99 protein-coding genes, 2 pseudogenes and 4 riboswitches (1 of these 105 running past the window's edge) are annotated in these 115,343 nt (G+C 49.0%); of the genes and pseudogenes, 35 read left to right on the top strand and 66 right to left on the bottom strand.

Annotation, left to right across the window (positions count from 1 at the left end; translation table 11 throughout):
• The 13 genes from ACE3MQ_RS00510 to ACE3MQ_RS00450 form a co-directional block, all read right to left on the bottom strand.
• Positions 1-759, bottom strand: partial view of an ABC transporter substrate-binding protein gene (locus ACE3MQ_RS00510; protein WP_379389512.1) — the 5' portion only. The gene continues 258 nt to the left of window position 1, outside the view; the window shows 759 of its 1,017 coding nt (coding positions 1-759); the start codon lies at positions 757-759; its stop codon lies off the left edge, out of view.
• A gap of 88 nt (positions 760-847) precedes the next feature.
• Positions 848-1,954, bottom strand: a complete 1,107-nt coding sequence (locus ACE3MQ_RS00505; RefSeq protein ID WP_379389510.1) for a mechanosensitive ion channel family protein — start codon at positions 1,952-1,954, stop codon at positions 848-850.
• A gap of 39 nt (positions 1,955-1,993) precedes the next feature.
• Positions 1,994-2,827, bottom strand: a complete 834-nt coding sequence (locus tag ACE3MQ_RS00500) for a DNA alkylation repair protein (protein ID WP_379389508.1) — start codon at positions 2,825-2,827, stop codon at positions 1,994-1,996.
• A gap of 131 nt (positions 2,828-2,958) precedes the next feature.
• Positions 2,959-4,095 (bottom strand): 5-methyltetrahydropteroyltriglutamate--homocysteine S-methyltransferase, encoded by a 1,137-nt coding sequence (locus tag ACE3MQ_RS00495; protein WP_379389506.1) that lies wholly within the window; start codon positions 4,093-4,095, stop codon positions 2,959-2,961.
• 117 nt (positions 4,096-4,212) lie between these two features.
• Positions 4,213-5,124 (bottom strand): LysR family transcriptional regulator, encoded by a 912-nt coding sequence (locus ACE3MQ_RS00490; protein ID WP_379389503.1) that lies wholly within the window; start codon positions 5,122-5,124, stop codon positions 4,213-4,215.
• 107 nt (positions 5,125-5,231) lie between these two features.
• Positions 5,232-6,818, bottom strand: coding sequence for a sensor domain-containing diguanylate cyclase (locus ACE3MQ_RS00485; protein ID WP_379389501.1), 1,587 nt, complete (start codon positions 6,816-6,818; stop codon positions 5,232-5,234).
• Positions 6,819-7,077: 259 nt separating this feature from the next.
• On the bottom strand, positions 7,078-7,533 hold the full coding sequence (locus tag ACE3MQ_RS00480) for a nucleoside deaminase (RefSeq protein WP_379389499.1): 456 nt from the start codon (positions 7,531-7,533) through the stop codon (positions 7,078-7,080).
• Between the two features lie 20 nt (positions 7,534-7,553).
• Positions 7,554-8,504, bottom strand: coding sequence for a carbamate kinase family protein (locus ACE3MQ_RS00475; protein WP_379389497.1), 951 nt, complete (start codon positions 8,502-8,504; stop codon positions 7,554-7,556).
• A 15-nt stretch (positions 8,505-8,519) separates the two neighbouring features.
• On the bottom strand, positions 8,520-9,983 hold the full coding sequence (locus ACE3MQ_RS00470; RefSeq protein WP_379389495.1) for a cytosine permease: 1,464 nt from the start codon (positions 9,981-9,983) through the stop codon (positions 8,520-8,522).
• A 32-nt stretch (positions 9,984-10,015) separates the two neighbouring features.
• Positions 10,016-11,440: a YlbE family protein gene (locus ACE3MQ_RS00465; protein WP_379389493.1), complete on the bottom strand. Its 1,425-nt coding sequence runs from the start codon at positions 11,438-11,440 to the stop codon at positions 10,016-10,018.
• 7 nt (positions 11,441-11,447) lie between these two features.
• On the bottom strand, positions 11,448-12,992 hold the full coding sequence (fdrA, locus tag ACE3MQ_RS00460) for an acyl-CoA synthetase FdrA (protein WP_379389491.1): 1,545 nt from the start codon (positions 12,990-12,992) through the stop codon (positions 11,448-11,450).
• Between the two features lie 3 nt (positions 12,993-12,995).
• A complete protein-coding gene (locus ACE3MQ_RS00455; protein WP_379389489.1) occupies positions 12,996-13,886 on the bottom strand; it encodes an oxamate carbamoyltransferase subunit AllH family protein in 891 nt (296 codons plus the stop codon).
• A 5-nt stretch (positions 13,887-13,891) separates the two neighbouring features.
• The gene (locus ACE3MQ_RS00450) at positions 13,892-14,470 is read right to left on the bottom strand and encodes an ankyrin repeat domain-containing protein (RefSeq protein ID WP_463139935.1); all 579 of its coding nucleotides are present in this window, start codon (positions 14,468-14,470) and stop codon (positions 13,892-13,894) included.
• 379 nt (positions 14,471-14,849) lie between these two features.
• Between ACE3MQ_RS00450 and ACE3MQ_RS00445 the strand changes: the two genes are divergently transcribed.
• Positions 14,850-16,544: a PucR family transcriptional regulator gene (locus ACE3MQ_RS00445; protein WP_379389485.1), complete on the top strand. Its 1,695-nt coding sequence runs from the start codon at positions 14,850-14,852 to the stop codon at positions 16,542-16,544.
• A 102-nt stretch (positions 16,545-16,646) separates the two neighbouring features.
• Here the strand turns inward: ACE3MQ_RS00445 and ACE3MQ_RS00440 are convergent, their stop codons facing one another.
• Genes ACE3MQ_RS00440 through ACE3MQ_RS00430 form a run of 3 tightly spaced genes read right to left on the bottom strand, consistent with a single transcriptional unit; the run spans position 16,647 to position 19,080 of the window.
• Positions 16,647-17,501 carry a MurR/RpiR family transcriptional regulator gene (locus ACE3MQ_RS00440; RefSeq protein ID WP_379389483.1) on the bottom strand — a complete coding sequence of 285 codons (855 nt, stop codon included), beginning with the start codon at positions 17,499-17,501 and terminating at the stop codon, positions 16,647-16,649.
• 11 nt (positions 17,502-17,512) lie between these two features.
• Positions 17,513-18,391: an ROK family protein gene (locus ACE3MQ_RS00435; RefSeq protein ID WP_379389481.1), complete on the bottom strand. Its 879-nt coding sequence runs from the start codon at positions 18,389-18,391 to the stop codon at positions 17,513-17,515.
• Positions 18,388-19,080, bottom strand: a complete 693-nt coding sequence (locus tag ACE3MQ_RS00430) for an N-acetylmannosamine-6-phosphate 2-epimerase (RefSeq protein WP_379389478.1) — start codon at positions 19,078-19,080, stop codon at positions 18,388-18,390. Before ACE3MQ_RS00430 ends, ACE3MQ_RS00435 begins: the two co-directional genes overlap by 4 nt.
• Positions 19,081-19,279: 199 nt before the next feature.
• On the opposite strand from ACE3MQ_RS00430, the gene ACE3MQ_RS00425 reads away from it, so the two are divergent.
• Entirely contained in the window at positions 19,280-19,987 is a 708-nt protein-coding gene (locus ACE3MQ_RS00425; RefSeq protein WP_379389476.1) for a DNA alkylation repair protein, read from the top strand.
• Between the two features lie 17 nt (positions 19,988-20,004).
• Here the strand turns inward: ACE3MQ_RS00425 and mgtE are convergent, their stop codons facing one another.
• The gene (gene mgtE / locus ACE3MQ_RS00420; protein ID WP_379389474.1) at positions 20,005-21,339 is read right to left on the bottom strand and encodes a magnesium transporter; all 1,335 of its coding nucleotides are present in this window, start codon (positions 21,337-21,339) and stop codon (positions 20,005-20,007) included.
• A 263-nt stretch (positions 21,340-21,602) separates the two neighbouring features.
• On the opposite strand from mgtE, the gene ACE3MQ_RS00415 reads away from it, so the two are divergent.
• The 5 genes from ACE3MQ_RS00415 to ACE3MQ_RS00395 all read left to right on the top strand — a co-directional run bounded on the left by ACE3MQ_RS00415 (position 21,603) and on the right by ACE3MQ_RS00395 (position 28,485).
• Positions 21,603-23,021, top strand: coding sequence for a PTS mannitol transporter subunit IICB (locus ACE3MQ_RS00415; RefSeq protein WP_379389472.1), 1,419 nt, complete (start codon positions 21,603-21,605; stop codon positions 23,019-23,021).
• A 73-nt stretch (positions 23,022-23,094) separates the two neighbouring features.
• Complete coding sequence (locus ACE3MQ_RS00410; protein WP_379389470.1) at positions 23,095-25,176, top strand: BglG family transcription antiterminator; 2,082 nt, start codon at positions 23,095-23,097, stop codon at positions 25,174-25,176.
• Between the two features lie 3 nt (positions 25,177-25,179).
• Positions 25,180-25,617 carry a PTS sugar transporter subunit IIA gene (locus ACE3MQ_RS00405; protein ID WP_379389468.1) on the top strand — a complete coding sequence of 146 codons (438 nt, stop codon included), beginning with the start codon at positions 25,180-25,182 and terminating at the stop codon, positions 25,615-25,617.
• Entirely contained in the window at positions 25,614-26,771 is a 1,158-nt protein-coding gene (locus tag ACE3MQ_RS00400) for a mannitol-1-phosphate 5-dehydrogenase (RefSeq protein WP_379389466.1), read from the top strand. Before ACE3MQ_RS00405 ends, ACE3MQ_RS00400 begins: the two co-directional genes overlap by 4 nt.
• A 238-nt stretch (positions 26,772-27,009) precedes the next feature.
• Positions 27,010-28,485, top strand: a complete 1,476-nt coding sequence (locus tag ACE3MQ_RS00395) for a DHA2 family efflux MFS transporter permease subunit (protein ID WP_379389464.1) — start codon at positions 27,010-27,012, stop codon at positions 28,483-28,485.
• An 80-nt stretch (positions 28,486-28,565) separates the two neighbouring features.
• Here the strand turns inward: ACE3MQ_RS00395 and ACE3MQ_RS00390 are convergent, their stop codons facing one another.
• The 3 genes from ACE3MQ_RS00390 to ACE3MQ_RS00380 form a co-directional block, all read right to left on the bottom strand.
• The gene (locus ACE3MQ_RS00390; protein ID WP_379389462.1) at positions 28,566-29,438 is read right to left on the bottom strand and encodes an alpha/beta hydrolase; all 873 of its coding nucleotides are present in this window, start codon (positions 29,436-29,438) and stop codon (positions 28,566-28,568) included.
• A gap of 194 nt (positions 29,439-29,632) precedes the next feature.
• On the bottom strand, positions 29,633-30,274 hold the full coding sequence (locus ACE3MQ_RS00385) for an NAD(P)-dependent oxidoreductase (RefSeq protein WP_379389460.1): 642 nt from the start codon (positions 30,272-30,274) through the stop codon (positions 29,633-29,635).
• 111 nt (positions 30,275-30,385) lie between these two features.
• Positions 30,386-30,823, bottom strand: a complete 438-nt coding sequence (locus ACE3MQ_RS00380) for an Rrf2 family transcriptional regulator (protein ID WP_379389458.1) — start codon at positions 30,821-30,823, stop codon at positions 30,386-30,388.
• A 114-nt stretch (positions 30,824-30,937) separates the two neighbouring features.
• Between ACE3MQ_RS00380 and ACE3MQ_RS00375 the strand changes: the two are divergent.
• Positions 30,938-31,193: pseudogene (locus tag ACE3MQ_RS00375) on the top strand (TetR/AcrR family transcriptional regulator); the annotation flags it as partial.
• A 535-nt stretch (positions 31,194-31,728) separates the two neighbouring features.
• Here the strand turns inward: ACE3MQ_RS00375 and ACE3MQ_RS00365 are convergent.
• Entirely contained in the window at positions 31,729-32,697 is a 969-nt protein-coding gene (locus ACE3MQ_RS00365) for a tyrosine-type recombinase/integrase (protein WP_379389456.1), read from the bottom strand.
• Between the two features lie 196 nt (positions 32,698-32,893).
• On the opposite strand from ACE3MQ_RS00365, the gene ACE3MQ_RS00360 reads away from it, so the two are divergent.
• The 3 genes and pseudogenes from ACE3MQ_RS00360 (at position 32,894) to ACE3MQ_RS00350 (ending at position 34,372) form a co-directional block, all read left to right on the top strand.
• On the top strand, positions 32,894-33,490 hold the full coding sequence (locus tag ACE3MQ_RS00360; protein ID WP_379389454.1) for an HD-GYP domain-containing protein: 597 nt from the start codon (positions 32,894-32,896) through the stop codon (positions 33,488-33,490).
• A gap of 60 nt (positions 33,491-33,550) precedes the next feature.
• Positions 33,551-33,865, top strand: a pseudogene (locus ACE3MQ_RS00355) (methyl-accepting chemotaxis protein); the annotation flags it as partial.
• 348 nt (positions 33,866-34,213) lie between these two features.
• Positions 34,214-34,372 (top strand): hypothetical protein, encoded by a 159-nt coding sequence (locus tag ACE3MQ_RS00350; RefSeq protein ID WP_379389452.1) that lies wholly within the window; start codon positions 34,214-34,216, stop codon positions 34,370-34,372.
• A 90-nt stretch (positions 34,373-34,462) separates the two neighbouring features.
• Here the strand turns inward: ACE3MQ_RS00350 and ACE3MQ_RS00345 are convergent, their stop codons facing one another.
• Positions 34,463-35,320 carry a VOC family protein gene (locus ACE3MQ_RS00345; protein WP_379389450.1) on the bottom strand — a complete coding sequence of 286 codons (858 nt, stop codon included), beginning with the start codon at positions 35,318-35,320 and terminating at the stop codon, positions 34,463-34,465.
• Positions 35,321-35,529: 209 nt separating this feature from the next.
• On the opposite strand from ACE3MQ_RS00345, the gene ACE3MQ_RS00340 reads away from it, so the two are divergent.
• The gene (locus ACE3MQ_RS00340; RefSeq protein WP_379389448.1) at positions 35,530-36,708 is read left to right on the top strand and encodes a copper amine oxidase N-terminal domain-containing protein; all 1,179 of its coding nucleotides are present in this window, start codon (positions 35,530-35,532) and stop codon (positions 36,706-36,708) included.
• Between the two features lie 138 nt (positions 36,709-36,846).
• Here the strand turns inward: ACE3MQ_RS00340 and thrC are convergent, their stop codons facing one another.
• Positions 36,847-38,115 carry a threonine synthase gene (gene thrC / locus ACE3MQ_RS00335; protein WP_379389446.1) on the bottom strand — a complete coding sequence of 423 codons (1,269 nt, stop codon included), beginning with the start codon at positions 38,113-38,115 and terminating at the stop codon, positions 36,847-36,849.
• Between the two features lie 132 nt (positions 38,116-38,247).
• On the opposite strand from thrC, the gene ACE3MQ_RS00330 reads away from it, so the two are divergent.
• The gene (locus ACE3MQ_RS00330; protein WP_379389444.1) at positions 38,248-39,144 is read left to right on the top strand and encodes a LysR family transcriptional regulator; all 897 of its coding nucleotides are present in this window, start codon (positions 38,248-38,250) and stop codon (positions 39,142-39,144) included.
• A gap of 1 nt (position 39,145) precedes the next feature.
• On the opposite strand, the gene aroC is transcribed toward ACE3MQ_RS00330, so the two are convergent.
• A complete protein-coding gene (gene aroC / locus ACE3MQ_RS00325; RefSeq protein ID WP_379389442.1) occupies positions 39,146-40,201 on the bottom strand; it encodes a chorismate synthase in 1,056 nt (351 codons plus the stop codon).
• 174 nt (positions 40,202-40,375) lie between these two features.
• Here aroC and ACE3MQ_RS00320 point away from each other — a divergent pair, with 174 nt between their 5' ends.
• Positions 40,376-41,296, top strand: coding sequence for a LysR family transcriptional regulator (locus tag ACE3MQ_RS00320; RefSeq protein WP_379389440.1), 921 nt, complete (start codon positions 40,376-40,378; stop codon positions 41,294-41,296).
• A 78-nt stretch (positions 41,297-41,374) separates the two neighbouring features.
• Positions 41,375-41,542, top strand: a complete 168-nt coding sequence (locus ACE3MQ_RS00315; protein ID WP_379389438.1) for a hypothetical protein — start codon at positions 41,375-41,377, stop codon at positions 41,540-41,542.
• Positions 41,543-41,638: 96 nt separating this feature from the next.
• Here the strand turns inward: ACE3MQ_RS00315 and ACE3MQ_RS00310 are convergent, their stop codons facing one another.
• The 11 genes from ACE3MQ_RS00310 to ACE3MQ_RS00260 all read right to left on the bottom strand — a co-directional run bounded on the left by ACE3MQ_RS00310 (position 41,639) and on the right by ACE3MQ_RS00260 (position 54,170).
• Positions 41,639-42,886: an MFS transporter gene (locus ACE3MQ_RS00310; protein WP_379389436.1), complete on the bottom strand. Its 1,248-nt coding sequence runs from the start codon at positions 42,884-42,886 to the stop codon at positions 41,639-41,641.
• Between the two features lie 94 nt (positions 42,887-42,980).
• Entirely contained in the window at positions 42,981-43,583 is a 603-nt protein-coding gene (locus ACE3MQ_RS00305; RefSeq protein ID WP_379389434.1) for a TetR/AcrR family transcriptional regulator, read from the bottom strand.
• A gap of 216 nt (positions 43,584-43,799) precedes the next feature.
• Positions 43,800-45,416 carry an Ig-like domain-containing protein gene (locus ACE3MQ_RS00300; protein ID WP_379389432.1) on the bottom strand — a complete coding sequence of 539 codons (1,617 nt, stop codon included), beginning with the start codon at positions 45,414-45,416 and terminating at the stop codon, positions 43,800-43,802.
• A gap of 86 nt (positions 45,417-45,502) precedes the next feature.
• A complete protein-coding gene (locus ACE3MQ_RS00295; RefSeq protein ID WP_379389430.1) occupies positions 45,503-47,089 on the bottom strand; it encodes an Ig-like domain-containing protein in 1,587 nt (528 codons plus the stop codon).
• Between the two features lie 111 nt (positions 47,090-47,200).
• Entirely contained in the window at positions 47,201-48,784 is a 1,584-nt protein-coding gene (locus ACE3MQ_RS00290) for an Ig-like domain-containing protein (protein WP_379389428.1), read from the bottom strand.
• Positions 48,785-48,856: 72 nt separating this feature from the next.
• The gene (locus tag ACE3MQ_RS00285; protein WP_379389426.1) at positions 48,857-49,930 is read right to left on the bottom strand and encodes a hypothetical protein; all 1,074 of its coding nucleotides are present in this window, start codon (positions 49,928-49,930) and stop codon (positions 48,857-48,859) included.
• A 143-nt stretch (positions 49,931-50,073) separates the two neighbouring features.
• Positions 50,074-51,327 (bottom strand): HAD-IIA family hydrolase, encoded by a 1,254-nt coding sequence (locus ACE3MQ_RS00280; protein ID WP_379390671.1) that lies wholly within the window; start codon positions 51,325-51,327, stop codon positions 50,074-50,076.
• A gap of 137 nt (positions 51,328-51,464) precedes the next feature.
• Positions 51,465-51,575, bottom strand: a riboswitch (TPP riboswitch).
• Positions 51,576-51,650: 75 nt separating this feature from the next.
• A complete protein-coding gene (locus ACE3MQ_RS00275) occupies positions 51,651-52,121 on the bottom strand; it encodes a pyridoxamine 5'-phosphate oxidase family protein (protein ID WP_379389424.1) in 471 nt (156 codons plus the stop codon).
• A gap of 52 nt (positions 52,122-52,173) precedes the next feature.
• Complete coding sequence (locus ACE3MQ_RS00270) at positions 52,174-52,740, bottom strand: peroxiredoxin family protein (RefSeq protein ID WP_379389422.1); 567 nt, start codon at positions 52,738-52,740, stop codon at positions 52,174-52,176.
• A gap of 45 nt (positions 52,741-52,785) precedes the next feature.
• On the bottom strand, positions 52,786-53,457 hold the full coding sequence (locus tag ACE3MQ_RS00265) for a hypothetical protein (RefSeq protein WP_379389420.1): 672 nt from the start codon (positions 53,455-53,457) through the stop codon (positions 52,786-52,788).
• A 20-nt stretch (positions 53,458-53,477) separates the two neighbouring features.
• The gene (locus ACE3MQ_RS00260) at positions 53,478-54,170 is read right to left on the bottom strand and encodes a response regulator transcription factor (RefSeq protein WP_379389418.1); all 693 of its coding nucleotides are present in this window, start codon (positions 54,168-54,170) and stop codon (positions 53,478-53,480) included.
• Positions 54,171-54,481: 311 nt separating this feature from the next.
• Here ACE3MQ_RS00260 and ACE3MQ_RS00255 point away from each other — a divergent pair, with 311 nt between their 5' ends.
• On the top strand, positions 54,482-55,597 hold the full coding sequence (locus ACE3MQ_RS00255) for a hypothetical protein (RefSeq protein ID WP_379389416.1): 1,116 nt from the start codon (positions 54,482-54,484) through the stop codon (positions 55,595-55,597).
• A gap of 182 nt (positions 55,598-55,779) precedes the next feature.
• On the opposite strand, the gene ACE3MQ_RS00250 is transcribed toward ACE3MQ_RS00255, so the two are convergent.
• The 6 genes from ACE3MQ_RS00250 to ACE3MQ_RS00225 all read right to left on the bottom strand — a co-directional run bounded on the left by ACE3MQ_RS00250 (position 55,780) and on the right by ACE3MQ_RS00225 (position 65,723).
• On the bottom strand, positions 55,780-56,262 hold the full coding sequence (locus ACE3MQ_RS00250) for a PaaI family thioesterase (protein WP_379389413.1): 483 nt from the start codon (positions 56,260-56,262) through the stop codon (positions 55,780-55,782).
• A 38-nt stretch (positions 56,263-56,300) separates the two neighbouring features.
• Positions 56,301-57,980, bottom strand: coding sequence for a long-chain-fatty-acid--CoA ligase (locus ACE3MQ_RS00245; RefSeq protein ID WP_379389411.1), 1,680 nt, complete (start codon positions 57,978-57,980; stop codon positions 56,301-56,303).
• 29 nt (positions 57,981-58,009) lie between these two features.
• A complete protein-coding gene (locus ACE3MQ_RS00240; protein WP_379390669.1) occupies positions 58,010-59,797 on the bottom strand; it encodes an acyl-CoA dehydrogenase family protein in 1,788 nt (595 codons plus the stop codon).
• Positions 59,798-59,869: 72 nt separating this feature from the next.
• Complete coding sequence (locus ACE3MQ_RS00235; RefSeq protein WP_379389409.1) at positions 59,870-61,057, bottom strand: acetyl-CoA C-acetyltransferase; 1,188 nt, start codon at positions 61,055-61,057, stop codon at positions 59,870-59,872.
• A gap of 22 nt (positions 61,058-61,079) precedes the next feature.
• Complete coding sequence (locus ACE3MQ_RS00230) at positions 61,080-63,473, bottom strand: 3-hydroxyacyl-CoA dehydrogenase/enoyl-CoA hydratase family protein (RefSeq protein WP_379389407.1); 2,394 nt, start codon at positions 63,471-63,473, stop codon at positions 61,080-61,082.
• Positions 63,474-63,557: 84 nt separating this feature from the next.
• Entirely contained in the window at positions 63,558-65,723 is a 2,166-nt protein-coding gene (locus tag ACE3MQ_RS00225) for a (Fe-S)-binding protein (protein WP_379389405.1), read from the bottom strand.
• Between the two features lie 192 nt (positions 65,724-65,915).
• Between ACE3MQ_RS00225 and ACE3MQ_RS00220 the strand changes: the two genes are divergently transcribed.
• From ACE3MQ_RS00220 to ACE3MQ_RS00210, 3 genes are all read left to right on the top strand, one after another.
• A complete protein-coding gene (locus ACE3MQ_RS00220; protein ID WP_379389403.1) occupies positions 65,916-66,497 on the top strand; it encodes a TetR/AcrR family transcriptional regulator in 582 nt (193 codons plus the stop codon).
• Positions 66,498-66,572: 75 nt separating this feature from the next.
• Complete coding sequence (locus ACE3MQ_RS00215; protein ID WP_379389401.1) at positions 66,573-67,340, top strand: electron transfer flavoprotein subunit beta/FixA family protein; 768 nt, start codon at positions 66,573-66,575, stop codon at positions 67,338-67,340.
• 22 nt (positions 67,341-67,362) lie between these two features.
• Positions 67,363-68,337 (top strand): electron transfer flavoprotein subunit alpha/FixB family protein, encoded by a 975-nt coding sequence (locus tag ACE3MQ_RS00210; protein ID WP_379389399.1) that lies wholly within the window; start codon positions 67,363-67,365, stop codon positions 68,335-68,337.
• A gap of 73 nt (positions 68,338-68,410) precedes the next feature.
• On the opposite strand, the gene ACE3MQ_RS00205 is transcribed toward ACE3MQ_RS00210, so the two are convergent.
• Positions 68,411-68,584 carry a hypothetical protein gene (locus ACE3MQ_RS00205; protein ID WP_379389397.1) on the bottom strand — a complete coding sequence of 58 codons (174 nt, stop codon included), beginning with the start codon at positions 68,582-68,584 and terminating at the stop codon, positions 68,411-68,413.
• Positions 68,585-68,727: 143 nt separating this feature from the next.
• On the opposite strand from ACE3MQ_RS00205, the gene ACE3MQ_RS00200 reads away from it, so the two are divergent.
• On the top strand, positions 68,728-70,548 hold the full coding sequence (locus tag ACE3MQ_RS00200) for an ABC transporter substrate-binding protein (protein WP_379389395.1): 1,821 nt from the start codon (positions 68,728-68,730) through the stop codon (positions 70,546-70,548).
• 61 nt (positions 70,549-70,609) lie between these two features.
• Here the strand turns inward: ACE3MQ_RS00200 and ACE3MQ_RS00195 are convergent, their stop codons facing one another.
• Complete coding sequence (locus tag ACE3MQ_RS00195; RefSeq protein WP_379389393.1) at positions 70,610-71,206, bottom strand: nitroreductase family protein; 597 nt, start codon at positions 71,204-71,206, stop codon at positions 70,610-70,612.
• A 192-nt stretch (positions 71,207-71,398) separates the two neighbouring features.
• On the opposite strand from ACE3MQ_RS00195, the gene ACE3MQ_RS00190 reads away from it, so the two are divergent.
• Both ACE3MQ_RS00190 and ACE3MQ_RS00185 read left to right on the top strand, forming a co-directional pair.
• On the top strand, positions 71,399-72,553 hold the full coding sequence (locus ACE3MQ_RS00190; protein ID WP_379389391.1) for a DUF4062 domain-containing protein: 1,155 nt from the start codon (positions 71,399-71,401) through the stop codon (positions 72,551-72,553).
• A complete protein-coding gene (locus ACE3MQ_RS00185) occupies positions 72,550-72,741 on the top strand; it encodes a hypothetical protein (protein WP_379389389.1) in 192 nt (63 codons plus the stop codon). Before ACE3MQ_RS00190 ends, ACE3MQ_RS00185 begins: the two co-directional genes overlap by 4 nt.
• A gap of 197 nt (positions 72,742-72,938) precedes the next feature.
• Here ACE3MQ_RS00185 and ACE3MQ_RS00180 read toward each other — a convergent pair whose 3' ends face one another.
• Together ACE3MQ_RS00180 and ACE3MQ_RS00175 are read right to left on the bottom strand one after the other, a co-directional pair.
• Complete coding sequence (locus ACE3MQ_RS00180; RefSeq protein WP_379389387.1) at positions 72,939-73,253, bottom strand: DMT family transporter; 315 nt, start codon at positions 73,251-73,253, stop codon at positions 72,939-72,941.
• Entirely contained in the window at positions 73,253-73,594 is a 342-nt protein-coding gene (locus ACE3MQ_RS00175) for a DMT family transporter (protein ID WP_379389385.1), read from the bottom strand. Before ACE3MQ_RS00175 ends, ACE3MQ_RS00180 begins: the two co-directional genes overlap by 1 nt.
• A 71-nt stretch (positions 73,595-73,665) precedes the next feature.
• A riboswitch (guanidine-I (ykkC/yxkD leader) is annotated at positions 73,666-73,763 on the bottom strand.
• Between the two features lie 150 nt (positions 73,764-73,913).
• Positions 73,914-74,019, bottom strand: a riboswitch (guanidine-I (ykkC/yxkD leader).
• Positions 74,020-74,173: 154 nt separating this feature from the next.
• On the opposite strand from ACE3MQ_RS00175, the gene namA reads away from it, so the two are divergent.
• From namA to ACE3MQ_RS00155, 4 genes are all read left to right on the top strand, one after another.
• Positions 74,174-75,187: an NADPH dehydrogenase NamA gene (gene namA / locus ACE3MQ_RS00170; protein ID WP_379389383.1), complete on the top strand. Its 1,014-nt coding sequence runs from the start codon at positions 74,174-74,176 to the stop codon at positions 75,185-75,187.
• A 56-nt stretch (positions 75,188-75,243) separates the two neighbouring features.
• Positions 75,244-76,182, top strand: a complete 939-nt coding sequence (locus ACE3MQ_RS00165; RefSeq protein ID WP_379389381.1) for an oxidoreductase — start codon at positions 75,244-75,246, stop codon at positions 76,180-76,182.
• Positions 76,183-76,244: 62 nt separating this feature from the next.
• Positions 76,245-76,937 (top strand): futalosine hydrolase, encoded by a 693-nt coding sequence (locus tag ACE3MQ_RS00160; protein ID WP_379389379.1) that lies wholly within the window; start codon positions 76,245-76,247, stop codon positions 76,935-76,937.
• Positions 76,937-77,803, top strand: a complete 867-nt coding sequence (locus ACE3MQ_RS00155; RefSeq protein WP_379390667.1) for a 1,4-dihydroxy-6-naphthoate synthase — start codon at positions 76,937-76,939, stop codon at positions 77,801-77,803. Before ACE3MQ_RS00160 ends, ACE3MQ_RS00155 begins: the two co-directional genes overlap by 1 nt.
• A 71-nt stretch (positions 77,804-77,874) precedes the next feature.
• Here ACE3MQ_RS00155 and ACE3MQ_RS00150 read toward each other — a convergent pair whose 3' ends face one another.
• The 3 genes from ACE3MQ_RS00150 to ACE3MQ_RS00140 form a co-directional block, all read right to left on the bottom strand.
• Positions 77,875-78,768 carry a radical SAM/SPASM domain-containing protein gene (locus ACE3MQ_RS00150; RefSeq protein WP_379389377.1) on the bottom strand — a complete coding sequence of 298 codons (894 nt, stop codon included), beginning with the start codon at positions 78,766-78,768 and terminating at the stop codon, positions 77,875-77,877.
• A 151-nt stretch (positions 78,769-78,919) separates the two neighbouring features.
• Positions 78,920-80,095: a bis-aminopropyl spermidine synthase family protein gene (locus tag ACE3MQ_RS00145; protein ID WP_379389375.1), complete on the bottom strand. Its 1,176-nt coding sequence runs from the start codon at positions 80,093-80,095 to the stop codon at positions 78,920-78,922.
• 336 nt (positions 80,096-80,431) lie between these two features.
• Entirely contained in the window at positions 80,432-81,736 is a 1,305-nt protein-coding gene (locus tag ACE3MQ_RS00140; RefSeq protein WP_379390665.1) for a voltage-gated chloride channel family protein, read from the bottom strand.
• Positions 81,737-81,850: 114 nt separating this feature from the next.
• Positions 81,851-81,911: riboswitch (Fluoride riboswitch) on the bottom strand.
• Between the two features lie 148 nt (positions 81,912-82,059).
• Here ACE3MQ_RS00140 and ACE3MQ_RS00135 point away from each other — a divergent pair.
• Positions 82,060-83,169, top strand: coding sequence for a hypothetical protein (locus ACE3MQ_RS00135; protein WP_463139878.1), 1,110 nt, complete (start codon positions 82,060-82,062; stop codon positions 83,167-83,169).
• Positions 83,170-83,249: 80 nt separating this feature from the next.
• Here ACE3MQ_RS00135 and rpoD read toward each other — a convergent pair whose 3' ends face one another.
• The gene (gene rpoD / locus ACE3MQ_RS00130; RefSeq protein ID WP_125083657.1) at positions 83,250-84,146 is read right to left on the bottom strand and encodes an RNA polymerase sigma factor RpoD; all 897 of its coding nucleotides are present in this window, start codon (positions 84,144-84,146) and stop codon (positions 83,250-83,252) included.
• Between the two features lie 236 nt (positions 84,147-84,382).
• The gene (locus tag ACE3MQ_RS00125; RefSeq protein WP_379389371.1) at positions 84,383-84,538 is read right to left on the bottom strand and encodes a hypothetical protein; all 156 of its coding nucleotides are present in this window, start codon (positions 84,536-84,538) and stop codon (positions 84,383-84,385) included.
• Positions 84,539-85,066: 528 nt separating this feature from the next.
• Here ACE3MQ_RS00125 and ACE3MQ_RS00120 point away from each other — a divergent pair.
• Positions 85,067-85,978 carry a hypothetical protein gene (locus tag ACE3MQ_RS00120; RefSeq protein WP_379389369.1) on the top strand — a complete coding sequence of 304 codons (912 nt, stop codon included), beginning with the start codon at positions 85,067-85,069 and terminating at the stop codon, positions 85,976-85,978.
• 209 nt (positions 85,979-86,187) lie between these two features.
• Positions 86,188-88,482, top strand: a complete 2,295-nt coding sequence (locus ACE3MQ_RS00115) for an Ig-like domain-containing protein (RefSeq protein WP_379389367.1) — start codon at positions 86,188-86,190, stop codon at positions 88,480-88,482.
• Between the two features lie 123 nt (positions 88,483-88,605).
• Here the strand turns inward: ACE3MQ_RS00115 and ACE3MQ_RS00110 are convergent, their stop codons facing one another.
• Positions 88,606-89,238: a bifunctional 4-hydroxy-2-oxoglutarate aldolase/2-dehydro-3-deoxy-phosphogluconate aldolase gene (locus ACE3MQ_RS00110; protein WP_379389366.1), complete on the bottom strand. Its 633-nt coding sequence runs from the start codon at positions 89,236-89,238 to the stop codon at positions 88,606-88,608.
• Positions 89,239-89,391: 153 nt separating this feature from the next.
• Between ACE3MQ_RS00110 and ACE3MQ_RS00105 the strand changes: the two genes are divergently transcribed.
• Entirely contained in the window at positions 89,392-90,090 is a 699-nt protein-coding gene (locus ACE3MQ_RS00105) for a metal-dependent hydrolase (RefSeq protein WP_379390663.1), read from the top strand.
• 64 nt (positions 90,091-90,154) lie between these two features.
• Here the strand turns inward: ACE3MQ_RS00105 and ACE3MQ_RS00100 are convergent, their stop codons facing one another.
• Positions 90,155-91,381: an MFS transporter gene (locus ACE3MQ_RS00100; protein ID WP_379389364.1), complete on the bottom strand. Its 1,227-nt coding sequence runs from the start codon at positions 91,379-91,381 to the stop codon at positions 90,155-90,157.
• 188 nt (positions 91,382-91,569) lie between these two features.
• On the opposite strand from ACE3MQ_RS00100, the gene ACE3MQ_RS00095 reads away from it, so the two are divergent.
• Complete coding sequence (locus ACE3MQ_RS00095; protein WP_379389362.1) at positions 91,570-92,331, top strand: DUF4339 domain-containing protein; 762 nt, start codon at positions 91,570-91,572, stop codon at positions 92,329-92,331.
• A gap of 77 nt (positions 92,332-92,408) precedes the next feature.
• Here ACE3MQ_RS00095 and ACE3MQ_RS00090 read toward each other — a convergent pair whose 3' ends face one another.
• From ACE3MQ_RS00090 to ACE3MQ_RS00070, 5 genes are all read right to left on the bottom strand, one after another.
• On the bottom strand, positions 92,409-92,888 hold the full coding sequence (locus ACE3MQ_RS00090; RefSeq protein WP_379389360.1) for a GNAT family N-acetyltransferase: 480 nt from the start codon (positions 92,886-92,888) through the stop codon (positions 92,409-92,411).
• A 12-nt stretch (positions 92,889-92,900) separates the two neighbouring features.
• Positions 92,901-93,404 carry a GNAT family N-acetyltransferase gene (locus tag ACE3MQ_RS00085; RefSeq protein WP_379389358.1) on the bottom strand — a complete coding sequence of 168 codons (504 nt, stop codon included), beginning with the start codon at positions 93,402-93,404 and terminating at the stop codon, positions 92,901-92,903.
• 108 nt (positions 93,405-93,512) lie between these two features.
• On the bottom strand, positions 93,513-93,983 hold the full coding sequence (locus ACE3MQ_RS00080; RefSeq protein ID WP_379389356.1) for a DinB family protein: 471 nt from the start codon (positions 93,981-93,983) through the stop codon (positions 93,513-93,515).
• 17 nt (positions 93,984-94,000) lie between these two features.
• Complete coding sequence (locus ACE3MQ_RS00075; protein WP_379389354.1) at positions 94,001-94,303, bottom strand: antibiotic biosynthesis monooxygenase family protein; 303 nt, start codon at positions 94,301-94,303, stop codon at positions 94,001-94,003.
• A 78-nt stretch (positions 94,304-94,381) separates the two neighbouring features.
• Positions 94,382-95,302, bottom strand: coding sequence for an NAD(P)/FAD-dependent oxidoreductase (locus tag ACE3MQ_RS00070; protein WP_379389352.1), 921 nt, complete (start codon positions 95,300-95,302; stop codon positions 94,382-94,384).
• A 94-nt stretch (positions 95,303-95,396) separates the two neighbouring features.
• On the opposite strand from ACE3MQ_RS00070, the gene ACE3MQ_RS00065 reads away from it, so the two are divergent.
• Positions 95,397-95,756: a DUF2512 family protein gene (locus ACE3MQ_RS00065; protein ID WP_379389350.1), complete on the top strand. Its 360-nt coding sequence runs from the start codon at positions 95,397-95,399 to the stop codon at positions 95,754-95,756.
• A 37-nt stretch (positions 95,757-95,793) separates the two neighbouring features.
• Here ACE3MQ_RS00065 and ACE3MQ_RS00060 read toward each other — a convergent pair whose 3' ends face one another.
• A complete protein-coding gene (locus ACE3MQ_RS00060; protein WP_379389348.1) occupies positions 95,794-97,497 on the bottom strand; it encodes a glycoside hydrolase family 13 protein in 1,704 nt (567 codons plus the stop codon).
• A 270-nt stretch (positions 97,498-97,767) separates the two neighbouring features.
• Between ACE3MQ_RS00060 and ACE3MQ_RS00055 the strand changes: the two genes are divergently transcribed.
• On the top strand, positions 97,768-99,021 hold the full coding sequence (locus ACE3MQ_RS00055) for a multidrug effflux MFS transporter (protein WP_379389346.1): 1,254 nt from the start codon (positions 97,768-97,770) through the stop codon (positions 99,019-99,021).
• A 92-nt stretch (positions 99,022-99,113) separates the two neighbouring features.
• Here ACE3MQ_RS00055 and ACE3MQ_RS00050 read toward each other — a convergent pair whose 3' ends face one another.
• From ACE3MQ_RS00050 to ACE3MQ_RS00025, 6 genes are all read right to left on the bottom strand, one after another.
• The gene (locus tag ACE3MQ_RS00050) at positions 99,114-101,867 is read right to left on the bottom strand and encodes an endo-beta-N-acetylglucosaminidase (RefSeq protein WP_379389344.1); all 2,754 of its coding nucleotides are present in this window, start codon (positions 101,865-101,867) and stop codon (positions 99,114-99,116) included.
• A 154-nt stretch (positions 101,868-102,021) separates the two neighbouring features.
• Positions 102,022-103,536, bottom strand: a complete 1,515-nt coding sequence (locus tag ACE3MQ_RS00045) for an ABC transporter substrate-binding protein (RefSeq protein WP_379389342.1) — start codon at positions 103,534-103,536, stop codon at positions 102,022-102,024.
• A gap of 122 nt (positions 103,537-103,658) precedes the next feature.
• Positions 103,659-104,606 carry a carbohydrate ABC transporter permease gene (locus ACE3MQ_RS00040; protein WP_379389340.1) on the bottom strand — a complete coding sequence of 316 codons (948 nt, stop codon included), beginning with the start codon at positions 104,604-104,606 and terminating at the stop codon, positions 103,659-103,661.
• An 18-nt stretch (positions 104,607-104,624) separates the two neighbouring features.
• Positions 104,625-105,554: an ABC transporter permease gene (locus ACE3MQ_RS00035; RefSeq protein ID WP_379389338.1), complete on the bottom strand. Its 930-nt coding sequence runs from the start codon at positions 105,552-105,554 to the stop codon at positions 104,625-104,627.
• Between the two features lie 356 nt (positions 105,555-105,910).
• Positions 105,911-107,455: a response regulator gene (locus tag ACE3MQ_RS00030; RefSeq protein WP_379389336.1), complete on the bottom strand. Its 1,545-nt coding sequence runs from the start codon at positions 107,453-107,455 to the stop codon at positions 105,911-105,913.
• Positions 107,452-109,287 carry a sensor histidine kinase gene (locus ACE3MQ_RS00025; protein WP_379389333.1) on the bottom strand — a complete coding sequence of 612 codons (1,836 nt, stop codon included), beginning with the start codon at positions 109,285-109,287 and terminating at the stop codon, positions 107,452-107,454. The genes ACE3MQ_RS00030 and ACE3MQ_RS00025 overlap by 4 nt, the downstream gene beginning before the upstream one ends.
• Positions 109,288-109,533: 246 nt before the next feature.
• On the opposite strand from ACE3MQ_RS00025, the gene ACE3MQ_RS00020 reads away from it, so the two are divergent.
• Positions 109,534-112,674 carry an alpha-mannosidase gene (locus ACE3MQ_RS00020; RefSeq protein ID WP_379389331.1) on the top strand — a complete coding sequence of 1,047 codons (3,141 nt, stop codon included), beginning with the start codon at positions 109,534-109,536 and terminating at the stop codon, positions 112,672-112,674.
• A gap of 67 nt (positions 112,675-112,741) precedes the next feature.
• Here the strand turns inward: ACE3MQ_RS00020 and ACE3MQ_RS00015 are convergent, their stop codons facing one another.
• Both ACE3MQ_RS00015 and ACE3MQ_RS00010 read right to left on the bottom strand, forming a co-directional pair.
• Complete coding sequence (locus tag ACE3MQ_RS00015) at positions 112,742-113,671, bottom strand: hypothetical protein (protein WP_379389329.1); 930 nt, start codon at positions 113,669-113,671, stop codon at positions 112,742-112,744.
• Between the two features lie 36 nt (positions 113,672-113,707).
• The gene (locus ACE3MQ_RS00010) at positions 113,708-114,646 is read right to left on the bottom strand and encodes a Gfo/Idh/MocA family protein (protein ID WP_379389327.1); all 939 of its coding nucleotides are present in this window, start codon (positions 114,644-114,646) and stop codon (positions 113,708-113,710) included.
• Between the two features lie 218 nt (positions 114,647-114,864).
• Here ACE3MQ_RS00010 and ACE3MQ_RS00005 point away from each other — a divergent pair, with 218 nt between their 5' ends.
• The gene (locus ACE3MQ_RS00005; protein WP_379389325.1) at positions 114,865-115,290 is read left to right on the top strand and encodes a MarR family winged helix-turn-helix transcriptional regulator; all 426 of its coding nucleotides are present in this window, start codon (positions 114,865-114,867) and stop codon (positions 115,288-115,290) included.
• The last annotated feature ends 53 nt before the right edge of the window (positions 115,291-115,343 follow it).

Below are 115,343 nucleotides of genomic sequence, written 5' to 3'. Positions count from 1 at the left end.
CTGTACGACGGCTGGCACTTTTATTCCCAAATCGCGATACAAAACATCTCCGCTGGAAAGTTTCTCATGAACGACGTACGTGTTCTTGCCCATTGGCCACAAAACTGCCGCTGATTTTTCTCCGATGGCGGTTTGAAGCTTCTCCCGTGCCTCCTTGGCTTTCGCATCGTAGTCAGCCAGGGCTTTGTTTGCTTCTTCAGTCTTGTTCAGTACTTCACCAACGACTAACAGCTCTTCTCGCCAATCGTTGTTTTGCTCCGTTCCAACCGAGTATGTAGGAGCAATTTTCGAGTACTGCTCATATTTGTCGCCGGCTACCATCTCAGCGCTATCCATAATGATCAAATCCGGCTGAAAGCTCATCACCGTTTCATAAGGAAGCTCGGACGGAATCGTCGGTACATCCTGCAATTCATACTGCAAATAGTTCTGCACTGTCTTCCTTTTAGCCACAGACCACTGAGCCACAGGCTTGACGCCCAGGGCAACGAGATGATCCTCCAGATAAGAAGCGATGATCCGCTCGGGATTAACCGGAACCTTCACTTCATGGCCTATTGAATCTGTAAGCAGACGCACTGTCGGCTGTGATCCTGCGGCTTGCTTCTCGCCGGAAGCTGTATTTGCATTCTCGCTTGCGCTGCCGTTCGTATTGGCCGGACTTGACTCCCCTGAACATGCACTCAGCAACAAGGTCAGACTTAATAAAATTACTGCTACGATACCGTATTTTGGGTTTCTGTCTCTGTTTCTCTTCACTCCTAGATCTCCTCACTGTATAATTGATAATGATAATTATTTTCAATAATAACAGTATAACCTCTGTCTAGAAGAGAAACAATAAAAATTAATCTCCTTCATACCTGCTTGCTTGAAAGCCCGCTTGGCCCGACTTTTCTTCAAGGAACACGCGCTGTGCGGGATAAGCCAGCTTGATTCCTTCCTCCTCTAAAATTTGCATAATGGCCAGGTTTATTTCCTGCCACACCGTCAAATACTCGGCCCAAACCGTTGTTTTCGTGAAAAAATACATAAATATGCCTAAGCTGCTCTCGTTAAAATCCCTGAATTTTACCATGATCGTCTTCTGATGAATGGCTTCATGGGCAATCAGCATGTTCTCGATTCTCGTGACGGCAGTCTGCAGGCGTTCCCGATCCGAGTCCAAGGCAACCCCTAAAGTAAACGAAACTCTTCTTCTCTCCATCTTGCTCCAATTCGTAATCGGCTGAGCAGCCAGCGTAGCATTCGGCACAATGACCAGCGCATCCGCGAAGGTGCGGATTTGCGTGCTGCGGAACGTAATATCCTCCACCATGCCCTCGACATCCGGCGTCAAGATCCAGTCTCCCTTGGAAAAGGGCTTCTCAAGAATTATGACCACGCCGCCAAAAATGTTTCCCAGCGTATCCTTCGCCGCCAAGGCCACAGCAAGGCTGCCCAGCCCCATGCCTGCTACGACCCCGTTGATGCTAAAGCCCCATTCCGCGCCAACCAGCGTTATAATGAGAACAACAACAATAAATCGAATCAGCTTGGACAAGAAGGGAATCATCATGCTCGTCTCATCCAAGCCGAACCTTTTGCTGATCGCCTCCAGTACGGAGGAGGACGAAGCGGATACATTATAAACGCCCCAGCCTGCTAATATAACGGACGCACTGCGGTACAGGCGGTCGATAGAAATATTTATGCTCCATGGTGAAGGCAGCAAATACTTGATTGCAAGATATAATCCCGTTACGCTAAAGAAGATGCGCAGCGGTCTCTCGAAGCCCTTCAGCCACATCGCGGCGTGCTCGGCTCGAGTGAGCTTCTGCACGACAATGGCGAAGAAGTATTTCGTAAACAGCTTGCGAAACAACCAGAACATAGTTACGATCCCCAGAGCAACGAGCAGTTCAATCCAGCTGACGCGTTCCGACAATTTGACAATCCAATCCATAATTCTCATCTGTCGACTCCTCTGATCAAAAAAAGTAAAGTACCCGAATTATTGTGTATTTCCCTTTATTATTGTTCTTTTGGCCTTCTTAATAATTCGTGCGGTGGCTTTTGTATCAGACGTTTCTGACCATTCCTCACACAGACTGAGCACCCATTCTGGCTGAGTTTTGCTAGCATCATTTAACCAGTTACCTACAGAATCTTGAACATATTTGGATGGATCTGCTTTTAGTAAATGAAGAATAGGAAGAGCTTTAGACGGTTCCTGTTTTAGTGCTTCAATATGCTTTGTCCATACACCACGAGGACGAATAGCCTCTATTGAGAATCTACGAATATTTTCATCATCACTTTTTGCCCATTCCGTTAGCAACTCTACACTCTTATCTATATCTTGCGAAAGATCCTCTCGGATAGACATCCAAGCAATTTCTCGAACACCAAAATGGCGATCCGCAGCAAAAGGGTGGATATACGCTAGATTATCTTCTAATGAACACTTGCGGTTTTTATACATCGTCGCGGCCCAACAGCGAACACTATCCGATACATGATTCGAGAGTTCTCTCGTTATATCTTTCTTTTTTTGATCACGTTCTTCATAGATTACTTTATGCAGCCATTCCCCTGTCAGGCGAATGGCCTTCATTCCCGATTCGGCATTCTGATTCACCATTTCAGACAAAATAAAATCTAATTTATGATTTAGCCCTATAGCTGGCAAAACATTTTTTAATAAAGAAATATGGTTAACAGCCAGCCATTCCGTCAGATTAACGCTCTCTATTCTTCCCTGATTCAATAGCATCAAAACTTCGTCAGGGATGTCACTAATTTTTGTAGCACCTTTCCTATTTAAAATGCCCTCTGTTATAAGCATTTAACGATCCTCCTTAGAATTGGTTTACCCGGCTACCCAAAAGTAAAGCTATATTATAACATAAGAACAACTGCTAAAAAAAACAGCCTTGCCGGTCTTCGCTCAACCGGAAAAGCTGTTCTTGCTATTTATTATTTCCAAATTTCATCCGCAATTTCCTTAATGAATTTAAGTTTGTTCCACTGCTCTTCCTCAGTCAAAATATTGCCCTCTTCGGTGGATGCGAAGCCGCATTGCGGACTGAGGCAAATATGGTCAATGTCCACGTACTCCGTGGCCTCCTTGATTCGGTTGACGATTTCTTCCTTATTCTCAAGCTCGCCTGTTTTGGAGGAGAACAATCCCAACACGACCTGCTGATCCTTCACATATCTCAGCGGCTTAAAGTCTCCCGCCCGGTCGGTATCGAATTCCAAATAATAGCCGTCAATATGATCAATTCCGAACAGATGCTCTGCTACCGGCTCATAGCCGCCGGAGGACGCCCAAGTGGAATGGTAATTACCGCGGCATACATGAGTCGTAATCGTCAGATCGGACGGCAATCCAGCAATGGTCTCCTCGTTTAACCGAGCATACAGCTTGGCGATGTCTGCCACGTTCAAGCCTTCTTTCTGCCTGGCTTCCCAGTAATTTTTATCGCAGAGCATGCCCCAGGTACAATCATCCAACTGCAGACTGCGGCAGCCCTCGTTGTAGAAAGCCAGAATGGCGGCCTTGTAAGCCTTGACGATATCCTGAATCAGCTCCTCTTCATCGCTGTAGATGGATTTCGTTGCTTCAATATTTTCAAAGCGCTGAAGCTCAGCCAAGAACTGGGCTGGAGCCGGGATCGTCTGGCGGGCAATGACATCTTCTCCGCTTACTTCCTTCAGAAATTTAAAGTGATCCACGAATGGGTGAGTGGTGAAGCCGATTTTTCCGGTCAATCGCGCTGTCTCTGCTCTCGTCTCCACACCCTGAAATTGATATCCCTTGTCTACCTCGGCTTTTTCCACGCCATCCAGTCCCCACATGAAATCAAGATGCCACCAGGAACGTCTGAACTCCCCGTCCGTAACGGCTTGAAGACCTACGGATTTCTGCTTCTCCACGAGCTTAATGATCTCCTGATCCTCGACCTGCTTTAGCTCTGCGGAGGAAATTGCTCCATTCGAAAACTTTTCTCTAGCATCTTTCAAGGCTTGGGGACGAAGAAAACTTCCTACCATATCATATCTAAACGGCGTTTCGCTTCTTTGTTTGGCTGCTTCAAGTACACTGCTCATTTTGTCGTCTCCTTTAATGTTCAATTTCAAATCGATTTGTTAAATGATAAGGTACCATGAAACAGCCGTTATAGCGTAACTCTAATTAGCTATAGCTAGCTATAGCCTAGGACTATATCAAGCATAATCTTTAGCCACAGATTCCTTGAGCGCCTCCACATAAGCTGCGCCCAGCTTGGTGAGCGGCATGTTCCGATGCGAGATCCAGCCTACATTAATCGTCTCATCACAGTCGAGGGGGACGGGAATAATATCGCGGCCATTCAAATCGGCGCTAAGCACGCCCGTAGATATCGTGTATCCATTCAAGCCGATCAGCAAGTTAAACAAGGTCGCCCTGTCGTTGACCCGAACCATCTTTTTATGAGATAACGTGCTTAGTATCTCCTCCGAGAAGTGGAACGAGTTGAACTCACCCTGGTCAAAACATAGGAACGGATAATCATCGAGCTGGTCGATGGCCACGATAGTCTGCTTCGCTAAAGGATTTCTCGCGCTGATAAAAATATGCGGCCTAGCTACAAACAAACTGGTAAATTGTAGTCCGGCATCTTCCAGCAGCTTGTTAATGACCTTCGCATTGAATTCATTCAAGTACAGGATGCCGATTTCACTGTACATATGCTTAACATCCTCAATCACCTCGTACGTTTTCGTCTCTCGCAAGGCGAGCTCGTACTCATCATGCCCATATTCATTCACCAGCTTCACAAAGGCGCTCACCGCAAAGGCATAGTGCTGGGCTGATACGGAAAAATGCTGCGGTGAAGGCTTCACGTTTAAATAACGGCTCTCCAGCAGCGCCGCTTGCTCCACGACCTGTCGGGCATAGCTCAAAAACTCGGCTCCGTCCTTGGTCAGCAAAATGCCTTTATTCGTCCGCTCAAAGACTGTAATCTGCAGCTCCTCCTCCAAGTCCTTGATTGCATTGGACAGGCTGGGCTGAGATATGAACAAACGCTTTGCGGCTTCGTTCATCGAGCCGCGCGTCGCCACTTCAATGACGTACTTCAACTGCTGTAGGGTCACCCTTCACGCCTCCTTCTTCTTTTAAATCGTTATGTCTCTGCAACAAACCGACCAGTACGAACTGGTCGGCTCTCATCATTATTATTCTATTTGAAACAAATCATAAATTAGTGACTGCTATGCTTATACTCATCGCTTGCTGCTGCGGCGACGATGCGATTACGACCATTCTTTTTCGCTTCATATAATGAAGCATCTGCTTGAGCTAAAAGCGCCTCGATGTCCAGGGCATGATCGGGATAAACTGCCACTCCGGCCGAGATCGTCACGATTTCTCCGCAAGGACTGATCGTGCTCTCCATTTTCGTCCTCAGTCTCTCCGCCACATGTATCGCTTCCTGCTGCTTCATTCCGGGCAAAAGCATAACGAATTCTTCTCCGCCATATCGGCAGCAAATATGATGAGGCTCCGCCGACTCGACCATCTGTATGGCTAGAAATTGCAGCACATGATCGCCAGCAGCATGTCCGTATGTGTCATTGACCCGCTTGAAATGATCGATATCCAGCAAAATCAAAGAGAATGGCGTCTCATCATTTAGCCATTTCTCCATATGTTCATCCATCCCCCGACGATTCGTCAGCTTCGTTAATGGATCCGTCTTCGACTGATGGTTTGAATAATTAATGCGATTATGAAGAAATGCCAAGCTATGAACAAGCGACTTCTTCAACTGAATTACTTCGTAATACCAGGCAGATATTTTTGCGATATGCTTTTCCTGATTTTTTTCCGTGCTATTCTCGGTATAATAGGCTAATTTGTGCAGCGGAAGAGCTATTTTATCGGACAGCCAGAGGATAAAGATTAGCGATACGAACAAGAATGGAAATGAAGTGACAACCATCTTCCGCAGCATATCCTTCGCTGGCGCTAATGTTATCTCGGTCTCCCGCTGCGAGACCACGCCCCAATCTGCTGTGGGAATAGAAGCGTAACCTGCCAGCATGTCCTTGTTCTGCGTATTGATCACTCGTTCAGCCCCGCTCTGCCCTTTCATGAGCTTTTGGACGACCGGGTTCTTGGATACGACGTCATTGACACGGCTTTGATCCTGATGATAGATAATACGCCCGCCCTCATCTACCACGAAAACATAGGAGCCGTCTTTATAAAAATGCTCGCCCAATATCTCATTGAGAATATTCTTTTCCTTCAGGTAAATCGTCCCGCCAACCATCCCTAAATATTCATCATACTGATCAAAGACCGGATATGAAATAAAAATAATCAGGCGTCCGGTAATCCCCGTATAGGGCTTGGAAATGAACGGCCTTCGCTCTTCAAGCGCATCCTTACTGGCAGGAGAAGTCAGCATTTTGCCTTTAAGATCAAGCGACTGCGGGGATGTTGCCAAAACTTTACCTTCCGCATTCGCAATCACTACTGAATTGAATGTTCGTGTCTGCAGCTTGAGGCGATCCGCTTCCCGAAGCAGCGCATTCTCATCGTTTATGATTAAAGCAATTTCCGAGGCGCTCACGCTCAAGGTTTGTATCGTCGTTTGCAGGAAGCTGTCCGTCGTCTTTGCCAGCTTCTCCGCATACATCCGGTTCGTCTCCAGGGTGTTTGCGAGCAATGTTTGCTTGTTGGTATCATAACCGCTTAACAAGCTGCTAATCAGCGTTAATATAAAAGATAATAGAGCTACACATACGATTAAATGCCGCAGTGACAGTTTCATTCTTTTCATTCGCGAGTCTCCCATTCAACAGATGTAGGCAAAAAGAATGCAGCTCTTTTTTGAGAAAAACAGAGGTGTTCTTTGTAGATTAAAATATTTTAAAAATTGTCTAATCCGTTGAATTTTATCACATTTAAGAATGCTTTTAAACTGTGTTTTGTAGATAATTCAGCCGTTTTTCCATTAAATCGCGAAGTGAAAATTTAAAAGTCCTTTCCCGCTTGGAAGAAGCAGGAAAGGACTGTTTAAAAAGGATATTTTCCTTGAATTATTTGTTCTCTTGCAGCTTATGGAAGTGCTCAAATAAATAGTCGCAATCCTCGCGAGCCGGCACCTTGACCATATTCAACACGCTCTTGTCCTTGCCTGTCAAATAGTCGCGCAGATGCATGTCGCTGAAGCCGTGCTTGTCGGCATCTTCGGCTGTATTGCAGTAATATACTTCTTTGATGCCCGACCAAATAATCGCGGATACGCACATTGGACAAGGCTCGCAAGTCGCGTAAATAACGCAGTCGGATAAATCCGTTGTACCCAATGCTTTACACGCTTCTCTGATCGCAACCATTTCCGCATGCTGCGAAGGGTCGGTATCGGCCATCACTTTGTTGCCGCATACGGCGATAATTTCATCACCGCGAACGATGGTAGAGCCGAAAGGGCCTCCCATTTTTTTGTCCATCCACTCGATGGTTTTGTCTGCAGCAAGCTTCATGTAATCCATGTTCATACATCCTCTCCAAATTATTTTACAATATGCGTGCCTGCCTCGTTATTGATCGCGGCCTTCAAGCTTTCCGGGTTCGTAATGATGACTCTGGAACCGCTTTGCTCCAGAAAGCTCAAGCTGGCCTCGATTTTCGGCAGCATACTGCCTTTAGGGAAATGATCCTCGAGAACATATTGCTTCGTTTCAGCCACCGTAATCTCATCCAGCGCTTTCTGGTTCGGCTTGCCGAAATGGATGAATACTTTAGGAACACCGGTCGTAATGACCAGAGTCTCAGCTTTGATCTGATCCGCCAGCAAGCTCGTGGCCAGATCCTTGTCGATAACGGCATCGATGCCTTCATAAGTCTGCTCTGCTGTCTTGACGACGGGAATTCCTCCCCCGCCTACGGCAATGACTACATAACCTGCCTCGATCAACGATTTGATGGCATCCTTTTCGATAATATCGATTGGCTGCGGCGATGGCACCACGCGTCTGTATCCACGGCCTGAATCCTCGACGAATACCCAATCCGGGTGCTCCTTCTCCAATTCCTGTGCTTGCTCCAGCGTGAAGAAGGAGCCTACTGGCTTGCTCGGGTTCTTGAAATTTGGATCGTCGCTGCTTACTTCCACTTGCGTAATGACGGTGGCCACCTTTTGCTTCATGCTGCGGCGGATAAATTCATTCGTTAACGCCTGCTGAATTTGGTAGCCGATGCCGCCTTGAGTGTCCGCTACGCAGTTCACAAGCGGAACACTTGGCATGCCAGCTACTTTCTCGGCGATTTCCCCGCGGCGAAGCGTAAAGCCTACCTGCGGACCGTTGCCATGCGTAACGACGACTTCACAGCCCTCTTCTACCATATCTGCAATGTTGGCGGCAATTTCACAAACCGCTTCGTACTGATCCTGAATCGTATCATGATCGTTTCCTTTAACGAGCGAATTGCCGCCAATCGCTACTACTACCAGTTTTCCCACTTTAATCCTCCCAAGTTACTTAGCTGCCAGCGTGTTCTCGTTTGTCTTCTTGTAGAGTAAAGTGTAAAGCACAAACGAAATAATCAGCCCGCTAAAGAACGCAAAGTCTTTTAACGTTACTAATAATGGAACATTCGTGAATACTACGCCTGACATCGGGATCAGGAAGCTGATAATCAGGACGATGACCGCAATGCGGTTATAGCCGCCTTTATATCCGCCGTCTTCACCCTGCTTCACGTAGATTTGCGACAGGTCAAGGCGTTTCTTGCGTTGTATATAGAAGCTGGCTAGCATGATGCCCGCGATGGGGCCGTACATGGAGCCGATAAAGCTATAGAACAAATACAAGGCTGCCGTGCTGGAAACAAGCTTCCAAGGCAAAATGATCGTACCGATGATCGCTGTCAAAATTCCCGCTGTCTTGACGTTGAAAATTTTAGGGAACAGCGCGGTCATTTGCAGTCCAGCTGGCATCAGGTTGCCGAATACGACGAAAGCGGTTGCCCCAACGTTAAGCGCCAGCAGCAATACGACAACGGAGAAGGTGTTGTTGATTTTGCCGATGGCATCGACAATGTTAAAGATCGGTTCGCCAAAAGCAATTTCCGTACCTACGATGAGGGAGATACAAGTAATCGCAAACAGAATGTAGGACAGAATGAACCCGATGGGCAGCCCCCACATCGGCGCTTTAATATTTTTAGCGCGCTGCGTGTAGTCGGAAATGTTCACGATCGGCCCAGCCCAGTTGGATACGAGCGCGCTTACACAAGCGATAAACACCAGCGGGCTGGCCATCGGCGTAGCTGGAACGTAGTCCATAATCGGGCCTGCGCCGCCAGCGATGTTGATCGCCCAGATTGCTGCGCCAATAATGAACACATAGACGATCGGTGAAGAGTATTTACTGAACGTCCCTAGAATTTTCATGCCGGACAGGAACAGCAGTACGGTTACCGTCCATAGTATTACATACGACAACATCGTTGGGAAGTCTAGACCGAAAAAGTTAAAGCCTGCTCCCCATGACATATAGTCGGGAAATATTCTTGTGAAAATAACGTTGAGCGATTGCGCACCCACGACCGTCGTCGTTCCGAAGAAGACAAGGCCGGATATGAGCCCCCGGCATAAGGCCGGGATAATGGAGCCTTTTACCCCGAAGGAATCCCGCAGCAGCATAGCAAAGGGAAGGCCATATTTTGCTGCGGAATATCCGTTCAGGGCATATCCCGCTGCCACGATCGCTGCTGACAGCATGACAGCGAGAAATACCTGGGTCACATTCAAGCCAAGTATGAAAAAACCGGCAACGGTCATATAGGACATGATGTTGTGGACAGGCCCCATCCAAACCGTAATATAGTTGAAGATTCCCCAGTCGCGCTTCTCCTCCGGGATTGGCAAAATATCATCCGCATACCCATACGATTTGAATTGCTCATAATCGGCATTTGCTTTGACTTCCATCTTCATTCCCCTATCTCCCTTTTTAGGGTAGAAATATGTTAGCTAATGTTCTCGCTTAAAGCGAGCAGTGCCTTTTCAAAGCAATCGACTGGCGGATGCGTAATACCTGCCCCAATCATACCTATGCCCGCTTCTTTGTGCGCAATCGCGGTATTGATAATTGGCAGAATGCCGGTTTGCACCACTTTGCGCGTATCAATCCCTGTAGCAATGCCTTGGAAGTTTAGCATCGGGATCGTAACATTTGGATTCTCGGTTGTAGTAATTTCCTTCATTTTGATCGAATAGCCGATCGCTTCGTCAACGGTTCCGCCGACCAGTGCTACGATGGCTGGTGCGGTTGCCATCGCGAAGCCGCCGATGCCGTACGTTTCCGTAATCGCGCTGTCACCGATATCCAGACCGGAATCCTCCGGCTTGTAGCCGGCAAACATCGGGCCGACAACCTTTTGCGCCGGACCTGTGAACCAGGTGTTTCCGGCCATGCCGCTGACGCGAATACCGAACTCCACGCCGTTCCGGGCCATCGTCGTTACAATCGTGCTATTCTCAATGCCATGAGCGGCATCCATCGCGCATTTGCAGAGAGCCATCCAGGTCGGGCCGGAGAAATAGTCGCTGCTCGCTACGAAATTGAAAACTTCACGCTTCTGTTCTTTTGTGTAGTCCGTTTCCAGAATAAACGGTGTCAGCGCTTGGATCAGCAAGCTTGTCCCTGCATTGTTCCGGTTGTGGCACTCGTCCCCCATATGCAGCGCCTGAGCAAGCATGAGACGAAGATCGATACCGTTGGACAATTTCATCGCGTCTCTCAGCATGGGGCCGAGTACGTCGCGCATCCAGTTCAGACGCTCGATAACGCTCTCGTCATTCGCGCCCATGCGCAGAATTTTGGACATTTGCTCACTGAGGTTCGTGTAAGCGATATTGCCGTAAGTTTTATTCTCAACAACATGCATGAACATCGAAGCGGAGGTTACGCCAGCCATCGAGCCTACGCAGTTATGCTCATGGCACGGGGAGAACGTAATTTGTCCGGATGCGGCAACTTCAGCGGCCTCTTCCAGGTCTTTTGCCAGGCCTTCAAAGACGAGTGCTCCCGTTACTGCGCCTTTCATCGCTCCATTCATGCGCTCCCACGTAATCGGGGGGCCGGCATGAAGGATCGTCGTTTTGGTCATGCCAGGCACGACGTTGATCGCTTGATCGTAGCCGATCAGAACCGGCTGAGAGTTCACGATGCGTTCTACCGCCTTCTTGTTCGCCTCTTCGATTTTCTTCACGATTTCCGGTCTTTCCAGCTTGTCCAGTGATTGAATCAGCTCAGGCTTGCCACCGCCCGGCGGCTGCCAGTCGAGATGGGTCACGCTGGCCTTTTGCTGTACCATATCATCTTTGAAATATTCGATCCCGACGTTGATAACATGAAGCTCGTTTTTAAATAAATCGTTAATTCTGCTCATTGATTCGTTATTCCCCTTTCTCCACAAAGCCTATGGCCAGAAGTCCCGTATTCGTGCTGCTGCTGGCGATCGTTACTCCGGCAGATTCGAGCTTGGCTACTTGGTCGGCGAAGTTCTGATTGTCCGCATCGGTACCCAGAACATACCCCAGAATCTCAAGATGTCTGCCTTCCTTCGCTGCTTCTTCCTTCGCTTTGATGATCGCAGGCAGCGTCACGCCTACCGGATCTTCATGGGAGCCGAAGCCGAGTACAAAGTCCATGAGAATAACGCCTACTGAAGGGTCTTTCGCTTCCTGCAGAAATCTCGAGATGCGTGAAGACGGATCGATCATAGGATGCGGCTTGCCCTTCGTGTATTCATCGTCACCGAAGTCGATGAACGTATGCGCCTGGCTGACATTCACGTCTTTCAGCCGGTATTCCTCGGTCTTTGGAATGTTGCTGTATACATCCTCATATTTCTCCATGGCCAGGTACATGGACTCGTCACAAAGCGTGCCGCCGCAGAACAAGCCGCGAATGTACTTCTGCTCTGGAGACAATTTTCCTTTGATCTCTTCGATTAATGGCAGATTTAATGCGCGTTTGTTGATTTGGCTCTCATCCGCGCCTGCAAGAACGACGGCTTTAAGCGCAGCCTCCTTAGTCGTTTTGGCAAAATGTCCGCCAGCCTTCACGACATCCTCTTCCGATCCTCCGACGAAGCAAACGACGACAGGCTTTTTGCAATATTGAATTTCCGCCAGCACTTTCTGCTCGACGCTCTTGGCCGGCGGCTTGGAGATCAGGACGATAACCTTCGTCTCTTCGTCTTCATTGAGCGCTTTCATGCCGTCCAGCATCATGATGCCGCCAACTTGCTCGGTGAGATCTCTGCCGCCAGTACCGATCAGCTGCGATACACCGCCGCCGAAATCATGGATGCGAACACTAACCTCCTGGCTGCCTGTGCCTGATGCCCCGACGATCCCGACATTCCCTTTTCTCACCTTATTAGCAAAACAAAGTCCAACATTGCCAATAATAGCGGTTCCACAATCCGGGCCCATCATCAGCAGGCCTTTGTCATGCGCCAGCTTCTTCAGTTCAATTTCATCCTCGATGCTGACGTTGTCGCTGAACAGCATGACGTGCAGATCATTTTCCAGCGCTTTACGGGCTTCTCTGGCTGCAAATGCACCATTAACGGAAATGACAGCCAGATTCGCGTCCGGAATGTTCTGTGCCGCAGAATCGATCGTCGGATATTTGATTTCGCTCGCGCCCTTCGATGCCGTCTTCTGCGTAAACAATTTCTCGATTTCCGCATATGCACTTTCACAAAGCTCATCCGTCGCGGCTTTGACGACGATCATCAAATCGCCGGTCTTCACGGCTTCAAGCTCCGGTGTAATCAGACCGACATTGCGCAGCACTTCTTTGTTCATTTCCGTTCCCATCGCGATAACGGCTTGCTCAACGCCTTCGATTTGGTTCGCTTTCGTCGATAAAGACATCAGGGATACCGAGTCGAAGTAAGTGTTAGGTTTAATTACAGTTTTCGTAGACATACCTTACCTCCAGCTTTTTTCTGCACTGAGTTCGAGACCGGATACGATTCCTATCGCAATATCGGTTCCAGACGTAGAGCCAATATCCAGCACTGACCCTAACGAGACGCTAAGGCTATCCTCGCTTCCGTCCATCAAATCGCGAAGCAACCGGACGAGGGATTCTCTGACTTGCCCAGTGGATGCTTTTTTCAAAGTGATATAACTAATTTCGTTCGTCCTGCCTGTGGATTGAGACGCAACCTGCTCGCAAAATGACCGGTAGCGGTAGAAAGGATTATGCGGCATGTTGAACACGGCAAATAGACCTACAAGAAAATCGTCCCCTGATGGCGTAAGTCCACAGCCTAGTCCAACTAGTCCGCTAGCTGCTCGTACCGCTTCCTGCATGCTGCGGCTCGATATAGCCTGAAGCAATGATCCCGACCGCTCTGATAACAACCTCGATACCTCTTGATCAAAGCTGCTGCTTGCCCTCGAGGCTCCCTTCATTCCTCCGCCTTTTCCATACTGCTCAATGAATAGTCTAGCTGCGGACAAATTATTTCTAAGCTGTCGTTCATCGGCCGGATGCGGAGGAAGAATGCTGTTCCAATTTTTCGCATGTTCAAGCTTAATTTCTATTTTGTTCAAAATGCATAATGTATTATTCATCGCATAGACCTGATCATCTACAGCCAGATGCTTATCGCTGAATTGAACAAAATCGGTCACCAGCGTGTTTGGCCCATTATCTAAAGATGCGTTGGCAATGGTGAACAATTCGCCTTGATCTGCGCTCTGGATGTTGAAGGTTCGATCAAAAGTGCTGTGCACCCATCCGCTAAAATTTCCTTGCTTTATTTGTTCGATAAAGCCGCTGTCTCCAGATTTGGCCTGACCTGAATAAGTCATTGGCCTTACTGTGCTCCAGCTTGCAGCAAAATCTGCTCGATTTCCGTATAGCCCTTTCTCCGAGCCAATTCGAGCGGGGTAACGCCATATTCATCTGTCATTTGTATATTCGCACCATGCTCAATGAGCATCTTAATGATTTCCTGCTGTTTGCTCCCGCCATCGTTAAGCGTGATAGCCTCGATCAATGGAGTCCAGCCGAGATAATTCGTATGATTGACATTGATGTCTGTTGTAGTCAGCAGCTCGCGGACGACATCCACATGCCCTTTTTCGCATGCCGGAGTGAGCCCTACCCCGCCAAAACGTGTTAAGAGTTCTAAATTGGGGTTCGCTCTAATCATCATTTTGATCAATTCCAGCTTGCCGTTAATGCAGCCGTACAAAAATGGGTTGAAGCATGTTTCATCCTGCAGGTCTATGTCTGCTCCGGCGCTGATCAAGTACGCTACGGCTTCCAGTTGATCGTTCATAGCTGCGATAAGAATCGCCGTTCTTTTGGCTTTGCCGCGAACATTAATATCTGCGCCCTGCTCCACGCATTGCTTTAAAGTCTCGACGTCTCCCTTAGCGGCTGCTTCCATAAACTTCGTTGTCAAGTGGTTGTCGGACAAGTTCGCTCCTCCTTTTCTATTTATCGTAGTATGACCAACATTCTGTCAGGCTATTAGGCACTCTGCTGTACTGTCCATGATGGTGGGAATGGAAAAAGAAGCTTTATTGTCAAATCCATGATAAGGTGTAAAATAAAAATTAACGGCAGTATTCGAGTGCGCTTCTTCCAGGCTCGTACCTAGAAGCTACCGGTTGTGAAATATCACACATTTCATGACCGATGTTCAGCCTGACAACCATATTTTAGTCCGGACGGGTAAGATCGTCATTGTATACCTAGACTAAAAAGTAAGGCTTTTCATTGTGCACTGTGCACAATCATCAACAAAAAAGGGGCGATCGAGCACGATGTTAACCGTAAAAGATTTGCTTGAAATCAAATCCATCGAAGGCATAAAAATCGTGGCAGGTGAAAGCGGTATCAACAATGAGATCGCCATCGTGAACATTATAGAGAACCCGGATGCTTTCGACTGGTGGACTTCGAACGAGCTGCTGCTCTCAACCGGCTATATTTTTAAGGACAATGAGGAACTGCAAAATAGAATCATCCAGGAGCTGGCCGAGATCAATTGCGCAGGGCTGTGCATTAAGGTGAAGCGATATTTCAATGAAATTCCACAGAACATGATCGATGCAGCCAACAAATACGGACTGCCTTTGCTAGAGCTGCCCTTTGGCTATACGCTGTCCAATCTCATTTCGATCATTAATGAAAAGGCAACCGCAAGGTATGATACGCTGAATCGTTCCTCCCTGGATGTGCATAACGCGCTGTTTAGAATTGCCCTGGAAGGCGGTGGGCTGAACCGCATTTCCGCCGAGCTCGCAGAGACGATCAACAATCCGGTCGTCATCGTGGATCGGGAATGGAATTTGCTCCACTATACCGACTACCGAGACAACCAGATTCCATTGACTCAATGTCTGCACCTTGTTCAGGATCGCCCGGTCTTTCCCAAGGAATTCACCGATACCATTCCGCAGAACATCAGCGAAATTAAAAAATCCATCAAACGCATTTATCATTACGGGAACGGCCAGAACATCAAATGCCGCATCATGCCTGTTGCCGTCGCGAACTATTTATACGGCTATATCGTCGTTTTGCAGACGGTGCGCGAGCTGGCGGAGCTGGACTACATCGCTCTGGAGCACTCCTCCTCCATCCTGGCTCTGGAGCGTATTAAGGCACGGGAAATCGAGGAGGTAAAGCTGAAAATTCGGCAGGATTTCTTCGATGACTTGCTAACGGGCAAAATCACATCGCCGCAAACCTTGCAGACGTTATGCGACCTGCACGGACTGGAGGCAAGCTATGCTTACTATTGCATGGTCGTTAATATTGAGCCTGTGGAGCTGGATAAGTATGAGGATATGGTCGAAATGAAAGTAGAATTGGAGCAAATCTCTAAGAAGGGCGTTGAACTGGTCTATAGTTTATCCGACAAGGCTGACGGCAAGGTGACGAGCTTCTATCGGAACAATCGCATTATTCTCCTCGTCGGCAAACAAGAGAGTAAATCCAGCGCGATAAGTGACATAAAGTCGTTCGCTGGAGAGCTGCATGAGCTATTGTCGCGAAAAATAAAAAGAACGGCCTTCTTAATCGGCATAGGCAGACAATACAAAACGATTGATTCGCTGCACAAGAGCTTCTCCGAAGCTCATGAAGCGATACGATTAATGCAGCGATTCAACGATCAAAGCGTCGTCTCGCACTTTGAAGATTATTCGGTCTATCATTTCCTGGATTCGAACATAAAAACACCGGAGCTCGAAAGCTTTTTTTACAGCAGTCTAGGCCCTATTTACGATCATGATCATGCCCACGGCACCAGCTTCATGATTACGCTAGAAAATTATTTCGCCTATAACCGCAATGTTAGCGAAGCGGCCAAAGCGATGTTCATCCACCGAAATACGTTCATTTACAGAATCGATAAGATCAAGGAGATACTCCAGACGGAACTGAAAGATTCAGAGGAACTGCTGCAAATTCAATTGGCTTTAAAAATATACCGGCTGCTGCATAAAAACTGATGCACAAGACTCCAACAACCAAGGGGCGCAATTCTGCAATGCCGCTGCAGGATTACGCCCCTTGAATTTGCCTAAGACTATCTCATTCATTCATGCATGCTCTTATAACAGCTTTTCGCTAACTGCCGCCGCCGTATTCTCCTTATTGAGGATCGACTGCTCCTTGGATCTTTTGAAGTATTCGGCGTACAGAACGTCCAGTAAATACAGCTGGGAAATTTTCGCCGACAATGATCCCCCTTGCAGCGGGCCTTCATTAGCCCCGCAAAGCAGGGTAAGATCGGAATACGAGGTTAATGGAGACTTAACGAACCGCGTTACCGATATTACCGTTGCGCCGCACTCCTTCGCTTTTTTCGCCACTTCAATATTATCCTTGGTCGAACCCGAGTAGGATATAATTACGGCCACGTCCCGTTCCGTCATTAAGGCTGCCGACATCATCTGAAGATGCGAATCGAAGATACACTCCGCTTTATTCGTAATGCGCATGAACTTCACCTTCGCCTCCATCGCCGTGATGAGGGACGAGCCCACGCCAAAGAATAAAATCCGTTCAGCACTGATGAAACAGTCGATGGCCTGATCGATCTTCTCGATGTTCAGTAGCTTGAACGTTTCATTCAAAGCGCTAATATTGGAAGACAATACCTTGGAAGCGACTTGATCGATCGAATCATCCATGAGCACCTGATCGGTCAATTGAGGGATTTCATTCTCCACCGTCGTGCTGTGAGCCAGGGCAATTTTGAACTCCTGATATCCTTTGTAGCTAAGCGATTTGCAGAATCGGAATATGCTGGATTCCCCCACATTGCAGGCATCGGCAAGATCCGTAATCGACATATAGACTACGCGGGTGGCGTTCTCCAAAACATAGTCCGCGACCTTTTTCTCCGTATTCGTCAGGTTATTGTATTTAGAGTGGATCGAAGTAAAAATACTCAATGGACGCAATATTTCCCCTCCTATCGCAAAAATAATGATGCCGCTCCAAGAACACCGGCTTTATTCCCCAGGGAGGCCTTCAGAATTTGCACACCACGATAGCTTTGCATGACTAATCCCTTCGTTCTTGCTTCCACAAGCCGGACTAAATCGTCCTGCTCCATGACGCCACCTCCAACAATAACAGCAGAGGGATTAAAAATATGAATGATCGAGGCTAGGCCATAGGCGACCTCATCGACCCATGCATGCAGAACCTGCTCCAACTGCTCGTTTCCCTGCCTGATGCGATCAAACAATATTTTTCCGTTCGCGCAGTCTGGTTCAACCTGTCTAGCCATTTGCACCAGAGCCGTCGTCGAAGCATATTTCTCGTAAAAAAGAGGACTCTCCCCTTCGTCCTGATCTGCAGGCGCATGAGTCACGATGTGACCAAACTCAGCGGCCACGCCGCTCGCTCCCCTGTAGATTTGACGATTGATCACGATAGCTCCGCCAATCCCCGTGCCGAATGTTAAGCATAAAAAATCGTTCAAGTGACGGGCTGCGCCAAAGAAAGCCTCCCCTAAGGCAGCAGCGTTCACATCATTTTCAACCTTCACAGGCTTATGGAACCGCTCTTCAAGCATGTCCTTTACCCTCATACCGGTGTAATCAGGAATATTTTGATTAGCGAAGACGATAAATCCTGCTTCGGCATCAACTTGTCCTGCCGTACTGATCGCAATAGCATCGAAATCTTCATATTCGGATATTTTGTCCATCAATCTCGCCATCACATGAGGGCCGCCCTGGCGGCTCTCTGTGGCATATTCCTGGAATTGATGAAGTTTTCCCTGCTCGTCGCAAATGCAAAGCTTTGTATTCGTTCCGCCTATATCCGCAGTTAGTATTCTCATTCTCTCACAACCTTCACGAATCGTTGCGTAATCTCCATCGGCCGGGTAATGGCTGAACCGACCACCGCCGAGAAGACGCCCAGGTCATACATTTTCTCCAATTGCTCCGGTGTTGAAATCCCGCCTTCGGAAATAACGGGCACCGAGAGATGATTTACGAGCCGTTCCACTAATTCAAAATCAGGCAGAGTTTTGCTTCTTGTAGCCTCCGTATATCCGCTTAAAGTCGTTCCTACGAGATCAAAACCCAGTTTCTCCGCCATAACCCCTTCTTCATACGTGGAGCAATCGGCCATAAATAACTGATCTCCATACCTCTCTCTGATGAGAGGGAATAGTTCGGAAATTGTCTTTCCATCGGGCCGGGCTCGATGGGTCGCATCCATTGCGATGATATCGACGCCTTCCTGATACAAAGCGTCTACTTCCTTTAATGTCGGGGTAATGAACACCTCTGATCCTTCATAGACCTGCTTAATAATTCCGATAATCGGCAAATTGACGGTCTTCTTGATTTCTCTAATATCTTCCACACTATTGGCACGAATTCCGGCCGCTCCGCCTAAATAAGCCGCATAGGCCATTCTCCCCATAATAAATGAACTGTGGAGCGGTTCCTCAGGCAGCGCTTGACAGGAAACAACTAATTTATGATGGATCTTTTTTAGAATTTTATGCTCTCTATTCATCTGTAAATCACTCCGTATGTATAGATGATTCCCATTCAAACTTATCATGGTTTATTGTTTTTGTAAATTATTTTCTTAACTATAATTTTGATGAAAATTTCCTCCGGAACCGGAAATAAGGGAGTAATCTCCCCTTCCCATGTTTTCCGGCAATATTTTATGTTAACATGGATCAAATAAATCTAAGGAGATTTTGCATATGACCTTCGCAGAAGTAATGACAAAGCTGGAAGAAATGGGCACAGAGCAGACGAAAAAGACCTTTATCCGCCATGGAGCCAAGGAGCCCCTTTTCGGCGTAAAGGTCGGGGATTTAAAGAAGCTGGTGAAGCAGGTCTCCAAGGATCAAGACTTGGCCCTGGCACTTTATGACTCGGGCAACTCCGACGCGATGTATTTAGCCGGATTGTCTGTCAATCCCGAGAAGATGACGAAGCCGCAGCTCGAGCATTGGGTCAAACAGGCCAACTGGTACATGCTTGCCGAATATACCGTCGCCAGTGTAGCCGCTGAGAGTCCTTTTGCGCTGGAACTCGCACGGGAATGGATGCGCTCCGGCGATGAAATGATTGCTACTTGCGGCTGGAGCACATACGCTAATTACATTTCGATCACTCCCGATGAGCAGCTTGACCTGGATGAAATTCGCTCTTTGCTGCGGCAGATCCAATCCACGATTCATGAGGAGCAGAATCGTGTTCGTTATACAATGAATACTTTTGTCATCATAACGGGTGCCTATGTCGTTCCTTTATACAAGGAAGCCATGGAAGTGGCCGGCAGCATCGGAAAAGTCCATGTCGACGTGGGGCAAACCGCCTGCAAGGTTCCGTTAGCGGCCGAATACATTCAAAAGGTAGAACAGCGCGGCAAGCTCGGCGTAAAGAAGAAGACCTGCATCTGTTAAGCGGCCCCTTGTCACTGTCAAAGCTGGAGCAAAATTTTAGCTACAGTGAAATATATAATCAAGCCGGTTCCATCCACAAGCGTAGTAATAAACGGACCTGAGATTACAGCCGGATCCGCCTTCAGTTTATGCAGAACCAGGGGCAATATCGCTGCAACGAAGGACGCCCAAATGACGATCATCATAGCCGTGATGCCGACGACAAAGCCTACGTTCATCTCTACTCCAAGCATCCAAGCGCGAAGAAAAGCGATGACAAAAATCGTCGAGCCCGTCATGAGTCCTGTCGTCAATTCCTTCTTAATGACGCGAAACAGATCGCGGAAATGCACCTCCCCTACAGCGAGCGCGCGAACAAGCGTCGATACCGTCTGGGTGCCGGTATTGCCTCCGGTACCGATCAGCAGCGGAATGAAAAAGGCTAATGAAATGACATCCGTTAACGTTTCCTCGTAATGTCTTAATACGGTGCCGGTGTAGGCTTCGGCAACAAACAATATTAGAAGCCAAATAATTCTCTTCCGATACAGGTGAAACACGGAAGTTTTAAAATACACATCCTCCAGCGGCTGGCTTCCGCCCAGCATTTGAATATCCTCCGTCGCTTCCTCCTGCATGACATCAATCAAGTCATCGACCGTAACAACGCCAATGAGGCGCTGCTGCGCGTCCACCACCGGCAGAGCAACCCAATCGTAGCGGGATAAGAGCTCCGCTGCTTCCTCCTGCCCCATTGTGGCCGGCACGGATTTAGGTTCATCCGCGATTTCCCATAGCCGGGTATGCGGATCGGCCAAAATGATTTTTTTCAACGAAACTACGCCCTGCAGCTCCCCCTTCATTCCTGTTACATAAATATAAGCGGTGATTTCGGCCTCGCGGCCAACTTTGCGTATGTGCTCCAGCGTCGTTTCCATATTCCATTGCCCGGGCGCGGCAATATAATCAATGGTTGCCAGGCTCCCTGCCGTTTCCTCGGGAAACGTCATCAAGGTCTGAATTTTCTCGCGATAATCATCCGGCAGCAAATCGAGCAGCTTATCGGCCTGATAGCGATGAATCGCCAGCATCATATCGGTAACGATATCGCTGGGCAGCTCATTGAGGATTTGGGAAGTCAGCCCGACGTTCAAGTGATGCAATATTTGATATTGCAGCAGCGGCTCCATGAATTCCAGTATTTCCGCAGACACGACCGGAGGAAGCAGCTCCATAAGCATAAGCTGCTCCTCCGTTTTTAATTTCTCCAAACTTTCTGCCAAGTCAATCGGTCTGAAGGCTTCCACAAATGCAAGCATCCGATCTTGATCCGCTGTCAGGATTTGCTGCCGCATTTGATTAAGATCGATCATTTTAACGTACTCCTTTGAACATGTTGTTAAAGCTTAATATTCCATTGTAACACGTATTAGCAGCACACATAAGGGGCAACCCGGATTGCAAAGTATAAGGCTGCTATTTTCATCAGACAATAAAATCGTGTCAACAGCTATCATGAAGCAACCTGCTTTTGATTTGATTGTCAATGAAATCGCTAACAGATACGATGAAATAGGATATATGAACTACTCATTATACACAGATTCAACAATTTTTTTCGTGGAGGTCAAAAAATATGGATACTACAGAATCAGCTGGTATCAAGGTATTCGTGCAACGCTTTGGGAGATTTTTAAGCGGAATGTTCATGCCGAATATCGGTGCGTTTATCGCTTGGGGTCTCATTACTGCACTGTTCATCCCGACAGGTTGGTTTCCAAATGAAAGTTTTGCTTCCTTAGTTGATCCGATGATCAAATTTTTGCTTCCTCTGCTCATTGGTTATACGGGCGGTAAAATAATCCACGATGTACGAGGCGGAGTTATTGGCGCGGTCGTCACGATGGGGGTCATCGTTGGAGCCGATATTCCCATGTTCCTCGGAGCCATGATCGTCGGACCGCTCAGCGCATGGGTGCTGAAGAAATTCGACCAATCGGTTGAAGGTAAAATTCCTGCCGGTTTTGAAATGCTGATTAATAACTTCTCCTTAGGTATTTTCGGAGGCGGTATGGCCCTCATTGCTTTCAAAGGGATAGGCCCAATCGTGCAATCCATTAGCAACGTGCTTGCTGCTGGCGTTGATTTCTTAATTAACACGGGCTTGCTGCCGCTGGCCAACCTGATTATTGAGCCTGCCAAAGTATTGTTCCTAAATAACGCAATCAACCACGGAATTCTTGGGCCGTTGGCGTTGGAACAGGTTCACACTGCGGGCAAATCCATCATTTACATGCTGGAGTCGAACCCTGGTCCTGGTCTAGGTATCCTGCTCGCATACTGGCTCTTTGGCAAAGGTACAGTTAAGCAATCTGCACCGGGTGCAGTAATCATTCATTTCTTTGGGGGTATTCATGAGATTTACTTCCCTTACATTTTGATGAATCCACGTTTGATCCTTGCCGTTATCGGTGGTGGCATGGCCGGTACATTCACCTTCTCGCTTTTGGGTGCCGGACTTGTAGGAGCTCCTTCTCCGGGCAGTATTCTTGCCTACCTGCCTTTGACACCTAAAGGTGGATATATCGCTATGTTTAGCGGGGTCATTGTTGCAGCGCTCGTTTCCTTCCTAATTGCTTCACTGCTGTTGAAGACAAGCAAGTCCAATGCAGAGGATGATTTAGAAGTAGCGACAACCAAAATGAAGGAAATGAAAGCAAGCTCCAAAGGAAGTGCTGTTCCTGCAGCTTCCGCTGAGCAAACGGTTAAATCGAAAGAAGATGTGAATAAAATCGTGTTCTCCTGCGATGCCGGAATGGGCTCTAGTGCCATGGGTGCTTCTATACTACGGAAGAAAATCAATGCCGCCGGCGTGCCAGTTACGGTCATCAACACGGCGATCAACGACATTCCCGATGATGCTGATATTGTCATCACGCACAAGACGCTGACTGATCGGGCGCGTATGAAAAACCCTAACGCAGAGCATATATCCATTGATAACTTCTTAAAAAGTCCTGAATATGATGTGCTCGTCGAAAGACTGAGCAAGTGATTTCAAGCTTGGCGCTGGCAGACTTCTGTCGGCGTTAAGCTCATTTCTATCGTGAGGATGATGCCATATCACAATGTCAACTAGGCAACGACGGATCGTAGAATTGCTGTTCAATCAACAGAATGAAATTACAGCCGCTGATATTGCTGCCGAGATTGGAACCAGTACACGAACCATTCACCGGGAGCTAATTGATATAGAACCTGCCCTTGCGGCCGATGGCATTACACTTCATAAGAAATCGGGAATCGGCATCAAAATCGAAGCGGATAACGATAAAATCGAACGATTCCGGCAAAAGCTCAATTTGTCTGTGCCTGCCGAATACTCACCCGAGGAACGTAAAGTGCTCATCCTATGCAAGCTGCTCCAATACGATGAGCCAGTAAAATTGTTTACGCTCGCCCACGAGCTTAATGTAACGATGCCTACGGTCAGCAGCGATTTGGATCAGTTGGAGGATCAAATCAACGAGCAGCAGCTGACGCTTGTCAGAAAACGCGGTTACGGGGTTGAATTGACGGGCCAAGAACAAGCGAAGCGACAGATGATCAGTTTGCTGGCCATCAAATATTTGGATGATTCCGATTTGTTCCACCAAGACGACCATACCGAACAGACCGTGGTGCATCCCTTAACCAACCAGCTTCTATCCATGGTCGGGAAGAAGCAGTTTTTCAAGCTCGAAAGAGCGCTTTGGCAGCTGAACAAGCAATGGCCGATCCGCTTGTCCGAAGCGGCTTACACCCGCCTGCTGATCCGTTTATCCGTAGCCTTGACAAGAATTCAGCACGGCTGCTTGATAAGCTCTGAATCTGTAAATCACCATACCGTAGACGAAAAAGCGGGTATAACGCCGGTTCAGGACAACGACCAGCTTGCCCGGCTGCTTCAGCAGCTTGATTTACAGCTTCCTCCAGAGGAAGCAGCGTATATCGACGGCTTGCTAAAAAGCAAAGCACAGCATGAGCTGGGATTGCTGATCAACCACAACGACATGTCTCTCATCGAGACGGTGACAGAGCTGATCCACTTTATCGAGGGTAAGACACAGATTTCATTTATGAAGGATCGCTCGCTCGTTGAAGGCTTGATACAGCACATGCACCCTGCTTTCCAAAGGATTTCCAGCGGTATTGCCATTCGAAACCCGATACTGACGCAAATCAAAAAAGACTACGATGAGTTGTTTACCCTCGTCAGACAGGGCGTTGATGAGTTTGTGCAGACCATTCACGTTCCGGACGAGGAAGTCGGATATATTGTCATGCATTTCGGAGCTGCCATTGAGCGTTTGCAGCAATTTCCGTGGAAGGTGAGGGCCGTCCTTGTATGTACGAGCGGCATCGGATCGTCCAAACTGCTCGCGGTGCGCATCTCCAAGGAGCTGCCGCAAATTGAGTTGATCGGTCATCTCTCCTGGTACGAGGCAGTTCGACTGCCTGCGGACGATTATGACTTGATTATTTCTACCGTCAACTTGCCGCTGTCCTCGGATAGGTATATCAAGATCAGTCCCCTGCTCACGGAGGATGAAACCATAAGGCTGAGAACCTTTATTCAAGACATTACCCTAAAAAATATGGAGCCCTCTACCGTTGCGATTACGGATTCGGATCGCGGCCCGCTTGATCGGCTAAAGCAGCTCAACGTCTACTCAGATATTGTGCTGCGCCTGCTGGAAAGCTTCAAGGTTCATCCTATGGCGCTTGAAGCTGGAGGATCAAGCCTAGAAAGTCAGCTGTTGCATATGGTCTCTACGATCAATCAGTCAAGCATTTTGCTAAATAAAGAGAAGATCGTCCAGCAGCTTCTGCTCCGGGAGCAGCAAGGCAGCCTGGTCATGCCCGATACAGAAATCGCCTTAATTCATACGCGAAGCGAATGGGTACAGCAGCCTGTCATCTCCCTCTTCCGCTACGATAAGCCGCTGGAGCTTAATCATGAAGCGGGCGCCGTGAAGCAAATCCTTCTGATGCTCGGCCCGATGAAGCTGGAGAAGGCCAGTCTGGAGGTACTAAGCGAAATCAGCGGAATGCTGCTCCTAACCGAAATGATTACTTTACTGGAGGACGGGAGCAAGGAAGAAATTAAGGGTTTTATTTCCGCACAACTAGAGAAATATATGAAAAGAAAATTGGATTGGAGAGATTAAATCATGGCTATTCTATCTAAAGACAAAGTGAAACTGAACGTAAAGGTTCAAGATAAATATGAAGCAATCCGTATAGTTGGACAAATGCTGGTTGATGCAGGTCATGCCCCGCAAGAATACATTGAGAAAATGATTGAGCGTGAGGATTCCCTCTCCACCTATCTCGGTGGCGGCCTAGCGATGCCGCATGGAACGAATGAATCCAAATCCATGATTAAATCCACAGGCATGGCCATCCTCACCGCTCCAGACGGCATTGACTTTGGTGGCGATGAGCCTGCGCAATTAGTCATAGGGCTGGCTGCAATCCGGGACGACCATATGGGAATTTTGACGAATGTGGCCGTGCTTGTCTCCGATGACGACGAAATGAAGCGGATCGTGAACGCTGCCTCGGAAGATGAACTAATTGCGATCTTTGAACAGGGGATGAGCGAATGAAAGCCGTACATTTTGGCGCCGGCAACATCGGTCGGGGATTTATCGGCTTACTGCTCTCGAAATCCGGGTATGAAGTAACGTTTGTCGATGTCAATGATAAGCTGGTCAATCTTTTGCAAAGCAAGGGCCAGTATACGGTGACCTTGGCTAATGAGCAAGCCGATTCCGTGATCGTCGATCACGTAACTGCCATTGACGGTAAGAATAATGCCCTGGTCGCCGAAGCGATTGCTGAAGCCGATATCGTCACGACCGCCGTCGGCGTCTCCGTGCTGAAGCATATTGCTGCCGCTATTGCCGAAGGTATAGAGCTGAGGCTGTCTCGCGAATCCCGCCCTCCTCTTCATATTATTGCCTGTGAAAATGCCATTGGCGGCAGCACGCAGCTTAAAAATCATGTTTATGAGCATCTGTCTGATGCGGCCAAGGGACAGGCCGACCAGTCGATCGCATTTCCCGACGCCGCCGTCGACCGAATCGTTCCGCTCCAGCAGCATGAAGATCCGCTGCTCGTTACGGTCGAGCCCTTCTATGAATGGACCGTGGATCGTTCGGCTATGCGCGGAGATTTCAAGGAAATCGCTGGCGTTCATTACGTAGATCAACTGCTTCCATATATTGAGCGTAAATTGTTTACGGTAAATACGGGGCACTGCATTGCCGCCTATCAAGGCTTTCTAAGCGGGTACGAGACGATCCAGGAAGCGATGAAAGACCCCACGATTGTAGCCGAGGTCAAAGGAGCTTTACTGGAGTCCGGGGCAATGCTCGTAAAAACATATTCGTTTGACGACACGTCGCATCAGCAGTATGTTGAGCAAATTCTCGAGCGTTTCATCAATCCTTATTTGACGGATGAAATCGTCCGGGTCGGACGCTCACCCATTCGGAAGATTTCCCCAAATGATCGCCTTGTAAGACCTGCATTGCTCGCTTATAACCTGGAGATTCCTGTCCCCCATCTGGCTAGAGCCATCGCGGCGGCCCTGTTATTCGATGAGAGCAGTGATCCGGAATCCGTTGAGCTGCAAGCTTATATTCATAATCATGGCGTTCATGCAGCCATTGAGAAATACACGGAGCTGACGAAAGAGCATCCGCTTCACGCCCAAATAGCCAACGAATATGCGGGACTTAAAGAAAAACGATCCTAATTAGCAACAACAAACAGATAATATTATTTAATCGGAAAAAGAAGTCGTTAAACTACAGTGCCTGTCATGTTAGCCTGTAGTCTATCGGCTTCTTTTTTCCCCTACTTTCACCCTCAAGCTTTAACTCTATGTAAAATTTAATTATATTTAAAAAATATAATTTTTAATCGAAAAAAATTTACATTAATCTGTTACAATAACACTGATCAAAAATAAAAAATAAGGATAGGGATGAGACTTGAATTCTACTTCTACTACACAGCAACAAGATGCACAAAACATCAAGAAGCTGCCGATATTGATCTCGCTTATTATCGGGGCATTTTTCTCCATTCTGAATGAAACGCTGCTTAATATTGCTCTGCCAAAGCTGGAAGTGGCGCTGGAGGTTTCGGCCTCTACGCTGCAATGGCTCGCTACGGGCTATATGCTGGTTGTTGGCGTACTGATTCCCGTATCGGCGCTGTTGGTGCAATGGTTTACGACCAGGCAGATGTTTCTTGGCGCCATGGTGCTGTTTACAGCGGGAACGCTCCTTTGCGGGATCGCTCCGAACTTTGAATTACTGCTAGTGGGCCGACTGCTTCAGGCCAGCGGAGCGGGGCTTATGCTGCCTGTCATGATGAACACGATTCTCGTGCTTTATCCGCCGGAGACACGCGGAGCCGCCATGGGTACCATCGGACTTGTCATTATGTTTGCCCCCGCGATCGGGCCGACGCTGTCGGGCTTGATTCTGCAGGTCGCTGACTGGCGCTGGCTGTTTTTCCTGGTACTTCCGTTCGCTGTTTTATCGATCGTTGTCTCATTTATTTTCTTGAAAAATGTCACCACCGTCACGAAGCCCAAAGTCGACGTACTATCGATTCTGCTGTCTACCCTCGGATTCGGCGGCATCGTTTTCGGGTTCAGCAGTGCGGGTAAAGCCGAAACGACTTGGGCCAGCACAGAAGTATATGTTCCCTTGATTGTGGGCGGAGTATCTTTGCTGCTGTTCGTGATCAGACAATTGAAATCCAAGGAACCGATGCTCGATTTCCGCGTGTTCAAGTACCCGATGTTTACATTGACCACGGTGATGCTCATCATCGCGATGATGACGATGTTCTCGACGATGCTGCTGCTTCCATTTCTAATGCAAGGGGTGTTCTTGATGACAACCTTTGCCGCGGGGCTTGTCCTCCTGCCCGGGGGTTTGCTAAACGGCCTCGTCTCGCCAATTACCGGCCGGTTGTTCGATAAATTCGGCCCTCGCGCACTCGTTATACCCGGCAGCACCCTGCTGCTCATTATTATGTGGCTGTTTACACGGATTGATCTGCAGACGACAACGACGACCTTGGTCATTCTGCACATTTTGCTGATGATTTCTATTGCGATGATTATGATGCCTACGCAAACGAACGGCTTGAACCAATTGCCGCAGCGTTTGTACCCTCACGGAACGGCTGTATTGAACACCTTGCAGCAAATTTCCGGGGCGATCGGGGTGGCTCTGTTTATCAGTATTATGACATCAGGGCAACAAAAATACTTCCAGACGCTTACGGCGGAGCCGACAGCCGCACAAATGGCGGAAGGCTTGCTGTCCGGCATTCATCGAGCATTTGTCGTCGGCCTGGTGTTCGCGATTATCGCTTTAGTGATCTCACTGTTCACGAAGCGAACAAAGGCTCCCGTAGAGCAGCTAGCAACTCACACCACTACATCTTAAGACACGCATATGAAAAGGACGTTTCCTTGGCCGCCTGGGCTGGAAACGTCCTTTGTGTCGTGAAGCTGAATGCGAATCGCTCAAACATGAGTCTTCAAAAAATCAACCGTCTGCCGGAAAGCCTCCTGCACCTTTGGCGCCGTAAAATGCTGCTGATCGAATACATGATCCACACCTGAAACAGTGATAAGCCGAGCCGAGATTCCTGATTTCAACAGCTGCTCGTACATCAGGGCGGACTGCTCATAAGGAACGTCCGTATCCTGATCCCCATGCAGCAGCAAGGTGGGCGGATAATTGTCCTGAATGTTATGGATCGGATTGTACATTTCTAACAGGCTTCGATCCCTGATGGGATCCAGGCCTGACATTTCTGTCAGCCACGTTCCCTGCTGTCGGCAGTATAAGTAAAAATTAAATCGCTCCCACTCGCCTTCGGAGACGATTTTTTGGTCAATCGCCTGCAAAGCCTGTTCCCTGCTGACTAAAGGCCTTGTGCAATAATGCTCGCTAGGCTGCATTACCCAATCCCCCAGAATATCTCCGTAACCGTAGAAGGAAACGATCGCTCTCGGCTTTAAATTTAACTCCATCGTCCCCATTAATAAGCTTAAATATCCGCCCGCCGAGCCGCCCATAAGGATCAGCTTGTCGGCATCAAATTCAAATCGCTGCATCGCATCCGTTTTAATCCACTGCACCGCATCTCTTATATCCTGTACAATGTCATGGAGCTTCGTGTAGGGAGCAAGCCGATAATCTATGCTTACCACCGTAAACCCGGCTTGATAATACAGCTCGACTTGGTTTAAAGGCAGCCAGCTTCGCGAACCGAACATTAAGGCGCCGCCGTGGATGTACATGAGGACGGGTGAATGCTTGCCCCTATAGTAAATATCCGCCTTAATCATACAGTCCTTGGCCTGTTTGTACATAACCGTCTCTTTCTTCATGTCATCCTCCTTAATGCCCTTGGCCAGATAACTCATTTTACATCGAACTCCGTCCATTTCACAATATAAAGCGACCGCTCGCCTGTTCTTCGTACAATACGTCCATTTTAAACATACAAAAAAGCCCTTCGCTCCCGAGTAAAGATCGGTTTTTCGAAGGGCCTCTATTCTGTCTGGCAGGCTAATGTTAATGATTATTCAGCCTCAGATACTACCGTGAACCGAGTATTCAAATGCTGCGGATGCTCGATCTCGTCCAGAACCGCGATGGCATAGTCGGCGTAGCTGATGTAGCTCTCTCCTTTGGCATTCAACAAGAGATGATCTTTCCCTAGCTGATAGGCTCCCGTACGCTTGCCTTCCGGATTAAAGAATGCAGCCGGGCTGATGAATGTCCATTGTATGCCGCTGGACTGCTGCAAATCCTTGAGATTCTGGCCTTGATTGCTTGCTGTCGCCTTATATGCGTCCGGAAACTCTGGCGTATCGATCAACTGGGTTGTTTTGGCTTCATCGACGTACAGGCTGCCTGCACCGCCAACGACGATTAACCGGGTATTAGGCGCTCCCTGCAAAGCCTGGATCAATACGCGGCCAGCTTCGACATGCTGCTGCTCCTGACCGTGCGGCGCTCCAAATGCGTTTACCACGACATCGAATGAAGCCAAATCATCAGAGGTAACTGTAAAAATATCCTTTTCAACGGCATTCTGCTCCGACTCGCCAAGCTTCGCTGCATCGCGAACGATGGCGGTGACTTCATGTCCTCGAGCGATCGCTTCCTTGGCGATGAGTTTTCCTGCTTTGCCGCTTGCGCCGATAATTCCGATTTTCATTGAACTTACCTCCACTTGATTTAGATTTTTATCGAAAGGGTTGTTTGCACGTTTTGTCTTTTTCGTTGTAACCACCGATGTTACATCGAGGTTAAAAAAAAGGGTGCATCCTTACACCTTTTTCTTTATTTCTTTGGCCAGGACATTGACAAGCTCTTCCATAGTAATCTCCTGCAGCACCTTTTCCATCGCTTCCTGGGCCCGGATCAGCAATAGCTGGAGCACCGCCTGAATATTTGCGCCGACGGGACACTCCGGCTTGGGTTCTTGATGAATGTGGAATAACTGTCCTTCTTCCACGACGTCTACCGCACGGTAGACCTCCAGCAGGTTAACCTCGTTCAGCCCTTTTAACAGATAGGCCCCACCGCTGCCTGCCCGAACCTGAACCAGCTCAGCCTTCTTCAATTGCCCTAAAATCCTGCGGATGACAACAGGGTTCGTGCCTACACTCTCAGCAATCCATTCAGAGGTGCTGTGGGAATTCGGAGCAATCGCCAGTAATGACATAATATGTACGGCGATCGAGAACCGACTGCTAATTTTCATGTTAAACACCCTCTCGATGTAACTATTATAGTTACAACTTGGAACCGTCGTCAAGTGTACGATTTGATTTCTTATTGGAAAAGAGCTTTAATAACACAATGAAACGGTCTTACGATGGACGATTTAGCGAGACGCCTGCGGATCAGCAAGCGAACCTTATATGAGCACTTCTCCTCCAAGGTCGATATTCTCTCTGCCATTATGGATCAGACCTTTGCTGAAATGAACAATATTACCGAGCAAATTATTCAAGATGAGAAGCTCTCCTTAAATGTGAAAATAAAAGGCGTCATGAACGTACTGCCGAAGCATTGGGAGTTCTATGATTTAAGGAACGCTGGAGCAAATGAAGCGGCATTTCCCCGAACAGTGAGCCAAAATGGCTCTCAATGGTTATGTGCTGAATGTAGACCTTGCACCCGTTTGGAGCTTGTTTCCCTGCAACGCAGGTGCGCCAATAATCTCAATCAGGTTACTATTCATACAGCCTGTTATGCTCAACCCACGTGAATATGCTACAAAAAAGAAAAACCGTGCACATAAAAAAGCCTGGCGGGAGACGCCGCCAGAAACGAACGTCCATATTTAAGATCGTCGCCCCCCCCCCTGCCCAAGTTAACAACGATCTGAGGCTGGGTTATTGATTTAATTCCGGAAAGCGTTGCCTCTATTATATGTTCATAGAACGATATGTAATTAGGATCCAAAAGAAATTGGAAATAAATAACTTAAGCAATTGTATTGTTTAAAGAATAACAAAAAAGCTAAATTAATAATAATGATGAAACAGGTCGTATAATGATAATTATCCGACAAGAGACATGGGTAAAAATGTAGAAAAAAATAGGATTTTACGGAGTACTTATTCAAATTATAGGCCAAATAGCACACTTTTGCATAGTGCATTAGTGAATAAATTCCTTTAAGAAGTCCTGTACATAGTCCGGAGCTGCTTTTTTCATTTGCTCTACAGTATGCAAATATCGCTGAGTCGTGTTGATATGCGCGTGCCCGAGCGTTTCCTGTACTTGCTGAAGCGAAGCTCCTCCCAGCAAGGCCAAGGTTGCGTTGGTATGCCGCAGCCAGTGGGGCGTTAGCTTTTTTGTAATTCCGCTATTTTCTCCGGCTTTACGAATGATGCGTTCAATTTGTCTTGTAGTAATAGGAAACAGCTTAAGCGTACCAGATGGTTCCATGCCCCCAGAAAGACTCTTCGTATATTCGGCAATTATTTTCCATAACTGCTCAGGCACCTTTATTTCTCTTGCCCTCCCTCCTTTTGTATTATGAAGCGTAAGCCAAATACTCGACTCCATAGGATCAGTGTGGAAATTTCCCCAGCATATAGAAGTCAGTTCGGACACCCGCAAACCAAGTAATACGAGCGACAACCCCATCAAATAATTACGTTGACTCTGCTGCTGCAGATGCTTTAGCAACAACCCTACTTCTTTTTTGGTTAAAAAATTCCGGTGGCTTGTCACCTGAATAACCGGCAAGCGTACGTTCGATGTAGGATTCCTTGTAAAAAAGCCTACGTTGCTGTCGCTCCCCCACTTGTACAGCGATTTTAGCGGGGCAATGGAAGCGGCGATACTAGCCGGAGCCAACGCGCGTTTGGTGGTCAGTTTCTCACGCTGCTGCAGATACAGCTTGAAGGCCTCAATCTCCCTCCATGTTACCGAATCAAGCTTCTCGAACCCGATGAACTCCCGAAAACAATGAATGGCCCTCAAGTAACTCCTTTTCGTGTTGTCTGCCGTACAGCAGGCACTTACAAACATGTTCACGATTTTATCATCGCTATAATTATTCGAACTCGTGTGCAGCAAAGTCAACTGGTTTGCAAGATTCATGTTGCCACTGGTAGTCATTCATCTATCCTCCTCAATTTTGTCGGATAATTATCATTATACGACCTGCTGCGGCCAGGAGGAAAATTATTCACAGATCTGCCGGAGGTGATGTCTTACAAGGAAAGGAGTCTTTTCGCCAAGGTTAACACCTTAACTTTTAAAAAAAGGAGAGAACATCTTGAGCTCCTTGCAAAAATTTATGGATAATCAGGTAATGCTACGGCAAGATTCAACATCACTGATTCAGTTGATCAACTTTATGCGTGAAAAACGTCCCGAAGTCTATCGGCATAGTATACGGGTAGCTATGCTGGCAGAACGTATAGCCACCGAGATGAATCTGGAGGTCTACGAGAAAGAAAACTTACTGCGCGGCTGCTTTCTTCACGATCTGGGCAAAATCATGCTGCCTTTGGATGTGTTGGAGCAAGCCGCGCCCCTTACCCCGCACCAGTGGAAGATCATCAGACTCCATCCGCAGGTGGGCGCCGACATTTTACATAACATTTCCGATTTTGAAGAACCGATCATAGAAGTGATTCTTCATCATCATGAACGTTGGGATGGGCAAGGTTACCCCCATGGATTGAGAGAAAAGAACATTCCATTACTGGCTCGCATCTGCTCTGTAGCGGATGCCTTTGACGCCATGATGTGCGTACGGCCATACCGTCAAAGTTTGCCATTGGAACAGGTCAGGCGGGAGTTATGGCGGAACAGAGCAATCCAGTTCGATCCCGTTATCACCTGCCTGACGCTTGAACTGTTCGAGTCGGACACCTCTTATTTCGGGTTTATTCAGGAAAGGTAGGGAAACATGCGCATGCATTCTACAGATCAGAAGCAGTATATCGAGTAATGCCGCTATTGAGCCGCGCGAGCCGGTGAACAAGGACGCAAGTTTGCGGTTGTCGCCGACGAGGCGCGGAAATTGGCCGAACGGAGCGGCGAAGCCACGAACAAACAAATTACGGGCATCATTAAAGGAATGCAGGAGAATACGCGCCCTAGTGTAAAATCCGTGCAGGAAAATGCGGAATTGTCCGAACGTACCGGAGATTCTTTGGGGCATATCGTCAGCTACGTCAATGATGCCGGTCAAAAGGTTGACGAGATTGCCATCGCTCAATTGCTAGCCCAACTGGCAGAAGAACTGCAGCGTTCCGTTTCCGTCTTCAAGCTTTAAGATTAAACCGGATTATTTTATTGATAAAAGGCCTTTTCGGGAGTCAATTTTTCTACGAAAAGGCCTCTTCATGCGAAAGAACTTTCTTCCTATTGTAATTGAACAAGCGTTCATTCTCTTCATGCTCCCCGTCTTTGTAATGCTATGTCACATAATAACCGCCTTCAAAATCAATAATTTCATCCCCTTCGGAATCCATGTAGTCGGTCAAGGCATAGATCCAAACCAGTCCCTCTTTCTCCGCATCATAATACAAGAAATCTCTTGGAGTAAAACTGTCTTGCGGTCTTGGTTTGAGCTTGAAAAATAGGCATTAAAAGACTATTTAATATTCTGCAATCCGTCGGCATGATTACTGGGCCGTTTATTGGCGGCATTCTGACCGATTGGCTGGATGTGCCGCGGACGATCATCACGATCAGCTTTGCCCTGTTGGTCGGCGTCGCTGCATTATGGGTACTTCCAGAGGCGATCCTCTGTCCTATCCAGAAGAAAACTCACGGATAACGGCTCCCTGCGCCTGCAGAGCAAGCCAAAAACACCGAAGCATGGGATCGTAAGCCCCATACGCTTCGGTGTTTTTAAAGCAGGATGATTTTATCTTTTCAAGCCAATACGAACATGAATGCCGAACGGATCGCTTAAAGCAATAACATCATCCTGACGCTCGTAAGATAAATCCGCCTGTCTAATTCGCTCCTCCACTTCGGCAATAGCCTGCCGATCCGGGAGCGTTACGGTATAATACGCTAAACCCGTAGCGTCAATAGCCGCAGGAGGAGCCCCTACCCCCGCCCAGGTGTTAAGCCCGATATGATGATGATAGCCGCCCGCCGAAATAAATAATGCAGCCGAGCCGTAATGAGCCGTAACCTCAAAACCGAGCACATCGCAGTAGAACCGCTTCGCTTGCTGTAAATTTCCGACGTGAAAGTGGACGTGGCCGATCACCGTTCCCGCAGGAAGCCCCTGCCAGTGTGCCTGCTCCGAAATTTGCAGCAGTCCGTCGATGTCCACCGGATCCGTTGTCATCACATATTCTCCGTTAGCACTACGCTGCCAAGTATCCCGCGGCCGATCCGCATAGATTTCGATCCCGTTATTATCCGGATCATTCAAATAAAGGGCTTCACTTACGAGGTGATCTCCCTGACCGACCGCAATGTTATGCTTGATCAAATTACGCAGCGCTAATCCTAGCGATAATCTGTCAGGCAGTAAAATTGCAAAATGATAAAGACCGGAGGAACGATTTTGGGATATGCGGTAGTCGCCATTCGCCTCCAGGATAACTAATGCATTGCTTCCATCCGCGGTCAGCTCTGCCACATTGCCCTCTTGCTTCAAAAGCTGCAGCCCAATGACCTCTTTATAAAAAATAATGGAGCGCTCCAAATTTTGTACTTTCAAACGAACCAGACCTATTTCAGCCTGTGGATGTATCGATTTCGCCATGTAAAACGGCTCCTCCCGTTATAGTGTGCGCGCAACTTGTAATCAATACAGTTACAACTGTTGTAATCAGTATAGTTACACTTAAACTTTTTGTCAACAGCCCTGTTGCTAATGGTTAGTCCTTATAGTAATGTGCAACTTTTAACCAATTGGATCGTCTTAATATGATACAATAGCGTTTCAAAAACACATGCAGTAAGGAGATCAAAATGAACATCACAAAACGCGTTTCAACCAAAATCGCCATGATCGGGCTGGCCGCCCTGCTATCTACCGTCCCTCTGGCCTGTTCATCGGCTTCTGCAACTGCTGCAGCGGCAAGCAGCGCCAAGGCGCAATCGAATATCAAGCTGACCATCAACGGCCAGGAATATTCGCCTTCGTCAGCGCCATTGATGCACAAGGGTACCGTCTATTTGCCTTTACGGGATGTCAGCGAACTGCTGGGCAGCGTTGTGTTCTGGAATGCGAAGGATAATAATGTGACGATGACGTACCCAAATCGCGTTATTTCCATGAAATTGAATACTTCAACCGCGATGATGAATGGGAAAACCGTGAAGCTGGATTCTCCGCCCTTCGTCAAAAACGGGCGTACCTTCGTCCCGGTTCGCTTCTTCTCGGAAGCGATCGGAGCCAGCGTGGATTGGACTGCTTCATCAAAGACCGTATCTCTTACTCAGCAATCTCTCTATGCCAAAGGAGGCGGCGTCAATATAACCATTTGGCTAAATAAAAAGACGGGCGACGTATATTTTGCCCATCCCTTTGAAGCTGATCCGGTTCACGTTGGACAGCTAGAAATAGACGTCAAGGAATTTTTGGATATCACCGCCTACAGCATGCCGAGCGAACAACATAGCTATATCATTAGAGTCGAGGACAACTATGGCGAGCCCCACGTTCATACCGACGTTTACACGGCGATGATCAAAGACAATCAGCTTGTTAAACAAAGCAAAGCCTATTACTTTCAAAGGTATGAGAAAAATGCCTTGCTGGATCATGACGGAAATGCTGTCCTGAACGATGGTAAGCAGCTTACGATCATCGACCAGGAAGGCCGCATCATCCAAGAGTATGACCTGCCCAAGCTGACCGGGAAGGACGAGAACCACTCCGTTCTGGCTGTTGCCTCATCTTATTTGCTCATCCGGCCAAACCTGAGCGGACACCTCACCCTGATCAATCTAAAGGATCAATCGGCCACTCTTCTCTACCAAGAGCTCTTAAGCGGAGTAGAACGCGAATATGCCGAAATGAACGATGTGCCGTATCGGGGCGATGACCTCGTATTTATGGGCGAGGCTCCGGATGGCTCGCTGCAATTTGAGAATCTCAGTCCTTTGGGCAGCAAGGACAAGAAGTACACATACAAGCTGAATTAGCAGTAATCATCCATGGAGGGCGGCGGCTTTATTACCCCATACGGAGAAACGTTATCCCGATTTGCACTAGATGCGAATCCCGGTTAACATGCGACATAAAACGAAGAAGAACCGGGCTGCACCCCGGTTCTTTCTTTATTACGGCATCATATCCCTGACACGCTCCGGCGACAAAGGCTCATCGCCCAGATGAATCATTTCCTCTCCATACATCTCCTCCAGCGCATCCACATCCTTGAGCATATGCCCCGTCAAGATCGCTGCCGCAGTCTCCTCCGGATCGATCACGCCATCCGCACGCAGCTTCTTCAGCCCGGCTACCGTTGCGGCGGAAGCCGGCTCGCTGCCGACTCCACTGCGGTCAATAGCCCGCTTAGCCCGCATAATCTCCTCATCGCTGACGGATACCGTTACGCCGTGGCTCAGCTCCAGTGCAAACAATGCCTTGCGCCAGCTCGGCGGATTGCCGATATTCATGGCACTGGCTCGCGTACGAGGATGCGGATCAGGTATAAGCGTCTGATCGTTGCTCTGTACCATTCGATGAAACGGACTCGCTCCTTCGGCCTGGACAAGCGCGATACGCGGCAGCTTATCGATCATGCCCAGCCGCCATAAATCGTCTAATCCTTTGCCCAGTGCGGAAACATTGCTAAGCGCGCCTCCGGGGATCGCGATCCAATCCGGCATCTTCCACCCAAGCTGCTGTGCCAGCTCATAGACGATGCTCTTCTGCCCTTCGATCCGGTAAGGGTTCAACGAGTTACACACGTAGAGGCCAAGCTCATCGCCCCAACGCTCCAAAAATGTGATTCCGTCATCATATGTTCCATCAAAACGGATCACTTGCGCACCATATGCGATCGTCTGATTGATTTTTGCCGGGGAAATATCGCTGGCCGGTGCGATAACAAGGGAAGCACGACCGCACCAAGCCGAATACATGGCGAGTGATGCCGAGGTATTTCCGGTAGAGGAGCAAGCAAAGACATCTCTTCCCAAGGACAACCCATGCGAGACGGCAACCACCATGCCGTTATCCTTGAAGGAGCCGCTCGGATTCTCGCTCTGCGCCTTCAGCCTGATTTCCCTGATTCCTGCGTACGCGGCGCAGGCCTCTGAACGGTACAAGCCCGTGTTTCCCTCTCCCCTCGTAATTATGGCCGCTTCCGGAAGCTCTGGAGCGATCAGCTCCGCATATCTCCACACCCCGCTGGCATGAATACTTCCCCGTAAATGCAGCCTTTGTTCAAAAATCCGCTTTAACCGTTCTCCATCCAAACCGCTTAAATCACGCTGAAGCTCCAATATTCCCCCGCACTCGCAGCGAATCCGCCAATGTCCGCTGATCTCTGCCCCGCATTCCAGGCAGATTAGCATATGTCCCTGATTTACGCTATTTGTCATCCTATTCTCTCCTTCGCTTAGCAGGTGAATTTGTAATTCTACAAATACCATAACGGATAGCGATAAATAAGAATAATATATATAATTTAGTTATATATAAATAAAATTTATGTTTATTGGAGGATAAATTTTATGAACCTTCATGCATTACGCATCTTTCATCGAATTTCACAAGCTGGGGGAGTAAGCAAGGCTGCCGAAGAACTTAAGATTAGTCAGCCGGCTGTTACCATGCAGCTGCGCAAGCTGGAGATGGAATTACAAATACGCTTGACGCGGTTGGAAGGAAGAAATGTCGTGTTGACCGATGCGGGGAATTGGCTTGCCGCCCAAGCGGACAGGCTATTTGCCTTGGAAGCGGAAATCGACAAGCAGTGCGATGCTTATCAGCGAGGCCGTATTGGCAGCCTGAAAATATCAGCAACCTATTTGCCGGCAAATTATTTACTGCCGACATGGCTGGCGCAGTATCAGCAGAAGCATGCCGAGGTTGAAATCAGTCTGATATCGGGCAATGTGCAGTTCGCGATCGACAAGCTGCTTCGTTTTGAGACGGATATGGCCTGGATCGGCGGCTCGCGCAGGCGGCTCCCGGCCAGCGTTGACTCCATCCCTGTTTACGAAGACGAGCTCTGGTTTGTAGCACTTCCGGAACATCCTCTCGCGGGGCGAAGCGCAGCCCCTGCTAAACTGCTCGCCTCTCCCTTTGTACTCAGGGAACCGGGAAGCTATACGCTTGAGGCTCTGCTGTCACTCTGCCGGACAGCAGAAATACCCGAACCGCTGCCTTCGGTTCGGGTAAATGGGCCCCAGGAGGCTCTGCGGGCTGCGCTCGCCGGGCTGGGGATTACGCTGACATCGGCCATGGAGGCTCGTTCCTACGTGGAGAACGGATCGCTAATGCGGATCGAAGCCGAAGGCCTTAAGGCGAGCAACGTTATCTCCTGCTGCGTACGTTCCGGCGATCCCCTGCCTCCGCAAGCCAAGTCTTTTCTGGAGCTGGTTCAGCAAGAAGGCGTAAAGCCCTGACTTATCCAAGCATTGCGGCTTGCCGCTTGTAATGATCCTCAAGCACAAGGCAGGCCATCGCTTCAACGACCGGAATAATCCGCGGGCAAATGGAAGGATCATGTCTGCCTTCCGTAATAATTTGCTGCTCCTCGCCTCGAATATTCATCGTTTGCTGAGGAACGGATATCGACGAGGTCGGCTTGACGACGATACGGAAGATAATTTCATTCCCCGTGCTTATCCCTCCCAAAATTCCGCCGGAATTATTGCTCAAAAATCCGGAGGCGTTCATCTCGTCGTTATGCTCGCTGCCCAGCATGTCCGCTGCGGCAAAGCCCGCTCCAAACTCGATCCCTTTCACGGCTCCGATCGAGAGCATCGCCTTGGCAAGCTCCGCATCGAGCTTATCAAAGACCGGCTCCCCCAGCCCCGCCTTCACACCGCGGATTCGGCACTCCACAATGCCGCCGCAGCTGTCTCCTGCGGCTGAAAGCTGCTCCACCCGCTCAATCATCCGCACGGCGGCATCCGGATCACAGGCACGTACCGCGTTCTGCTCAATGATATCTTCGTTATAGGTCTCGCAGCGGATTCCGCCAAGCTCCTTCGTATAAGCTATTACTTGAACTCCGCGATGCTCCAGCAGCTTACGGGCGACCGCGCCAGCAGCCACTCTACCTGCCGTCTCTCTGCCTGAGGCTCTGCCGCTGCCGCGATGATCGCGAATACCGTATTTTTGCAAATAAGTGTAATCGGCATGACCCGGACGAAAAGCATTTTGAATATCGCTGTATGCCTCGGGCCGCATATCCTTGTTTTCCAGCATGATGAAAAGCGGTGTCCCTGTAGTCTTTCCTTCAAACATGCCGGATTTAATGCTAATAATGTCATACTCTTTGCGCGGCGTAGTCACCGAGGATTGACCCGGTTTGCGGCGATCCATCTGCGCCTGGATGTAAGCCTCGGTCAGCTCCACTCCCGGCGTAACTCCATCTACAATGACACCGACAGCCGCCCCGTGCGACTCTCCGAACGTCGTGATTTTGAATACTTCTCCGAATGTATTACCTGCCATATCAATCTCTCCCTCATTCGCTCGATGTTGACATCGTCCTATATCTCTCATTATACTTTGCTCAATGATATAAATGAAATTCAAAATTCAATCGATTGATATAGAGTGGATTTATGCCAAATAATGTGATGATATTCAAATTTGAAGGACATCGATAAAAGCAGGTGAAATCAAATGAATCAAATTTATCCTATGAATCAAGTTAATATCGAGCTGTATCGCATTTTCCTGCATACCGCACGCCTCGGCAATCTGACCAAGGCGGCCCAGCAGCTGCATATCACTCAGCCGTCCGTGAGCTATGCAATCAAGCAGCTCGAATCCCGTCTTGATGTCAAATTGTTCGATCGCCTTTCCAAGGGCGTGAAATTAACGCCGGAAGGCTGTGCATTGCTCGAATACGTGGAACAATCCTTCGCCTTGCTCCACGCCGGGGAGCAGAAAATAGCGAATCTTAAAACATTATCAAGCGGCGAGCTTCGGGTCGGCGCAAGCGGCCCGATGATCAAGCACCTTCTCCTGCCGGCACTGGATCAATTTCACGAGCAGTATCCCGAGGTCAGAATTCGCTTATCCCAGGGAAAAAGCAGCGATATCCAGCACCAGCTGCTGGAGGGTCAAATCGATATCGGCCTTGTCCATTTGCCGCTGAGCGATGAGAGACTTGTCTCCAATCATCTTATTTCACAGCAGCAGATTTTCGTTGTCGGATCAGCCTATCGTCATTTTGCCGAGAAGCAGCTTAGCGCCAGTGAGCTTCAGCAAATTCCGCTGCTCTTATTCTCCAAAGACAGCAGTACGCGCCATTTCGTTGAGAAATGGCTTCATGCCCTGGGGATTGAAGCCCAGGTTGACATTGAACTCGGCAGCCTGGATATGCTGATCGAATTCGCAAAACGAGGCTATGGTGCTGCCTTCGTCGCACGCTCCTTCGCTACACAGGAACTGCACGATGGAACGTTGTTCGAGCTGCAAATCGCAGAACCAATCCCTTTGCGCTCCATCACGGTCGCCACCCGCCGTGACATGTCTTTATCGATTAGCGCGAAGCAATTTATGGAGCTGCTGATCCATTCCCTGCAATCTTCCATGTAATCATGTTTGTAATGCCGAGCAAAGGGTAACTATAAATAGGGACAGAATCAACTTTGCCTAAAGAAGGAGGCTTCTATAATGGATCAACAATCCGAAGATCAAATCCGTAACAAGCTTGATGAGAAAGGCGATTCTTTAGCCGAGAAGAAAAAAATCGAAAGCGGCAAGGATATTGAGCCGCAGGCTGAGGAATGGGTGGGCAAGCCCGTTGCGTTTGTCGATAACGACGAATCCGAACATAAATAAGCAGCACACCGGCACCCAAGGAAATAGACAGGGCATATTCAAAATGCCTTCTCTGCTTCCTTGGGTGTTTTTTTTAGATTGTAGAATTTTAAATTTTCAATGGGGCTGCTCGCCTGCTACATCGCCAGCTTTCTTCTCGATGGTGTATTTCGATATTCCCTCCGTTTGCAAGCGTATGGAAAGAAATGCACATATTAGGGTCAAAACGGCCGACACCCCGTATGCGCCGAATAGCATGATTGACTCCGCCAAAAAACCCGCTGAAGCGGAGCCGATAAGTATGCCTGCCGTCATCAATGGCATAATTACACCATTAACACGACCTATATACTTCTCTTCAACGCCTTGAATCATCAATGCACCAAAAATAACTTGAAAGAAGCTAAGTACAATGCCAAGCAGCAATCGAACGGTTCCGGTGAGCAGCGGCCACAACGAAAGCACCTCGATCATGGTAGCAATGGACATCCAGGTTAAAGCTAAAGGAATGATTTTGCTGCGATGGCGCTCTACCCAGCGCATCGACGCTGCGGCGATAGCTCCCCCAAGCAGTACGCCTATGCCAGCGGCAGCTTCAAACCATTGAACAGCCTCCTTGGGCAAGCCCAGCCGCTCCATCGTCACAAAGACGTCCAACGGCTGTGTGATTCCGATACCAACCCCCATAATCAGGAACATTATCGCGATGATCCGCAAATTGGCCGACCGTTGAACATAACGGATTCCTTCCCCCATGTCCTTCCACACCGTGGCTGAAGACGACGTCCTGTCTCGCGGAGAAGCAGGCAACGCGATCTGAAGCAGTGCTGCCGACATAAAAATACCGATCAATGCCACAAGTGAAGCTTGAATGCCAAGCTGTGTATAAACAAGAGTTCCTACAATCGGCCCGAAAATGAGAAAAATCGCCATCAAGCTCTGTGTTATCCCAATAGCCATGCCGATGAATTTTTCGGGGACATGACGCTTAAACAGCACGGCAGAAGACGGCTGCGAGAATTGGCTTACGACAGCAGACACGACGGTCGCTGCAAAGACGGCTTGCCACCATCCCGCCATAACTAAGGCCAGAATAAGGACAACCGATACTGCACTCAGCAAGTCCCCGATAATTACCGTTCGTTTCGGGTTCCACCGATCCGCAAATGTACCGCCAAGTAGCGAGAAAATAAAAATGGGCAAATATTCAAATACGGTTAACAAGGAAACCGCGGTTGGATTATTATTCGTCTGCTCCATAATATAGAATAGTAAAGCCATATTCCTGATCCATATACCGAGCTGCTGCAGCAAATCTGCCGTAGCCACGATAAGAAATACCCGATTGCGAAAAAGTGAATCCATAAATCAACCTCCATCAATTCAATTAATTCGACCGTTCAGTTTAATAGTTATTAGAGAGCATGATCATATCTACTCTCTATAACCGACTCTTGCTTTAACCGCTGCGTGAAGAAATGCCTAGCAGAAACACATCTACAGCCTTGCGATGTATCGCCAGCACTTCCGATTTGGACAATTTCTCATAGTAAGTAATCCCAAGACCATTAATAAGCCCCACCAGGATCAAGGTTAACGAATCCAGCTCTTCCTCCCGGAATTCTCCGCTTCTCATTCCTGCTTCCAATATCTCGCGAATCAGAGGATAGTGCTGCCGATTGATATCAAATATCTTTTCGAGCACTTCAGGATCACTGCCATAGCTCCCGGCGAATTCCTCGCTCGCACTGACCAGAGGATTATCGAAGCTGTTCGCGTAGTGTTCCGCCAGCGCGTACAACTTCTCTGTTGCCGTCATTTCGGGGCGCTCAATATTCCTCCATTCTTCCTCCCACTCCAGCATCATTCGCTCTAACAATTGAATGAAAAGCTGTTCCTTGCTCTTATAATGATAATAAATACTCCCTTTGCTTACGCCGGACAGTGTCCGAATATCCTCCATCGACGTCGCGCCGTAGCCCTTGCGAATAAACAATTCCCTGGCACTGTCCATGATATGCCTCTTAGTACGTTCTGCTTCCTCGGGTGTTCTTCGAGCCATTGCTATAACCACCTGACACAATTATACTGACCGACCGGTCTAATTAAATAATAGAGCATAATATTCTGTTTCGCAATAGTAAGCAAAAAAGGCTCCGAAGCTTGCATCCCTCAGCCATCAAGGACAAGATCATTAAGAATCAGCCCTTGGATAGGCAGGACTTAATAACAGCCAATCGTTTGTCCATATCCATGAACAAACGATTGGCTGTTCACACTAATACACGTCAACGACCGCTGTCGCTTCAAGCCCCTCGTACGTAACCGTTAAAATCGTCTGCCCTCTACCTGCCCCCGTAATATTCCCCTCCGAATCTACGGCCACAATCGCCGGTTCGGCGGAAATCAGAAAACTATCGGGGGGTACGATCGAGCTGTGATCTCCCCGGATATAAGTTACTACCAAATCCAGCGTCTGGCCCACGGACAGGCTGTATTCGCTGGAATCCAACTGCAGCCTGGCTTGGGGCGCAGAGCCGTAGACATACACGATCGCGCTTGCCTCCACTCCAGAGGACTCGGCGGTTATCGTTGCCTCTCCAAGCCGCAGACCGGTAATATTCCCTGCCGAATCGATAGAGACTATGGAGGGATCGGACGAGGCATAAGTGACCTGTCCGGTGACATTTCCCAGCTCCCCATGACCGTAAACCGCGGTCACGACGGTATCCAGCGTCTGATTAACACTCAGGCTGTAGCTGTCTGAATCAAAAGCTAATGACCTGATCTGTTCGGAATGGGCTGGAGCCGACAGTTTGATGATATTGCCGTACTGCGTAAGCAATATGGTGCCGCCATCATGGGTAGGAACAACCGTGGTTATCCATTCAAGGTCGGTTTTTGCCCACTGAAGATTCCCTTCCCCATCCGTCTTGAGCGCCCCTCTTACCGTTCCTATCAAAAATCCGCCATCGTCCATCATTTCCAAGGAAAGAGCTTTCCCCTGAACCCCATAATTTTGCGTCCTTACCATTTCACCCGATGAATTTATCAGCGTCAACACGGTGTCCGTACGATAATCAGAGGAAACGATCGCATATCCGCCATGACCGAGGGAGATTCCTACAGAAGGTTTAAATCCGTCGTAGCTCTTATGCCAAGCCACTTCCCCCGCCCCGTCCAGATTATAAATATCCAGCTTGCCTCGATGGGATGAAATCACGGTATATTCCCCTTCCCGGGATTGCTCAATCGAGAACGTATCCATATTCCATAGCTCAAAGAAGGTGCCGGATTTCAGCGTAGTTTCCCAAACCTCCTGGCCGTTCGCGTCCAGTTGCCCCACCACCATAAACATCGGCTCGCCCGATTGAGTCAAGGAATAAATAAAGTTTCCGGCGGCATCCTCCTTGATTTCATATAACTCCGCATATCCAATATCCCTGATAAAAGCTTTACTCCACTCCAGCTCCCCGGCAGCATCTATTTTCGCCGCATAGGAAATCGAGTCAAAGTAATAGAATTCGGGATAGGTTCCGCTAAGAATAAATCCGCCGTCACTTGTAGGCATCGCGGACGTTATCGTTACGCGTTTTCCGTTATCGCCGGTTAAGTAAAACGTCGTGCTCTGCTCAAGCAGGCCCGTCCTGTCCACCCAAGATAAATTCACCAGATCCCTTAGCGCGACCCCTGCCAAATAATATCCCTGATCCGTTTGATTCAAATGATGTACCTTGATATAGCTGCCGTACTTATGGCTCCACTCCACGCTAGGCTGCTCATCAGGCGGAGACATAGCAAACAAAGTAGACGGCCACAGGGATACAAGCGCAGCAATTAGCATGCACAGGATTGATTTTCGGCTTCCTCCAGCCATTGCACTGCGTTTTTTCATCGCCTCTCCTCCAATCTTGGATAACCGCCGATCTGAACAAGGGCCGACGGCTAATGAAATATAAAGACTTATTGGATTCAGTTGTTTTAATACACATCAACAATAGCCGAGGCTTCTAATCCGTTATAGGTCGCTTTAAGAATCGTCTGTCCCTGCTGTAAGCCTATAAGTTTCCCATCTTCATCCACTATGGCAACAGATGGATCGCTCGTGCTAAACGAGCTCTCTGTCGTCACATTGCTCCGGCTCGCTCCTTCGAAGTAAGTAACGATCAAATCAATCGGTTGCCCGACATTGATTTGATATTCGCTGGAGTCCAGCTGCAGAGACTTATGCGTTTTAAATACGTGCACCCTTGCGACTGCCTCTGCACCATTCAGCGCAGCCCTTATATAGGTTGAACCCAGCTTTTGGCCGGTAATATTTCCTTCCGGGTCTATCGTAACGATCGACTCGTCATCCGAAGAGAACACGACCTGGTTCAGGTTAGCGACTACTTTTCTTTCGCCGCCATAGACAGCCGTAAGCACCGTATCCAACGTTTGTCCTTCAATCAAGCTGTAGTCAGGCGAATCAAATTCCAGCCTGTCTATGCTGCTGCCAAGCTTTAGCAACTTTCCGCCGGAGATTACCGCGGCACCGCCGTCTGCCGTTGGAATGGCCTGGCGCACTCCGCTCAACTCGTAGATCCAGAGGATATCCCCGTTCGAATTTATTTCATATACCCCTTCCGAAGTTCCTAATAAGTACCCCCCTTGGGAGGTTGAATGCAAAGCCTCGACTTGTCCCGTCAAATCCAGGGTTTGAACGGATACGTTCTCGTCCGCTTTATTATGCTTGTACAGCGTAATATGCTCTTGCTGCGTGCCGGCAAGGGTATAGCCGCCGTCATCCGCAGTTGCTGCTCTGCCTGCTAAGAGCTGACGGTATTCCTTCGAATAGTTCAAGTTAACGTTATCATCGAATCTCCATACATACGCCTTGCCGTTTTTGCTTCCAGAGATGAGGTAGCTCCCGTCTTCCAGCTCAATGATCTGATCGTTGCGCACAAGGGGATCTCTCGCTGCGCCGCGGCCTAGCTCCCTGACCCAAGCCAAGCTGCCATCGGCATTAAACTTGCCGATCGTTGCCCTAAAAAATCCCGAAAGAAATAAGCTCTCTGCATTATTGGCGTACAAAAATCCCCCGTCCCTCGATTCATGAATATCATCAAAGGAGGCATGGGCTCCCGACTGGTATTCGGTGTCCCATTTCAGCGATCCTTCTGGAGTAATTCTTGCGGCATAAAAATCGCTTGACCGGGAATGGCTGCCCGGAATCGTAGCACCCAAGATATATCCGCCATCTCGTGTAGTACTTGCCGCCTCAAGCACGGCACGGATGCCCTTGGATGTAAGAAGCTCCAGCTCCTTATCCCAATAAATCGTCCCGTCTGTGCTGAGCTTGGCAATATATGCGAGATGCGATTCATTATCTACGCCAATGACCGAGTATCCATTACCGGTATCAAATACATTGATGAGCCCTATATCCGGCCCGAAATCCCTTTCCCATTCCAGCGTTCCCGCAGCTTCGGAAGCTGTCGCCGGACCCGCCGGCAAGCACCATCCCAAAACGATGGCCAACAGCAAAATGAATATCCTTTGATTCAAAAGTACATGAGCTTTGTTCATAATTCTCTCCTCCTGGATAAAAGAATGTATGACTGTACTCGCAGCTAGATATTCATAGAGAAAGATATTCGGTTAGAGGACGGCTCGTCCTTTAAGCTTAACCCCTTTTTGTCAATACACATTAACAACGGCTGTGGCCTCAAGTCCGTTATAGGTCACCGTCAAAATCGTCTGTCCCCGCTTCAAGCCTATAATGTTCCCTTCTATGTCCACGATCGCTATAGAAGGATCACTCGTACTAAACGCACTTTCCCTCGTTACGTCAAATTGGCTCGCTCCTTCCAAGTAGGTAACGGCCAAATCTATCGGTTCGCCTATATTGACACTGTATTCGTTTGAGTCTAATTGCAGAGCTTGATACGTATTAAAAACGTGCACCTCTGCTATGGCCTCTAAACCGGTCAACGTAGCCCTTATATAGGTCGAACCTACCTTATGACCGGTGATATTCCCATAGGAGTCAATCGTAACGATCGACTCGTCATCCGATGAGAAAACGACCTGGTCAAGATTAGTGACCGTTTTTCTCTCACTGCCATAGACTGCCGTGAGTACCGTGTCCAGCGTCTGACCTTCAATCAAGCTATAGCTGTGAGAATCAAACTCCAGCCTAGCAATGCTCCCGCCAAGCTTTATTATTTTTCCGCCGGAGATTACGGCAGTGCCTCCGTCTGAAGCTGGAATTGCCTTCCGAATTCCGCTGTCCTCATAGGACCACAGTAAATCTCCACTAGAATTTGTTTCATATACGCCTTTTGAGGTTCCGAGCAAGTAACCGCCTTTTGATGTCGTGTGGAGAGACTCAACTTGCCCCGTCAAGGCCAGCGCTTGAACGGATATGTTTTCGTCCGAAGCATTATTCTTGTACAGCGTAATAAGCCCCAGCTCCGTACCGGCCAGAACATATCCACCGTCATCTGTGGCTACTGCTTTGCTTGCTGTAAGCGAAGGGTACTCCTTCGATTGTATAAGGTTAGCGTCAGCATCCAATCTCCAAATATATGTCCTGCCGTCCTTATATCCGGAGATGAGGTAGCTGCCGTCAGTTAACTCCATAATCTGGTCGGCATGCAGCAATGGACTCATGGCCCCGCCGCTGCCAAGACCTCTGCTCCACTGTTTGCTTCCATGGGCATCGAGCTTACCGGCGTTTACCTGGAAAAATCCCGCGAGCCAGCCCTCTGTATTGTTCGCATACAAGAATCCCCCGTCCTTGGCCTGATGAATATCATCAAAGGAAGCATGAGCCCCTGATGGATATTCGATTTTCCATTCTACCGAGCCGTCAGGAGAGATTTTTGCCGCATAATAATCGCTGTATCGTGGATGCTCCTTCGTAACGGTAGCACCTAGAATATAGCCGCCGTCCTGCGTAAAGCCCGCTGACTCCAAATTTGCGATCTTGCCATATTCGTTTCTAAGCTCCAGTTCCTTGTCCCAATAAACCGTCCCGTCTGCATATAGTTTAGCTAAATAAGCGCTTCTCGTATCCTTATTCACGCCGACGACCGAATATCCATTACCGGTATCCTGCACATTGATAAGTTGAATACTTGCCCCAAAGTCCCGTTCCCATTGCAAATTTACCTGAACTTCAGAAGCCGCGGCCTGTCCCGCTGGCAGAACCCATACTAGCGTAAGGGCTAACAGCAAGATGAATATCCTTTGATTCAAAAGTACATATGCCTTATTCATAATTCTCTCCTCCAAGATTTAAGAATGTATGACTGTACTCGTATTAGATATCCCAAGCTGATCAATCTCCGGTTAGTGGGCCGATTCGGCCGCAAGCTTAATCACCTTCTCATAAGAGGTGAGATATACGACCCCGCCGTCTCGTGTCGGCAGCGCTTTTGTTAATTGACTTACCGGCTTGCTCCATAGCACGTTGCCCTGTGCATCACAGGCAATGACCGCATTAGAGAGACCGATTAAATAGCCGCCTTCCGGCGATAGTTCAATCGATCTTGCCGTACCGTTAATGCCAAGATCTTTGCTTAAGTAGCTTTGTCCGTTATGATTGGTGACGAAAAGGACAGATCGATTCAGCCAGCGATCATAATTAATTATCGCAAAACCGTTGTTTGATGTTGGCACGACCCATCCGATCCCGTCGCCATGAGAGTTAATCCATTCTGATTGTCCCGAAGCATTCAGCTTCCACAGAATATACGCGCCGCTGCGGAAGGCTCCGGCGATATAGCCACCGTCTGCCGTCTGATGAATGGATTCTATGGCCACATGAGGGTCGTATTTTGTCATGGTTAGCTCATTTTGCCACTGATGCGCCCCTGTAGCATCAAGCTTCACGATATAGGATGTGGATTGACCCGAATTATAAGAATAAATCATGCCTCCGTCCTTTGTCTCTCGGAGATCCTCAAATTCCACATAATCCTGATTGAACTTTTCCTTGTCCCAAACAACAACGCCGTCCTCATCTGTTCTGGCAATATAGTAATAAGATTCATAACCTGGGACAGTGCCTCCGAGAAGGTATCCCCCTTCATCCGTATAATATGCTGCTGTAATGATCACCTGATGATGATCGCTGGTTCTTAGATCCAGCACTTTCTCCCAGACCACATTTCCAGCGGCATCCGTTCTTACTAGGTAGGCTTGCTTCTTGTTCTTCGTCCCGATCAGCGTATAGCCTTCATCCGTCTCATAAATGTCAAAAATTTTAATGCCGTTACCGCTAAAATTGATCTCCCATTCCTCATCCGGCTCTTGTCCGCTTAGAGGGCTGGCGGCGGTGGTGCCAACGAAGAGGTTTGCAGCAAGTAGCGCTGCGACCACAAGGGAATACCATGCTTTTGTCCATCCATGTTCTAAAGTCATCATTTTCCTCCAATCATCATGAATTTGGAAACATGACAAGCTATGTATACCACCTCCTGATATTTAAGTATGGAGTACATATATTTAGACTACATTTACCGTTGGAAGTTTCGTTATAATTTACCATATTTTCCGAATTATATTTAGCGAATGTAGGAAGTCTTTTTTTCAGCCAAGGCATCCTTAAGCCAGTTTGGATGCATAGGCAGCAGTTCCTCTGGCAGCCCGTCAAATGCAAAATAATCGACATCCAGCGTTTCATCGTTATGCTTGTTCAGCCTGCCCCCCACGATCTTGCATTCGAAGCAGGTCGTAATGAAATGGCTCACTTCTCCATTCGGATACGCGAATACCTGAGACTCGGGATCGGAGTAAACGCCGATGAGCCGGGCAACCGTCACTACTAACCCGGTTTCTTCCTGAATTTCTCTAATGATGGCTTCTTCAACGGTCTCTCCCGGCTCTACATGGCCGGATGGAATACCCCATAAGCCGTTATCCGCACGCTTCATCAATAGCACGCGCCGATTCTGATCCAAAATGATGCCAGCCACGCCTGCTTTAATATGATCAGGCCAGCAGAAGGGTGGCCTGATCCATGGACGGATCGATATATGATCAGCAAATAAACTCATTAAATCAGGTATAACAGCGTCGGGATTGCGGAAATCTTTTGCGGAAGGGAATACGCTTCTCGTATGCTGACTGACCAGAATAGCCGAAATGCCCGCCTGATGCGCCCCTAAGATATCGGTGTACGGATTGTCGCCCACCATAACGACCCTCGTTGACGATGAGAAAGAGTCTAGCGCGGCTGCAAACATATAAGGGGAGGGTTTGCCTACTACAAAAGGCTTCCGATCCGTAGACACCCGAATGGCTTCTACTATTGCACCCACTCCGGGAGAAGGCCCTTCCGGGGTCGGAAATATCCTGTCTGCACTCGCAGCCACAAATTTCACGCCTTTATGAATGAGCTGAACCGCTTTCTGGATATCATGGAAGGAGATTTGGTCATCCCAGCCTACAACGACAGCTTCCGTATCGATATCCTCTTCGCCGGTATGGATAACACGCACGCCAGCCTGCTCACATTCCCATTTTAAATGTTCATCTCCCAGTAGAAGAATGGATTTGATCTTCTCCTTGCTTAAAAATTGAGCCGTAGCCCAACTGGACGTGACGATTTCTTCAGGGGCGGCTTCAATTCCTAATCGATTCAGCTTAGCTGCCGTTTTCTCTCGTGTCGTACAAGGATCATTCGTTAAAAAACGGATTTCCTTGTTGCCTTGACGTAAACGTCCAAGCGCTTGCACCGCTCCTGGAAGCGGCTCAGAGCCGATATAAACGACTCCGTCCAAATCAAACAGAAACACATCAAATTCACCTGCAAGCATCATTTTTCTCTCCTCACTACTGTTTTTCTTCACAACTTTTTTGGAATAATAATAGCTTTCGAACCATCCAGAAACAAAAAAAACACTTCCATTGGAAGTGGCGTATTAACGATAGGATATGCACATTACGGCTCAGACCCTAACCCCTATCACTTCCCTACGCTGGCATCATCCAGATCAGGTTCAAAGGGTTAAAGACTTCCAGCCTTTTCTCAGCTTTTACCACAAAAGCACCCCTAGCAATTTATTATTCTATTATCCGTCTATTCCATACGAGGATAGCACAATTCCATTTACCCGTCCATAAACCCTGTCGATCCGGGTTAGTCCTGCAGCAGCTCCCGAAGACTCTCTTCCCACCGTTCCAACACCGTAACGGGCTCCTTTAGCTGAATTTGCACGCCGGAGGTGATGTCCGCGTATTTGGCCTTATCCTCCCGGCAGGATACGACCTCAGCTTCGAACCGAGTACGCGGATGCCTGGCGTTTGCAAGCTTAGGGAGCCTCGACAGGGATAATTGGATATAACATGCGGACTGATTGGAAAAAGCCACTAACGTCGCTTGCCCAGTTCGAAGGATATTGCGCGTCGTAGTTGTATTTTCCCATAAACTGAGCCGAAGCGTTGTCCGGCTCAGTGCGACGATTTCGCCTACGCTGAGCATCGCCGCATGCGGCCAATTTTGCTCCGCAGCGGTTAGCAGCATAAAGGCTTCATGCTGCTTCTGCGATAAATCCTGCCCATTGAACAGCGTATACAAATGAGGGGACAGGGCTGCAACGTCATTATTCATTATTTTCCTCCATGCTTTTATCAATCTTCGACCGCAATGCTGATGCTATCTTCTATTTCGCCGCTTTCGAATAAGCTTCCTTCATTCCATTGTAATCGATGGCTCCCTGAATTCTTTGCGAAATTACGCCCTTGGAATCAAGCACATAAGTCGTTGGATAAGCAATGACCTGATATTGATCGGTAATTCGTCCCGTCAGATCGAGCGCATGCGGAAAGGTTAGGCCAAAATCCTCGATAAAAGCTTTCACGTTCTCCTGACTCTCCTCAAGATGAGTCATATTTACCGCCAGTACAACCGCATCCTTGCTTGCGTATTTAGTATAGAACTTCTCCATGTGCGGCATCTCGATCCGGCACGGCGGGCACCAGCTCGCCCAAAAATTGAGCAGCACCGTCTTTCCGCGGTAATCCGACAGTTGAACCTCTTCACCGTCGAGATTTTGCAAGGTGAAATTCGGCGCCCGGTTGCCGATCTTCAAGCCAACGGGAATAGACTCATCCTCTTCGGCCGCTTGCTCCGATTTTTCCTTTTGGGCATTTGCTTTATCCACATAATCATAAGTTCCCCAGCCGATCAACCCGAGGAGCACGATGATGGCAATCCAGTTTTTTTTCATCTTTACTCTCTCCCTCCTTATATGTAATCTAAAACGCAGCCCCATTCATCGGGTATCCCATAAAGCATCCAAAATGAGTATAAAGATCGCTAAGAGAACAAATAACAGCTGCTGCAGAGAAAATCCAACCAGCACCACATCACGATTCCCGTTCAAAAAGGGAATGACCACAGAGCCGATGCTGTACCATAATGCAAGCGGGACAAACGATTTCGTCGGGTATTCGAACTTCAGCCAGGCTGCGATAGCTAAAGCGGCAGACAGAAGAGCAAAAAGCGGATTCTCCCAGCCCGTTATTCCTTCTGACATGGAAAGCAGCGTAAATCTAGCAGCTTGTACAGCACCGTATGCCAAGACTACGCCCTTGATAAGCAGAATGATATGCGGCCGGTTTCTGTAGCCCCTGTAGATTAAATATGCAACCGCTCCCAGTACACCGAGCCATAACCCCCGTTGTCCCCCTGTAAAATACAGCAGTGACATTGGATTTGAGAATGCTTCTAGCGGATCAAAGAATAGTATACTGAATTTCCACAAGAAGAATCCGATACCGAGAGTGTTCACATAAGTATCCTTGATCCAACTGCCCGCTTCATGATGGCGGAGCCTGATCGATAGGACAATATAGCCGATAACAGCCGATAGTAGAAAAATGAGCAAATCCGCTCTTAGCACCAGCGAGCCAAGTGAGATCGTTCCGATGATATTTCCCTCCACTCTAACTATAGATGGCTTTATTAAAAAGCATGGAACCGATATCCAATCCCGCGGATCGTCTCTATCATTCCGCCGTCCGCGGTTGCCGAGTTCAATTTGTCCCTTAGCTTGCCGATGTGAACGTCAACCGTACGGAGCACGACGGTCTTCTCGTCATGAGGATATAACTCCTTCAGGATTTGCTCTCGGGACAACACCTGATTGGGGTGACGCATCAAATAATACATGAGCTTGAATTCATGCCTGGTCAGAGCAATCCTTTGCCCCTCGTATTTGGCTTCGTTTTTTAGAGGCTTCAGAGTAATGCCGCGATAGCTGATTTTGCTGCAGCGATGCTCTGTTCTTCGCAGCACGGTCTCTACCCGAACGATCAGCTCGGGAAGACTGAAGGGCTTCGTGATGTAATCGTCCGCCCCCAGCTTCAAGCCTCGAATCCGGTCTGCCTCATCTGCTTTAGCGGACAGCATAATGATGGGCACGTCACTCTTCGCGTGCTCGCGAATCCAGCTGGTCAGCTCTTCGCCGCTAAGCCCCGGCATAATCAAATCGGTAATAACGAAGCAAGGGTCATAGCGATCGAAAAGATTTTTACCAGCAAGCCCGTTCTCCGCTTCCCATACTTCATATCCTTCATTTTCCAAGCCAATTTTAATGAGCTGCCTCAGCCTAGCGTCATCCTCTACGATGAGAATCGTTTTGCCCAAGGTGTTCATGCCTACACCTCCCTCGCGCACAGGAGCATATTTCGAACAATTCATCCGGCTATGAGTATACCGCAACATTGTTAAGATTCTTTAAAGTTGTCATCAATAATTCAACAACATACCCCTAGGGGTATGTGAAAATAATATGTCTTTTGCAGCCGCATGTCAAGCCGTCTTTCTATCCGTCAGCTTCGGAAAATTCGTTTAGGTTTAAAAAGACTATAGTCCTATTCTCAAGTATTTACGAAACTACCTGCCTCTGTGCTCGTATAACATCTTTTAAAACATAATTTTTTTCATATGGCAAGGGGGGCATATATTTGATAGAAATGCGCAGCAAGGAAGACTTGAAGTACTCTAACCAAATTCCGAAATGGGCTAAATTCGCTCATGTCGTCATTATTTCCATCATCGGATTAATCGGGGCGGGGGCCTTTGTTCTTGGAGGCTATTTCGTATATACCGGGGATTGGCTTGGAGCGATTCTTTGCTTGATCGTTGGAATCGTGATTGTGTGGGCGACGCGAATGATGATCATAGGGAGTAAGCTTCATACCGATTTCGTTTTTGTTAGCGAGCTTAGAGATGATGGCTATTATACATATTTCAAAAATATAAAGAACGGTCACGAAGAGGAGCACTTGATTCCGTTCCAGCGTATGCAGGAGGTTCTCATCGCCCGGAAAACGCAGTATATGTCTTCAGGGAACAAGGATATCCCCGGTCATTACATCGTCGGCTCACAGATTATTATGCAGTGGCGTGATGAGCATGGAAATATCGATTACAGCCTTTTTGGCATAGCGAGTCGGAGCGATCTTTCGAAATGGGTGAATAAGTTTAGGGAGCATAACGTCCCTCTGCTTCATACGTACCAAAATGTGAGTGAAGCATCCGCGGCTGATTTCATTAGCGGATATCATGAGTTGGATAAATCGCCACTGAGCTCCATCGATCTCTTGTCTGATATCGAGACTAGACGCCGTAACAATATCCCGATGTGGCAAAGCGCGGAAATGAAGCTTCGCCGGGCGCAGCAGCAATCCGGCAATGATCGGCGGATTTTTCGGCCGATGTATGGAATTGCCCTGTTCGCCTTGTTTCTGAACGCCATGCTATGGATGCCTTATTGGGTAATTGAGGAAGAGATGTTCGCAGATAGCTCTCCCTCGGCCGTTATTAGCGTCTTAACCGTCTTGAGCGTCATCATATCGAGAACGTATTGGAGACGAAAGCGGCGATGGTATTTGCCCATTGCCGACATCCTGATGATCCTAGCGGTCAGCTTTGCCGGATTAACGGTGGCTAGACTGTGGCGGCCTATTCCATCCATTTACTATGAAGCAGCTTTAGTGGACGTACTGGCGAGCGGATTTTTTCTCATCATCGTATTCGTAGGCTTCAAGCTGCTGCATCGCCGGGATCGGCTCGAATAACGAATCATATCATAAACAAAACCGACCTTATCCATGGTTCGCTGTATTCCTTCATCCAGGCATCATGGAGATGAGATGTACCGGATGCAATCAAAGACGCGCACTATGGACACGAAGGTCGGTTATTTATTCTTTGATCTTAAAATAAGGACTTCGTTCAAATTTTGTTGACGTTCAATTTTTCACGTCTCTCCTTTGCCCCTCCCGTTCTCTGCAGCCTTGGTCTGCGGCTCGCCCCCGTCTATGACACGAAACGTCCCTGTACCGAAGGCGCATAGTTCTCCGTTTTGCATACGGGCATAGGCCTGCGTTGAAATGGATTTCCGTGAGCTGTGTACAATTTCCGCCGTAACTTCAATGCGTCCGCGTTCGGCCTTTGCTACATAATTCATGCTGAGATTAGTCGTCACTACGCTATCCCGGGGACGTGCGAGCATGGCGACCAATCCCATCGCCGAATCGATTAACGTGGCATGCACTCCGCCATGTACGATGCCGATGAGATTGAGATGGTGCGGCTGAATGTCAAGGGTCACGACGACCTTTCCCTCGCGGATCTCCGCGATTTGGCAGCCCAAATAGTCCCAAAATGTGTTTTTCGCCATCGCATTCCACTTTTCTATGCTGCGCTGCCACGCGCTTGTGTCTTCCGTTTCAGCATTCATAGCCGTTCTCCTTTCCCTTTGCTGCAGGCGACTAGCAATTATTCCGGCTTCTCGCCTTCCTCCTCGATCAATTTGCGGCGTAGCACCTTGCCGGCCAATGTCTTCGGCAGGCTTTCGCGAAACTCGTAGATTTTAGGCACTTTGTAGGCGGCCAGCTTTTCCTTGCACCACTGCTTCAGCGAATCCTCGTCCGGAGCAGCGCCGCTGCGCAAAACGACGTAGGCCTTCACCGTCTCCCCGCGGTAAGGATCAAAGACGCCGGCAACGATGGCCTCGGCCACATCAGGGTGCTCAAACAGCACCTCCTCCACTTCCCGGGGATAAATGTTATAGCCGCCCGCGATGATCAAATCCTTTCGCCGATCAAGAATATAGAAGAACCCATCCTCATCCATGCGGCCGAGATCACCGGTCAGCAGCCATCCTTCCTTCAAGGTTTTGTACGTGTCCTCCGGCCGCTTCCAATATCCCTTCATCACCTGGGGCCCGCGGACGGCGAGCTCGCCAACCTCACCCGGCTCGACGTCCTCCAGCGTATCCGGAATGACGATGCGGGCTTCCGTATCGGGAAAAGGAATGCCGATCGAGCCGCTCTTCCGTTTCTCCCAGATGTTATTGGCGTGCGTGACGGGCGATGCCTCCGTCAACCCGTACCCTTCGATCAGCTTGCCTCCCGTCAAAGCCTCGAATCTCGTCTGAACCTCGAGTGGCAGCGGAGCTGCGCCGCTGATGCACACATCAATGGAGGACAAATTATATTTCCGTACTTCCGGATGATTAATGATGGCCACATACATCGTAGGTGCTCCCGGGAATACAGTGGGCTTTTGCCGATCGATGGCCTTCAAAATCTGTTCCACCTCGAACCTCGGCATCAAAATCAGCGTGCCGGCCGTATGCACGGCTTTATTCAGCAGCACCGTCATTCCGAATACATGAAAGAACGGAAGCGCTGCCAAATACTTCTCCTGAGCAATCCGCCCGCGATAGAACCACAGCTGGGTTTGCAGCGTATTCGCCACAAGATTAGCGTGCGTCAGCATCACGCCTTTCGCAAAGCCCGTCGTTCCCCCTGTATATTGAATGAGCGCCAAATCCCGCTCTCCATCCACGTCGGCGTCGTACGGTTCGGACGAGGCTTCCTTCAGCTGCTCCTTTAGCGAAAGAACCCGCTGGTTATAGGTTATCTTTACGTGCATGCCGTCTTTTTTGGCCTTGATGGGATACAAAACGTTTTTAGGAAAGGGCAAATAATCCTTTATGGAGGCCACGAGGATATAGTTCAGATCCTCCCAATTCTCGCCCATCGATTTCTTCACACGCTCGGCGAGCACATCCAGCGTGATGATGATGCGAGTATCGGCATCCTTCAGCTGATGCTCCAGCTCTCGCGGCATATACAGTGGGTTCGTCATCACAACGACCCCGCCCATCAGCAGCGTTCCATAATACGCGATGACCGCCTGCGGGCAATTGGGGAGCATGACAGCAACCCTCTCCCCCTTGCGGATGCCCAGCTTCAGCAGGGCATTCGCAAAACGGTAACAGGAGTCGAGCAGCGTGCGGTAGTTTATTTTTGCGCCCATAAATTCTATTGCGATGTTCTCCGGATAATTTGCCGCGGAGTCTACGAGAAACTTTGCCAGATTATGTGTAGGATAATTAAAGGTCGGTGGTACTTCAGCGGGATAATGTCTCAACCAGGGTTTGTTTGACATTGCCGGCCACCCCTATCTTCAGATGTTCGTTACACAACATATTTCTCGGCATCAATGACTCTAGCGGCAATTTGCCGCTTTAGGCCGATCGTATCTGCCAGCGTTCTGCGCGTCAGCTTCTTGAGAACGGAAAGCTGCGTGCGCAGCATATCGCCGGATTCCATCACGGCCAGCAGTTCCTTCGCCCATCCTTCAAATTGACTAAACTGCTCATGGATGAATGCCGTCGTCATGGCGATCGGCAGCTCGGCCTTGGCTTCATCGGCCGCTTCCATCAACTTGCGGGTTCTTAACAAGGCGCTCTCCATGGCATAAATCGATATCATCATATCGGCAAGCGTGCTTAAAACCTCCTGCTCCTGCTCCAGCTTCAGTTGGTATTTCTGCACAGCGCCCGCTCCGGTCATCAGGAATATTTTCTTGGCCATGGCCAGCATATGGACTTCCTGCTCCAATGCCCCTTCGAACGTGTGGGACGCCACTAGGCCGAGCAGCTCCGATTGGAGGGCCATCGCCTTCTGCATTAGAGGCAGCTCTCCCTTCATCGCCCGCTTGATCAGCGTGCCGGGGATGAGCAGCCGGTTTATTTCATTCGTCCCCTCAAATATGCGATTGATTCGGGAATCGCGGTAAATCCGTTCGATCGGATATTCCTGAATATAGCCATAGCCGCCATGTATCTGTACCCCCTCGTCCGCGACAAAATCCAGCACCTCGGAGCCGAACACTTTGTTGATCGAGCACTCCAGCTGATATTCGGCAATGGCCTTAGCCGACTGGTAGCCGACATCCGCGCTTTGATGGTCTACCTCGGAGAGGCCGACGTCAAACAAGCCAGCCGTCCGGTAGACCATGCTTTCTAAAACGAAGGTTCGGATGTTCATCTCCGCCAGCTTTTTGCCAATGAGGGGAAAGGAGCTGATCGGACGGCCGAATTGCGAGCGTTCGTTGGCATATTTCGCGGAGTATTGTATCGCATCCTTAGCTGCTCCAACACACCCGGCCGCTAATTTGAATCGGCCAATGTTCAGGATGTTGAAGGCGATCAAGTGGCCTTTGCCGACCTCCCACAGCAGGTTATCTGCAGGCACCTTCACATCCTCCAGAATAAGCGGACAAGTCGAGGAGCCCTTAATTCCCATCTTCTTCTCCTCCGGCCCTACACTTACGCCCTCCATCTCACGCTCGACGATGAATGTGCTGAAATCCTTGCCGTCCACCTTGGCATATACGATAAAAACATTGGCAAACCCCGCATTCGTTATGAATTGCTTCGTCCCATTCAGCACGTAATGCGAGCCGTCTGACGATAACACAGCCGTGGCCTTCGCACCTAGCGCGTCAGAGCCCGAGGACGGCTCGGTGAGGCAATAGGCGGCAATCTTCTCCCCCGTCGCGAGCAGCGGTAAATATTTCTGCTTCTGGGCCTCCGTCCCGAAATACACGATGGGAAGGGTACCGATTCCGACATGCGCACCGACGGAGAGGGCAAACGAAGAGGCCTTCGTCAATCGCTCATTGATCAGGGTGGCGCTCACTTTATCCAGCCCCATTCCGCCGTAATTCTCCGGAACCTCGGCACTGAGCAGCCCGACCTCCCCGGCTTTTCTCAGCAGCTTGACCGTGAGGTCGTAGTCCAGTTTCTCAATTTCCTCATCCCTCGGCAAAATTTCCGCGGCGACGAAATCCTCCGTCGTCTCGGCAATCATGCGGTGCTCCTCCGTAAAGTCCTCGGGCGTCGTTATTTGTCGGTGATCCAAATCCTCGATCACAAATGCTCCGCCTAGAATTTTTCGAGTGGATTCCGCCGTGTTCATCGCTTGGGCTGATTCCTTATTCACCTTGATCATCTCCCTTTCCTTTGCGATATCCGTCTAACTCATTCCCAGTTACTGACCGCCATGCACTTCAAATACGCCCGCTGCTCCCATGCCTCCGCCGATGCACATCGTTACTACGCCGAATCCGCCGCCACGCCGCCGCAATTCGGAAATCAAGCTGGTCGAAAGCTTCGTTCCCGTACAGCCGAGCGGATGGCCTAGAGCAATGGCTCCTCCGTTCACATTGACCTTCTCTTCATTGATGCCCAGCTCGCGGATAATATAAAGGCATTGCGAGGCAAACGCTTCGTTGATTTCATAAAGCGACACGTCCTCCTGCGAAATGCCGGCCAACGCCAACGCCTTCGGGACCGCTTTAACCGGTCCAATGCCCATCATCTCCGGCTCCACGCCGCTAAGGGCAAAGGAGCGAAAGGTCGCCAGCGGCGTTAAGCCCCTTGCCACGGCATGCTCCTTGCTCATGACGACCACTGCAGCCGCCCCGTCGCTCATCTGCGAGGTGTTGCCTGCCGTAACCATGCCCCCGAGCTTAAAACCCGGCTTCAGTCTGGACAGCGCGTCAATTGTCGTATCCTTCCGCACGCCCTCATCTTCCTCAAATACAAAAGCTCGGCTCTGTATCCTCCCCTTGTCATCCACCGACTTCACTTCCACCTGCAGCGGAACGATCTCATCCCGAAATTTCCCTTCCGCTATCGCCTTCGCCGCTTTCTGATGCGAGCGCAGGGCGAACTGATCCTGATCCTCTCTGCTGACTCCGAATCGTTCCGCTACCCGCTCTGCCGTATGACCCATCGCCATGTATATTTCCGGCCGATGCTCCACAATCCGCGGATTCGGCGAAACCTTGAAGCCGGTCATCGGTACATGGCTCATGCTTTCCACTCCGCCCGCGATGATAACGTCGGCGTGGCCCAGCATAATGCGTTCTGCCGCCATAGCGATCGACTGCAATCCGGAAGAGCAGAAGCGATTGATTGTCATAGCCGGCACGGTGACCGGAAAGCCGGCGTACAGCGACATGATCCGGGCAAAATTCAGCCCCTGCTCTCCCTCCGGCATGGCACAGCCTATGATAATATCCTCCACCTCCTCCTTACAGAGACCAGGAGCTCTCTCCATCACCGCCTCAAGAACGGCACGGCCAAGATCGTCTGCTCGAACCGTCGCCAGGCTGCCTTTCTTCGCCTTGCCGACAGCGGTTCTCGCCATAGACACAATTACTGCTTCCCTCATTCTTTGCTCACTCCCCTCGTCATTAGTTGCGCAGCGGCTTGCCCGTGGACAGCATATGCTGCATTCGCTGCCGCGTCTTCGGTTCGCCGCAGAGGCTAAGGAACGCCTCCCGCTCCAAATCGAGCATATATTGCTCGCTTACATAGGTGCCCGGCGGAACGTCTCCCCCGGCTAGCACATGGGCCAGCTTCTTCGCGATAAGCAGATCATGGTCGCTGATATAGCACCCCTCCCTCATGCCGATTGCGCCTAACTGGAGCACGGCCTTGCCTTCCGAGCCGACGACACGCAGCCTCTCTTCCAGCGGCGGCTCGTACCCGGCGGCTGACATCCGAAGCACCGCCTGCTTCGCTTCATGAATCAAATAGTCCGGATGGACGACGATGCTATCATGCTCCCGCAAATACCCAAGCGCCTTAGCATCATGGCCGCTGCTTGATACCTTCGCCATTCCGATCGTTTCAAAGGCCCGTTGGATCAGCGGCTGCAGATCTCCGTCCGCTCCCGCATGCCGGCTGGCCCGCAGCGCCAGCTCCTTGCAGCCGCCCCCCGCAGGTATCAGTCCGACTCCCGCCTCGACCAATCCATAGTACGTCTCCGCCGCCACAATGACCTGATCCGCAGGCATGCACGCTTCGACTCCCCCGCCAAGCGTCATCCGATGCGGGGCGGCAACCACCGGCTTCTCGAACCGTTTCAGATTGTACATCGTGCTCTGGAACAGTCGGATGATATCATCGACCTCATCCCACTCCTCATCCTGCGCCTCCATGAGCAGCAGCATGAGATTCGCGCCAACGCAAAAGTTGCGCCCTTGGTTCGCAATGACCAGTCCGGCGAAATTTCGCCGCACCTCTTCTACGCTCTGCGTAATCATCGCCAGGATGTCGCCGCCGATCGCATTGTTCGGCGAGTGAAATTCCAGGCAGGCCACGCCATCGCCCAGATCAATCAGACTTGCGCCGCTGTTGGATTTGACCACCTTGTTTTGCTCCTTCAGCTCCCGTAAAGAGATGATTTCAGACGGAATATCAACCTCCTTGTATTGGCGGCCCGCCGCCTGGAACAAAACGCCGTTTTCCTTCTTATAAAACGTCTCATGTCCCTCCGAAAGCCATTCCTTGACCCAGACAGGGATCGTCAGCCCCTCGGCCTCCATCCGTGCTGCAGACCGGGACAGGCCGATGGCATCCCAGGTCTCAAAGGGGCCGAGCTCCCAATTGAAGCCCCATTTCATCGCTTCATCGATCTCACGGATGCTGTCCGCGATTTCGCCCATCTTCTCGGCGGAATAGATGAGTACCTGCTTCAGCACGCTCCAGGCAAAGTCAGCGTAACGATCCCCTCCAGCCAGCAGCGCGTTCGTCTTGGCCTTCGCGCCTTTAGCCAGCTTCGCCGCCTCCAGCGAGCCGGAGGCTGGCTTCTTCTGCGGCCTGTATTCCATCGAGGCGAGATCCAGCGCAAGAATTTGGCTCCCTTCGGCTCCCTTCACCTTTTTATAGAAGCCTTGACCGGATTTCTCCCCTAGCCAGCCTCGATCAACCAGCTCCTTCAGCACATCGGGGATGGCAAAAATCGACCGCTCCTGCTCGTTTGCAACCTGATTGAACACATTGTTCGCCACATGCGCGAATGTATCCAGACCGACCAGATCCAGCGTGCGGAACGTCGCGCTCTTAGGTCTGCCCAGGGCAGGCCCGGTAACGGCATCCGCCTCCTCCACCGTCAAGCCTCTCTCGATCATCTCGCGGAGCGTGACGAGCAGCCCATACGTGCCGATCCGGTTGGCAATGAAGTTCGGCGTATCCTTGGCCTGAACGACCGTCTTGCCCAGCTTTCTCTCCACGAATTCGCTCATCCTGGCGACCACACCCGAGTCGGTATTTGTCCCGGGGATGATCTCCATCAGCTTCATGTATCTGGGCGGATTAAAGAAATGCGTCCCGAGGAAATGACTTTGAAAAGCCGCTGACCGCCCGGCCGCCATCTCGTTGATGGAGATGCCCGAGGTGTTCGAGCTTACAACGATTCCCGGCTTCCAATGACGCTCGATATCGCTCAGAAGCTTCCGCTTGACCTCCAGGTTCTCGACCACGACCTCAATCACCCAATCCACCTCGGAAATGAGGTGAAGATGATCCTCCAAATTCCCGGGGGTAATCCGGCTTGCGAACCGCTCGTCATAGAGCGGAGCAGGCTTCGTTCTTGCCAGCTGCTTGATGGCCGACGCCGCCAGACGATTCCGTACCGCGGGATGCTCCAATGTCAGCCCTTGGGCCGCTTCGGACTCCGTCAATTGGGCCGGTACGATATCCAGCAGCAAACAGGAAATTCCCGCATTCGCCAGCTGGGCCGCAATCCCCGATCCCATAATGCCCGAACCGATCACGGCCGCATTTGAAATTTTTTTGACCATGCTTCCTTACCTCCCGTGCACCTTGGTAAATTTAACGAATAACGACAATACCTTTTCCTCCGTAAATCCTCCGGAAAACCCTGATTATTGACGACTCGCATTACCGCTGCCGAACACGGACAGCTCCAAAATTTCCGCGATATCCTTTGCCTTGACCGCCTCATCGACCTCCTTCAGCTTCGTTCCATCCTCCAGCATCGTTAGGCAGTAAGGGCAAGCACTGCTGATCATGCTTGGATTCACATCAAGGGCCTGCTCCGTTCTGGCGACATTCACCCGTTTGCCGCTGGTCTCCTCCATCCACATCAGTCCGCCTCCGGCACCGCAGCACATGCCGTTCTCCCGGTTGCGCTCCATTTCAACCAGCTCTACGCCGGGAATGGCTCGCAGCACGGCCCTCGGCTCTTCATAGATATTGTTGTATCTGCCGAGATAGCACGAATCATGGTAAGTGATTCGCTCATTCACGCTATGCCGGGGAGTAAGCCGCCCCTCCCCCACCAATTGTTCCAGCAGTTGGGTATGATGAAGCACATTCACATTCTCCAGGCCGAAATCAGGGTATTCGTTTTTCAGCGTATTAAACGTATGCGGACAGGCCGTCACGATTTTGCGAACGTCATATTTACGGAAAGTCTCGATATTCTCCAGGCAAAGCTGCTGAAACACAAGCTCATTGCCAAGCCGCCGCGGCGTATCGCCCGAGTTTCTCTCCTCGTTGCCGAGAATCGCGAAGCTAACGCGGGCTTCATGCAGGAGACGAACGAAGGCTTTGGATATTTTGCGGCTGCGCTGATCATAGGAGCCCATCGATCCGACAAAAAACAAATACTCAAACTCCGGGTTCTCCTGAACCGTAGGCACCGAGACACCCTCGACCTCTCCCGTCCAATTGGCCCGATCGCTCCGGCTGAGCCCCCACGGATTTCCCTGACGCTCGATGTTCATCATGGCCCGCTGTCCCTCCTGCGGCATTCTCCCCTCCATCAGAATGAGGTGACGGCGCAAATCGATAATTTTGTCCACATGCTCATTGCCGACAGGGCATTGATCCTCGCAATTCCGACAGGTCGTGCAGGCCCATATTTCCTCTTCCGTCATCACTTCCCCGATCAGCGCCATCTCCTCGGGCGATTTATTCTGAATCGTCCAAGCCGCTTTGTGCCAATCCATCGTGGGCGTGATATGGGTAATGCCATTGCCCTCACTCCACGTAGGTTGGGACAGCTCAGCTTCCGACTGAAGCTGCAAAGCATGGGCGCCAGCTGCAGAGAAAGCGAAGCTCGGCACATAAGGGGATTTTCCGGTCATCGCGGCCCCCTTCTCCTGCAAATGATCGCGCAGCTTCGTAATCAGATGCATCGGGGACAAGGCTTTGCCGGTATTCGCTGCTGGGCAAACGTTCGTGCAGCGTCCGCATTCCACGCAAGCGTAAAAGTCGAGCATCTGCTTTTGCGAGAAATCCTCGATTTTGCCGGCGCCGAAGCTCTCGGCCTCTTCGTCCTCGAGATCCAGCTTCCTCAAGCGTCCGATCGGCTCGCTGCGGCCCAGCCACAGGTTAATAGGTGCAGTAATGATATGGAAATGCTTCGATTGAGGTACGTACACTAGGAAGGATAATAGTATGAGTAAATGCAGCCACCAGAACAGATAGAAGAAGAAAGCAGCGGAAGGCTGCGATATTCCGGTAAATGCAGCTGCGATAAGTGAGGAAATCGGGGCGTAACCGGCAGGCTCGAGTCCGAGCCATAACCGCTCAAATCCAAGCGAAAACAGGACGGTGATCATGAGGGAATAGATGAAGAAGATAACGAGACTTGGCTTCCAGCCTCTTTTCAATCGGGCCAGCTTCTCGCCGTACCTCCGGTACGCACCATAAGCCATAGCCAGCAAAATGAGCATCGCCGTTATTTCCTGCAGCAAGCCGAACTGCTCGTAAGCGGGGAGCGGCAAATGCCTGCCCTTGGCCAGCCCTTTAACAATTAAATCAAGGGCGCCGAACTGCAGAATAATGAAGCCGTAAAAAATGACCAAATGCATCAGACCGCTCCGCGGATCCTTCAGCAGCTTCTTCTGGCCGAATACCTCGACCAGAAATTCAACGAACCTCTCCTTGCTGCGCTCCCGGAAATCCGATGGCTTTCCGAGCCGCAAATACAAATAGCGATGATAGACAGCGATTGCGAAACAATAAACGAAAAGTCCAGTAACCGTCAGAAACAAGCCTAAGTTCACCAACTGCCACATCATGTGCTTTCCGTCCTTTCTTCTGGAATGATATAGCCCATGAGAAGACATGCCTAAGACAGCGTTTACAATTGACGGGTTTCATAAAATCTTATGGAGCAAACATTGACTTTTCCCATCGTTTCCCATAAGATGATTACAAAAATGAATGACCATTCATTCAGTTGGTTTAAATATTAACATTGAGGTGACCTCATGACAAGTAGAAAACAGGAAAAATTTGAAATGATTTTGGATGCTGCCGAAAAAGTCATTGCCGCCAACGGGTTTCACGGCTCGCAAGTGTCCAAAATCGCCAAGGAGGCTGGAGTAGCCGACGGTACGATTTATTTATATTTCAAAAAGAAGGAAGATATCCTTATCTCTTTGTTCGAGAATCGCCTCGGCAAGCTGGTTGAAATGTTCAATAGCAGCATTCAAGAGACCGACACAGCCGCTCAGGCGCTGCGCAAAGTGTGCGAGATCCACTACACAGAGCTCGAGAACAATGTCGACTTAGCTTATGTAACCCAAATCGAGCTGCGGCAAAGCTCCATTGAGCTGCGCAAAGCGATCGGTTTATCCGTGAAGCCCTATATTCAATTGATCGAGCATATTATACAGAAGGGGATGGCGGAGAAATCGTTCCGAGCCGAGCTGGATCCCAAGCTTACGCGCCACCTTATTTTTGGCGGAATGGATGAGGTTGTGACGTCCTGGCTCATTTCCGGGCGTAAATATTCCCTCTCGGCCCAGGTCGGCAGCACGGTAGAATTCTTCCTTAAAGCTTTGACATAAACTGCAGGTTCACGGATATCTGTCAAATGCTAATTTGAAGTAGAATGCGTCAAGATGTAGAGGAGGAGATTGGGCATGAACATCTTCGTAATTTTGAAGCAAACCTTTGATACCGAAGAGAAAATTGTGATTCAAAACGGAGAAGTGTCTGAGGATGGCGTCAAATTTGTCATTAACCCCTATGATGAGTATGCGGTGGAAGAGGCACTGCGCCTGAAGGAGCAGCATGGCGGACAGGTAACAGTCATTTCGGTCGGCCCGCCAAGAACCGCGGAAGCACTGCGAACCGCTCTGGCGATGGGAGCCGATGAAGCGGTACTCATCGCTAACGATCGCATTCAAACGGATGAGTACGGGATATCCGTTGTGTTGGCGGCCTATCTCTCCAAGGTATCCGCCGATGTCATTCTCGGCGGCAATTTCTCGGTGGATCACGGAGCTGGACAGGTCGCTGTTCGTTTGGCCCGGCTCCTTCAATTGCCGCATGCCTCCTCGATTACCAAGCTGGACATCACAAACGGCACAGCGTTGGTGCTGAGGGATGCGGAAGGCGATACCGAGACGATCGAGGTCGCCCTTCCCGCCCTGTTTACTGCGCAGCAGGGATTGAACGAGCCGCGCTATCCTTCCCTTCCTGGCATTATGAAGGCGAAGAAAAAGCCGTTTCGGCAGCTTGGCCTGGATGAGCTTGGCTTGTCGGAAGGGGATATCGCCTCACGTACAGAACGAACCGCCCTGTCTCTGCCGCCGCAGAGAAATGCCGGGCAAATTCTGCAGGGCGAGCTAAAGGAGCAAGTCGCCGAGCTTGTATCCAAACTCCGTACTGAAGCCAAAGTCATCTAACTTATCAAAGGGAGGAATACCAATGAGCAGCAGCTATGTGGTTATTGCGGAAGTTCGCGCAGGACAGCTGCGCCAGGTTAGTCTGGAGGCGCTCGAAGCAGCGCGGCTGTCCGCTAATGAAGATGACACGATCTCCGCCCTGCTTCTGGGGCATAATCTGGCCGAACAAGCAAAGCAGTTATCCCGCTGCGTTCAAGGTCAAGTGCATGTCATAGACCATCCGGAGCTGGAGCATTATTCAGCCGAACGTTATTACGCAGCAATCCTACCGGTGCTGGAGCCCTTGGAACCTATAGGCATTGTACTCGGTCATACCGCAATGGGACGCGATCTTGCCCCTATGCTCGCCGCCCACTTTCAGGCTGGACAGCTTTCCGATGTAACGGCCATTCATAGAACAGGCTCGGAAGTGCAATATGCTCGGCCTTTATATGCAGGTAAAGCTTTCGAGCAGAAGCGGTTCAAAGAAGGCCGCAAGGTCATTACCATCCGGCCCAACAACTTCTCTCCCGCCGTCGATTCCGGCTGTCCCGGAGAAATTGTCCCTCATGAGTACTCATCCTCCCCTAGCCTGCGATCCATCATCAAGGATGTCATTTCGAAGACGGCGGGGCAGGTTGATTTGACCGAAGCGCAAATTGTCGTCTCCGGCGGCCGCGGCGTAAAGAGCGCGGAGGGCTTTCAGCCGCTGCAGCAGCTCGCTGAGGTGCTGGGCGGAGCGGTAGGCGCTTCGCGCGGAGCATGCGATGCCGGGTACTGCGACTATGCGCTGCAGATCGGCCAAACCGGCAAAGTCGTGACGCCGCAAATTTACATTGCCTGCGGAATTAGCGGTGCCATTCAGCATTTGGCGGGCATGAGCCAATCCCGCGTCATCATCGCCATCAATAAAGACCCGGAAGCCCCGATCTTCAAAATCGCGGATTATGGGATCGTTGGCGATTTATTTGAGGTTGTTCCCCTGTTAACGGAAGAATTCCGCAAAGCACTTGCTTGAGCTCGTTTCAAGGCAGCCTATGGCTGCTGCAGAAGCCCAATATTTAAGGCGACGACGGATTTCCGTCGTCGCCTTAAAATTTCATCATGCTTGCTAGCGAGCGCAGCAGACGAAGCGTTGTTTTTCTATTGAAATGCCGTCTTTTGAGTCCGACGATTCTTCCCTCTTCATTCACCCTGTAATGCTGAGGAGGATGATGAAACGACTTCATATCCCTCTCCAACCGATATAATTCTTCTGTGTACATTTTCTCCCACCCCTCTGTCTTCTCGAGCCTTAATATATTTCCATTATCGGCTTCAAAACCAGGAAGAAAAAGAGTACACTAATGAACAAGGATTTCCCCTTTTCATCGAAAAAGCGAATTTTTACCGCAGTGAGGTGTTTGAAATGCTTACCGAGGAACGATATTTGGCATTACTGAATGAATATGTCGGCAGGGAAAGCCCGGCCGCTTCGATAGCCGAACAGGAGGTTACCCTTCATGAACTGACCAAGCTGTTTCATTGCACGGAAAGAAACGTCAAGCTGATCGTTCGAAAGCTGGAGGAGGAGGAGCTCATTACATGGCACCCGGGACGCGGGCGCGGCATCCGCTCGCGCATCGAATTTCGTGTGCCCCGAGGCGAATTCCTGCTCGAATACGCTAAATGTCTTGCTGACAAAGGTGAATATCGGACTGCATTCGAAATTTTAAATCAATATGATGAGGATCAAGCGATACTCGAGCAGTTTATTAAATGGCTCAATGACCAGTTCGGCTGCAGTGAGGAGCCTATCTCCAATACCAATTGCATCGATTTGTTCCGATTGCCCGTTTACCGAGCGCCGCTGACGCTGGATCCGGCCAATTTATTTCATAGCTTTGACGCTCATTTGACACGGCAAATATTCGATCGGCTCGTACAATATGAATCCGATGAGAATTCCAAGGTCGTGCCTATGCTTGCCCATCATTGGGAAAGTAATAAAGACGGCACAGAGTGGGTATTCCACCTACGCAAAGGCGTTCGTTTCCATCACAGGCGCGAGCTGACGGCAGAGGATGTTGTGTTTACCTTTAATCGGCTTAGGCAGCATTCGATAAATGACTGGCTGCTTTTAACGATGGATCGCATCGAGGCTGTAAATGCCATCACGGTAAAAATCGTTTTAAAGCAGCCGAATTGGCTGCTCCCGCGCATGCTCTGCTCTGCGACTGCAGCTATATTGCCTGCTGATTTAGTCAGCCAGAATGAGGAGAAGTTCTGGGAATTGCCCATTGGAACGGGCGCTTTTCGGCTTACGCATTGGAGCTCGAACCTCATCAATATGTCCGTGAACAAGGATTATTTTCTAGGAAGAGCTTATTTGGATGCGGTTAGCATTGTCATCTTACCCGAAGAGATCCCCCGCTCGGCTCGGCTAAAATGGGAGAAGCTCATCGACAACGAGGCTCGTTTTCCAACCAAACCGGAGAGCGACTGGAACCATATTGAGGGCTTATGGAAAAACTGCAGCTTGGTTACCTGGAATCGCAACAAAAGCGGCCCGCAGCAATCTCTATCCTTCCGTCAGGCTGTAAATCTCATCATCGACCGGACGCAATTGATTCATGATGAACACCAGGGGATTCCGGCACGAAGCTTTCTGCCACGCGACAGCAGCTTTGCTAGCGGCGTATTTCGCTATGATCGGGACGCTGCCCTTCAACTGCTCCGGGAGTCCGGTTATGATGGAGCAACGCTTGTACTAATTTCAACCGTTCATGAGCGCGAGGATGCCGAGTGGTTTGCCGAGCAATGCGCTTCCGTCGGGATTAACATCCGGATCAAGTATGTAAGCAGCAGCGAATTTGCCAAGCAGGACATGGGTTCCCAAGCCGATTGCATCTTGACCTGTCTCGGCTTTGCCGATGACGAGATATGCCAGTTGGAGACGTATCTTCAAAGCCAGAGCTTCCTCTATCAGCACATGGAGCAAAATTTACGCAAATGGACTCATGGCATGATCGACGATATTTTGGCAGCGACGTCCCCGGAGGAGCGCAGCGCCCTTTTTCAACAAATCGAGTTCCGGCTGCATGACGAAGCCCAATTCTTGTTTCTCGTACACCGAAAAGTCAATACCTACGTCCATCCTTCCATCCGCGGACTCGGCATTAACCGGCTGGGCTGGATGGATTTCAAAGACATCTGGTTAACCACGCCGATCTGTGATTGTGACGGCTAATCGGCCAAATGCAATAAAGGGAAAGCATCCTTAAGATGCCTTCCCTTTTTCCATCGCCAAATTATTTAAATACTTTCATACGGCTTTCGATCGGATTGAACTGCTTCTCACCCGGCTCTGCAACCGGCTTGCCGAACGGCATTTGAGCGATCAGCTTCCACGAAGCAGGAATATTCCATTCAGCGCTAACCTTCTCGTTGATCAGGGGATTATAGTGCTGCAGCGAAGCGCCGATGCCTTCGTTGGCCAATGCCGTCCATACTACGAATTGCAGCATACCGGAGGACTGCTCGGACCATACCGGGAAATTGTCTTTGTATAGGGCAAACTGCTCTTGAAGGCCTTGAATAACTTCTTGATCCTCGAAGAACAGTACCGTACCGCGGCCGCTGCGGAATGCAGCCATCTTCTCTTCTGTCGGCCCAAAGCTGTCTGCTGGAACAATCGCTCTCAGCGTTTCTTTCGTAAGATCCCATAGCTTATCGTGCTGTTCATGGAAAAGAACTACTGCGCGCGCACTTTGCGAGTTAAAGGACGACGGCGTATGCAGCACCGCTTCAGCAACAATTTCCTCCACGCGTTGATCGGAAATAACCTCTTCCTTGCTAATGCCGTACACACTGCGTCTTACTTTGATAGCGTCCAGAAATTGACTCATTATTCGTAATCTCCTTATCTTTTGAATATTAACTTACTTTTAATAAGCAACTCTGTTTTACATATTACATGATTAAAATAACTATTGCAATAGGAACAATTACTTAACCAATTTCTCCTATTTCGACGCTATTCATTCCCGGTTATCTCGTTTATAATGGGAATAAAATCCAAGAAAGGGGTGATTCCTGGCGTGGCGAGAACAAAGGTGTTCATCAGCTCCGTAAATGAAGATGGAATAAAGCCGCTTCGCCGAGTAGCTTTTCGCGAGCTTGCTTCCCTAGGCCATGATCCTCTGATGTGGGAGGAAAATTTAGGCCCTTGGCCTGCCCATATCGATCCCATTACGAAGTGTTTAGAGGCAGTCGAGGAGAGTGATATTTATTTACTATTTCTTGGGAGCAAGGCCGGCACCTACAATGTTCAGTCGGGAATTACAGTTACCCATATGGAATTCATCAAGGCGCATGAGCAGGGCAAGCTGATTCTCGTATTTGCTGATATAGAAGTCAAAGCCGCCTTTTTCAGCAGGATCAAGCCGTGGATTGACCAGCTTATCGACCGGCAGATCCATGATGAAGAACGATTCCCTTCCCCTTTACATATTATGGATTCTCTAAAGACTAATCATACTATTCCTCAAAATATCGATCCCTATGTATGGTATTTCTTATATGACATGACCCTTCGCAAAATATACATCGACGACTTGTCGCTGGGCGTGCCTATCGATTGGAAGGTTTACTTTAGCGACTTGCTGCGCCGCGGCTCGCTGCTTCTTCCGCTTGAGCAATCCATTGAGCAGAATAGCTCAAGGCTGGAGCAGTTCGACGAGGCGGTCGAATTGCTGTATCAGCTTATCCCGCAGGTGCAAATCACCGGATTTCAACGCGCCGAGGACTTCCTTGCAGTCATTCAATCAAGGATGAGCGGCGGCAGGATCGAGCATAGCTATGGGCCATATGTCGCAGAAACCGTTGGCTTCTATGCAGACTGCTCTGCAGCAACCTTGTATATGCGGGAGGAGGATTCTCTTCATCTATTAGCCAAAGTAGGCAGCGCGGCCGGGTCTCCACGGTACAAATTGGATGATCACAGCTCTTATAATGTATTGACGTACCACAAGGGAGATCATCTGGAGCAGGTCTTCTTCAAAGCATCGAAGAACATGTTTTACTATTGCATGCGTACGGGTAGATTAGTATTGACTCTTCATTTTCCAGCCGATCCGGAATGGGATCATAAGAAATTCATCCACTACAAAGAAGCCGCAAACGATGCTATAATTAGTAAAAATCCTTTAATGATTGAATTTATCAAGCTAATTCTAGGAGGGATGCAGTCGTGAGCACGGGAGTATTCGTTTCGAAGAACGGGAAAGTTACCGAAGCTATAGGCAACCAGCCCAAGGAAGCGCTGCTGTTTGCTCCTTCCCAGAAGAGCTCCTCACAAATATTGCGTGAGCAGCGCACTGCGATGAAGCGCAATAATAAACGAATCAAAGACCGTTTTAATGAAGCAACCAAACGGGTTTGATTTAAACGAATCGCAAAAAGCGACCGAATGCTCCATTGGCGGAGACTACGGTCGCTTTTTTTAAAAAAATCCATATGATTCGGCAGATGCTGATTAGGAAATCAGCTTGAGTCCGACCCGCCCGCTTAACACCATAGCATTGAACAGGACTCGTCTCCAATCCTCGGATTCCCGATTGTTCTGTTCTTGCCACCGCTTTACGAGACTAGCTTTAAACCAATAGCTGCCCCTAATACCATTGTTATAAAAACTATTCTTTTCCAGTCTTTTGATTCGCCATATAAAACCATTCCTAATATTGCTCCACCAGATGCACCAATTCCTGTCCAAATTGCATATGCAGTCCCCATAGGTAATGTTTTCATTGCATATGCAAGAAACAGAAAACTTGCTCCAAATCCAAGAATTAGCAGCACAACCGACTGCCAACTACGATCTCTATGCAATTTATTGATCATTGAAACACCAAACATTTCAAATAAACCTGCTACGACCAAAGAAGCCCACGCCATTAAGATTCAACTCCTTCTTTAACGTTGTCTTTAGTAACTAGTTTCAAACCAATTACTCCTGCTAATAAAACCAAAATCAAAATGAATTTTGCTAGTTTAAATGGTTCACCAAAGAATACGATATCCGAAAAGACAGTTCCGGCAGTACCTAGTCCAACAAAAACCGCATAGACTGTTCCAACAGGCAGTTTTCTGCCAGCCATAATCATTAAATAAAAACTAACGATAATTGCAATAACTGTTCCAGTCCAAGTCCAAAAGTCATCTGCATGTTTTAATCCAATAACCCAAAAAACTTCAAAAAAAGCAGCAATAACTACTTTAATCCAGTTTTTATTCATTCAATTGCACCTCCAATTTTATTCTTTCCCATAAAAAAACAAAAAAAACCGAGAGCTAACTGTTAAACAGTTTCTCCCAGGCTTTTATCCTTCCGTGACACAGACGAGCTGTGAGTTTTCTCTCGGACCAGACTAACATACTTGTTACGGAACCCTAGAAAACATTTAACTTATGAAATTCCCTTAAATTATACACATATTTAGACTTTTTTTCTACATGATAATCCGAACACCCCTTTTTGAATTCATGGAACTCATCTTCTCCTCCCCTTCTCTATCTTTCAACAGGCAAAAACCCGGAAAGATATCGCTAATGATATCCTCCCGGGCTTTTATCCCTCCGTGTCCGCCGGATATTTCCTGCGCGTTCTCTCTTGGACCAGGCCGGCAGCCGAACCCACCGCGGAACCCTAGAGAACAATTGTGACACATATCATACAGGATAATTTTTATTGGGTCAACTGCTAGCCGCATTCATGCGTACTTGTCTTCGCTTCTCGTATAGTCTAACATAATTCCCAGAAGGTATTTTTGTGCTGTTCAGCCTAAATATTATCATATGGATAAAGGAGATTAACGATGACCAAGACCAGACTGTTCTCACCTTACACCATTAAAAATGTTACCTTAAAGAACCGCATTGTCATGTCGCCGATGTGCATGTATTCCTCCTATAACCAAGATGGCAAGGTCACCGATTGGCACCGGGTTCATTATCCCACCCGGGCTGCTGGCCAGGTTGGACTGGTGATGCTGGAAGCGACGGCCGTTACCCCGGAAGGCCGGATCTCCTATCAGGATCTCGGCATTTGGAGTGACGAGCATATCGAGGGATTGCAGGAAATCGTTCGTCTCATCCATCACCATGAGTCCAAGGCGGCGATTCAGCTTGCTCATGCCGGCAGAAAGGCGGAGCTGGAAGAGACGATTATCGCTCCTTCGGCTATTCCTTTTGAAGGGATGAAGATGCCTAAAGAAGCCGGCAAGGAGGATATTGCGCATATCATTTCATCCTTCCGGGAAGGTGCGCGGCGTGCCAGGGAAGCCGGGTTCGACATTATTGAAATTCATGGCGCCCACGGCTATTTGATCAGCGAATTCCTCTCTCCTCTCTCGAATAAGCGTACCGATGAATATGGCGGCAGTACGGACAATCGTTACCGCCTGCTTCGCGAGATCATTGAAGCGGTGAAGACGGAATGGGACGGACCGATTTTTGTGCGCGTTTCCGCCAATGAGTATCATGAGGACGGCAACGCACTGGAGCAATTTATCCAGTTCGCCCGCTATATGAAAGAGCAAGGGGTGGACTTGATCGATTGCAGCTCGGGCGGAGTTGTTCCTGCATCCATCGATGTATACCCTGGGTATCAGGTTAATTTAGCTGACCAAATTCGGAGTCGGGCAGGCATAGCAACCGGAGCAGTAGGGCTCATTTCCAGCGGCCTGCAGGCTGAAGAAATTCTCGGCAATGGGCGGGCTGACCTCATCTTCGTCGGCCGCGAGCTGCTGCGCAATCCTTATTGGCCATTAAGCGCAGCTAAGGAGCTGGGAGCAGTGATTGAGCGTCCTAAGCCATACCATCGTGCATAATCTTCGCTCTTGCGATATTGTGCAAATAAATTCATAACATAAGGCGGTCATGGATCATGACGAAATGGACGGCACAGAACATCCCGGATCAGGCCGGACGCACAGCCATTGTCACGGGGGCAAACGGGGGACTGGGATATATCATTGCGGAGGAATTAGCGCGTAACGGGGCTTATGTCATTATGGCCTGCCGTGACGAAAGCAAAGGCGAGCAGGCAGCCGGGCGGCTTCGAACGAAAATCCCGGGAGCCAAGGTCGAAGTCGCTCGGCTCGATTTAGCGGATTTGTCTTCCGTCCAGGCGTTTGCCGGGAGTGCAGTAAAGGAATACGAGGCTATCGATCTGCTTGTCAACAATGCTGGCGTAATGGCGACACCGCCCCGTCAAACCGCCGATGGCTATGAACTGCAATTTGGCACAAATCATCTAGGGCATTTCGCGCTGACCGGTCTGCTCTTCTCCCGTTTGGCAGCAAAGGCAGGCTCTAGAATCATTACGTTAAGCAGTATCGCGCACCGATACGGCCGAATTAACTTTAAAGACCTTCAGCATGAGCGATCCTACAGCCCGAACCTGGTGTACGGCCAGTCCAAGCTGGCAAATTTATTATTTGCCCTGGAGCTGCATCGGCGCATTCAGCAAGCGGGCTTACATATGCGCAGCATAGCCGCCCACCCCGGCATTGCCGCTACGAATTTGTTCCAGGTCGGCCCGCAAATGAGCGGCAGCCGATCGCAGACGTTATTCTACGGCTGGATTACGCGATATTTGGCCCAGTCCGAAAGCATGGGCGCGCTTCCGGCCTTGTTCGCCGCTACTTCTCCCGATGCCCAAAGCGGACGATTCTACGGCCCCGATCAGCTCGGAATTAAAGGATTTCCGACCGAAGCGTCGGCCTCGATAGCGGCCCGTAATCCCGACACGGCAAGGCGTTTATGGGAGGTCTCTGAGCAGTTAACAAACGTTAGTTATCCTTTTAATCAAAGGAATTTATAAAATTATCATTACAGTCAGAGCATTTAATGTATTCAGGTTGTACAGAAGGAGTTGCTCACAGCATGGATCATGAAAATAAGACATCAAATTCTACTCGTTCTCCCCGCGTACTCATCATGACTGCCGTTGAAGCGGAGCGGGAAGCAGTACAGCGCGGTTTAAACGACGCACCCGGGTTCGAAGTACGCCTGGCAGGTGTCGGGCCAATTGCGGCTGCAGCCAATACAGCGGCGATTTTGGCTACAGCGTCTGAAGGAGCAGCGTACGACCTAGTGATCAGTGCCGGCATTGGAGGCGGGTTTGCCGAGGTAGCGGAAATCGGCTCTGTCGTCATAGCTACCGACATTATTGCCGCAGATTTGGGCGCGGAATCGCCGGAAGGCTTCCTCAGCCTGGACAAGCTCGGCTTCGGCTCCTCCCAAATCAAAGCCGATGCCGTACTGTCCAGAAGATTGACCGAAGCCGCTGCTGCTGCCGGCATCAGAGTCTGCTCCGGGCCGGTATTGACCTTATCTACCGTGACGGGCTCGGCACCCACAGCCCATTCGCTCAGCCTCCGCATACCGGGCGCTGCCGCCGAAGCGATGGAAGGGTACGGCGTAGCACTCGCTGCACAGCATCTTCAGCTTCCCGTTCTTGAAATAAGAGCCATCTCCAATCCGGTTGGCCCACGCCAGCGCGAGCTGTGGAGAATCAGCGATGCATTATCAGCCCTGGAACGAGCTTGTTCCTTATTACCGGAGGTACTGCAATGATGAAAATAGCATTTTCCCCCTGTCCGAATGATACTTTTGTATTTCACGCCTGGGCTCATGGACTCATTCCCGGCGCGCCCGGGCTGGATATCACTTATGCGGATATCGATATTACGAACGGACTCGCCGCCAGCGGCAAGGGGCCTGACGTATTGAAAATCTCTTATGCCGCCCTTCCATGGGTTCTCGAGGAGTATGCATTAATTCCATGCGGCGGAGCACTCGGTCGCGGCTGCGGTCCGCTTGTACTTACAGCCGGAGACGAACTCGCGGCTGAAGCTGGGGCAAATACACACCAGACGCCTGATCCGGCATCGCTTTCCGGTCGGCGCGTGGCGGTTCCCAGCGAGCGCTCCACAGCCTACCTATTATTTCGGTTATGGGCAGCCCAAGCGGTACCCGGCGGCATCGGCGAGATTGTCGTGCTGCCCTTTGACCAAATTATGCCCGCTGTACGTGACGGCAAGGTTGATGCAGGTCTGGTCATCCATGAAGCCCGGTTTACTTATCCTTCATACGGCTTGAAGCTAATGCGGGATTTGGGCAGCTGGTGGGAGGAGGATACCGGGCTGCCAATTCCGCTCGGCGCTATTATCGCCAGACGCTCGCTCGATCTGGAAGCCATTGCGAAATGGACGCGGCAATCGGTGCAGTATGCCTGGGCTCACCCGGACGCATCACGGGATTACGTGATGAGACATGCGCAGGAAATGTCTCCGGAAGTCACCGAAGCCCATATCAGCCTCTATGTGAACAAATATACGGAATCTTTAGGCGAGGACGGTTATGCAGCCGTTACGGCCTTGCTTGGCCGGGCTGCCGGCGAAGGCCTCGTTCCAGAAGTGCCAGCGAGCCTACTGCGTTAAAATAACAAAAGAAAGAGCCGAGCTCTCGAATGCTGATATCGCATTGCGAGAAGCCTCGGCTCCTTTCATTTTTACCGTTGCTCAGACCTGCCCCCAAATCGCTTCCGATAGCCGCATTTGCGGCACAGCTCCTCCACCGCAGTCCGGCGCGAGAAACCATCATAGAGCCGATTGGCCCGCTCCCCTTCAACAATTTCCGAAAATGGCGTCTCATAGACATTACCCAAATTAATAACGCCTTCTCCGTCGAGGCAGCACGGGATGACCGTCCCGTCCACGAGGATGCCCGCTTGATTTCGAAGCGCATGGCAGAAGCCGTGACCGTCGTCCTCCTCTGCCCTCAAATCGGGCCAATCGAACTCGTGATCCTGATTCAAATATACCCGTTCAGCAAGCTTGATTCCGCCGCCGGGAACGACCCGTTCCTCGATTTGATAATCAAGACCAAATTCCTTCTCGATCATTTCCAAAGTGGCCCGGTTGCGGCTGCGCTGCAGATTAGTCTCATTATTTTTATCCAAATTCCATAGCCGGAATGAAACAATCAGCTCCGATGTACTGACCGCCTGTCTCACGAACGATAAAATATTCTCAATATAGCCTTCCCGATCTGTTGAACCCTCATGGCCATCAAAGCTGTGCAAAGAGAAATTCATTTGTCTCAGGGCAGGCTTGTTGATGATTTTCGGCCAGGCCTTTCGAATTAACGTTCCATTTGTCGTGATATTGACCTTGAAGCCCTTCTCATGGCTTAAATCAAGCAAGGTATCGATCTTGGGATGCAGCAAGGGCTCTCCCTTAACGTGAAAATAAATATAGTCTGTGTGCGGCTTTACCTCGTCCAGCACCTTCTCGAAATCCTCGACTTTGATAAACTGGGATTTCCGTTCGGTCGGCGGGCAAAAGCTGCAAGCCAAATTGCAAATGCTGGTCGTTTCAATATAGAACTTTTTGAATTTTTTCATCTTTGTCTTATTCCTACTTGTCTAATAATATTTGCGCATTAAAGAGGAAACGGCGTATCCGTTGGTTCGGCATAACCCTCCTGGTATTTCTTTTATTGCTGCATTGCTAGCTCTATTCTATCTCAAAACCTTATCAAACACCTAGCGAGTTTTATATTTCTTGTTTACTCTTTAATTTGAACGTACTGTTCTTACAGCAGGGACAGCCTTCATTTTTTAACGCTTCGATCGTCTGATATTCCCCGTCCATTCCTACCCGGATGATTTCCGCGCATTCTAAACAGCAATACGTTCTTCGAGTACGCTTTACTTCGCCAGTATATAACGCATCTTTAAATCTGTCCGTATATTCGGGTACGGTATGATCCGTGGTCTTAAGAATAATCATTTGGCTTCGATTGGCTATCATTTCGGCTCCTTCATACTCATTGAAATGGGGCAGCGTACTACCGACAGTGAGGCCCATCCGAACGAGTTCCCTTTGCATGGCCAGCATGAAATCAGGCGATTTATGTGCAAAGGATAGGAAAATGGGCAGGCCTTTCTCACTACGCAATGCGCTGATTCCACGAGAAAGGAATAAGCTGGCTCCTTGAAGCGTATACGGTGGATCTGTAAAGAAAGTGTCAAACTGCCCATACATATCAGAGGGCAGAGGTTCGCGTAAATCCACATGACGGCAAGTAATCGGCAGGTTCTCCCGATCTGCAATCATCCGAATATAATCCAGAAAACGATCATCAATATCGACAACCTCAATTTTTGCTTTTGATTCGCTGATTCCCGGAAACAGGTGTTTAAGAAGAAAGCCGAGCGATACACTCACAAGATCATCATCGCCGACGCACAGTATCCGTTTGCCAATCAGTGCATGATTACGCAGACAGAGAATCGCCCTGCGCATACTCGTTTCAGGTGTGCATTTGGATTGATCGATCTGCACGTTAACCTGGGGCCGGGTATTAAAAATTTCCCTCCATTCGTGCCATTCCTTCTCCTGAGTAAGCTCACTGAGCTCTACCCCTTCCTCTATCTTCATGAATTTCCTGTATAAACTCCGGTCAATATCTTGATAGCCTCCCGTCTGCTCCATCCAGCTCCTGCCTAAATTGGTGCAGACTACCCCTTTTTCCTGCTTAAGAATGCTTGATTTAATCAGTTCCTTCTTGATGGCCGCAGCTACAGGAAGCGGCAGTGTAAGCTGGCGTGCCAATTCTTTCGTGGAAATACCGGGGCTCATATAACATTCTACCAACATTTGCTCGATGATTCTTGGGCCTTCTTGAAGCTTAACCTTTGCATATATTTCATTCACTAAATCTTTCATTGCTATTTACCTCTTTTCATTGTATTGGAAAAACAAAAAAAGGTAGAAAATGAACATTAGCGTTCATCTTCTACCCTGAATACCCGCGATATACCGAAAAAGGCCATGCAGAGTGCACGGCCAGGATCGCAGTTAACTGGATTTGGTCGATGTCCTATGTTCTTAACTAATCGAGTTCTCCCAAAATAACATGGACAAACAAACCGCCTAATAAGCAGTTTTTAATCCAAGCCCTGGATTGAACTCTATACAATTAATTAGTTAAGAACTACCGCGGACATCAAGACATCCCCTATAATTAAATTTATAACATTATAACATCCCGTCCATTCCAAATCAATCCTTGGGACGACGGAATTTGAATGCGCCTCTTCTGCTGCCGAGTCTTGTATCCGGCGGAATGCTCAGCAGCGAGCTCTTGGAGGCGCCGATTTGCTGTGAGCTATATATGCCGCTATGGCCGGAGAAGACATAGCTGACAAGACAGGCAATGAATAAATACACCGCTCCTTCCGAGCCAAACAGCTCGATACCCATAATGAAGCAGGCGATTGGCGTATTGGCTGCCCCGCAGAATACCGCGATAAATCCGAGAGCGGCCAGAAAAGGCCCATATAGATGAAGCCACCCGGAAAGGGTATGCCCCAGGCTTGCCCCGATCGCAAATAGCGGGGTCACCTCTCCACCTTGAAATCCCGAGCCCAGCGTCACCGAAGTGAACAGCAGCTTGCCGAGGAAAGCAAACGGTGAAACTCCCTCGCCAAAAGAATCGGCGATCAACGGCAGACCCAGCCCCAAATAATCCCGGGTTCCGGTCAAATAGACCATGGCGATAATGAGACAGCCGCCGACTGCACTTTTTAACACGGGATTTGCAAATAAGCGAGTAAACCCTCTTTTTAAATAATGGGTCAGTTCGCTGAATAAAAGACTGGTCCACCCAAATAAGATGGATGCAAAAACAATCTTAAGCAGCACGATACCAGATAAAGCCGGGATTTGCCCCATATCATAAATATGATGCTGCACACCCCATAGCCCTGTAGTCACCAGATGTCCTACGAAGCTTGCGGCAAAGCAAGGGATGAGCGCGCGATAGCTGATCAAGCCGAGTACGGCTACCTCTAATCCGAACATCGTTCCGGCCAGCGGCGTTCCGAATACGGAGCCGAAGCCTCCGCTAATGCCGCACATCAATAAAATTCGGCGATCCTGCACATCCAGCCTGATGAGCCTGCTGAACCAGTCCGCCAAGCTCCCCCCCATTTGTACGGCGGTTCCCTCCCGCCCAGCCGAGCCTCCGAGCAAATGTGTCGTCAGGGTTCCAAACAGTACGAGCGGAGCCATTCGAAGCGGAATTCGTTCATTTCCGTTTTGGATTTGCTCTAAGATCAGATTATTGCCCTGGGCACTGCTTTTGCCCCACTTCATATAAGCATAGCTAACCAAGGCTCCCCCGATGGGCAGCAGCCACAGCAGCCAAGGCTGTGCTGACCGCCATTGGGTAACGGCATCCAGACTAATTAGAAAAATAGCAGAAGCTGTACCGGTAAGCAGTCCGACAACGCTGCCAAGCATAATCCATTTCAAGAATGAACCGGGAAAAGCGGCAGCGCCCCTAATTTCTTCTGCCCATTTCATTTTCTTATCTCCATGATCGCAAGGTAATGTTTCATGATCGGACTTCAACTCAAATCCTCCTACGTAGATAACTGCCGATGAAACAAAAACTCCTACCAGTGCATAACAAAATAAGCACTGGTAGGAGTCATCAGCCTCATCGGCGGTTATGGCGAACTCCATCGCCTTATCATTATACAATTACGTCGGAATTATTGTATATCAATTGTATCCCCGGCGTCAATCATCCCTGCATTAGAGTATGGGCCAACCTATAAATCCAGGTAAACCAAACCTCTGCCTCTGCATATGATGAATGAAATCGGTTAGAAAAGGTGATTCTCTTGGCAAGTTTTCGTAAAGCTTTTCAGGTCAAACAGCGGTTATCTGCCCGATTGCTGAAGCAGCGCGGCATACACGGCATTGGCGTAGGATTATGCGATCCATCCCGGCCGAAGAAAGGTGCTGCAGTCATCCTATACGCCAGCGCTTTAGCTGCTGCCGCAAAAAGCAGCAAGAAAAGCACCCGGCAGAAGCAGGCCTTGCACCCTGCTAAGCTGCGGAGCAAAGCAGGTGTGCCCATACGAATCGTGCGATCCACTAGCTTTCATAAACACGGCAGCCCTCCGAGCAGCCGCTTCAGAACAAGAATCCGGCCGGTGATCGCAGGCTACAGCATCGGTACCCCTGATACTTCAGGAACAGCGGGATTAATCGTAACCGAGGGCTCCGGAAGAAATCGTTATATCCTTAGCAACAATCATGTTCTCGTCAATGAGAACAGCAGCCGCTGCTCCAAAACGCTCCAGCCGGGCGGAGCTGACGGCGGTACGGTAAGCAAAGACCTCATCGGGGAAATGCATCGATTTGTCAGGCTGAGCAAAAGAAAAAACAACTACATTGATGCCGCAACGGCTAAGCCGCTGCAGCGCTCACTGCTCAGCCCCCGCTATGCTGAATTCGGAACCGTTCCAGGTCATTTGCGTTCCTATCGCATCGGAGATCAATTCAAAAAGGTCGGCCGCACAACCGGCGTTACGACAGGACAGGTAGAATCCATTCATACGGACATTCGAGTCGGTTATGGCCCGTACGGTAACTTAGGGACAATTATCTTTAAAAACCAAAGTGTCATTCGCGGTAAACGTCCAGTCTCATTAAGCGGCGACTCCGGATCTGTCTGGTTGACCCGGCGCAAAAATTTGGCGGCCGCAGTCAATTTTGCCGGCTCTGAGGACGGCTTTTTATCGATATCTTATCCGATAGAATGGTTTATGCAAGTGTTCGGCACCCAAGTTGCCCTTCCCCCGCATAAGCGTAAACAAAACCAATCCGTAAGGTCTAAGCGGCTCCTTCCCCGGAATTATTTGTACACTCAGCCTTTGCCGCCCAAGCTGCTGCGTACCCTCAAGCCTATACGCGGCAAACGATGCAGTCATGAGAATTGCAACTGAAGCACCTAAAAATAAAAGAGGAGCTTATATCCCCAGTCGAGAATAAGCTCCTCCGTTCATTATGACAAATCGATAAGTTATTATTCCATAAAGTCCTTCAAGCGTTTGCTGCGGCTTGGATGTCTCAGCTTGCGAAGCGCCTTGGCCTCGATCTGTCTGATCCGTTCCCGGGTAACGCCAAACTCCTTGCCTACCTCTTCAAGCGTTCGCGTCCGGCCATCATCCATCCCGAATCGCAGGCGAAGCACGTTTTCCTCGCGCTCGGTCAGCGTATCTAACACTTCCTCCAGCTGCTCCTTCAGCAACTCGTACGCCGCGGCCTCTGCGGGAGCTAAAGCGTCGTGATCTTCAATAAAATCGCCTAGGTTGGAATCATTCTCTTCACCAATAGGCGTCTCAAGGGATACCGGTTCCTGGGCGATCTTCATTATTTCCCGTACTTTTTCCGGTGTCAGTTCCATTTCCTTGGCAATTTCCTCCGGCGTCGGCTCTCGGCCAATCTCTTGAAGAAGCTGACGGGAAATACGGATCAGCTTATTAATAGTTTCTACCATATGAACCGGAATTCGAATTGTTCTGGCCTGATCGGCTATCGCTCTAGTAATCGCCTGGCGTATCCACCAAGTGGCATACGTACTGAACTTGAAGCCTTTCTTGAAATCGAATTTCTCAACCGCTTTAATCAGACCCATGTTCCCTTCCTGGATCAGGTCGAGGAACACCATTCCCCTGCCTACATATCGGCGGGCGATGCTAACAACGAGACGCAGATTGGCTTCAGCCAGTCTGCGTTTTGCTTCTTCGTCTCCCTGCTCTATTCGCTTGGCGAGCTCGATTTCTTCCTCTGCCGACAAGAGCGGCACCCTGCCGATTTCCTTTAAGTACATGCGTACAGGATCATCAATCTTTATGCCTGGCGGTAACGTCAGGTCATCTGTATATTCTGATTCAGTATGAAGCTTCAAATCCTCTGTCACGATTCAGACCCCCACCCATGAAATGAAATACAACTTATCTCGATTCTATAATTCGTTTGACAATTGCCAGCTTTTATGCTATTATAAAAACGATCCTAAAATGATTTAGTATCATTTGACTACCCGTCATTTTAACATATAAATAATAAATAATCAATCAATGGTTTTGTTTATTTGATGCAAATAACGCTGATCCCTTATGGGTCGGCGTTTTTTAGTGGACGGTGATTTTAGGATCAACGAATCAGACCCAATTCTCTGGCCTGATCCTCCGTCAGAATGAACTGTTCCTTCTCCCATACCTCATCATCCTGATCCAGCCCAAATGCCTTCATCACTTTCAGCCATATCCCTTTCTCAACCGCCTCGCTCTGCGTGATGACAATTTTCATGCCAGGGTCAGCTCCTTGTACCTAGGTATTTTACGGCCTAATATTTAAATATTTAATAATAGTTTAGCCAACTAATTACTTTTGAAACTACTCCGTGGATGAATATCTCCAAATAAAACAACCTCTCCTATTTGTAATCGCTTACAATTCATTCTATGTAAAATTGCTATCAGGGACAGATTCAATTCTAGGTTTAAAGCCACTTTACCGTATGTTTATAAATCAATGTATCTCTTTCTAACTTTTTCGACAAAACACAACATTCCAATCCATTTTTATACCCAAAAAAAGAAGGTTGAAACAAAGATTAAAGAAAATCATACAAAAGCCCTACGACAAATTACGACAAAAATGTTTAATTATATGATATAGTACAGTTATAACCATTTATTTCATGTAATTTTCATATGGTAAAGAAAAAATAGGAGGTAGGGCCTGGAAGTAACAGCATATCATGAAACCATTTAATCTTCCCACCACCATAGTCCTATTTTTGTGAATATTCTATTATTAAAGGAGCTGGACAACATGAAATTACCCCACATTCCTTCTCTCCGGCGTCTATTTTTACTACTGCTTAGTAGCATGATCATATTCGGCACAATAAGTTCCCCCACTACAACCCAAGCTAACGCAACCGGCAAGCTTCCGAAAGCGACTTGGCTGTGGCATACTAAACTGATTGAAACGCAGACAGATGAACTTCTATCCTTCTCTGCCACAGAAGGCATCCACCTCATTTATTTGCAAATCAGTACACGGGTAGATCTACCTCATTACAAAAATTTTATCTCCAAAGCGAATGCGCTCGGCATCCAGGTTCATGCCTTGAACGGAGCGCCGAACTGGGCGCTGGAATCTAACCGGTCTCAGCTGACAAGCTTCATGAATTGGATTAGAAGCTATCAGATGACGGCTGAGGAAGATGAACAATTCACGGGCGTTCACGTAGATATTGAGCCTTATCTTTTGAGCGAGTGGAAAAGCGATATCAATAACGTCATTAAACAATGGCAAGCCAATGTTCTGTATCTCGTTCAAGAGTCCCGCAACTTAGGACTTCCTATCGCTGCCGATTTACCTTTCTGGTTAGATAAATATGCAGCAAGCGATTCGAAAATGTCTTTGAGCTCTTGGATGATCTCCAAATTTGATTCCGTCACCCTAATGACTTATCGCGACAGCGCCAAAGCTGTTATAGATCTGGCTAAACAGGAATTGCAGGAAGCTGAAGCTTTGAACAAACGCATATATACCGGCGTAGAGACCAAGTATTCCTCCGAAGGAGACCATGTTACCTTTTATGAGGAAGGATATGATTATTTGAATGGACAGCTGCTGCAGTTGGATCAGCTGGGAAGAAACTACCGTTCCTTTGCAGGCATCGCCGTACACGATCTCGTCGGAACGATGGATTTGGCTGGCCGGAGCGAGCCGTAATATCACAAGGCAATAGCATATTCAATTGCAAAGCTCTGTCCAATTTCAGAATGAACGACTTTCTGAAATGGACAGAGCTTTTTTAGTCCTATTAAATACGGTCCATTTAAGGCTGTTGCCCTTCTATTTTTTGAGCCGCTACAATGAATGTTGTAAACGTTTGCAAATAAAGCAGCGGTGTTGATCCCGCGGAAAGAGAGGGATTTACGATGTCCTATTACGGTAGCAGGCGGAAACCACGCGTTCTCCCTTTACTGTCCAAATGGTTGGTAATGATGCTCGTCGTCGGTATTATACCGTTGTTCCCTGTACAAAAGCTGCCATTGGCGTGGGCCGATTCCCAAATTACGATTGATTCTCACACCGATGGCCAGCAAGTGGATTCGGGAATGGTTACCATTTCGGGTCACTATACGGACGTCTACGATATTAAACTGATCGTAAACGGACTCAAGCAGCTCGATACGCACATGAGCAATTTAAGTGGAACTGAGACGGGCACATGGTACGCTGAATTAGATACAAGCCAGTATCATGGAGAAATCAGCCTCGTTGCTCGCGGACTAAATTCGGAAACTAGATACGGAGTAACAACTCCGCCCAAATCGATTGAGGTCGATAATCCCTCTGTCTCTCCTCCTCTTGTCCGTATTGATCAGCCTTTCGACGGCTCCCTCGTCGAAGGACAAATCCCCGTGACATTATCCGTCTATGCAATCAACCCGGTTCAAGCAGTAGATGTTAGAATTAACGGCGGCCCCTGGAGTGCTGCAGAAGCTGTTGGCGAGCATTATGAGTATATTTGGGATGCGGAGACCGCCCAGAATCGAACCTCAAGCATTGAAGCTAGGGCAATCGATGAATTTGGCAATATCGGTCGAAGCTTGACGGTATACGTGAGAAACGGCGAAATTATACAGGAAGAAATCATTTTGGATCGTCAGGATCGGGCCATATGGATTTGGGAAAAGGCCGCCTACAATTTATTCCTTAATCCCGGCTCACGTACTGCGCTGAAAGCATTCGCAGACGACACGGAAACCTTTAACTCCGATTCCGTAACTACCTTCTACCTTGGCGTATACCCCTATGAAGGCGTAGATATTCTCGAAGAGGAAACCGAAAAAGTTCGAGATTTCATAGCTTGGGCCCACGATAACGGCTATAAAGTTCATGCCTGTATCGCCGGGGGAACGGTACCTCCATATTTCGGAGCTTTAACGCCGTATCACGAGCTGGCAATCAGAGAAATGGAAAAGGTCATTAATTACAACTTATCCTCCTCCGCCCATGAGCAATTTGACGGCGTGAACGTAGATATCGAGCCTTATATTTTGCCTGATTTCAGGTTGCAAAAGCCTTCGGTACAGCTTCAATACCTCGATATCATGGAACAGTTGGTAGCCCGAAGAGATACCGCCGGCATCGCTCTGCCTTTCGGCCCGGCTATTCCAAGGTGGTTCGACAGCAACGACCCGGCTAAGGATATTACGTGGAACGGCGAAACAAAATGGCTGTCTGAACACATTCAGGACATGAGCGATTATATTACGATCATGGATTATCGGGATACAGCTGATGGAAGCGTCGGAATTATCGCCCACGCCCAGGGTGAAATCGATTATGCCAATCGGATTGGCAAGCCGAATTCGGTCATCATTGGCGTGGAGACGCTGGACATCGCCAACAGCGGCGATCCCGAGTCCATCACCTTCCGAGAGGAAGGCCGCACTTATATGGAGAGTGAGCTAGACAAAGTGTATGCCTGGTTCAACGGAAACCCTGCCTTCGGAGGTATCGCGATGCATCACTATGATTCCATACGCTGGCTGCCTTCAGCCTGGGGGCCTGGAGGAACAAAGTGGGAGGTAACGCCCGAGGATGTAACGCCACCAACAGGCGTCAGTATACAGCCGGAGGCTGCAGCGTTTGATTATCAGAGCATTAATATCAGCTATGGTCGAGCCTTTGACGATTCGGATGTAGAGGATTACGTCATTTACCGAAGCACCGAGCCCGATTTCGAGCCCGACGCATCGAACATCGCCGGCCAGTCTCGCAATTTAACCTATAAGGATCGCGGGCTGCTCCCTGACACGACATACTACTATAAGGTTGCGGCTAAAGATATCAGCGGCAATGTCGGCCCCGCATCAGAAGCAGCCTCAGCGATTACCACAGGCACAAGCCTTCGCCCAATGGTCATCAACGACATGAGCATCGTTCGCGACGGCACGCGCTCGAAAGTAACGCTAAAAGTATGTGATTACGAAACTGGAGAAGAAATCATAGCCAGGGTATACGGACGATTCACTTTTAACGGAGGCAGGTATGTTGAGCTTGCCCCGGATGCTAACGGTGTCCTGTTCGCCCATTCAGAGTCCTTGCCTGCTGCTGCCGGCGAAGTCGGCTTCTGGCCGCAGCGTGTTCTGTCCGGCGACTATTATTGGGCATCTGCCTATGATCATCCGCGAACAGTTGCAGTAAGCTGGCCTAGTCCGTGATATGGATGCCTCCCCAACGAGTCTTTCATTAAATCAATGATTTAAAGATGCAGCAAGCTCCCTTGGATTTCCCTCCTTGGGAGCTTGCTGAGATATTTTTATATACCTGTATCCTCTTAATTGTCAGGCAAGCTTTGCTGCCCGTACAAGCGCAGCTGCATTTCGTTCAATTTCTTCAAAACGACCTTCTTTAACGAGCGACATGTTAACTATGCTTCCGCCTAACCCCACTGCAATTGCACCCGTTTGTAGAAACTCATGAATATTATCGAGCCGCACTCCTCCCGTTGCAACCATCGGAATATGGCTGAGCGGCGCACGAATCTCACGCAAATAAGCAATCCCTAACGAGGCCATGGGGAATATTTTTACCGCAGTAGCTCCCGCATGCCAGGCTCGGACGATTTCACTTGGCGTCATTGCCCCGGGATAGACATCTATCGATTGCTCGCGGGCATAGTTGACAACCGACTCATCTAAATTCGGAGCTATTAAATATTCTGCCCCCGCTGACACGGCCTCCCTGGCCATGTTCAAATCGAGAACCGTGCCAGCCCCGATGCGCATCTGCTTGCCGTATTGCTCACGCCAGCGTGATATCATGGCTAAAGCACCGTCACTGTTCAACGTCGCTTCCACAAACACCACGCCAGCACGAGCCAATGCTTCGATCAACCCATCTGCCCGGTCTTTCGGGACATGGCGAAGAATCGCGATGATTTTCTCTTTTTTTAACTGTTCAAACGCATTGCTCATCCTGTTCACCCCTCGCTTCAAAACGTAACATGTTCCATCCATGAATTCAATCCTTAGCTGACCGTCTGTCATTATTTAGGAAAAATGTGACTCCAGCGCCCAAGTCAGTTATAATTTAGAAGGATGTCAACTATGTTCATTGAGGTGATTAATATGAAGCTGACCTATTTAGGACATTCTTCCGTTCACATCGACACTGGCGAATACAAGCTGATCATTGACCCGTTCCTAACAGGCAATCCGGTCGCTACTGTGTCCGCAGAAGAAATTAAGGCAGATTACGTATTGCTGACACACGGCCATTCCGACCATATCGGCGATGCCGAAACCATTGCGCGGAGCAATCAATGCCCAATCATTGCCATCGTGGAATTAGCCGATTTCTTTGCGGCCAAGGGAATTGAGACGATCGGCATGAATCTCGGGGGCTCCTGTTCATTTCCGTTCGGCAAATTGAAATTCACCCCAGCCCTGCACAGCTCCTCTGTCCAAGTGGAGGGAACGAACATTTATCTCGGAAATCCTGCGGGGATATTGCTCGAGCTGAATGGGTTTACCGTCTACCATGCCGGGGATACGGCTTTATTCACTGATTTGCAGCTGATTGGCACCCGCCACCGGGTCGACCTGGCCTTTATCCCGATTGGCGACTTCTTTACGATGGGGCCGGAGGATGCTTTAACTGCAGCAGAATGGATCGGCGCCCGCCATATCGTGCCTATTCACTATAATACCTTTGATCTTATCCGCCAGGATGGCGATCTATTTGTCAGTGAACTCAGCAAGCTCGGCATAACGGGCCATGCCCTTAAACCGGGCGAGAATCTTCAGCATCATCAATTAAGCTTATAATGGAAGGCAAACAACAATAGCCCCTCTCTTCCGAACCGGAAGAAGGGGCTTTTCCCTGCTGGTGCTAATCTGCCAGCTCTTGTCCTTTGGTCTCCGTTCCCAGCCATAACACCGCTGCAGCGCCAATGAGAATGGTCACAAAAAATATACCGAAAATATAACCAACCTCAAAATGCCTTGCGACGAGCATGCCCACCATATACGGTGCAATAATCCCGCCGACACGACCGAATGAAGCGGCCAGCCCCACTCCCGTTGATCGCACGCCGGTGGGATACAGCTCTGGCGTGTAAGCGTACATCCCGCCCCAGGCGCCAAGATTAAAAAACGACAAGCAAATGCCGGCAGCGATTAATGAGCCTTCCGTCGAAGCCAGGCCAAACCACGCTGCACTGACAGCCGTAAGCGCCAAATAGAGAACGAGGACAAATTTCCTGCCGAACTTCTCGATAAAATAGGCTGCCGTAAAGTAGCCGGGAAGCTGAGCCAGCGTCATAATAAGCACATACTCGAAGCTTTTGACCAGACTGAACCCTTTGATCATCATGACCGAAGGCAGCCACAGGAACATGCCATAGTATGAGAAAACGACAGTAAACCACAGCACCCACAGCATAATCGTTGACCGGCGATGAGGCTTGGCCCATACCGATTTGAACCGATGACGAAACGACAGCGATTTTCGGCGATCCTGCGCAGATTGCTTCATGAATCGTGGCGGATCCTCAATGGCGCGGCGTAAGTAAAGAGCATATAAAGCCGGTAAACCGCCGATGATAAAAGCCGCTTGCCAGCCGTATTTCGGAATCACGAAATAGGCGATCAAGGCCGAAGCAATCCAGCCTGCCGCCCAGAAGCTCTCCAGCAGCACGACCGCCCTTCCCCGATCCTTGGACTGCACCGACTCTGATACAAGCGTAGAAGCGACGGGCAGCTCCCCTCCCAGGCCAAAGCCCGCAATAAAACGCAGGATGCACAGAATGGTAAACCCGGTTGCCGCTGCCGACAAGCCCGTTGCGATAGAGAATATCAGCAAAGTCCATAGCAGAACCGACTTTCGTCCATATTTATCGGCCATGTATCCGGCGATGGCCGCTCCAAATACCATGCCGATCGAGTTAATACTCGTAAAAAGACCGGTTTGCTGTGGCGATAATTGCCATTTTATACTTAAATCAGCGATAATAAACGACAGAATTCCGACGTCCATCGCATCAAACATCCAGCTCAGCCCCGCACTCATCAGCAGCTTACGCTGCTTCGGCTGCCGGATCGTCTCCAATAAGCTCATTCTTTTCCACCCCTGCACGCTCGATTATGGTTTCTCTTTCTTAAATTAATATGGGTTAATAATAGCAAATAATGACTTTTTTCGCTTAAAAACTTCAACTCACCCGTTACTTCTATGTAAAACCATGGTACTATTGAGGATATTGTGCTATATTTTGCAAATCTTTTTTAAAAGGCAGGATGATATTTATGGGGTACAATTATAACCCAAGTCCGGTTCCTTGGTACTATGTGTATCAAGACGTCATCAAGGGGCCCGTAACCATTGAACAAATGCAAAGGGATTATTACATTCACCGTGAGCTGCAGCCGAATACCATGGTTTGGACCGAAGGCATGGCAGAATGGGCACCGTTGTCGTCAACCGAGCTGATTCATCATATTATGTTTGCGCCAGCCAACGACACGCAAGCTAGCCAGAGCCGTCCGCAGCATAATACCACATATACGAATGCAACGAATGCGGGCTCGGCGTACACCGGTGCATACTCAGGCTCAGCACAGCCACCAACGGGTTACCCTGCGGCGGGTCAACCATCTGCACCGTACGCCTATGCGGGAAATCCGGCCAGGGCTCACATACCTCCCATGCAATACCCGCTGCAAAAAGCTAACAATACATATATGTGGATGATCGTCGCAGCTTGCGGTATCGGATCGCTGCTGAATCTATTAATTCGCGACTCTGCGGCAGAAGGTGTCCTTGGCTTTTTGATAACGATCACCTTGCTCGGATTATATGCTTTGTTCTGTGCTTTGGATAAAGGTGAACTTAAACGCTCAGGCCATCGAACCACATCCGTCTGGTGGTTTTTGATCGTACCAGTCTATATGTTCGTTAGAGCCTACAGATTACGCCAATTCCCTTCATATGCCATTGTTTTTCTCGTGATCAGCTTTGTCGTCGGCTTCTTTTTTGGCTTTATCTCTGCTTTTGTCAGAGCGTTCTAATCATCAGCCTGTGAAGCTGAATTCAAAAGAGCTGTCCCGCAAGCAGTTCAATCTGCCCCTGGGTACAGCTCTTTGCTTTACGCTAACGCTAGATGATAAATATGCTGAGGCCCGATGGGGCCATCCATCCATTTTCCTTCATCCCGAAAGCCTGCTGCCAAATATACAGCCTGGGCTGCCTTATTACGTTTATTTACGGCCAGAACGATTTCATTCCTTCCCGGGAACTGGGATTTTATAAAATCGGGCAGCTGAAGCATCGCTCTTTTGGCGAAACCCCGACCTTGATGCCGATAATCAATTGAAAAGGATCGCAGGAGCATGGCACCAGTATTTGTGGTAAAGCTCGCGATATCCGGCCCTTCATCTAAAATAAAAAAGCCAATAGGTCTCTGTTCGAATATAATTACCACGGGATATCGATCCTTGTCCCGGATCGCCTCTTCCAGTACGTCTTCGGGCAAGGCGCTGAACTCGATCTGGCCATCGGGAAGCTCAAAGCCCTCCAATGCCTCGCGATCCGTCGACAGGTATAAACGTAAAGTTACTTTACTCATAATAAAATCCGCTTAATCGCTCCCTACCCTCCTGCCCATAATAACGAGGTCTCTCTCGATTCCATCCAGATTGGCCACCCGCGGCAATAGCGCCCACTGCTCGAATTCGTACTTGCGCAGCAAGTTCAGGCTGCCGGCATTATGGGCAAACACAAATCCCAACAGCGTCTTCACGGCAATTTCCGGACATGCCGCAATGGCCTTTTCGATTAAAAGACTGCCAATGCCTTGGCCTCGAAATCTTGAGGATATATAAATGCTAATTTCGGCCGTGCTGTCATAAGCAGGCCGGCCGTAAAAGGACTGAAAGCTAAGCCACGCGATCACCTGATCGCCCTTTCCCTGCGCTGAGCTTGTCCCATCCGTCATCGCAGCCTTCATTACCCAAAGCGGCCTCGCATCGGGAGTATGCTCCTCAAACCATTTCAACCGGCTTTCCACCGTAACCGGCTGCAGATCCGCCGTAACCATTCTGCTCTCAATCGTCTCATTGTATATAGCTACGATCTGTGGCAAATCTTCTATTTTTGCATGCTCAATTCCAGCATTGTTAGAACTCCTAACTCTCCATTTCCTAGCCAACCCTAGATAGCAAATAAGCTTAGAAATAGCTAGCCTGGACGGCTAGCCTTGGATTAATTTCTTATACATTTTAATGACGCTGAAGTGCATGCCCTCATGATAAAGGCTAAAGTTCAAAAATCCTTCAACCGTTTCGAGCGTGAACCCCGAAGAAGTCTTATATGGCTTATTTACGCTTTCCTCCAGCTTTCCCGAAAGCAAAGAAGCGATTTGCTTAGGCTGCTGCTCCAGAATCTCAATGAGTTCAGCGAGCTTGGGGACATCCTCCGTCCAATTTTCCGGAGAGGTTCCGTTAGCGAACAGGCTCTTATATTGCGCAGGAATCATTGAAGGCCGACCGGAGAGCTGAAATGCGAATGCATCCTGGACAAGGGCAATGTGACCCAAGTTCCAGCGAATATGGTTACGAAATCCGGGTGGAATAATATCGGCTTGCTCCTCCGATAGATCGCTAACCATTTTTAAAGTCTGACTGCGAACGAATTCCAATTGACTAAAAATAATTTCTCCCATGATCTGCCTCCCCTTGACTAATCGATATTTTGCTTGATCTGAATATAGTGCTGGACGATTGGAAACGGGTCGTAGAAATGATGAAGCAGCGCTTTCCACTCTTGATACCGTTCCGATTTTCTGAACCCGACCTCATGATCCGTAATGGAGCGCCATTTCACGAGAAGAATGTATTTGTTCTCCTCCTCCACGCATTTATGCAGCTCATGGTCGATATAACCGGGCATCGCTGATATTATTTTGGACGCCTGGCGGAAGCTGCTTTCAAACTCATTCATCGTTCCCGGCTTCACATGCAGCACGGCTACTTCAAGTATCATTCTCTTCCCCCTTACCTGCTAGGCCAATTCATCATTTGCAGTAATGACCTAATTATACCATCATACTTATGACACGGGCTAATATGTTAGTCCTATCCTCTTTCGCAACGCCTTGTTGATCCAAATCGCGGCGATAGCCCCTTCTCCCATCGCGACGGTAGCTTGCTCTGCATGTAAAGCTACATCACCGGCTACCCATACATGATCTATGCTCGTTTGCTTGCTGCGCGGATCACTCTCGACATGCCCGTTAGAGCTTAACTTTGCTCCGAGCTGCTCGGCCAACTCCGAATGAACCCGATTTCCGCCAAAAGCAATGAAGCCGCGTTCGGCCAGAAGGACAGTTCCGTTCTTCAGTACGACCTGCTCGATTTGCCCTTCGGCAGCTTGGCGTACCTCCGCGATCGCCGCCTCGATATAGGAAATTTTCGCTAGACGAAGCTGCTCCAGCAGCTGGGGAGAGACTCGTGAAGCTTCATGGTTCACATAAGTCAGCGTACTTGTTCGTTCCGCCAATATTAAGGCCATATTTGCGCCCGCATCGCCCGCTCCCATAACTATAGTCAGCTTGCCTTGAATTTCATATCCGTCGCAATCCGGGCATATATACACGCTGCTCCCGAGCGTAGGGATAAGTCCGGGTATATCGGGGATACGATCGCTGACCCCCGTTGCCAGCAGCAGAGTAGATGTTTCATATTCTCCGCCCGCTTCCCCCGTCAGCCTTATGCTTCCGTCTCCGGTACGTGCCGCCGTGATCACCCTATCCTGTACAAAGCGAATACCGAAGCTTTCCGCCTGCTCGCGGCCACGCTTTCGTAACTCCTCGCCTGAAATCCCCTGGGGCCAGCCCAGAATATTGTGATAATTTCGGCAGAGCGTGGATCGGCCCTCTCCGGCATCGATAACAAGAACATCATAAGCTGAATAACGCCCCAATTGGATCGCCGCCTGCAGCCCAGCGATACCTCCGCCGACAATAATGCAATCCTGTACCATATAATATTTCTCCATTCATATTGGAATAACGAAGCTGAATATCTCGCATAGCTTGCTGGGAATCATGAGTGTACACCACCATGAGGAGGACAATATGACAAAACGAATCCTTGTAAAAATAGTTTGGAGCGGGCTCATCCTTGTAGGACTCTTTCTGTTCACCAGCGATGCATCGTTTTTTGCTTCCCTGTTATCCGCCCTAGGGTTGGCGATCTTCTCATTTTTGCTGGTGGATCTGTTTATTTTGCCGCGAGCCAATATTGCCCTTGCCACGGTGATCGATGCGGTTCTGGCTTACTTGTTCATTTGGGCGCTAGCATCCAATAACGCATGGTCCATGTCGCTTTTCGAAGTGCTTGCCATTACGATCGTCTTTACTGCATTCGAATATTTTTACCATGATTGGCTCATCAAGAATGGAATTAAGCAGGATCCGAAATTGAAGGTCGAATAAAAACAGATGATAACGACCGCATTTTCGCGGTCGTCATTCACTCCGTGGACTTGGGCAAACGTTTCAAGTATACTCTGGCTTCATAGGGGCGAAGCTGCAATTTGCACAAATCTTCATTTTTCTCCACCGGATAGTTCGATAGGAGGAGCTCCATTCCTTCCTTGGATATATCCTTAGGCAATTCAAATAACGGCTCGCGTTCAAAAAAGTTCAATACGACCAGCAATAGCTCATTGTCCAGCATTCGGGTGTACGCGTAAATTTCAGAATGAAGCGGCAGCAGCAGCTTGTATTCGCCGTAAACGATTACTTTATGCTGCTTACGCAGCTGGATCAGCTTTTTGTAATAATGAAAGATGGAGTCGGGATCCTTTAGCGCATCGGCTACATTGATCTCCATATAATTGGAATTGACCTTGATCCAGGGCGTGCCCGTCGTGAAGCCTCCTTGCCCGGTTCGATCCCATTGCATCGGAGTTCTCGCATTATCCCGGCTCTTCTTATGAATCGCCTGCATAATCTCTTCTTCCGGTACCCCATAATCGCGCTGTTCCTCATAGTAATTCAGCGTCTCGACATCGCGGTAATCATCGATCGACTCAAAGGCGATATTGGTCATCCCGATTTCCTCTCCCTGGTAAATATAAGGCGTACCTTCCAGAGTGTGAATAAAGGTAGCGAGCATTTTCGCCGAAGGAACACGATACACCATATCATTCCCAAAACGGGATACCGATCTCGGCTGGTCATGGTTGCATAAATAATTGGCGTTCCAGCCCCGGCGATGCAGTACGGTCTGCCAGTTGCTGATAATCTTTTTTAGCTCGAGCAAATTCCACGGAACGACGTTCCACTTGCCGCTTCCCGAGGACGCTGCATCCATGAACATATGCTCAAATTGAAACGTCATATTCAGCTCTCTTCGGCCATCTCCAACATAATCCAGCGCTTGTTCAGGCCCTAGTCCCGATGTCTCTCCGACGGTCATAATGTCATAATAATAGAGTACCTTGTCATACAAGTTCTGAAGCAAGGTATGAACGCTCTCTAGGTTCGAGAACATTTCATAGGCCCGCACCGTTTTCGTCTGATGGGGATTGTGCGCGTCCGGGAACCCTTCAGCTTTAACGATATGAGATATGGCATCGAAGCGAAAGCCGTCAACGCCCTTTTTGAGCCACCACTCGACCATATTATGGAGTTCGTCGATCACTACGGGATTATTCCAGTTCAGATCCGGCTGATACTTGGAGTATAAATGCAGGTAGTACTCGTCTGTTTGCCCATCATACTCCCAAACCGAGCCGCTAAAGTATGATTCCCAGTTATTTGGCGGCCCGCCGTTTTTCCCTTTGCGCCATATGTAGTAGTCCCTTTTCGGATTATCTTTGGATTGACGGGACTCCAGGAACCAGGGATGCTTATGGGAAGTATGGTTCAGCACCAGATCCATCATCAGCTTCATCCCCCGGGAGTGCATGTCCTGAAGCAGTCGGTCAAAGTCCTCCATCGTGCCAAACTGCTCCATAATATCGCAGTAGTCGCTGATATCATATCCGTTGTCATGACCCGGTGATTTATATATGGGGCTAAGCCATAATACATCCACGCCCAGCTCCTGCAAATAATCCAGCTTGGAAATGATGCCTTTGAGATCGCCGATGCCGTCGCCATTGCTGTCTTTAAAGCTGATCGGATAAATCTGATATACTACGCTTTCTTTCCACCATTTCGGTTTCATTTTATATTCTGCCTCCTTATCGGGGTGCAGCCCTTTCGAGCATCAAAGCGGATCTTTCATTCGCACTCTATTTCAGTGAACCTGAGCTGTACTTGGTTTTATATATCTATAAACAATGGAAACGTTCAATATAACAGCTAAAAATAACTTTCGGCGCGTTTGCAATTTTTTACTGAACATTTTTACTGATATAGTATAATGAAATAATCTGCGTCTATACGCTATATTACGCAATTATTACAATTGCCTCGAAAGGATGTCGCACCGCCTATGAATTCTTATACCGGGGATTATTCGCCGTCTCCTCGTCCCTTATCGCCCTCGGCACGCATCAAGGCGGCATTCATTCTCGGCAGCTTGTCTGCCTTTGGCCCGCTTTCGCTGGATATGTATTTGCCTGCGCTGCCGAAACTCGCCGAGGAACTAGGCACTACGGCTTCCATCACCCAGCTCAGTCTAACCTCCTGCTTGCTGGGTCTTGCACTGGGTCAGCTAGCGGCAGGCCCCATCAGTGATGTTCGCGGCCGTCGCAAACCGCTCATTATTTCTCTGTGTCTTTACGCGCTTAGCTCGTTGCTTTGTGTTTTTGCGCCAACGGTATGGGTGCTGATCGCCCTTCGTTTTCTTCAAGGCTTGTCCGGCGCAGCAGGGATTGTCATCTCACGCGCCGTCGTGCGGGATTTATACTCCGGCTCGGAGCTGACAAAATTTTTCTCGCTGCTCATGCTCGTCAACGGAGCCGCGCCGATTCTCGCGCCGATCTTCGGGGGGCAGCTGCTGCAGTTTACGTCCTGGCGAGGCGTATTTGTAGTATTATCATTGATTGGTGTTGTTATGATGATCGCCGTATTATTCGGCCTTCCTGAATCGCTCCCTAAAGAACGCAGGCAATCCGGCGGATTAACAACGACATGGGCTACCTTCCGTCGGCTGCTGGGAGATCGCCTATTTATCGGCTTCTGCCTGACGCAAGGACTCGTCTCTTCCGCGATGTTTGCTTACATATCCGGCTCTTCGTTTGTCATGCAGAATGTATTCGAGGTATCGCCGCAAATGTACAGCCTCATTTTTGCCGTGAACGGTATCGGCATCATTATTGCTAGCCAAACAACGGGTCGTTTGGCAGGACGGATCAAAGAAGCAACCATGCTGCAATTCGGGCTAGCGCTGGCGTTGGCGGGTGCATTAGGCTTACTGGCAGCAATCCTGCTGGGAGGCAAGCTGATTACCGTGCTTATTCCCTTGTTTCTCGTAGTATCATGCGTAGGGATTATATCCACGTCCAGCTTCTCGCTGGCGATGCAAAGTCAGGGGAAAGCCGCTGGCAGCGCCTCCGCGCTGCTTGGACTCATCCCGTATATTCTCGGAGCTACTGTCGCCCCGCTTGTAGGTCTCGGCGGTGAGCATACGGCCGTGCCGATGGGAATCGTTATCGCGATCGCTGAGCTTGGTGCGGTAAGCAGCTATTTGCTTTTAGTGTATCCTCGCATTAGAGCAAACAGCACGGCTGCACCACAGAACTAATACAAGCAAAGCGCAATCCGGATAAACTGTTTTCCGAATTGCGCTTTGTTGTTTTGCCGTTATTTTGCTGTTAAGAAGAATTATAAGAAGAACTATTTCAGTCCGAACACTTCAAATTCATAAATACGGGCCGCGGTGTCTCCGCCCTGCGTCGGCTTTTCCACTTGTAGACGTGCGTATCTGGCCTCTGTTAGTCCGATCGCATGCTTGCTCACGCCTTTCGTATTGTCATTAATGCTTACGACATTATCCCATTGCTCTCCATCCGAGCTAAGCTGAATCGTAAATGCCCGCGTATTAAACGCCGCCGGCTCACCACCCGCTTCGGCATGCTTAATGACGAATTCACTAATTTTACGCGCTGAGCCCAAATCTACGGTTATCGCATGAGGTCCCTCACCGACCGCGCACCATTTTGACTTCGAATTTCCATCCAAAGCAAATGCTGGAGCTTCCTTCTCATTTACATAGCTGGATGCGGTAGCCGTCTTCCCCAGCGCAAGATTACCGATGCCGTTGGCGGCTTCTTTCGTTACAGTAATAAGCTGCTTTTTGACCTCGTTCTCTCCTACGATATTTTTGGCGATTAGAGTAACTTCGTACGTGCCTTCTTCGTGATAAGCAACTTTGGGATGACGCTCTGAGCTTTGTTCAGGCTGCCCGCCAGGGAAGCTCCAGCTCCAGGCTTCAGTCACTTCCGACGATAAATCAGTGAACTGTACCGTCTCGCCCGGTGCAATCAACGTCTTGTCTGCTTCAAAAGCGGCAACCGGCTTCGGATATTCCGGCCAATCAAAGCTTACGGCTGACGCCTTGCCCGCTTCATACTGACGGTTTATCGGAATGACGACCATTTTAGTCGATTTTTCTTTATCCAATCGCTTCATTTCAGGCACATAGTACACATCGTTGCCTGTCATGCCCATCAGCTCATAGTTCCCGTCCGGATGCACGCGATAGATTTGATAATACAGCACGTCGCTGTCTTTTTTCGGAGCGTTCCAGGACAGGCGGGCATCGCCGTATATACTGTCGCGGAAGTCGTTTTCGATTACCTGCAGTCCCGTGACATCCCCCGGCTTCTTCGCCTTATCATTCACTTGTGTAACAGCAAGCCGCCCGATATTTGCGCTGTAATCGTCAATCGGCGCGCCAGCTTCAAACTGCAGCGAAATGCCAGTAATAGTACGGCCAGCATACTGATTCAGTCTGACGCTGCCCTGTTTCCAATCCTGCTGTTCCCCGGACTTCTCCCATTTTTTAGGCTCAAAGAACTCGTATTTATCCGGTGCATCGGAGAATGCTAAACCGACCTTTACCTTGGCTGCATTCGAGTTATCCTGATAAATAAGCGAAATTTCCGTCGTCGCTTGTACCGGCAATTGCGCCTTGTACAATTTTATATGGGTGGCTGCGCCTTGACTCATTGAACCGGCTACCTTTAAAGAGCTTCCGCCATAATACGATTTGCTAAAGTCAAAGCTCGGCACAAGTGCTGCCCCATCGCCTTTAGTCTCCGTAATCCAGCGCCAGGTCGGGAGGATATCCTGCAGGCTTCGATTGCTCCAGTCTTTATCCCTCATGACTTTGCCATTAATCGCGAACATATGACCATTGCCGGTATTGAAATGAGTTAGAAACTCTGATCCTGTCAGCACGCTCTTATCGACGATATCGTTAGCAATCCCTCTCCAGGCGAGCGGGCTTGTTCCTGCAGGCAGCTGCGTGTTCTGCGGGTTCTTGTGCTGGCCTACCCAGAAAATATGCTCTTTCTCCATAAATTCTTCTTGGGTTTCCGAGCTGTTGTAAGCCCAGTCCGGACGATAAATGCCGAGCGATACTGGAGCCTCCTTCCCGCTTGGGAATAAGATTGGCCAATTATAGTTGCCCTGATATCCTCTCGCCTCTACATCAATACCCGCATACAGATCATAAGGACTGCGTCCCAGCTCTTTGGCTTTGCCCGGTGAATTTAATAACGAATTGACATTGCTTTGCCATCTGAAATCCAGGAACATACTGTCGGAAACACGCTGCTCCCCATTTTGGAAAAACATTTTGTTCCGGTCGGTCAAAGCTCCCTGCCAGGACACCGGACCGGTATCGACCATCGAATCATACCAAATGACTTCCATGCCCGGCGTTTTGGCGTTCTGCAAATAAGTTAAAAACTCCGCCATCTTCGCTGCATCCTGCGGTGTGCCTCCCTGGGTCTCCTGGTTAATAAACCAGCCGTCGAATCCATAATATTGGGCGGCCTCAATGAGCTTATCCGCTACCGGGAAAGTTCCATCATCCCGCTGCTGCAGCAAATCATGCATCCATTCGATTTTCCCGCCATGCTCCCGCTGCGGCAAGAAAACGGTTCCATAAACCGGGACGCCATTTTTATGGGCGACATCAATGACATCCGCGCTAGGCGGCACGATTAGCCCTTCTCCTGCGGAACCGCCCCACATCACGAGCTTATCCACATACTGCCAGAAGCTGAACGTGTACGTATGAAACTTCTCCGATCCCTGGGAAGGAGCCCCGCTTGTGCTTGGATACATCGATGCCAGGGAAATGACCTTCGCTTCACTCTTCGCATTCGGGTTAGTTTTATCGCCTTGAATTCGGTCTGCCTTAAGCTCCACCGTTCCTCTATTAAAGGGAGCATCCTTATCCGTGGACGGAGACCATTCCAGCAATGTGCTCGGATGCCAATATGAAGAATACGGCTGCGCCGCCTCCACCTTGCCTGCAAACCCTGTTAACGAGGCAGCAAGCAGAGCCGTACTCAGAGCAAGTGTCAGCTTCCGCTTCCATGTTGTACGTGTAAAATAATTCGGATTGATTCGTTTCATAATATCCCTCCAGCAACAGTCAATTTGGTAAAAGAGAGAAACGGCATAATACTTACCGTTTCTCTTAAAGCTGTTATTGTTGACGGATCATAAATCGTGAACGTTAGATCACAGATGATAGATGATAGATGATAGATGATAGATAAATGATAGACTACTGATTGTTCGCCTTCCATTCATCGAACTGCTTTTGTGCCTCAGCGATAACTTTATCGATGCCCGCATCCTTGAATTTCTGTTTGGCCTTCGGCAAATACGTTTCCGGATCAACCGAACCGGTATACAATGCGGGAATAAATTCCTTCGCCACGTTCGTAATGGCCGCAACCTCCGTCTTCACGGGAGCGGTGTCGAAGTTAAATCCGAACGTAGGCGCTACAACTGCGGATGAATTGAATTTCTCAAAAGCGTCCCACTTGTCTTCCGGCTCACCTTCATGAAGGTAGGTCAGGAACATATTGCCAAGCGCGAAGCCAGGCATAGCGAAGTTTTCTTGCATCGCCGGGAGATCCTCAATATATGTTCCTTCCAGCTTCTTATAGTGCGTTCCTTCCAGGCCGTATTGAATCATGTTGCGCAATTCAACATCCGTGTTAAGCAGGTTGAGGAACATCATCGCCCGCTCCGGATTTTTGGAATACGATGAAATCGCCATCATGGAACCTGCGGCAGAGCTCGTATAAATGACCGGCTCATGCATCGGGCGAGTTACAATCTCGTAGCCTGCATTTCTTGACCAGCCAAGATCAGCGTAAGGCTGCGTAATCTCGCGGTCTACTAACCATTTTCCAGTCTTGAAGTTGTCAATGCCATCTAAAGTGGCGATATCTTCGCGTACATAGCCTGCTTTATAGTATTTGCGCATTGTTGCCAGCGCAGCATCCAATTCTGGAGACTCCAGCACATTCACAAATTTGAAATCCTCGGTGCCAATGTACATTCCAATCGGAATTTCGTCGCCAAGCAGAAAGTCAAACGGCATGTACGGCTTGAAGCTTTTCGGTACGGCAAGCGGAGTAATGTCCGCTGGCTCGTTGTCCTTGATCGTCTTCAGCAGCGGCTCCAAGTCCTCAAGCGTTGTAACGTTAGAAATGTCAAGATTGTATTTGTCCACATATTCCTTGTTGAAACGCCACACAAACTGCTGCGCCAACTCCTTGTTTGCAGGAATACCGTAGTTGACTCCGTTTACTTTTGTTCCTTCAAGGAAGCGTGGATCAAGCACTTCTTTAATTCCTTCTCCATACTGGTCGAGCAAATCGTTCAGAGGCATAAATGCCCCTTTGGCAGCATTCGGCAAGTAATCAAACGCCCAAGAGCTGGTGAAGGCGATATCATAATTTTCGCCAGAGCTGGTGATCACCTGCATCCGCTGGCTGTAATCGCCCCAATCGATCATGTTGATGTCGATAGTCGCATTGATTCTCTCCGTTAAGTATTCATTGATTTTGTCCTGAACCATGGGCAAGTCCTTCTGAGCTGGACCAATCAGGTACAGCTTCAGCTTCACCGGATCAAGCTTGGAAACATCGACCGTTCCATCACTTTGCACGGCCTCTTCTTCTTTGGCTGGTGCAGCATTCTCTTTGCCACCGCCGCATCCGGACAGGACAACGGACAACAGAAGCATTAAAGCAAAGGACATTAATGAGAATCTTTTCTTGGACATGTTCTTTCCCCCTGTATCACTTAGTAGTTAAGCTATATTGAACCGCTTACACAACTGATGTGTTAAAAACCTGCATCCTAAACCGTGTGCAGCTGGCTGTAACCTAGATTCAATCTTAAGCTTTAGCCTTTCACAGAACCTACCGTCAATCCCTGCACAAAGTATCTTTGGAAGAACGGATACGCCATGACGATCGGCGCTGTCGCCAGCACGACCATCGCCATTCTCACCGTTTCGGTCGGCAGACTGGCGGCCACGTCGAAAGATCCGATATTCTGGGCGTTCTTCGTTAAGAAGTCCATGTTCTTTTCAATTTGCATGAGCATGAACTGCAGCGGCGGCGTCTTTTGCGGATTGTTATAATACAGCAATGCATTGAACCAGTCATTCCAATATCCTAAAGAGCTGAACAAGCCGATCGTCGCAATGCCTGGCAGTGATACCGGAAGCACGATTTTGGCAAAGGTCAGAAATTCTCCGGCTCCATCGATTTTTGCGGATTCGATAATTTCATCAGGTACGGTCGTCTGAAAAAATGTACGCATCACTATAATGAAGAACGCGCTCATCGATAATGGAAAAATCAGCGACCATATCGTATTTTGCAGGTGCAGAAACTGGGTCATTACGATGTAGCCTGGTACCATCCCGCCTGAGAATAGCATGGTGAAAAATGCCAGGAAGCTGAAAAAACCACGGAATTCGAAGCTTCGCCGGGACAACGCATAAGCGTATGTAGTCACCAGAATCAAGCTTAGCAGCGTGCCCAGCACCGTCACTAGCAGGGTCACTCCGAAGGAGGCCATCAGGTCACTGCCCGAGCGGAAAATATATTCGTAGGCCGCTGTGCTGAATTGGCTTGGAAATAAGCTAAAGCCCTCTTGCACCAAGGTCTGCTCGTCGGTCAATGAAATCACGATGACGAATAGAAACGGAAATATGCATGAGAAGGAGAAAAGGCCGATGATGATGTTAAAAATCACATTCCATACAGGAGTAATGGCGTTGTAATCCCGCTTCTTCTTAACCTTTCCCGGTTGCGGGGCAGCTTGCGTCGATAACTGTGTCATATAAAGCACCTCCGCTGTCTAGAAGATCGCATGATCTCTCTCGATTTTTCGAACAATATAGTTAGCGATCAAAATCAATACAAGCCCAACCATCGATTGATATAATCCTGCTGCCGTGCTCATTCCGACGTCTCCCATATTAATCAATCCGCGATACACAAATGTGTCGATAACATTCGTTACCGGATAGAGCGCACCCGAGTCCTTTGGAAGCTGATAGAACAGTCCGAAATCCGAACGGAAGATACCGCCGATGGCCAGAATGGTCAATATAATCATCAGTGGTTTAAGCTGCGGAATCGTAATATAGCGAATTTGCTTCCACTTGCTGGCTCCGTCAATAACGGCCGCTTCATAATAAGACTTGTCGATCCCTGTAATGGCCGCCAGATAAATGACGCTGTTATAGCCAACTCCTTTCCAGATGCCGACAAATAAAATGATGAACGGCCAATACTTCGGTTCCGAATACCAGCTAATCCGCTCCCCGCCGAAAAAGGTAATGATCTGGTTTAACGTCCCTTTGTCCATGCTGAGGAAGGTAAACGCGAAATAACTGATGATGACCCAGGACAGAAAATGCGGCAGGAACATGCCGGTTTGATAAATTTTGGCCATCCGCTTGTTGACCAGTTCACTGAGCAGAATCGCAAAGCTTACAGCGATCACGAGTCCTAGTATGATCAGGGCCAAGTTGTACAGAATGGTGTTGCGCGTAATGATGAAAGCATCATTGGTCGAAAATAAATACTCGAAATTTTTGAACCATACCCATTCACTATTGAATACACTGGCGAAAAATCCATCCCGGCTAATGCGGAAATCCTTAAATGCAAGAACTGTACCAAACATGGGCAAATAGGCAAAAATCAGAAACCAGATCGTCCCTGGCAAAATCATGATCAGCAGTGCCCGGTTGCGAATAACTTTCTTGAAAAATGCCGACATGATCATTCCCCCTTATGCCTGTTAATTACAAGCTGATTTATCGTGTTTATCGATCCCCTATGATCATCAACACGCCAGCGGATGCTCCGCTTCTTATCGCTCGCCCTAACTACTCTTATTGTGCCAAGTAAGCGCTACCGGCAACAAGTTGAAAAATACTAGAAAGCCATGGACAAATTAAAGAAATAAATGTTTTGGATTAGATTTGATTGCAAAATGGCTCCCAAAGGCGGACGTAAACTCCCTACGATTCGTTATTCTTATTCCAGGAGACCAAAGCAAAAAAAAGAATAAGGCTGCCCTCCAAGTTATATTCATAACCGATGGGCAGCCTATTTCCGTTTTCAATTTATTGCTTATTTAGCATACATCGTTCTTAATTCCGTAGGCGACACGCCGGCATATTTCTTAAACTGCCGGTAAAAATAGGAGCTGTCGATGTAGCCTACATTCACGGCGATTTCTGCCGTTTTCTGCTCTGTATGCAGCAGCAACTGGGTGGCTTTCTCTATGCGGTACTGGTTGACGTAATCCGAAAAGCTGGAGCCTACTTCCTGCTGAAAGAGCTGCCCGAGATAATTCGGATGCAGCTTGAGCCGCTGACTTAGCGTTTTTAGGGAGAGCTCCTCCGAATAATGATGCTGGACTTGCTCAATTAGGAATGAGACATGGGTACTGTAGCCCGTTTCGCTTTGCCGCTGCAGCTCCAAGCTTCGCTCAATCGTAGCCCATACATGCTGCTGCAGCCCATGCAGCGTGCTGATTCTAGGCAGCGGTGCGAACACTTCGCTATAATCAGGATTTTTCTCCATATCCTTAACGGCGAGCATCAGTTGAATAGCCGTATTGATGTACGGTGCGCGGCATACCGCCTGGCCATCACTAGCACTAGCCAGCAGGGATTCAATATACGCTTGCAGGGCGGGCTCGCTCCCTTCAACGAGCAGCTTGTTCATTTGCTCCTGATTCAGTGGCTCCAAGGGAATTTCTGTATCCCCCTGCTCATCAGCAAGCGAATAGAATATGTCGCTCTCCCCAGCTAGGATGCTTCGGCCAAGCTGTCCTTTTGCGGCCCGGTAGCCCTCCTGCACCCCCTTAAAATCGTTAGTATCGCCTACGGAACACCATAAACGAAGTGTTGTCATACCGTGCAAGCGCTGCATAGCTGCTGTAATGCTCTCTTGAACAACGTCATTATGCACCTCCATTGATGCGAACAGGACAACGATATCATCATCCATATCGGGAAAACAAATGACCTCATGTCCTTCGCCGAGCTTTTTCGCAGTGATGTCGCTAAATTCATCCGCTAGTCCAGTTAAACGATACAGCTGTGAAATCGGTTTATCGTCAGAAATTAAGCGAAGAACAGCGACATGGTAAAAGGAATAGTTCAGTGGTATGCCAAGCAGCTCGGCTCTCTGCCTGAACTCATGAGTCTCAATGTCGCCGTTAACCCATCTTTGCAGCACATTGCTGCGCAGCACCTTCCAATCTTCCTCCGAGCGGAACAGCTTCAGCTCCTCTCGCTCCCAATCGCCGCGAATATGCTTGATCGTAGATTCTAATTCGTCAATATTGATGGGCTTCAGCAAATAGTTTTGAATGCCTAGCGTAATTCCTACCTTCACATATTCAAACTCCTCATATCCGCTGAGCACAATAAATTTAGTTCGCGGATGCATTTCCTTTACTTTTTTTATAAGCTCCAGCCCGTTCATTCTGGGCATCATAATATCTGTAATGAGCAAGTCCACCGGTTCTTCCTTCAGCTTCTCCAGCGCCTGCAGACCATCATTTGCCGAGCCGACAATTTTCAAATTGTATTGGCCCCACTCCAGTATCGAGGTCAAGCCTTGAGCAATAAGGGGTTCATCATCTACAAAAAACACTTTTCTCACGCCAATTCCCCCTTCCGGATTATCGGAATTTCAAGTTGAACTTCTGTTCCCTGTCCAAGAGTGCTGTTCACGGTTAATCCATAGCTATCACCGTAGTTCATGACGATCCGCTCATGTACATTCATCAGGCCAATCGAATTGTGATCCTTGTCAGGCGGCGGCTGCATCCTCGCCAATGTCTGGCGAATCTCGGCCAGTTTCTCCGGACTGATTCCCGAGCCGTTATCCGACACGATGATATGTACTCGATCATCTGCGCGATAGGCGCGGATCTTAATGATGTTATCGAACTCCAAGGAGCGGAAGCCATGAACGATATAGTTCTCAACGATCGGCTGAACCAGCAGCTTAATGATGCTGAAGCCTGTGATAGATGGATCGACCTCAATATGGACTTCCAGCCTGCCTTCATAACGAATGCGGAATAAGTCCAAATAATTCGTACACATATCAATTTCTTCCTCAATCGTAATAATTGTGCTTTTCTTCACCATATTCTTGAACATGACCGATAGGCTGTAAATCATCTGGCCTACGTCCTTTGCGCCCATATAATGCGCCTTCATACGTATGGACTCCAGCGTATTGTATAAAAAATGCGGATTAATTTGCGATTGCAGGGCAACCAGCTCAGCGTTTTTTTGCTTAATTTCAGACGTATACATTTTATCAATGTACTGCTCCAGCCGATCCCCCATATCGTTAAACCGCTGAGAAATTTGCTTCAGCTCGTCTTCGCCCGGCATTTGAATCCGAGTAGACAAATCCCCTTCCCCGATGCGATTCATCGAGCGAAGAATGCGCTGAATTTTCTTGGAAAATTGACGAATAATCGTTGAGGTAATTGCAAAGCTGGCTACAATAAACAAGATCGTTACGACAATCAAGCCATTTCTTAAGCTTTCTATGTTTTGCTGTATCGATGATTTGGATACGATGCCTACAACGGACAGCCCGGCGTTCCCGATATTTAAGACATTCACCTTCGACAGTTCATCCAACTCGATCCAATCCCCTGTGTTCTCCAGCTCTGAACGGTAGGGATAGGTTTGTCCGAAATATGTATCCTCTGAATCGTATATGACGGTTCCCTGGGATGTCAGGACAAGGACTCGCCCGTTGATGACCGGGGCTCTGCTCTGCAGCCAGGAGGAAATCTGTTTGGAGTCAAATTCGATATTCAGCATCCCCACTTTTTCAAGTGTCCATGGATCCTGCAGCTCTCTGGAATAGGAGTACAGCTGCGATTTCTCGTTACCCGGCGATGAGAATTGTTCGGCATGCAGCATCGTGTCCCAGGCATGCAATCTGCGGTGGGCAAACCATTCCTCCCAAGCGCTCCTTGAGCCGAATTCATCGTTGAGCTGCTGGTTCTCGCGGCTGATGTACATGTAAAAATTTCGGGGATAGCTGTGAATCGATACGCTTTCGGCTCCTGGCTCCTGTTCCAAATATGTTTTGAGCAGCGTGTTGAAGGAACGCAAGCTTTGCTCTCCAGTTCTGGAGAATAAATTAAGCCGATACCCGAGATAGCTCTCATACTTATGATTTAAAAAATAAATTAATTCATCGCTTAGCGTGGCATCCCCGTAAATTTGCTGAATGACGTTTTGCACGCTGTCGTACTGTCGGCTCAAGTAGATGCTGAGTACATGCGCTGTCTTCAAATTCGCATCGGTCTGCTCCCGGATCATCCGCTGGGTTTGATATTGATAAACTAAGATTGCCGCGGTAGCAAACAATACGATCATCACCGTGGAATAGAGCATAATAATCTTGTTGAACATTTTCCGCTTCAGGTGATTCAGATAAAAACGGCGTAACTTCGACATACGGAACACATCCTGTTCTCATGTGGTCATTTACGCGATACAGTGTAACATCGTCTCAGCGAAATGGGCAAATCGAAATAGTCAATATATTTTTACATTTGAAAAAAAAGCCGGGTCTGCTTATAATGGACGTTGATCCCCTAGATCACCACAACACTTTACCTTGAGCTATGGCGAATCGCCATGCGCACACAAGGTTCCTCTTATTCGCTTGCCCCTAGATTACTATGAGGGGGTAACTTTCCTATGTTTCTTACAGAGCATAAACTCCAATCGCGTCTTCATGAATTATCGGGCTATCGTTACCGTGAAGCCAAGCCTATCCCATCCTTTCTTCGTTTAGAGGATACTCGCAAAGAGATTAATCCCGCTCTGCCCCAGGTCGATGAATCTTGGTCTGTAATGAACGTCGGCGATACCTGGAGCGGTCGCGATTTGTATTTATGGTTGTCTGCAGAGGTAGATATTCCAACAGCCTGGGCTGGCAAAAAAGTGCTTGGCCGTTTTGATTTCGGTGAAACCGGCGCCGGCAACAACTCCGGGTTTGAATCGCTCTTCTATTTGCACGGCAAGCCGTATCAAGGCGTCGATTCCAATCATATGGAAGTGTTCTTCAATGAGGATTTATCCGGAAGCAAGCAGCATCTGCTGTTCCGTTTATGGTCGGGGCTAGAGGGCGGAGGGCCGCGGAAAAATCAAACGCATGGCGTTCGTCTTGCCGAAATTTGCTGGCTGGATGAGATTGCCGATGATTACTACTACACCCTGAAAGCAGTCACGGAAACAGTAAAAGTGCTGGATGAGAATATGTCCGAGCGCTCGCAATTGCTGAAATTCGCAGACAAGTCTCTGACTTTTATCGACTGGAGCGAACCAGGCTCTGACATATTCTATCAATCGGTTTACGAGGCGAGAGATTATCTCTCGGAAGCGATTGATCGGATGGAGAAAACCTCTGCTGTGGAAATTACATGTATCGGACACACGCATATCGACGTTGCCTGGCTTTGGCAGCTCAAGCACACCCGCGAGAAATCCGCCCGTTCCTTCTCTACGGTGATGCGCTTGATGGAAATGTTCCCGGAATATATTTTCCTGCAAACTCAGCCTCAGCTGTACGAATATGTCAAGAATGATTACCCTGAGCTATATGAAAAAATTAAAGATCGGGTGGCCGAAGGCCGCTGGGAAGCCGGGGGCGGCATGTGGCTGGAAGCGGACTGCAACTTGACCTCGGGAGAGTCGCTGGTTCGTCAGCTTCTGGTGGGAACTAGATTTCTAAAGCAGGAATTCGGCGTCGATTGCGAATACTTGTGGCTGCCGGATGTGTTTGGCTATAGCTGGTCATTGCCGCAAATTTTACAAAAGTCGGGTATCCGTACGTTCATGACGACGAAGATCAGTTGGAACCAGTACAACCGGATGCCGCATGACACCTTCTACTGGCGCGGGATCGATGGTACAGAGGTGCTGACTCATTTCATTACGACGACTGAGCCATGGTCGCAGCCGGGTTCCTGGTTCTATACCTACAATGGGCAAATCACGCCGAAGACCGTTAAGGGAAGCTGGGACGCCTACCGCAACAAAGAGATGAATCAGAAGCTGCTTCTGTCGTATGGCTATGGAGACGGCGGCGGCGGCGTAAACCGCGAAATGCTGGAAATACGACGCAGGCTGGATCGGCTACCAGGGATGCCGAAGCTGAAAACAGGCAGGGCCGATGAGTTTTTCAGGGAATTGAATGATACCGTTGAGCACACTGACAGCTATGTGCATACATGGGATGGCGAGCTATATTTGGAGTACCACCGCGGCACCTATACGAGCCAGGCGTACAACAAGCGAATGAACCGGAAGCTGGAGCTGCTGTATCGCCAAGCGGAGTGGCTGAGCGTCATGAACAGTGTGCTGGGTAAGGATTGGGCGCATTATGACGGCCAGGCGCTGAACGATGGCTGGAAAATCATTCTGCGCAACCAATTTCACGACATCATTCCCGGTTCTTCCATCCGTGAGGTGTACGAGGACAGCACAATGGAATATGCGGAGGCTGAGCAAATCGGGCGAAGTGTTTGGCATAAAGCTGAGCATGGTGTTGTAACCAAGGATCAGCAGCATGCGTACACCGTATGGAATTCCTCGCCTTGGAGCTGGAGCGGACTCGTTGAAATTCCGGTGACAGAGGGGTTGGAGCACGGCGGCTGGCAGGATCATGAAGGTCGGTTCCTTGCCGCACAGCGTTCACAGGACGTCTGGGTTATTATGGTGGAGGACATTCCTTCGCTCGGACACACAACGATCCATTTCCATAACGCTATACCTGCTTCTGAACAGCAAAGCCCTTTCACCCTGAAAGAAAACGGGATTATCACGCCATACTATGAGCTTGCATGGAATGAGCATGGACAACTGACCTCCATCTTCGATCTGGAGGAACAGCGCGAGGTACTGTCAAGCGGCACGCGCGGCAATGTGTTCCAACTGTTTGAAGATAAACCGCTGGCACATGAAGCTTGGGATATTGATATCTTCTATCAACAGAAATCCAAGGAACTGAATGATTTGCAAGGCGTCGAGGTCATCGAATCCGGCGCGCTGCGCACCGTCATTCGTTTCAATTGGAAATACGGCAAATCAACGCTGAAGCAGGACATGATTATGTACAGCGACAACCGCCGTATCGACTTCGTAACGGAAGCGGACTGGCATGAGCGTCAGCAGCTGCTTAAGGTTGCTTTCCCTGTAAACGTACGCTCGACGGAAGCGACCTATGATATCCAATACGGAAACGTGAAGCGTCCGACCCACTGGAACACAAGCTGGGATATGGCCCGTTTTGAAACCGTTGGCCACCAATGGGCGGATCTGTCCGATAAGGGTTATGGCGTCAGTCTTATGAATGACTGCAAATATGGCTACGACATTAAGGACAACGTACTTCGCTTATCACTGATTAAATGTGCCATTCATCCGGATATTGAAGCGGATCAAGGACATCATTGCTTCACCTACTCCTTGTTCCCGCATCAGGGCGACTGGCTGCAAGGAGATACCGTGCGCCATGCCTGGGCACTGAATAACCCGCTTCGCTATACGAAAGGCGCTACTGGTGTTCCGGCTAGATCGCTGTTCAAACTATCCAGCAGCACAGCGATGATCTCGGCAGTCAAGAAGTCGGAGGATCGCAATACCGTGATCTTGCGGGTTCATGATTTCTCCGGCAGCCGAAATGTGCTGACGATTGAAAGCGATCTTACTCTCTCCTCATGGCGAACGTGCAACCTGATGGAGCAGCCGGAAGGTGAGTGGCAGCATAAATCCAGCATCGATTTTGTTCTTAACCCTTATGAAATCACTACTTTTGAAATTGATTTGCAGGCTTAGGTAAATTAGGACAACCATTAAGGGATCGAGATCGCTTCCGTTGCGATCTCGATCCCTTCTATAATAGCTATATATATTGCTCCACGGTCTGGACATACCTTCGCCGCAAGGAAGCAAGCTCTGTCTCGACTTTGCGCTGCAATCCAGCTAGATTCGAAATTATCTTGTTTACCTCCGATTGCCTGCTCTCTACTTGGCTCAACATTTCGTTGATTTTCCCCTGCACGATCCAATCCATAACAAAGCCGTCAAAGAAATAATCCGAGAACTTGAGGAAGCCGCCAATTTCGATCTGTGTCGGCATCTGCTCTCCAACGTCCCGAAGCTCTTTTTCGAAACGCCGAAGACTGTTCTGGGCGCGGTAAAGATGATCCATCGCTTCGTCCAGCCGCCCATGCTTAATATGGGTCGAAATCATACCGCCGCCAAGCATATCATAGGTGCCCCAATTTTTGGCGGATCGCAGCTTTTCGATGGCATGATCGAGATCATGGGCAACAGAACGCCCCGCTCGCAGGGCTTCATCCAACTCCTTGTTTTGTACGCTTAGCGTTGCCTGCTCTTCAGCCAAAGTCCGCAGCTCCGAGTTCTCCTGTAATACTTTCCTTTCCTTCGCCTCGAACACCTGATCATAATCCAGCTTCCAGAATCTCACTTCCTTTAGCTGCGCCTCGGCAGCTGCGAGTTGCTCCTGTGTATGCTGCACCGCCCGATCCGCTTCATCATACTTCAGCTTGGCTTCGACCATCTCGCGCTGCTCCTGATCCAGCTTCTCCGTTTTTTTGCCGAGAACCGTATACAGCAAGTTAGACAATGACAGTCCAGTCAGCTGCTTGACGTCCTCCTCCTCTGCGGCCAGTCTCCGGCTAGCCTCCTCTCTAGTACGTTCCAGTGCGACCAGCTCCTCCTTCAATTGAAGCTGGCGCTTCTCCCACTTTTCCTTCTTCCGGCCCTTTTCTTTCAGCTCTGCCAGACGTTCATTCATGTACTCATACATCCCGATCCCCCCCGAATAATAGCGTTGGTTAGATGGTTATTTCTTTACGGTTCCCGGCCAAATGTCCGCACCGTCTTCTTCAGCATGCTCGACGACAAGCTCGCATAGGCGATGACTCTCCAAGGCATCGCGAGCAGAAATACCTTCCTCCGCACCGCTCCGCACGCTATCAAGAAATTGACCGATCATCTGCGGGAAGCCTCTGCGTTTAAGCACCGGCTCCCAGTCATTGAATTTAATCAGCTGCTCTATGCCTGCTTGGAAATGCTTCGTCGTATTTAGTCCGTCTATAAACCACTTATTCCCCGGGCTCATCACTTCCAGCGTCTCTTCTGTGATTCCATTGTCGCGGTTCATGATGGCTGTACTTGTAAAACCTTCACCCTCCAACTGAAGAGTGACATGATATAGCTTCCCATCCTGCTGATAGGTCGTAATTCTCGTATCTTTAATCTCTCCCGGCGCTAAATAACGAACCGTATCTACAACATGAATAAAGTCATCCATGACGAAGCGCCGTGCAAAATCCGGTAAAGTGGTGCGATTCTTCTGCATAATAACGAGACGCCGATCCTTCTGTTCCTTCATTGCCGCATACATCGGAGCATAACGCCGGTTGAATCCGACCATCAGCTTGACTCCCTTAGCTTCAGCCAGCTCTACCAATCTGACGGATTCCTCATAATGATATGAGATTGGTTTATCTACATAAACATGGATGCCTTGATCGATGAGAAGCTCTATGATCTCGGCATGCGATTCTGTCGCTGTATGTATAAACGCGGCGTCGATCCCGGCAGCGATTAACCGCTCCGGCTGATTTGTCGTTTCACGTATCCGGTATTGATTTGCCGTCTTGGCGAGGACTTCGTGATTACGGGTGCATAGTACGAGTTCTACATTTTCAATAGCAGTGATTACGGGTAGATATGCTTTGCGCGCAATGTCTCCAAGACCGATAATGCCTATTCGCATATGGGTTCCTCCTAAGTTATGGTTGAAAAATCACTTAATATGTATTTACGCAAATTCTCGCTTGAAGTTACATTTAATAAGGCATCCTTCGTGCCAGTGAAGCTTTAAGCCGCTTTCCTAGAAGCTTTTTCCCGGCAAGGTTGCTAAATGATATAATGGACACTGAATCCCCTTATTCATAAAAAGTATAAGATTGCCCTAATGAAGGAGGATTATTTATGATCCGAAAAAATATAACGATTAACCCTAGAGCCTATATCCAATTTTCAGACCAAATTAAAAAATTCTATCATGATGAAATGGTTAAATTAGCGGAGCTTAACTTAAAACCATCGCAAGCTCAACTGCTGCACTTTCTTTCGGATTATGAGGGACTCAATCAACAGGAAGCAAGCAACGTTTTTGGCGTTAGCACATCCACAATGTCTGAGCTGCTTACGGGCATGGAGAAGAAAGGCTGCATTTGGCGGGAGGTTAATCAGGAGAACAAGCGAATGACTTTTATTCGTCTTACAAAAAAGGGTCGTGAAACAGCCTCTCACATCCGTGACTTATTTGACCAATACTGCTTGAGTTTCATGAAGGATTTCACCGTTGAAGAGATCTATGAGTTCGAGAGACTGCTTAAAAAATTTAGCCGATAAACAATGAATTTGAAAAAGACAGCCCTAGCAAGTGAACTGTGACCCGTAAGATA

Origin of the sequence: Paenibacillus lentus, from assembly GCF_042714055.1 — a bacterium.
GTDB classification, from domain to species: domain Bacteria; phylum Bacillota; class Bacilli; order Paenibacillales; family Paenibacillaceae; genus Fontibacillus; species Fontibacillus lentus_A.
This window is presented reverse-complemented; position numbering and strand designations above follow the sequence as displayed.

Excerpts from the sequence above, each read along its gene's own strand:
- ACE3MQ_RS00505 (WP_379389510.1), bottom strand. The coding sequence starts at position 1,954 with ATGAGAATTATGGATTGGATTGTCAAATTGTCGGAACGCGTCAGCTGG.
- ACE3MQ_RS00500 (WP_379389508.1), bottom strand. The coding sequence starts at position 2,827 with ATGCTTATAACAGAGGGCATTTTAAATAGGAAAGGTGCTACAAAAATT.
- ACE3MQ_RS00495 (WP_379389506.1), bottom strand. The coding sequence starts at position 4,095 with ATGAGCAGTGTACTTGAAGCAGCCAAACAAAGAAGCGAAACGCCGTTT.
- ACE3MQ_RS00485 (WP_379389501.1), bottom strand. The coding sequence starts at position 6,818 with ATGAAAAGAATGAAACTGTCACTGCGGCATTTAATCGTATGTGTAGCT.
- ACE3MQ_RS00480 (WP_379389499.1), bottom strand. The coding sequence starts at position 7,533 with ATGGATTACATGAAGCTTGCTGCAGACAAAACCATCGAGTGGATGGAC.
- ACE3MQ_RS00470 (WP_379389495.1), bottom strand. The coding sequence starts at position 9,983 with ATGAAGATGGAAGTCAAAGCAAATGCCGATTATGAGCAATTCAAATCG.
- ACE3MQ_RS00465 (WP_379389493.1), bottom strand. The coding sequence starts at position 11,440 with ATGAGCAGAATTAACGATTTATTTAAAAACGAGCTTCATGTTATCAAC.
- fdrA (WP_379389491.1), bottom strand. The coding sequence starts at position 12,992 with ATGTCTACGAAAACTGTAATTAAACCTAACACTTACTTCGACTCGGTA.
- ACE3MQ_RS00455 (WP_379389489.1), bottom strand. The coding sequence starts at position 13,886 with ATGACTTATTCAGGTCAGGCCAAATCTGGAGACAGCGGCTTTATCGAA.
- ACE3MQ_RS00450 (WP_463139935.1), bottom strand. The coding sequence starts at position 14,470 with ATGGAAGCAGCCGCTAAGGGAGACGTCGAGACTTTAAAGCAATGCGTG.
- ACE3MQ_RS00445 (WP_379389485.1), top strand. The coding sequence starts at position 14,850 with ATGTTAACCGTAAAAGATTTGCTTGAAATCAAATCCATCGAAGGCATA.
- ACE3MQ_RS00435 (WP_379389481.1), bottom strand. The coding sequence starts at position 18,391 with ATGAGAATACTAACTGCGGATATAGGCGGAACGAATACAAAGCTTTGC.
- ACE3MQ_RS00430 (WP_379389478.1), bottom strand. The coding sequence starts at position 19,080 with ATGAATAGAGAGCATAAAATTCTAAAAAAGATCCATCATAAATTAGTT.
- ACE3MQ_RS00425 (WP_379389476.1), top strand. The coding sequence starts at position 19,280 with ATGACCTTCGCAGAAGTAATGACAAAGCTGGAAGAAATGGGCACAGAG.
- mgtE (WP_379389474.1), bottom strand. The coding sequence starts at position 21,339 with ATGATCGATCTTAATCAAATGCGGCAGCAAATCCTGACAGCGGATCAA.
- ACE3MQ_RS00415 (WP_379389472.1), top strand. The coding sequence starts at position 21,603 with ATGGATACTACAGAATCAGCTGGTATCAAGGTATTCGTGCAACGCTTT.
- ACE3MQ_RS00410 (WP_379389470.1), top strand. The coding sequence starts at position 23,095 with ATGTCAACTAGGCAACGACGGATCGTAGAATTGCTGTTCAATCAACAG.
- ACE3MQ_RS00405 (WP_379389468.1), top strand. The coding sequence starts at position 25,180 with ATGGCTATTCTATCTAAAGACAAAGTGAAACTGAACGTAAAGGTTCAA.
- ACE3MQ_RS00400 (WP_379389466.1), top strand. The coding sequence starts at position 25,614 with ATGAAAGCCGTACATTTTGGCGCCGGCAACATCGGTCGGGGATTTATC.
- ACE3MQ_RS00390 (WP_379389462.1), bottom strand. The coding sequence starts at position 29,438 with ATGAAGAAAGAGACGGTTATGTACAAACAGGCCAAGGACTGTATGATT.
- ACE3MQ_RS00385 (WP_379389460.1), bottom strand. The coding sequence starts at position 30,274 with ATGAAAATCGGAATTATCGGCGCAAGCGGCAAAGCAGGAAAACTCATC.
- ACE3MQ_RS00380 (WP_379389458.1), bottom strand. The coding sequence starts at position 30,823 with ATGAAAATTAGCAGTCGGTTCTCGATCGCCGTACATATTATGTCATTA.
- ACE3MQ_RS00365 (WP_379389456.1), bottom strand. The coding sequence starts at position 32,697 with ATGACTACCAGTGGCAACATGAATCTTGCAAACCAGTTGACTTTGCTG.
- ACE3MQ_RS00360 (WP_379389454.1), top strand. The coding sequence starts at position 32,894 with ATGCTACGGCAAGATTCAACATCACTGATTCAGTTGATCAACTTTATG.
- ACE3MQ_RS00350 (WP_379389452.1), top strand. The coding sequence starts at position 34,214 with ATGATTACTGGGCCGTTTATTGGCGGCATTCTGACCGATTGGCTGGAT.
- ACE3MQ_RS00345 (WP_379389450.1), bottom strand. The coding sequence starts at position 35,320 with ATGGCGAAATCGATACATCCACAGGCTGAAATAGGTCTGGTTCGTTTG.
- ACE3MQ_RS00340 (WP_379389448.1), top strand. The coding sequence starts at position 35,530 with ATGAACATCACAAAACGCGTTTCAACCAAAATCGCCATGATCGGGCTG.
- thrC (WP_379389446.1), bottom strand. The coding sequence starts at position 38,115 with ATGACAAATAGCGTAAATCAGGGACATATGCTAATCTGCCTGGAATGC.
- ACE3MQ_RS00330 (WP_379389444.1), top strand. The coding sequence starts at position 38,248 with ATGAACCTTCATGCATTACGCATCTTTCATCGAATTTCACAAGCTGGG.
- aroC (WP_379389442.1), bottom strand. The coding sequence starts at position 40,201 with ATGGCAGGTAATACATTCGGAGAAGTATTCAAAATCACGACGTTCGGA.
- ACE3MQ_RS00320 (WP_379389440.1), top strand. The coding sequence starts at position 40,376 with ATGAATCAAATTTATCCTATGAATCAAGTTAATATCGAGCTGTATCGC.
- ACE3MQ_RS00315 (WP_379389438.1), top strand. The coding sequence starts at position 41,375 with ATGGATCAACAATCCGAAGATCAAATCCGTAACAAGCTTGATGAGAAA.
- ACE3MQ_RS00310 (WP_379389436.1), bottom strand. The coding sequence starts at position 42,886 with ATGGATTCACTTTTTCGCAATCGGGTATTTCTTATCGTGGCTACGGCA.
- ACE3MQ_RS00305 (WP_379389434.1), bottom strand. The coding sequence starts at position 43,583 with ATGGCTCGAAGAACACCCGAGGAAGCAGAACGTACTAAGAGGCATATC.
- ACE3MQ_RS00300 (WP_379389432.1), bottom strand. The coding sequence starts at position 45,416 with ATGAAAAAACGCAGTGCAATGGCTGGAGGAAGCCGAAAATCAATCCTG.
- ACE3MQ_RS00295 (WP_379389430.1), bottom strand. The coding sequence starts at position 47,089 with ATGAACAAAGCTCATGTACTTTTGAATCAAAGGATATTCATTTTGCTG.
- ACE3MQ_RS00290 (WP_379389428.1), bottom strand. The coding sequence starts at position 48,784 with ATGAATAAGGCATATGTACTTTTGAATCAAAGGATATTCATCTTGCTG.
- ACE3MQ_RS00285 (WP_379389426.1), bottom strand. The coding sequence starts at position 49,930 with ATGACTTTAGAACATGGATGGACAAAAGCATGGTATTCCCTTGTGGTC.
- ACE3MQ_RS00280 (WP_379390671.1), bottom strand. The coding sequence starts at position 51,327 with ATGCTTGCAGGTGAATTTGATGTGTTTCTGTTTGATTTGGACGGAGTC.
- ACE3MQ_RS00275 (WP_379389424.1), bottom strand. The coding sequence starts at position 52,121 with ATGAATAATGACGTTGCAGCCCTGTCCCCTCATTTGTATACGCTGTTC.
- ACE3MQ_RS00270 (WP_379389422.1), bottom strand. The coding sequence starts at position 52,740 with ATGAAAAAAAACTGGATTGCCATCATCGTGCTCCTCGGGTTGATCGGC.
- ACE3MQ_RS00260 (WP_379389418.1), bottom strand. The coding sequence starts at position 54,170 with ATGAACACCTTGGGCAAAACGATTCTCATCGTAGAGGATGACGCTAGG.
- ACE3MQ_RS00250 (WP_379389413.1), bottom strand. The coding sequence starts at position 56,262 with ATGAATGCTGAAACGGAAGACACAAGCGCGTGGCAGCGCAGCATAGAA.
- ACE3MQ_RS00245 (WP_379389411.1), bottom strand. The coding sequence starts at position 57,980 with ATGTCAAACAAACCCTGGTTGAGACATTATCCCGCTGAAGTACCACCG.
- ACE3MQ_RS00240 (WP_379390669.1), bottom strand. The coding sequence starts at position 59,797 with ATGAACACGGCGGAATCCACTCGAAAAATTCTAGGCGGAGCATTTGTG.
- ACE3MQ_RS00235 (WP_379389409.1), bottom strand. The coding sequence starts at position 61,057 with ATGAGGGAAGCAGTAATTGTGTCTATGGCGAGAACCGCTGTCGGCAAG.
- ACE3MQ_RS00230 (WP_379389407.1), bottom strand. The coding sequence starts at position 63,473 with ATGGTCAAAAAAATTTCAAATGCGGCCGTGATCGGTTCGGGCATTATG.
- ACE3MQ_RS00225 (WP_379389405.1), bottom strand. The coding sequence starts at position 65,723 with ATGATGTGGCAGTTGGTGAACTTAGGCTTGTTTCTGACGGTTACTGGA.
- ACE3MQ_RS00220 (WP_379389403.1), top strand. The coding sequence starts at position 65,916 with ATGACAAGTAGAAAACAGGAAAAATTTGAAATGATTTTGGATGCTGCC.
- ACE3MQ_RS00215 (WP_379389401.1), top strand. The coding sequence starts at position 66,573 with ATGAACATCTTCGTAATTTTGAAGCAAACCTTTGATACCGAAGAGAAA.
- ACE3MQ_RS00210 (WP_379389399.1), top strand. The coding sequence starts at position 67,363 with ATGAGCAGCAGCTATGTGGTTATTGCGGAAGTTCGCGCAGGACAGCTG.
- ACE3MQ_RS00205 (WP_379389397.1), bottom strand. The coding sequence starts at position 68,584 with ATGTACACAGAAGAATTATATCGGTTGGAGAGGGATATGAAGTCGTTT.
- ACE3MQ_RS00200 (WP_379389395.1), top strand. The coding sequence starts at position 68,728 with ATGCTTACCGAGGAACGATATTTGGCATTACTGAATGAATATGTCGGC.
- ACE3MQ_RS00195 (WP_379389393.1), bottom strand. The coding sequence starts at position 71,206 with ATGAGTCAATTTCTGGACGCTATCAAAGTAAGACGCAGTGTGTACGGC.
- ACE3MQ_RS00180 (WP_379389387.1), bottom strand. The coding sequence starts at position 73,253 with ATGGCGTGGGCTTCTTTGGTCGTAGCAGGTTTATTTGAAATGTTTGGT.
- ACE3MQ_RS00175 (WP_379389385.1), bottom strand. The coding sequence starts at position 73,594 with ATGAATAAAAACTGGATTAAAGTAGTTATTGCTGCTTTTTTTGAAGTT.
- namA (WP_379389383.1), top strand. The coding sequence starts at position 74,174 with ATGACCAAGACCAGACTGTTCTCACCTTACACCATTAAAAATGTTACC.
- ACE3MQ_RS00165 (WP_379389381.1), top strand. The coding sequence starts at position 75,244 with ATGACGAAATGGACGGCACAGAACATCCCGGATCAGGCCGGACGCACA.
- ACE3MQ_RS00160 (WP_379389379.1), top strand. The coding sequence starts at position 76,245 with ATGGATCATGAAAATAAGACATCAAATTCTACTCGTTCTCCCCGCGTA.
- ACE3MQ_RS00155 (WP_379390667.1), top strand. The coding sequence starts at position 76,937 with ATGAAAATAGCATTTTCCCCCTGTCCGAATGATACTTTTGTATTTCAC.
- ACE3MQ_RS00150 (WP_379389377.1), bottom strand. The coding sequence starts at position 78,768 with ATGAAAAAATTCAAAAAGTTCTATATTGAAACGACCAGCATTTGCAAT.
- ACE3MQ_RS00145 (WP_379389375.1), bottom strand. The coding sequence starts at position 80,095 with ATGAAAGATTTAGTGAATGAAATATATGCAAAGGTTAAGCTTCAAGAA.
- ACE3MQ_RS00140 (WP_379390665.1), bottom strand. The coding sequence starts at position 81,736 with ATGAAATGGGCAGAAGAAATTAGGGGCGCTGCCGCTTTTCCCGGTTCA.
- ACE3MQ_RS00125 (WP_379389371.1), bottom strand. The coding sequence starts at position 84,538 with ATGAAAATTGTCATCACGCAGAGCGAGGCGGTTGAGAAAGGGATATGG.
- ACE3MQ_RS00120 (WP_379389369.1), top strand. The coding sequence starts at position 85,067 with ATGAAATTACCCCACATTCCTTCTCTCCGGCGTCTATTTTTACTACTG.
- ACE3MQ_RS00115 (WP_379389367.1), top strand. The coding sequence starts at position 86,188 with ATGTCCTATTACGGTAGCAGGCGGAAACCACGCGTTCTCCCTTTACTG.
- ACE3MQ_RS00110 (WP_379389366.1), bottom strand. The coding sequence starts at position 89,238 with ATGAGCAATGCGTTTGAACAGTTAAAAAAAGAGAAAATCATCGCGATT.
- ACE3MQ_RS00105 (WP_379390663.1), top strand. The coding sequence starts at position 89,392 with ATGAAGCTGACCTATTTAGGACATTCTTCCGTTCACATCGACACTGGC.
- ACE3MQ_RS00100 (WP_379389364.1), bottom strand. The coding sequence starts at position 91,381 with ATGAGCTTATTGGAGACGATCCGGCAGCCGAAGCAGCGTAAGCTGCTG.
- ACE3MQ_RS00095 (WP_379389362.1), top strand. The coding sequence starts at position 91,570 with ATGGGGTACAATTATAACCCAAGTCCGGTTCCTTGGTACTATGTGTAT.
- ACE3MQ_RS00090 (WP_379389360.1), bottom strand. The coding sequence starts at position 92,888 with ATGAGTAAAGTAACTTTACGTTTATACCTGTCGACGGATCGCGAGGCA.
- ACE3MQ_RS00080 (WP_379389356.1), bottom strand. The coding sequence starts at position 93,983 with ATGGGAGAAATTATTTTTAGTCAATTGGAATTCGTTCGCAGTCAGACT.
- ACE3MQ_RS00075 (WP_379389354.1), bottom strand. The coding sequence starts at position 94,303 with ATGATACTTGAAGTAGCCGTGCTGCATGTGAAGCCGGGAACGATGAAT.
- ACE3MQ_RS00070 (WP_379389352.1), bottom strand. The coding sequence starts at position 95,302 with ATGGTACAGGATTGCATTATTGTCGGCGGAGGTATCGCTGGGCTGCAG.
- ACE3MQ_RS00065 (WP_379389350.1), top strand. The coding sequence starts at position 95,397 with ATGACAAAACGAATCCTTGTAAAAATAGTTTGGAGCGGGCTCATCCTT.
- ACE3MQ_RS00060 (WP_379389348.1), bottom strand. The coding sequence starts at position 97,497 with ATGAAACCGAAATGGTGGAAAGAAAGCGTAGTATATCAGATTTATCCG.
- ACE3MQ_RS00055 (WP_379389346.1), top strand. The coding sequence starts at position 97,768 with ATGAATTCTTATACCGGGGATTATTCGCCGTCTCCTCGTCCCTTATCG.
- ACE3MQ_RS00050 (WP_379389344.1), bottom strand. The coding sequence starts at position 101,867 with ATGAAACGAATCAATCCGAATTATTTTACACGTACAACATGGAAGCGG.
- ACE3MQ_RS00045 (WP_379389342.1), bottom strand. The coding sequence starts at position 103,536 with ATGTCCAAGAAAAGATTCTCATTAATGTCCTTTGCTTTAATGCTTCTG.
- ACE3MQ_RS00040 (WP_379389340.1), bottom strand. The coding sequence starts at position 104,606 with ATGACACAGTTATCGACGCAAGCTGCCCCGCAACCGGGAAAGGTTAAG.
- ACE3MQ_RS00035 (WP_379389338.1), bottom strand. The coding sequence starts at position 105,554 with ATGTCGGCATTTTTCAAGAAAGTTATTCGCAACCGGGCACTGCTGATC.
- ACE3MQ_RS00025 (WP_379389333.1), bottom strand. The coding sequence starts at position 109,287 with ATGTCGAAGTTACGCCGTTTTTATCTGAATCACCTGAAGCGGAAAATG.
- ACE3MQ_RS00020 (WP_379389331.1), top strand. The coding sequence starts at position 109,534 with ATGTTTCTTACAGAGCATAAACTCCAATCGCGTCTTCATGAATTATCG.
- ACE3MQ_RS00015 (WP_379389329.1), bottom strand. The coding sequence starts at position 113,671 with ATGTATGAGTACATGAATGAACGTCTGGCAGAGCTGAAAGAAAAGGGC.
- ACE3MQ_RS00010 (WP_379389327.1), bottom strand. The coding sequence starts at position 114,646 with ATGCGAATAGGCATTATCGGTCTTGGAGACATTGCGCGCAAAGCATAT.
- ACE3MQ_RS00005 (WP_379389325.1), top strand. The coding sequence starts at position 114,865 with ATGATCCGAAAAAATATAACGATTAACCCTAGAGCCTATATCCAATTT.